The organism is Pseudomonas sp. NFACC32-1, assembly GCF_900101215.1.
In the GTDB taxonomy this organism is placed as follows: Bacteria; Pseudomonadota; Gammaproteobacteria; order Pseudomonadales; family Pseudomonadaceae; genus Aquipseudomonas.
Genome location: NZ_FMUL01000001.1, coordinates 748804 through 864146, shown reverse-complemented (window position 1 = coordinate 864146; position 115343 = coordinate 748804). Strand labels below are relative to the sequence as shown.

The 115343-nt window shown below is 62.5% G+C and carries 93 protein-coding genes (2 of these 93 only partly in view); 40 read left to right on the top strand and 53 right to left on the bottom strand.

Annotation, left to right across the window (positions count from 1 at the left end):
- The 5 genes from BLP99_RS03735 to BLP99_RS03715 form a co-directional block, all read left to right on the top strand.
- Positions 1–801: the final stretch of a tetratricopeptide repeat protein gene (locus BLP99_RS03735; RefSeq protein WP_072430540.1), read on the top strand. Its footprint begins 930 nt before the window's first position; the window shows 801 of its 1731 coding nt (coding positions 931–1731); the start codon falls outside the window, past its left edge; it ends in the stop codon at positions 799–801.
- Positions 798–2435, top strand: a complete 1638-nt coding sequence (locus BLP99_RS03730; RefSeq protein WP_092179758.1) for a BatD family protein — start codon at positions 798–800, stop codon at positions 2433–2435. Before BLP99_RS03735 ends, BLP99_RS03730 begins: the two co-directional genes overlap by 4 nt.
- A gap of 203 nt (positions 2436–2638) precedes the next feature.
- A complete protein-coding gene (locus BLP99_RS03725) occupies positions 2639–3880 on the top strand; it encodes an exonuclease SbcCD subunit D C-terminal domain-containing protein (protein WP_092179756.1) in 1242 nt (413 codons plus the stop codon).
- Complete coding sequence (locus BLP99_RS03720; protein ID WP_092179754.1) at positions 3877–7518, top strand: AAA family ATPase; 3642 nt, start codon at positions 3877–3879, stop codon at positions 7516–7518. Before BLP99_RS03725 ends, BLP99_RS03720 begins: the two co-directional genes overlap by 4 nt.
- The gene (locus BLP99_RS03715; protein ID WP_072398916.1) at positions 7515–8117 is read left to right on the top strand and encodes a glutathione S-transferase; all 603 of its coding nucleotides are present in this window, start codon (positions 7515–7517) and stop codon (positions 8115–8117) included. The genes BLP99_RS03720 and BLP99_RS03715 overlap by 4 nt, the downstream gene beginning before the upstream one ends.
- A 12-nt stretch (positions 8118–8129) precedes the next feature.
- On the opposite strand, the gene BLP99_RS26580 is transcribed toward BLP99_RS03715, so the two are convergent.
- The 7 genes from BLP99_RS26580 to BLP99_RS03685 all read right to left on the bottom strand — a co-directional run bounded on the left by BLP99_RS26580 (position 8130) and on the right by BLP99_RS03685 (position 14443).
- Positions 8130–8255 carry a hypothetical protein gene (locus BLP99_RS26580; RefSeq protein WP_256327602.1) on the bottom strand — a complete coding sequence of 42 codons (126 nt, stop codon included), beginning with the start codon at positions 8253–8255 and terminating at the stop codon, positions 8130–8132.
- Positions 8256–8416: 161 nt separating this feature from the next.
- Positions 8417–8596 (bottom strand): hypothetical protein, encoded by a 180-nt coding sequence (locus tag BLP99_RS03710; RefSeq protein ID WP_072459544.1) that lies wholly within the window; start codon positions 8594–8596, stop codon positions 8417–8419.
- 154 nt (positions 8597–8750) lie between these two features.
- Positions 8751–9926: a lactonase family protein gene (locus tag BLP99_RS03705; RefSeq protein ID WP_072398914.1), complete on the bottom strand. Its 1176-nt coding sequence runs from the start codon at positions 9924–9926 to the stop codon at positions 8751–8753.
- A complete protein-coding gene (locus BLP99_RS03700; protein ID WP_072398948.1) occupies positions 9913–10209 on the bottom strand; it encodes a DUF5629 family protein in 297 nt (98 codons plus the stop codon). The genes BLP99_RS03705 and BLP99_RS03700 overlap by 14 nt, the downstream gene beginning before the upstream one ends.
- Positions 10210–10446: 237 nt before the next feature.
- The gene (locus BLP99_RS03695; RefSeq protein WP_072398913.1) at positions 10447–12027 is read right to left on the bottom strand and encodes an aldehyde dehydrogenase (NADP(+)); all 1581 of its coding nucleotides are present in this window, start codon (positions 12025–12027) and stop codon (positions 10447–10449) included.
- Between the two features lie 13 nt (positions 12028–12040).
- Entirely contained in the window at positions 12041–13033 is a 993-nt protein-coding gene (gene araD1, locus BLP99_RS03690; RefSeq protein ID WP_072398912.1) for an AraD1 family protein, read from the bottom strand.
- An 87-nt stretch (positions 13034–13120) separates the two neighbouring features.
- Entirely contained in the window at positions 13121–14443 is a 1323-nt protein-coding gene (locus tag BLP99_RS03685) for an MFS transporter (RefSeq protein ID WP_072398911.1), read from the bottom strand.
- A 192-nt stretch (positions 14444–14635) separates the two neighbouring features.
- On the opposite strand from BLP99_RS03685, the gene BLP99_RS03680 reads away from it, so the two are divergent.
- The 3 genes from BLP99_RS03680 (at position 14636) to BLP99_RS03670 (ending at position 22079) form a co-directional block, all read left to right on the top strand.
- Positions 14636–16372 (top strand): IlvD/Edd family dehydratase, encoded by a 1737-nt coding sequence (locus BLP99_RS03680; RefSeq protein WP_072398910.1) that lies wholly within the window; start codon positions 14636–14638, stop codon positions 16370–16372.
- A gap of 139 nt (positions 16373–16511) precedes the next feature.
- Positions 16512–17231: a FadR/GntR family transcriptional regulator gene (locus tag BLP99_RS03675; RefSeq protein WP_072398909.1), complete on the top strand. Its 720-nt coding sequence runs from the start codon at positions 16512–16514 to the stop codon at positions 17229–17231.
- A gap of 135 nt (positions 17232–17366) precedes the next feature.
- Positions 17367–22079 (top strand): dermonecrotic toxin domain-containing protein, encoded by a 4713-nt coding sequence (locus tag BLP99_RS03670; protein WP_092179752.1) that lies wholly within the window; start codon positions 17367–17369, stop codon positions 22077–22079.
- Positions 22080–22188: 109 nt separating this feature from the next.
- On the opposite strand, the gene BLP99_RS03665 is transcribed toward BLP99_RS03670, so the two are convergent.
- From BLP99_RS03665 to BLP99_RS03630, 8 genes are all read right to left on the bottom strand, one after another.
- Entirely contained in the window at positions 22189–24564 is a 2376-nt protein-coding gene (locus BLP99_RS03665) for an efflux RND transporter permease subunit (RefSeq protein ID WP_072398907.1), read from the bottom strand.
- A 43-nt stretch (positions 24565–24607) separates the two neighbouring features.
- Positions 24608–25660 carry a WD40/YVTN/BNR-like repeat-containing protein gene (locus tag BLP99_RS03660; protein ID WP_072398906.1) on the bottom strand — a complete coding sequence of 351 codons (1053 nt, stop codon included), beginning with the start codon at positions 25658–25660 and terminating at the stop codon, positions 24608–24610.
- A 399-nt stretch (positions 25661–26059) separates the two neighbouring features.
- Positions 26060–28717 (bottom strand): aminopeptidase N, encoded by a 2658-nt coding sequence (gene pepN / locus BLP99_RS03655; protein WP_072398905.1) that lies wholly within the window; start codon positions 28715–28717, stop codon positions 26060–26062.
- A 13-nt stretch (positions 28718–28730) separates the two neighbouring features.
- The gene (locus tag BLP99_RS03650; RefSeq protein WP_072398904.1) at positions 28731–29561 is read right to left on the bottom strand and encodes a DUF2797 domain-containing protein; all 831 of its coding nucleotides are present in this window, start codon (positions 29559–29561) and stop codon (positions 28731–28733) included.
- On the bottom strand, positions 29558–29818 hold the full coding sequence (locus tag BLP99_RS03645; protein WP_053153794.1) for a YeaC family protein: 261 nt from the start codon (positions 29816–29818) through the stop codon (positions 29558–29560). Before BLP99_RS03645 ends, BLP99_RS03650 begins: the two co-directional genes overlap by 4 nt.
- Positions 29819–29863: 45 nt before the next feature.
- Entirely contained in the window at positions 29864–30736 is an 873-nt protein-coding gene (locus BLP99_RS03640) for a rhomboid family intramembrane serine protease (protein ID WP_092179750.1), read from the bottom strand.
- Complete coding sequence (locus BLP99_RS03635) at positions 30733–31707, bottom strand: metallophosphoesterase (RefSeq protein WP_176776491.1); 975 nt, start codon at positions 31705–31707, stop codon at positions 30733–30735. The genes BLP99_RS03640 and BLP99_RS03635 overlap by 4 nt, the downstream gene beginning before the upstream one ends.
- Positions 31704–32594, bottom strand: a complete 891-nt coding sequence (locus BLP99_RS03630) for an NAD(+) kinase (RefSeq protein ID WP_024776985.1) — start codon at positions 32592–32594, stop codon at positions 31704–31706. Before BLP99_RS03630 ends, BLP99_RS03635 begins: the two co-directional genes overlap by 4 nt.
- Positions 32595–32776: 182 nt before the next feature.
- On the opposite strand from BLP99_RS03630, the gene BLP99_RS03625 reads away from it, so the two are divergent.
- Complete coding sequence (locus BLP99_RS03625; protein WP_092179748.1) at positions 32777–33742, top strand: DUF1853 family protein; 966 nt, start codon at positions 32777–32779, stop codon at positions 33740–33742.
- Between the two features lie 130 nt (positions 33743–33872).
- Here BLP99_RS03625 and BLP99_RS03620 read toward each other — a convergent pair whose 3' ends face one another.
- The 7 genes from BLP99_RS03620 to BLP99_RS03590 all read right to left on the bottom strand — a co-directional run bounded on the left by BLP99_RS03620 (position 33873) and on the right by BLP99_RS03590 (position 43699).
- Positions 33873–35156, bottom strand: a complete 1284-nt coding sequence (locus BLP99_RS03620) for an arsenic transporter (protein ID WP_092179746.1) — start codon at positions 35154–35156, stop codon at positions 33873–33875.
- Positions 35157–35190: 34 nt separating this feature from the next.
- Positions 35191–35538, bottom strand: coding sequence for a metalloregulator ArsR/SmtB family transcription factor (locus BLP99_RS03615; protein WP_072430529.1), 348 nt, complete (start codon positions 35536–35538; stop codon positions 35191–35193).
- A gap of 209 nt (positions 35539–35747) precedes the next feature.
- Complete coding sequence (locus BLP99_RS03610) at positions 35748–36077, bottom strand: DUF6124 family protein (protein ID WP_092179744.1); 330 nt, start codon at positions 36075–36077, stop codon at positions 35748–35750.
- A 466-nt stretch (positions 36078–36543) separates the two neighbouring features.
- The gene (locus tag BLP99_RS03605; protein ID WP_143007927.1) at positions 36544–39732 is read right to left on the bottom strand and encodes a hypothetical protein; all 3189 of its coding nucleotides are present in this window, start codon (positions 39730–39732) and stop codon (positions 36544–36546) included.
- A 104-nt stretch (positions 39733–39836) separates the two neighbouring features.
- Entirely contained in the window at positions 39837–40166 is a 330-nt protein-coding gene (locus BLP99_RS03600) for a DUF6124 family protein (RefSeq protein ID WP_092179740.1), read from the bottom strand.
- A 446-nt stretch (positions 40167–40612) separates the two neighbouring features.
- A complete protein-coding gene (locus tag BLP99_RS03595) occupies positions 40613–42964 on the bottom strand; it encodes a hypothetical protein (RefSeq protein WP_092179738.1) in 2352 nt (783 codons plus the stop codon).
- Positions 42965–43141: 177 nt separating this feature from the next.
- Entirely contained in the window at positions 43142–43699 is a 558-nt protein-coding gene (locus BLP99_RS03590; protein WP_072394790.1) for an NADPH-dependent FMN reductase, read from the bottom strand.
- 185 nt (positions 43700–43884) lie between these two features.
- Here BLP99_RS03590 and BLP99_RS03585 point away from each other — a divergent pair, with 185 nt between their 5' ends.
- Together BLP99_RS03585 and BLP99_RS03580 are read left to right on the top strand one after the other, a co-directional pair.
- Entirely contained in the window at positions 43885–44118 is a 234-nt protein-coding gene (locus BLP99_RS03585) for a hypothetical protein (RefSeq protein ID WP_072394788.1), read from the top strand.
- A gap of 78 nt (positions 44119–44196) precedes the next feature.
- Complete coding sequence (locus BLP99_RS03580) at positions 44197–45090, top strand: LysR family transcriptional regulator (protein ID WP_072394786.1); 894 nt, start codon at positions 44197–44199, stop codon at positions 45088–45090.
- Here the strand turns inward: BLP99_RS03580 and BLP99_RS03575 are convergent.
- The 4 genes from BLP99_RS03575 to BLP99_RS03560 form a co-directional block, all read right to left on the bottom strand.
- Complete coding sequence (locus tag BLP99_RS03575; protein WP_072394784.1) at positions 45056–45670, bottom strand: GNAT family N-acetyltransferase; 615 nt, start codon at positions 45668–45670, stop codon at positions 45056–45058. The genes BLP99_RS03580 and BLP99_RS03575 overlap by 35 nt on opposite strands.
- 257 nt (positions 45671–45927) lie before the next feature.
- On the bottom strand, positions 45928–46689 hold the full coding sequence (gene dnaQ, locus BLP99_RS03570; protein ID WP_072430525.1) for a DNA polymerase III subunit epsilon: 762 nt from the start codon (positions 46687–46689) through the stop codon (positions 45928–45930).
- A gap of 95 nt (positions 46690–46784) precedes the next feature.
- Positions 46785–47237: a ribonuclease HI gene (gene rnhA, locus BLP99_RS03565; protein WP_047700958.1), complete on the bottom strand. Its 453-nt coding sequence runs from the start codon at positions 47235–47237 to the stop codon at positions 46785–46787.
- Positions 47238–47327: 90 nt separating this feature from the next.
- Positions 47328–48086 carry a class I SAM-dependent methyltransferase gene (locus tag BLP99_RS03560; RefSeq protein WP_072394780.1) on the bottom strand — a complete coding sequence of 253 codons (759 nt, stop codon included), beginning with the start codon at positions 48084–48086 and terminating at the stop codon, positions 47328–47330.
- A gap of 66 nt (positions 48087–48152) precedes the next feature.
- Between BLP99_RS03560 and gloB the strand changes: the two genes are divergently transcribed.
- From gloB to BLP99_RS03460, 20 genes are all read left to right on the top strand, one after another.
- On the top strand, positions 48153–48920 hold the full coding sequence (gene gloB / locus BLP99_RS03555) for a hydroxyacylglutathione hydrolase (RefSeq protein WP_072394778.1): 768 nt from the start codon (positions 48153–48155) through the stop codon (positions 48918–48920).
- A 99-nt stretch (positions 48921–49019) separates the two neighbouring features.
- Positions 49020–50483 carry a transglycosylase SLT domain-containing protein gene (locus BLP99_RS03550; RefSeq protein ID WP_092179736.1) on the top strand — a complete coding sequence of 488 codons (1464 nt, stop codon included), beginning with the start codon at positions 49020–49022 and terminating at the stop codon, positions 50481–50483.
- A 253-nt stretch (positions 50484–50736) separates the two neighbouring features.
- Positions 50737–52569: an extracellular solute-binding protein gene (locus tag BLP99_RS03545; protein ID WP_072430524.1), complete on the top strand. Its 1833-nt coding sequence runs from the start codon at positions 50737–50739 to the stop codon at positions 52567–52569.
- Positions 52566–54419, top strand: a complete 1854-nt coding sequence (locus BLP99_RS03540; RefSeq protein ID WP_072394773.1) for an extracellular solute-binding protein — start codon at positions 52566–52568, stop codon at positions 54417–54419. Before BLP99_RS03545 ends, BLP99_RS03540 begins: the two co-directional genes overlap by 4 nt.
- 4 nt (positions 54420–54423) lie before the next feature.
- The gene (locus tag BLP99_RS03535; protein ID WP_072394771.1) at positions 54424–55497 is read left to right on the top strand and encodes a microcin C ABC transporter permease YejB; all 1074 of its coding nucleotides are present in this window, start codon (positions 54424–54426) and stop codon (positions 55495–55497) included.
- A gap of 1 nt (position 55498) precedes the next feature.
- Positions 55499–56518, top strand: coding sequence for an ABC transporter permease (locus BLP99_RS03530; RefSeq protein ID WP_092179734.1), 1020 nt, complete (start codon positions 55499–55501; stop codon positions 56516–56518).
- A gap of 1 nt (position 56519) precedes the next feature.
- Positions 56520–58130, top strand: a complete 1611-nt coding sequence (locus BLP99_RS03525) for an ABC transporter ATP-binding protein (protein ID WP_072394767.1) — start codon at positions 56520–56522, stop codon at positions 58128–58130.
- A gap of 19 nt (positions 58131–58149) precedes the next feature.
- A complete protein-coding gene (gene fabI, locus BLP99_RS03520) occupies positions 58150–58944 on the top strand; it encodes an enoyl-ACP reductase FabI (protein WP_053153864.1) in 795 nt (264 codons plus the stop codon).
- A 319-nt stretch (positions 58945–59263) separates the two neighbouring features.
- Positions 59264–61138, top strand: a complete 1875-nt coding sequence (locus BLP99_RS03515; protein ID WP_072394764.1) for a 3-dehydroquinate synthase — start codon at positions 59264–59266, stop codon at positions 61136–61138.
- On the top strand, positions 61135–62025 hold the full coding sequence (locus tag BLP99_RS03510; protein WP_072394763.1) for a UbiA family prenyltransferase: 891 nt from the start codon (positions 61135–61137) through the stop codon (positions 62023–62025). The genes BLP99_RS03515 and BLP99_RS03510 overlap by 4 nt, the downstream gene beginning before the upstream one ends.
- On the top strand, positions 62022–62786 hold the full coding sequence (locus BLP99_RS03505) for an EboA domain-containing protein (protein ID WP_072394759.1): 765 nt from the start codon (positions 62022–62024) through the stop codon (positions 62784–62786). Before BLP99_RS03510 ends, BLP99_RS03505 begins: the two co-directional genes overlap by 4 nt.
- Positions 62787–62832: 46 nt before the next feature.
- Positions 62833–63717 (top strand): TatD family hydrolase, encoded by an 885-nt coding sequence (locus BLP99_RS03500; RefSeq protein ID WP_072394757.1) that lies wholly within the window; start codon positions 62833–62835, stop codon positions 63715–63717.
- Positions 63714–64946 (top strand): metabolite traffic protein EboE, encoded by a 1233-nt coding sequence (gene eboE / locus BLP99_RS03495; RefSeq protein WP_092179732.1) that lies wholly within the window; start codon positions 63714–63716, stop codon positions 64944–64946. Before BLP99_RS03500 ends, eboE begins: the two co-directional genes overlap by 4 nt.
- Positions 64936–66381, top strand: coding sequence for an alkaline phosphatase family protein (locus tag BLP99_RS03490; protein ID WP_092179730.1), 1446 nt, complete (start codon positions 64936–64938; stop codon positions 66379–66381). Before eboE ends, BLP99_RS03490 begins: the two co-directional genes overlap by 11 nt.
- Positions 66360–67499: a hypothetical protein gene (locus BLP99_RS03485; RefSeq protein WP_072458420.1), complete on the top strand. Its 1140-nt coding sequence runs from the start codon at positions 66360–66362 to the stop codon at positions 67497–67499. Before BLP99_RS03490 ends, BLP99_RS03485 begins: the two co-directional genes overlap by 22 nt.
- A 12-nt stretch (positions 67500–67511) precedes the next feature.
- A complete protein-coding gene (locus tag BLP99_RS03480) occupies positions 67512–69893 on the top strand; it encodes a hypothetical protein (protein ID WP_072394749.1) in 2382 nt (793 codons plus the stop codon).
- Positions 69894–69955: 62 nt separating this feature from the next.
- Complete coding sequence (locus BLP99_RS03475; protein ID WP_072430519.1) at positions 69956–70879, top strand: hypothetical protein; 924 nt, start codon at positions 69956–69958, stop codon at positions 70877–70879.
- Between the two features lie 19 nt (positions 70880–70898).
- Positions 70899–72197, top strand: coding sequence for a hypothetical protein (locus BLP99_RS03470; RefSeq protein WP_072394745.1), 1299 nt, complete (start codon positions 70899–70901; stop codon positions 72195–72197).
- A 3-nt stretch (positions 72198–72200) separates the two neighbouring features.
- Positions 72201–74012 (top strand): hypothetical protein, encoded by a 1812-nt coding sequence (locus tag BLP99_RS03465; RefSeq protein ID WP_072394743.1) that lies wholly within the window; start codon positions 72201–72203, stop codon positions 74010–74012.
- Positions 74013–74043: 31 nt separating this feature from the next.
- Positions 74044–75093, top strand: coding sequence for a hypothetical protein (locus BLP99_RS03460; RefSeq protein ID WP_092179728.1), 1050 nt, complete (start codon positions 74044–74046; stop codon positions 75091–75093).
- A gap of 148 nt (positions 75094–75241) precedes the next feature.
- Here the strand turns inward: BLP99_RS03460 and BLP99_RS03455 are convergent, their stop codons facing one another.
- The 3 genes from BLP99_RS03455 to ydiJ all read right to left on the bottom strand — a co-directional run bounded on the left by BLP99_RS03455 (position 75242) and on the right by ydiJ (position 80153).
- Positions 75242–75739, bottom strand: a complete 498-nt coding sequence (locus tag BLP99_RS03455) for a cytochrome P460 family protein (protein ID WP_072394740.1) — start codon at positions 75737–75739, stop codon at positions 75242–75244.
- Between the two features lie 22 nt (positions 75740–75761).
- Positions 75762–76835 (bottom strand): alpha/beta fold hydrolase, encoded by a 1074-nt coding sequence (locus BLP99_RS03450; protein WP_072394738.1) that lies wholly within the window; start codon positions 76833–76835, stop codon positions 75762–75764.
- 261 nt (positions 76836–77096) lie between these two features.
- A complete protein-coding gene (gene ydiJ / locus BLP99_RS03445; protein WP_092179726.1) occupies positions 77097–80153 on the bottom strand; it encodes a D-2-hydroxyglutarate dehydrogenase YdiJ in 3057 nt (1018 codons plus the stop codon).
- Positions 80154–80310: 157 nt separating this feature from the next.
- Between ydiJ and BLP99_RS03440 the strand changes: the two genes are divergently transcribed.
- The gene (locus BLP99_RS03440) at positions 80311–81213 is read left to right on the top strand and encodes a LysR substrate-binding domain-containing protein (protein ID WP_092179724.1); all 903 of its coding nucleotides are present in this window, start codon (positions 80311–80313) and stop codon (positions 81211–81213) included.
- Positions 81214–81319: 106 nt separating this feature from the next.
- Here the strand turns inward: BLP99_RS03440 and BLP99_RS03435 are convergent, their stop codons facing one another.
- The 12 genes from BLP99_RS03435 to BLP99_RS03380 form a co-directional block, all read right to left on the bottom strand.
- Positions 81320–82555, bottom strand: a complete 1236-nt coding sequence (locus tag BLP99_RS03435; protein ID WP_076407139.1) for a saccharopine dehydrogenase family protein — start codon at positions 82553–82555, stop codon at positions 81320–81322.
- Positions 82556–82580: 25 nt separating this feature from the next.
- Complete coding sequence (locus BLP99_RS03430; protein ID WP_092179722.1) at positions 82581–83678, bottom strand: carboxynorspermidine decarboxylase; 1098 nt, start codon at positions 83676–83678, stop codon at positions 82581–82583.
- 241 nt (positions 83679–83919) lie between these two features.
- Entirely contained in the window at positions 83920–85251 is a 1332-nt protein-coding gene (locus BLP99_RS03425; RefSeq protein ID WP_072430515.1) for an NTP/NDP exchange transporter, read from the bottom strand.
- 66 nt (positions 85252–85317) lie between these two features.
- A complete protein-coding gene (locus BLP99_RS03420) occupies positions 85318–86316 on the bottom strand; it encodes an SDR family oxidoreductase (RefSeq protein WP_371128576.1) in 999 nt (332 codons plus the stop codon).
- A gap of 89 nt (positions 86317–86405) precedes the next feature.
- On the bottom strand, positions 86406–86666 hold the full coding sequence (locus BLP99_RS03415; protein WP_072394724.1) for a DUF2790 domain-containing protein: 261 nt from the start codon (positions 86664–86666) through the stop codon (positions 86406–86408).
- Positions 86667–86918: 252 nt separating this feature from the next.
- A complete protein-coding gene (locus BLP99_RS03410) occupies positions 86919–88304 on the bottom strand; it encodes a heavy metal sensor histidine kinase (protein ID WP_072394721.1) in 1386 nt (461 codons plus the stop codon).
- Positions 88304–89008, bottom strand: coding sequence for a heavy metal response regulator transcription factor (locus BLP99_RS03405; protein WP_072430513.1), 705 nt, complete (start codon positions 89006–89008; stop codon positions 88304–88306). The genes BLP99_RS03410 and BLP99_RS03405 overlap by 1 nt, the downstream gene beginning before the upstream one ends.
- A gap of 148 nt (positions 89009–89156) precedes the next feature.
- Positions 89157–90428 carry an alpha/beta fold hydrolase gene (locus BLP99_RS03400; RefSeq protein WP_092179718.1) on the bottom strand — a complete coding sequence of 424 codons (1272 nt, stop codon included), beginning with the start codon at positions 90426–90428 and terminating at the stop codon, positions 89157–89159.
- Between the two features lie 18 nt (positions 90429–90446).
- Entirely contained in the window at positions 90447–91415 is a 969-nt protein-coding gene (locus BLP99_RS03395; protein ID WP_092179716.1) for an alpha/beta hydrolase fold domain-containing protein, read from the bottom strand.
- Positions 91412–92437 carry a phosphoglycerate dehydrogenase gene (locus BLP99_RS03390; protein ID WP_176776488.1) on the bottom strand — a complete coding sequence of 342 codons (1026 nt, stop codon included), beginning with the start codon at positions 92435–92437 and terminating at the stop codon, positions 91412–91414. Before BLP99_RS03390 ends, BLP99_RS03395 begins: the two co-directional genes overlap by 4 nt.
- A 29-nt stretch (positions 92438–92466) precedes the next feature.
- The gene (locus BLP99_RS03385) at positions 92467–93825 is read right to left on the bottom strand and encodes an OprD family outer membrane porin (RefSeq protein ID WP_256327601.1); all 1359 of its coding nucleotides are present in this window, start codon (positions 93823–93825) and stop codon (positions 92467–92469) included.
- Between the two features lie 133 nt (positions 93826–93958).
- Positions 93959–95254, bottom strand: coding sequence for a CitMHS family transporter (locus tag BLP99_RS03380; RefSeq protein WP_072394711.1), 1296 nt, complete (start codon positions 95252–95254; stop codon positions 93959–93961).
- 338 nt (positions 95255–95592) lie between these two features.
- On the opposite strand from BLP99_RS03380, the gene BLP99_RS03375 reads away from it, so the two are divergent.
- Positions 95593–96798, top strand: a complete 1206-nt coding sequence (locus BLP99_RS03375; protein ID WP_072394709.1) for a citrate synthase — start codon at positions 95593–95595, stop codon at positions 96796–96798.
- Between the two features lie 72 nt (positions 96799–96870).
- On the opposite strand, the gene BLP99_RS03370 is transcribed toward BLP99_RS03375, so the two are convergent.
- The 3 genes from BLP99_RS03370 to BLP99_RS03360 all read right to left on the bottom strand — a co-directional run bounded on the left by BLP99_RS03370 (position 96871) and on the right by BLP99_RS03360 (position 100140).
- Positions 96871–98241, bottom strand: a complete 1371-nt coding sequence (locus BLP99_RS03370) for an MmgE/PrpD family protein (RefSeq protein WP_092179711.1) — start codon at positions 98239–98241, stop codon at positions 96871–96873.
- Positions 98242–98342: 101 nt separating this feature from the next.
- Entirely contained in the window at positions 98343–98651 is a 309-nt protein-coding gene (locus BLP99_RS03365; protein WP_072394703.1) for a DUF4387 domain-containing protein, read from the bottom strand.
- Complete coding sequence (locus tag BLP99_RS03360) at positions 98644–100140, bottom strand: acyclic terpene utilization AtuA family protein (RefSeq protein WP_256327600.1); 1497 nt, start codon at positions 100138–100140, stop codon at positions 98644–98646. Before BLP99_RS03360 ends, BLP99_RS03365 begins: the two co-directional genes overlap by 8 nt.
- A gap of 68 nt (positions 100141–100208) precedes the next feature.
- On the opposite strand from BLP99_RS03360, the gene BLP99_RS03355 reads away from it, so the two are divergent.
- Positions 100209–101126 carry a LysR substrate-binding domain-containing protein gene (locus tag BLP99_RS03355; protein WP_072430507.1) on the top strand — a complete coding sequence of 306 codons (918 nt, stop codon included), beginning with the start codon at positions 100209–100211 and terminating at the stop codon, positions 101124–101126.
- 37 nt (positions 101127–101163) lie between these two features.
- Here the strand turns inward: BLP99_RS03355 and leuD are convergent, their stop codons facing one another.
- The 5 genes from leuD to BLP99_RS03330 form a co-directional block, all read right to left on the bottom strand.
- Positions 101164–101772 (bottom strand): 3-isopropylmalate dehydratase small subunit, encoded by a 609-nt coding sequence (leuD, locus tag BLP99_RS03350; protein ID WP_072394694.1) that lies wholly within the window; start codon positions 101770–101772, stop codon positions 101164–101166.
- Positions 101773–101775: 3 nt separating this feature from the next.
- Positions 101776–103197: a 3-isopropylmalate dehydratase large subunit gene (gene leuC, locus BLP99_RS03345; protein ID WP_072458434.1), complete on the bottom strand. Its 1422-nt coding sequence runs from the start codon at positions 103195–103197 to the stop codon at positions 101776–101778.
- Between the two features lie 345 nt (positions 103198–103542).
- Positions 103543–104382, bottom strand: coding sequence for an oxidoreductase (locus tag BLP99_RS03340; protein ID WP_072458435.1), 840 nt, complete (start codon positions 104380–104382; stop codon positions 103543–103545).
- A 29-nt stretch (positions 104383–104411) separates the two neighbouring features.
- On the bottom strand, positions 104412–104720 hold the full coding sequence (locus tag BLP99_RS03335; protein WP_053153991.1) for a putative quinol monooxygenase: 309 nt from the start codon (positions 104718–104720) through the stop codon (positions 104412–104414).
- Between the two features lie 28 nt (positions 104721–104748).
- The gene (locus BLP99_RS03330; protein WP_072394685.1) at positions 104749–105513 is read right to left on the bottom strand and encodes an SDR family NAD(P)-dependent oxidoreductase; all 765 of its coding nucleotides are present in this window, start codon (positions 105511–105513) and stop codon (positions 104749–104751) included.
- A gap of 234 nt (positions 105514–105747) precedes the next feature.
- Here BLP99_RS03330 and BLP99_RS03325 point away from each other — a divergent pair, with 234 nt between their 5' ends.
- The 3 genes from BLP99_RS03325 to BLP99_RS03315 all read left to right on the top strand — a co-directional run bounded on the left by BLP99_RS03325 (position 105748) and on the right by BLP99_RS03315 (position 108221).
- Positions 105748–106653, top strand: coding sequence for a LysR family transcriptional regulator (locus tag BLP99_RS03325; protein ID WP_053153997.1), 906 nt, complete (start codon positions 105748–105750; stop codon positions 106651–106653).
- A 120-nt stretch (positions 106654–106773) separates the two neighbouring features.
- Entirely contained in the window at positions 106774–107199 is a 426-nt protein-coding gene (locus BLP99_RS03320) for a nuclear transport factor 2 family protein (RefSeq protein WP_231991084.1), read from the top strand.
- 152 nt (positions 107200–107351) lie between these two features.
- Positions 107352–108221: a helix-turn-helix domain-containing protein gene (locus BLP99_RS03315; RefSeq protein ID WP_256327606.1), complete on the top strand. Its 870-nt coding sequence runs from the start codon at positions 107352–107354 to the stop codon at positions 108219–108221.
- A 6-nt stretch (positions 108222–108227) separates the two neighbouring features.
- On the opposite strand, the gene BLP99_RS03310 is transcribed toward BLP99_RS03315, so the two are convergent.
- The 3 genes from BLP99_RS03310 to BLP99_RS03300 form a co-directional block, all read right to left on the bottom strand.
- Complete coding sequence (locus BLP99_RS03310) at positions 108228–108785, bottom strand: flavin reductase family protein (protein WP_072394682.1); 558 nt, start codon at positions 108783–108785, stop codon at positions 108228–108230.
- A 141-nt stretch (positions 108786–108926) separates the two neighbouring features.
- Positions 108927–109850 (bottom strand): NADP-dependent oxidoreductase, encoded by a 924-nt coding sequence (locus BLP99_RS03305; protein WP_092179707.1) that lies wholly within the window; start codon positions 109848–109850, stop codon positions 108927–108929.
- Between the two features lie 52 nt (positions 109851–109902).
- The gene (locus tag BLP99_RS03300; RefSeq protein ID WP_092179705.1) at positions 109903–110346 is read right to left on the bottom strand and encodes a DoxX family protein; all 444 of its coding nucleotides are present in this window, start codon (positions 110344–110346) and stop codon (positions 109903–109905) included.
- Between the two features lie 348 nt (positions 110347–110694).
- Between BLP99_RS03300 and BLP99_RS03295 the strand changes: the two genes are divergently transcribed.
- The gene (locus BLP99_RS03295) at positions 110695–111171 is read left to right on the top strand and encodes a DoxX family protein (protein WP_092179703.1); all 477 of its coding nucleotides are present in this window, start codon (positions 110695–110697) and stop codon (positions 111169–111171) included.
- Positions 111172–111227: 56 nt separating this feature from the next.
- On the opposite strand, the gene BLP99_RS03290 is transcribed toward BLP99_RS03295, so the two are convergent.
- The gene (locus BLP99_RS03290) at positions 111228–112133 is read right to left on the bottom strand and encodes a cation diffusion facilitator family transporter (RefSeq protein WP_053155351.1); all 906 of its coding nucleotides are present in this window, start codon (positions 112131–112133) and stop codon (positions 111228–111230) included.
- Between the two features lie 275 nt (positions 112134–112408).
- On the opposite strand from BLP99_RS03290, the gene BLP99_RS03285 reads away from it, so the two are divergent.
- Positions 112409–115222 carry an ATP-binding protein gene (locus BLP99_RS03285; RefSeq protein WP_092179701.1) on the top strand — a complete coding sequence of 938 codons (2814 nt, stop codon included), beginning with the start codon at positions 112409–112411 and terminating at the stop codon, positions 115220–115222.
- Positions 115219–115343 carry the 5' portion of a response regulator cyclic di-GMP phosphodiesterase PvrR gene (locus tag BLP99_RS03280; RefSeq protein WP_092179699.1) on the top strand. The gene runs 1063 nt beyond the window's last position, so only the first 125 of its 1188 coding nucleotides appear in the window; it begins with the start codon at positions 115219–115221; its stop codon lies off the right edge, out of view. Before BLP99_RS03285 ends, BLP99_RS03280 begins: the two co-directional genes overlap by 4 nt.

Below are 115343 nucleotides of genomic sequence, written 5' to 3'. Positions count from 1 at the left end.
TGGCTGCTCCTGCCGCTGTTGCTGCTGGCCGCCTGTGCCGGACGCCGGGGCTGGCTGTTCTGCCTGCCGCTGCTGTTCGTGCTGCCGCAGACCGGGCATGCCTTCGAATTCGAGGACCTGTGGCTGCGTCCCGACCAGCAGGGCCAGCATCTGCTCAAGCAAAAGCGTCCGGCAGAGGCCGCCGCTCATTTCGAAGACAGCCAGTGGCAAGGCGTCGCCCTCTACGAGGCCGGGCAATACAGCGAAGCCGCCCGGCGCTTTGCCGAGGGCTCCGACGCCCGCGCCCATTACAATCGCGGCAATGCGCTGGCCAGGAGCGGCGAACTGGAAGCCGCGCTGGATGCTTATGAACAAGCCCTGGAACTGCAACCGGACCTGCGCCCCGCCCAGACCAACAAGGCTCTGGTGCAGAGCCTGTTGAAAGAACAGACAGTGCCCCCGGACGAACCCGAGCCTGCCGAGAGCGAGGCATCGAACCCCGCCGAACAATCGCCCGGCGCCGATACGCCGCCCCAGTCTTCACAGGCCCAATCGTCCTCCGCCGAGGCAACGACACCGCCGGAAGAAGCCCAGCCATCGCCGACGGCACCGGACGGCGCCCAGGACGTACCGGGAAGCGAGCTGCCCGACGAACAGACCACCACTCCGCCACTGCGCCCCGCCGCCGGACGCAACGAAGAAGAACAGCGCCAGGCACTGGAGCAATGGCTGCGCCAGATTCCGGACAATCCGGGCGAACTGCTGCGACGCAAATTCTGGTATGAACAACAAAGCCACCAGGCCCAGGGAAAAACCCCATGATCCGCTTCACCGCCCAGTTCCTTGTCTTGCTGCTCTGGATCGGCGCGGCCCAGGCCGCGCAGTTGACCGCCAGCGTCGACCGCAGCCGCCTGAACTCCGGGGAAACGGTGGAGCTGACCCTGGAGTCCAACGACGCCACGCTGTTCGGCAAGCCTGACCTGGGGCCGCTCCAGGCGCTGTTCGACGTGCGCGGCACCCGCCAGGTCAACCAACTGACGACCTTGGACGGCGAAAACCGCGCGACCACCCGCTGGATCGTGACGCTACTGCCGCGCCAGAGTGGCACGGTGGTCATTCCTTCCCTGCAACTGGGGGAAGTGAGCAGCCAGCCGATCACCCTGCAAGTGATCGAAAGCGAAACCCGCAACGCCTCCGGCACCCTGGCACCGGTGTTCATCGAAGCCAGCCTCGACCAGAACCGCGTGTACGTGCAGGCCCAGGCGATCCTGACCTTGCGTATCTACCATTCGGTGTCGCTGTACGACGACAGCAGCCTGACGCCCCTGCACATCCCCGATGCCCGCACCGAGCAACTGGGCGAATCGCGCACCTATGAGAAAGTCATCAACGACGTGCGCCATGGCGTGATCGAGCTGCGTTACGGCATCTACCCCCAGCGCAGCGGCGAGCTGACGATACCGGCCCAGACATTCAGCGCGACCCTGGTCGAACCGGTGGCCAAGGGGGCCGCGCCATCGGGCCCCAAGCCCGGCCAGTTGATGCGGGTCAGCTCGACCCAACTGTCGTTGACCGTCGACCCCAAGCCCGCCAGCTACCCCCCCGACGTACCGTGGCTACCGGCCCGCAGCCTTTCCCTGAGCGAGAGCTGGAGTCCGGAACCGACCCACAGCCAGGTAGGCGATTCCCTGACCCGCAGCCTGACCCTCGAAGCCGAGGGCCTGGCCAGTTCCCAGTTGCCACCGCTGCCTGCCACGGAAATCAATGGCCTGCGCCGCTATCCCGACCAGCCGGTGCTCAGCAGCCGCAGCAGCGAACGGGGGCTGGTGGGCAGCCGCGAAGACCGCGAGGCGCTGGTGCCCAACCGCAGCGGCACCATCGAGTTGCCGCCGGTGGAAGTGGTCTGGTGGAACACCCTGGAAAACCACCTGGATCGCACCAGCCTTCCGGCGCGGACCCTGCAGGTGGCGAACAACCCCAGCCTGATGGTGGATACGCCGGCGGGCACGCCACAGGTGGTGACCACCGTCGACAGCGAAACCCTGTGGTACTGGCAGTTGAGCACTTTGCTCCTGGCCTGCACCACCCTGCTCGGCTTCGGCCTGTGGTGGCGGGCCCGTTCGCAGCCGGCGGTGCTTCGCGCCACCCAGGCCGGGCCGAGCCCTCGCACCCTGCTGGACGACCTCAAGCGCACCTGCCTGGCCAACGACCCCCACGCCACCCGCCAGGCCCTGGACGCCTGGGCCCGGCAGCAGCCGGAAACCCTGGCCGACATGGCGGCGCGCTTCGTGCCGCTGTCCGATGCCCTCGACGGCCTCAATGGTGCGCTCTACAGCGAAACCGGCCAGCACTGGCAAGGCGAAGACCTGTGGCGCGCCATCCGCGCCATCCCGCCCACCGAAAACGCGCAAGATTCGGCTGGCGATACAGGGTTGCCGCCGTTGTACCCTAAATAGCTCACGCATCCATACAGAGCAATCAAGCCAGGCACAGCACCTGTGGCGAGGGGATAAATCCCCTCGCCACGCAATTGGCTCCCGATTCGATCGGTACATCCAACGAAGTTGAGCAGGTCCTGCTTCCCATTTCCCAGTAAACTCTGCTTCTTTTAGCCGCCCCTCTCTTCACCGCGGCCATCACCTGTTTTCTGGAGTTTGCCTTGCGTCTGTTCCACACCTCCGATTGGCACCTGGGGCAAAACCTGCACGGCCAGGAACGCGATTTCGAACACGCGTGTTTCCTTGAATGGCTGCTGCGCCAGCTGGCCTGCGACAAACCCGACGTGCTGCTGATCGCCGGCGACATCTTCGACACCGTGAATCCGCCGGTCAAAGCCCAGGAACGGCTGTACGACTTCATCGTCAGTGCCCATGAGCAAAATGCCAACCTGACCATCGTGATGATCGCCGGCAACCATGATTCCGGCTCGCGGATCGAGTTGCCCGCGCCCTTGATGCGGCGGCTGCGTACCCATGCCCTGGGCCGGGTGCTGTGGCTGGACGATGGACAGCTGGACGTCGAGCGCCTGCTGCTGCCCCTGCCCGACGCCAAGGGCAAGATCAAGGCGTGGTGCCTGGCCCTGCCCTTCCTGCGGCCTGCGGAAGTGACCGGCGCGCAGCTGGGGGACGACTACCTGCGGGGCATTGGCCAGGTCCATGAATGGCTGATCGCGGCCGCCAACGCCAAGCGCAAGAAAGGCCAGGCGCTGATTGCCGTCAGCCATGCGCACATGGCCGGCGGTTCGGTGTCCGAAGACTCGGAACGCAGCCTGATCATCGGCAACGCCGAAGCCCTGCCCGCCAGCCTGTTCGGTCCCAGCATCAGCTACGTCGCCCTCGGCCATCTGCACAAGCCCCAGAAGGTCAATGGCGAAGAGCGCATCCGCTACAGCGGCTCGCCGATCCCGCTGTCGTTTTCCGAGATCGGCTACTCGCATCAGATCCTCGACATCACCCTGGATGGCGAAACCCTGGTCAAGGTCGAGCCGAGGCTGATCCCCCGCGCCGTCAACCTGCAACGCCTGGGCCCGGCTCCCCTGGCCGAGATCCTGGTACAGCTCAAGGACCTGCCTGACATCGACCTGTTGGCCGACATCCAGCGCCAGCCCTGGCTGGAGGTGCGGGTACGTCTCGACGAACCGCAGCCGGACCTGCGCCAGCAGGTGGAAACCGCGCTGCAAGGCAAGGCCGTGCGACTGGTGCGGATCGCCGCCGAGTACGCCGGCAGCGCAGGAGCCGGGCGTATCGACGACACGGCGCTGATCGAGCTGGATCAACTCAGCCCCCAGGAACTGTTCAGCCGCGCCTGGCAGGACACCTACGGCAGCGAAGTGGATGAACAGACCCTCGAGGATTTTGCCCTGCTGTTGCAAGACGTGCAGACGCAGGAGGAGCAAGCATGAAGATCCTCGCGATCCGCCTGAAGAACCTCGCCTCCCTGGCCGGGCCCTTCGACATCGACTTCACCGCCGAACCCCTGGCCAGCGCCGGCCTGTTCGCCATCACCGGTCCCACGGGCGCCGGCAAGAGTACCCTGCTCGACGCCCTGTGCCTGGCGCTGTTCGGTACCGTGCCGCGCCTCAGCCACACCGGCCGCGATGCCAAGGTGCCGGACGCCGACGGTGAAGTCGCCACCGGCGATCCGCGCACGCTGTTGCGTCGCGGCACCGGCGACGGCTATGCCGAAGTGGATTTTCGCGGCATCGACGGGCGTCGCTACCGCGCCCGCTGGGAAGCCAACCGCGCCCGGGAAAAAGCCGGCGGCAAACTGCAAGCCAGTCGCCAGAGCCTGCGGGACCTGGACAACGATCAACTGCTGGCGAGCCAGAAAGGCGAATACAAGACCCAGCTCGAAGCGGCCCTGGGCCTGAACTTCGAACAGTTTACCCGCGCCGTGTTGCTGGCCCAGAGCGAGTTCAGCGCATTCCTCAAAGCCGATGACAACGAACGCAGCGAGCTGCTGGAAAAGCTCACCGACACCGCGCTCTATACCCGCCTCGGCCGTCGTGCCTTCGACAAGGCCAAGCAGGCCAAGGAATCCCACAGGCAGCTGCAGGACCAGGCCAGCGGCGTCACCCCCCTGGCGCCGCAGGCCCGGGCCGAGCTGGATGAGCGTTTCAACCTGGCCCAGCAGAAGCTCAGGCTCCAGCAGGCGCAACTCAAGCAACTGGAGCAGCAGCACACCTGGCTCAAGGACCTGCACCAGTTGCAGGACGAACACGCCAGCGCCGCCGAACAGCTGCAACAGGCCCAGGCCGAATGGACCGCCCTGGCCGACGAACGCCTGAAGCTGACCCGCCTGGAACACCTGGCGCCCCAGCGGCATCAGTTTGTCCGTCAGGCCGAACTGACTCGACAACTGGCGCCCCTGGCGACACAGATCCAGCGACTCAGCGAGCGACAGATCGAGCTGAACGAACAACGGGCGGAACTGGAAAAAGGCCTGGAGGCGGCGCAACTGGCGCTGGTCGCGGCTCGACAGCAGAGCACCGACAACACACTGTCGTTGCGCCAGGCGTTCGATGAACAGAGCACCCTTGCCCGTCTCGCCACCGAGGTCAATCAGGCTGCCGAACGCCAGCAACACGCCCAGCAGGCCTGCATCGAAGGCCAGCGCACCATCGAGACCCTGCAACAACAGCAACGGCAGGTAGCCGAACGCCTGCAGCGCATCGCCATCGAGCTGGAGCAGAGCGGCCACCTTGCGCCTCTCAGCGACGCCTGGAATGCCTATCGCGATCGCCTTCAGCAACTGATGCTGATCGGCAATCGCCTGAACCAGGGCCAGGCCGAACTCGCCACCCTGGAACACAGCGCCGCCCGTGCCGCCGAGGACCTGGCGGCACGTCGGCAGGATCTGGAAGTGCTCTACAAGGAAGCCGGCGCCGAGCCCGAAGCGGTGGCCGAACAGATCCAGTTGCTCGGCACCCTGCTGCAGGACAATCGCAAGCAACAGCGTGCCTTCGAGGAGCTGACGCGCCTGTGGGCGCTCCAGCAAGACCTGGACAAACGCGCAGCCGAACTGGAACAACGCCAGCAGCAGGCGTTGCAGGAGCGTGACCGGTTGGTGCGCGAAGGCAGCGAAGCCAAGGCCGAGCTGGGGGTGGCCGAGCAGACCCTGACTGTCACCCGCCAACTGCTGGAGCGCCAGCGCCTGGCCCGAAGCGAGAGCGTCGAGCAATTGCGCGCGCAACTCCAGGACGACCAGCCCTGCCCGGTATGTGGCAGCGTCGAGCATCCTTATCATCAGCCCGAAGCCCTGCTGCAAAGCCTCGGGCGCCACGACGAAAGCGAAGAAGCCAACGCCCGCCAGGCCGTCGAGCGGCTCAATGAGAAAGTCATCGACCTGCGGACCCGCTACAGCGGCGTCATCGCCCAGCTCAAGGAACTCAGGCAGCAGCAGGAACAGCTGGCCGACCAGCAACAGGCGCTGAACCCCACCCTGCAAGCCCATCCACTGGCCACGCTACTGTCGGCCCAGGACGCCCCCCGGCGCGACGCCTGGCTCGCCCAGCAGAACAGCCAGCTGAACCTGCGCATCACCCAGGACGAAGAACGCCAGGCCGCCCTGCTGACCCTGCAACAGGACGCCGCGCGCCTGGCTCAACACCTGCGAGCCGCCGAAACCGCCAGCCAGCAGGCCACGCAGCACCTGGAGCACCAGCGACAGGAGCTGACCCGTGATCGCCAGCGCCTGGATGAGGAACTGAGCCACTTCAGCGCGTTGTTGCCCGCCGACACCCTGCAAGCCCTGCGCACCGAGCCCGCCGCGACGTTCATGCAGCTCGACCAGCAGATCGCCCGGCGCCTGGAGCAGTTGGAACAGCAGCGCGACGAACTGGGCGAACAGCTCCAGCGCCAGCAGGCCCTGGAGAAGGAACAGGACCGTCAGCAGACCCGGGCCCAGCAGCTGGAAGCGGCACAGCAACAACTCCAGGCCCTGACCGGACAGCAGCAGGCCTGCCAGCAGGCACTCAAGCAATTGCTGGGGGAACACGCCAGCGCCGAGCAGTGGCAACAAAGGCTCGAGCAGGCCCTGGAGCAGGCTCGTAGCGCCGAGGCGGCGGCCAGTCAGCAGCTGCATGAACGGCGCAACGAACTGGTGCAACTGGCCGCCGAGCTCAAGGCCCGGCAGGAACAGACCCAGGCCCTGGACGCAGAACTTCAGTCGCTGGCCGCTGGCATCGGCCAATGGCGCGCCTCCCATCCGGAACTGGACGACGCAGCCCTGCAGGCCCTGCTCGAACTGGACGAACAACATGTCGGCCCGTTACGCCAGCGATTGCTCCATGGCGAGAAGGCCGTCGAACAGGCCCGGGTACGGCTGGCCGAACGCGAGCAGCGCCTGCACAACCATCAGGCCCAGCACAACGGCAATCCATCGCCCGAGGCCCTGAGCGACGCCCTCGCCGAGCTGCAGACGCAGTTGGCCGCCAGCGAGCAGCAATGCGCCGAGCTACGCGCCGAACAGGTGCAGGACCAGCGCCGGCAGGACGCCAACCAGGCCCTCGCCCTGCAGATCGACCAGGCCTATGCCGAATATCAGCGCTGGGCACGCCTGGATGCCCTGATCGGCTCGGCCACCGGCGACCGCTTCCGCAAACTGGCCCAGGCCTACAACCTGGACCTGCTGGTGCACCACGCCAATGTCCAACTGCGGCAACTGGCACGCCGCTACCGGCTCAAACGCGGCGGCAGCATGCTCGGGCTGCTGGTGCTGGATACGGAAATGGGCGATGAACTGCGCTCGGTGCATTCCTTGTCCGGTGGTGAAACTTTCCTGGTCTCACTGGCGTTGGCACTGGGGCTGGCCTCCATGGCCTCCAGCACGCTGAGAATCGAGTCACTGTTCATCGATGAAGGGTTTGGCAGCCTCGATCCTGAATCCCTGCAGTTGGCGATGGATGCGCTGGACGGCCTGCAAGCCCAGGGCCGCAAGGTCGCGGTGATCTCCCATGTGCAGGAAATGCATGAGCGGATCCCGGTGCAGATCCAGGTTCGCCGCCAGGGCAACGGCTTAAGCACCGTGGAGGTAAAATGAGCCGCCCCACGCTCTATTCGTTTCGACGCTGCCCTTATGCGATGCGAGCGCGCATGGCCTTGCGCTACAGCGCTGTCGAACTGGACATCGTCGAGGTCAGCCTGAAGGCCAAGCCCGCCGAGATGCTCGCCCTTTCCAGCAAAGGCACGGTGCCGGTGCTGCAGGTCGATGGCCGGGTGATCGATGAAAGCCTTGAGATCATGAACTGGGCCCTGGCCCGGCACGACCCGCAAGATTGGAGGCTACGGGACGATGCCGACGGCCAGGGGTTGACCGCGGCGTTGATCGAGGAAAACGACCAGGTGTTCAAGCTGCACTTGAATCGCTACAAATACCCCGAACGCTACCCCGAATACCCGAAGGAGTATTACCGCAGCGAAGGTGAAGACTTTCTGCGCCGCCTGGAGGCACTGCTTGCAACCCGGCCATTCCTGGCGGCGCAGCACCAGAGCCTGGCGGACGTGGCAGTGTTGCCCTTCGTGCGCCAGTTCGCCCATGTGGATCGCCAATGGTTCGCCCAGGCGCCCTACCCGAACCTGCAGCGCTGGTTGCAGCGGCTGCTCGATTCCGAGCTGTTCGTGGCCATCATGGCCAAATAGCCAACTGCCCTGTCAGTCGTGCAGGAAACTCAGTAGTCGCTCCCGAGCGGCTTCCAGCTCGCCGGGGACCGGTTGGGCCGCGGAAACAATCGGGGTGGAATAGAGGAAAAGCAGCATTACTGCCAGACGCATTGCCATGGTGTCGTTCCTTGTCCGCTAAGGAGTCAATTTGTCAGCGTCAAATTTAAACACATGGCCATATGATATTACAGCGGGAATTTCGCAAACGAATGAAGCCTGCGATCTTTTCTCTTCCTCAAAGATGAAAAGATCGCAGGCTTCAGGGGTGATGCGGTATTTCAGTGTTGGCTCTTGTGGTCCAGTGCGGCGTAGAAATTGGCGCTCTGTTGCAGGTATTTCTCGGTGTAGGTCTGGGTGCGATTCGTCTTGTTGCTGATCTCGACGCTGGCGCTGGCAGGCAGTGCCACGGTGGCAGAGATGGCGGAAGCGGCGATCACGGAGAAAAGATTCAGGTTCATGGCGGTATCCTCGGATTCAGTTGGCTGACTTGCCCGGTTGGGCCGTGAAGCAAACTTACGCGCCGAGGCGTCTGGTCTTGAAATGCTTTGCAACACTAACCGATATCAATCGTCTTGATACAACGGCGCAGCCCCCGGAACACGGGGCTGCGGTCTATTGACGCAGCATGAATTTCAAATCGCTCGGTGCATCCATCGCCACCTTCTGCACGGTTTTACCCAGCAGGCCGGTCTTTGGATCACGCTCCAGCACCACGATCTGGTTGCTCTTCTGATTGGCGACCAGCAGGAATCTACCGCTCGGGTCGAGGCTGAACTCCCGTGGATGGTCGCCTTCCACGGAGCGCCGCTGCAGCTCCTTGAGCGTGCCGGCCGCCGGGTCGATGGCGAACACCAGCAACTCGTTGGTGGTGCCGCGATTGCTGACGTACAGGAACTTGCCGTCCCTGGATGCATGCAGCGCCGCGGCGGCCTTCGCTGGCTGAGGCTTGCCGGCGGCCAGGTCCACCAGTTGACGCTGGGTCAGGCGCCCGTCCTGGTAGTCGAACACGGCCACTTGCGCGGACATTTCCATCGTCAGCCAGGCGTGCTTGCCATCACCGCTGAACAGCAGATGACGCGGCCCGCTGCCGGGCGGCAGCTGCACGAACGCCGGGTCGGCGGCAGTCAGGGGCAACTCGGGGTTGGCCTTGGGGTCGTAGCGGTAGACGAACACCTTGTCCGCCCCCAAGTCATTGGCGAACACATACTTGCCGTCAGGCGAAGACACCGCCGCGTGCACATGGGCCGACATCTGCCGCTCGGGGTTGACCCGGCTCGGCTGATGGCTGCTCAACTGCACGACGGGCGACAGCTTGCCGTCCGCCCCCACCGGCAATACCGCCAGGCTGCCGCCCGGATCTTCCACCACCGAATAATTGCTGACCAGCAGGTGCCGGCCATCGCCGCTGAGGCTGGAATGGGTCGGCTCGTTGCCCAGGGACTGCACCTGGTTGATCAGGCTCAGCGCATGGCTGTCCGGGTCGATGGCGTAGCTGCTGACCTTGCCCACCGGATCCTTCTGGCCCGGCCCGTTTTCGTTGACCACGAACAGGCGGGTCATGTCGGCCGAAAGGGTCAGCCAGGAAGGGTTGTCTGTCTTGACCACCTGCAGGGGCTTGGCATCGAGCTGGCCGGTGCGGCTGTCGAACTGCAACCGATAGATGCCCTGGCTCTGGCCCGCGGTGTAGGAACCCACCAGCAACGAGTGGCGCTCATCGGTACTCGCCTGGACGCCCATGGCGCCAACACTGCTAGCCATCAGCAATGGCCAGAGACTACGCATCTTCATATTCGTCATCCTCGTCGTCGTGGCCGCTGGTGGCTTGCACGCACTCCAGATGGTGATCGCCCGAGTCGCTGCTGATGATCCAGTGCTTCGAGGCGTGATCGAAGGTCGCGGCCCGCATTTGCGTCGCGGTGAAACGCCAATGCTCGAGCGTGCGACCGTTCATGCACTCGACGTGCAGCTGGTCCTGCTCATCGAGGAAAAAATCGAACGCGTGCAGCCCATCGATGATCAGCATGTCGCATTTATCGAGGGCTTGCAGCAGGGGGGCGGTTACGGCAGTCATGGTGATCAGTCGGTCGTTGGGAAAGCAGCCATGATAACCCAATGTGTCAGTGGACCTTGGGCCATCACTTCAAAAGCGATGTCGACCGGACGATTGCCCGCGCGAGCAAGCTCGCTCCCACACCGGATCTTTTGTGAACACAGGATGTGTATTCACTGGAATCCTGATGGTGGGAGCGAGCTAGCTCGCGATGGCAGCCGTCCATCAAACCTCAATGCAACTGCCCCACCACACTCCTCAGAGCGCCTCGCGCCCCGGCACGCCATCCACCAGCCGCAGGATCCCCAGCGGGTTGGCATTCTTCAGCGGCTCCGGCAACAGGCTGTCAGGGTAGTTCTGGAAGCACACCGGGCGCAGGAAACGATCGATCGCCAAGGTGCCCACCGAGGTACCCCGGGCATCGGACGTCGCCGGGTAAGGCCCGCCGTGGACCATCGAATCACACACCTCGACACCGGTCGGATAACCATTGAGCAAGATGCGACCGACCTTCTGTTCCAGCAACGGCGTCAATTCGCTGAACCGTTCGAAATCCGCCGGCTCGCCGATCATCGTGGCGGTCAGTTGACCGTGCAGGCCGTTCAGCGCAGCGCTGAGCTGCCCCTGGTCGGCCACTTCGACGAACACGGTGGTGGGCCCGAACACTTCTTCCTGCAACGCCTCGTCACCGTCGATCAACAGGCGGGCATCCGCCTTGAACAACTGCGGCTGGGCCTGGTTGCCCTGCTGTTCGCGTCCGGCCAGGTGTTCGATGCCCGGATGAGCCAGCAACTTCTGCAAGCCCTTGCCATAGCTCTGCAAGGTGCCGGCATTGAGCATGGTTTGCGGCGCCTGGTCGCCGATCAAGGCGGCCACCTGCTGGGTGAACGCCGTGAATTGCGGCGAGCGGATACCGATCACCAGGCCGGGATTGGTGCAGAACTGACCGCAGCCCATCACCACCGAGGCGGTCAGGTCGCGGGCGATGCTCTCGGCGCGGCTTTCCAGGGCCTGTGGCAGGACGATCACCGGGTTGATGCTCGACATCTCGGCGAACACCGGTATCGGCTGGGGCCGCGCGGCCGCCATGTCGCACAGGGCACGCCCGCCCCTGAGGGAACCGGTGAAGCCCACGGCCTGGATCGCCGGGTGCTTGACCAACCACTCACCGACACCACCACCGTAGATCATGTTGAACACACCGGCCGGCATCGCGGTTTTTTCCGCCGCGCGGATGATTGCATCGGCCACGTGCTCAGCCGTCGCCATGTGACCACTGTGGGCCTTGAACACCACCGGGCAACCGGCGGCCAGGGCCGACGCGGTATCACCACCGGCCGTGGAAAATGCCAGGGGAAAGTTGCTGGCGCCGAACACCGCCACCGGCCCCAGGCCGATGCGGTACTGACGCAGGTCCGGACGTGGCAACGGCGTGCGTTCAGGCAAGGCGCGGTCGATACGCGCACCGTAGAAATCGCCGCGGCGCAGGACCTTGGCGAACAGGCGCATCTGGCCGCTGGTGCGACCGCGCTCGCCCTGGATCCGCGCCGCCGGCAACGCGGTTTCACGGCAGACCACGGCCACGAACTCATCGCCCAGGGCATCCAGTTCATCGGCGATGGCTTCCAGGAACTCGGCCCGGCGCACCGCGCTCAGGCTGCGATAGGCCGGATAAGCCGCAGCCGCGGCCTTGGCGGCGGCGTCGACTTCTTCTGCCGTGGCCTGGATGAAGTCATGGGGCAACGCCTCGCCGGTGCTGGCGTCGACGCTTTGCAGGCGAGTCTGGCCGGCCGCGCTACGCGCACCGCCGATGTAGTTGTGGCCAAGGATCTGGTTCATCGCAAGTCTCCTTTCAAAGTGTGCCGATAGTACCCGGGTTGAACACCGCGTCCACCGGGGCGATCCCGTTGACCAGCGGCGCGCCGAACTCAGCCTGGCTGATTTCGAACACATCCCCCGGCTGGGTGCGGATGCCGTCGGCGAACGACAGGGTCGCGGTGCCGAAGAAATGTACGTGCACGTCCCCCGGGCGAAGGAACTGACTGTACTTGAAGTGATGGAACTCCAGGTTTTCGAGGCTGTGGCACATGTTGGCCTCGCCGCTGAGGAATTCGTTCTGCCACAGCACTTCGCCGTTGCGCAGGATACGACTGGTCCCGGACAGATGTTGAGGCAGTTCTCCCAGACGAAGTTCCGGGCCAAAACTGCAACTGCGCAATTTCGAGTGGGCCAGGTACAGGTAATTCTTGCGCTCCATGACGTGGTCGGAGAACTCGTTGCCCACGGCGAAGCCCAGGCGATAAGGCTTGCCGTCGTGGCCGATGACATACAGCCCGCTGATTTCCGGCTCTTCGCCGGCGTCTTCAGCGAACGGTGGCAGCGGGAACGGGTGGCCCGGACGGACCACGATGCTGCCGTCGCCCTTGTAGAACCATTCCGGTTGCACGCCGGCCTGGCCCGCGGCGGGCTTGCCCCCCTCCACGCCCCACTTGAAGATGCGCATGGTGTCGGTCATGGCTGATTCGTCGCCGGCCTGCTGATGCATCTTGTCCCGCGCCGAGGCGCTGCCCAGGTGGGTCAGGCCGGTCCCGCTGACCAGCAGGTGCGCCGGATCCGGATGATCCAGCGGCGGCAGGATGCGCAGCTCAGCGAGCAATTGCGCGTAGTCATGGCTGGCGCCCAGGCCCAGGCTGTCCACCTGCCGCTCGAGCTTCACACCCGCCTCGATGGCCGCCAAGGCCAGGTCGCGCACCGTGCTGGCGCCCTGCACTTCCCGCACCCGGTCGCCCTCGACCACACCGACACGGCGTTCGCCATTACTCAATTCGAACTGAACTAAACGCATATCTTTCTCCTTGTAAGCAAAACTTGAATTCGGTGCAGTCCCCCTGTGGGAGCGAGCGGGCTCGCTCCCACAGTCAAGTGCAGTGGTCTAGGTACGCGTCGCCCCCCGGGCGCTGGCCGCGAACTGATCGGCCGGCAGTACATGCTTGCGCTCCAGCAACCGATACACCACGCCGGTCAACACCAGGCCGAACACCATCACGCAGGACAGGAAGTACAGCCCCGATGCCAGGTTGCCGGTGTATTGCTTCAGCGCGCCGATCACGAACGGCCCGATATATCCCCCCAGGTTGCCCACCGAGTTGATCAGCGCGATGCCCGCTGCCGCACTGGCGCCGGCAAAGAAACGCCCCGGCAGGGTCCAGAACACCGCCGTGCAGGAGAACAGCGCGAACGCCACCAGGCACAGCGCCGCCAGTTGCAGCACCGGCACCGACAGCCAGGCACTGAGGAACAGGCCGAGGGCCCCCAGCACATAAAGCACGGCCAGATGACCGTAACGATCGTTCAGGCGATCAGAACTGCGGGGGATGATCAGCAAGCCGACGATGCCGAAGATGTATGGCACCGATGACACGAAACCGGTCACCAGGTCGCTGCCGCCAAACTGCTTGATCAGGGTCGGCAGCCACAGGCCCAGGCCGTAGATGCTCAGGGTCACCGGCAGGTAGAACAACGCCAGCAGCAGGACACGCTTATCCTTCAAGGCGTGCAGCGGGTTGCCGTGACGGGTCTGGCCATACTCCTGCAAGTCCTTCTTCAGCTCGCCGGTCAGCCAGTCCTTTTCGGCCTGGTCCATCCATTTCACTTGTTGCGGGCCATCAGGCAGGTAGCGCAGCACCGGCCAGGTCAGCAGCACCGCCGGCAGGCCGATGACGATGAACAACCACTGCCAGCCGTGCAGGCCGAGGATGCCATCCATGCCCAGCAAACCACCGGATACAGGACCGGTGATCATCATCGCGATGGGCTGGGAAAGAATGAACAGGCCCAGGATCTTGCCGCGATGGCGCACCGGGAACCACTGGGTGATGTAGTACAGCACGCCGGGGAAGAAACCGGCTTCGGCCGCTCCCAGCAGGAAGCGCATCACATAGAAGCTGTAGGGGCCCTGCACGAAGGCCATGCCGATGGTGATGGCGCCCCAGGTGATCATGATCCGGGCGAACCAGCGCCGGGCACCGAAGCGTTCCAGCATCAGGTTGCTGGGGATTTCCAGCAGGAAATAGCCGATGAAGAACAACCCCGCCCCCAGACCATAGGCCGCGTCGCCGATGCCGATGTCGGCGCCCATGTGCAGCTTGGCGAAGCCCACTGCAGAGCGGTCCACGTAGGCGATCAGGTACAGCAGGATCAGGAAGGGAATCAGTTTCAGCGTGATGCGGCGGATAAGCCGCAGTTCCTGGCTCATGGGTCCGGTCTCCGATTGTTGTTGTTATGGAACCTCGGGGGATTTCTCTCGCGCATGGCGCCAGGACGATCCCTCCGTTGAATTGGACTATATAGTAATACTATTTACCCAACAACACTTCCAAACCTGACAAATTGAGCTTATGTTACGCTCAAGCTGGAACAATATAGTCATACAATAAGAGAATCGATCATGTCTGATAAGAAACCCTCCCTGCGCTCGGCCCAATGGTTTGGCACCGCCGACAAGAACGGCTTCATGTACCGCAGCTGGATGAAAAATCAGGGCATCGCCGACCATCAGTTCCACGGCAAGCCGATCATCGGCATCTGCAATACCTGGTCGGAGCTGACGCCGTGCAACGCGCACTTCCGGCAGATCGCCGACCACGTCAAGCGCGGCGTGATCGAGGCCGGGGGCTTCCCGGTGGAATTCCCGGTGTTCTCCAACGGTGAATCGAACCTGCGCCCCACCGCCATGCTGACCCGCAACCTGGCGAGCATGGACGTGGAAGAGGCGATTCGCGGCAACCCGATCGACGGCGTGGTGCTGCTCACCGGTTGCGACAAGACCACCCCGGCCTTGCTGATGGGGGCCGCCAGCTGTGACGTACCGGCCATCGTCGTCACCGGCGGGCCGATGCTCAATGGCAAGCACAAGGGCCAGGACATCGGTTCGGGCACCGTGGTCTGGCAATTGAGCGAGCAGGTCAAGGCCGGCACCATCACCCTCGACGACTTCCTTGCGGCCGAGGGCGGCATGTCCCGCTCGGCCGGCACCTGCAACACCATGGGCACCGCCTCGACCATGGCCTGCATGGCCGAGGCCCTCGGCACCTCCCTGCCCCACAACGCCGCGATTCCGGCCGTGGATGCACGGCGCTATGTGCTGGCCCATATGTCCGGCATGCGTGCCGTGGAAATGGTCCGCGAAGACCTCAGGCTCTCGAAGATCCTGACCAAGGAAGCGTTCGAGAACGCCATCCGGGTCAACGCCGCCATTGGCGGTTCCACCAACGCGGTGATCCACCTCAAGGCCATCGCCGGGCGCATCGGCGTGCAACTGGACCTGGACGACTGGACCCGCATCGGTCGCGGCATGCCCACCATCGTCGACCTGCAACCCTCCGGACGCTTCCTGATGGAAGAGTTCTACTACGCCGGCGGCCTGCCGGCGGTGCTGCGCCGTCTCGGCGAGGCCAACCTGATTCCCAACCCGGACGCCCTGACAGTCAATGGCAAGAGCATCGGCGAGAACACCAAGGACGCGCCGATCTACGGCCAGGATGAAGTCATCCGCACCCTGGACAACCCGATCCGCGCCGACGGCGGCATCTGCGTGCTGCGCGGCAACCTGGCGCCACTGGGCGCGGTGCTCAAGCCTTCCGCGGCGACCCCCGAACTGATGCAGCATCGCGGCCGCGCGGTGGTGTTCGAGAACTTCGATGAATACAAGGCCCGGATCAATGACCCGGAACTGGACGTGGATGCCGATTCGATCCTGGTGATGAAGAACTGCGGGCCCAAGGGTTATCCGGGCATGGCCGAAGTGGGCAACATGGGCTTGCCGGCCAAACTGCTGGCCCAGGGCGTGACCGACATGGTGCGCATTTCCGACGCGCGCATGAGCGGCACCGCCTACGGCACCGTGGTGCTGCACGTGGCACCGGAAGCCGCGGCCGGCGGGCCATTGGCGGCGGTGAAGGAAGGTGACTGGATCGAACTCGATTGCGCCAGCGGCCGTCTGCACCTGGACATCCCGGACGCCGAACTCGCCGCCCGCCTGGCCGACATCGCCCCACCGCAGCAATTGCTGGTAGGCGGCTACCGCCAGCTGTACATCGACCACGTGTTGCAGGCCGACCAGGGTTGTGACTTCGACTTCCTGGTGGGTTGCCGCGGCGCCGAAGTACCACGCCACTCCCACTGACCCCTGCCATACCCCTGTGGGAGCGAGCAAGCTCGCTCCCACAGTAGGCCGGCGTCAGCATTGAAGGCACTAGCGACCCGCCATCGCCGCGCCTGCTATCATGCGCAGCATCTCTTCGTACAGGAACGCATCGCGTCCCATGGATTACCGTAAACCCTCCGACCGCAAAAGCATGCACGCCCGCATCGTCCAGGAACTGGGGATGCAGATCGTCTCCGGGCGCTTCAAGCCCGACGACAAATTGCCCGCCGAAGCGCTGCTCTGCGAAGAATATGCCGTCAGCCGTCCGGTCCTGCGCGAAGCCACCCGTGTGCTGGTCGCCAAGGGCCTGGTGTATTCGCGTCCCCGTGTCGGCACGGTGGTCAAGCCGCGCCGGGAATGGCACATGCTTGACCCCGATGTGCTGCATTGGCTGATGAAGAGCAGTCCGCAGAATGAATTCTTCAACGTGCTGACCAGCGTGCGCAGCATCATCGAACCGGCCGCTGCGGCCCTGGCCGCGCAGTTCGCCACGCAGGCCGATATTGCCGCGATCCGCGAGGCCTACCAGCGCATGGAAGCGGCGCCGACGCCCGAAGCCATGCTGCAACCGGACCTGGACTTTCACAGCCTGATCGCCGACGCCACCCACAACGACCTGCTGGCCAACCTGTGCAACATGTTGTCGGTGGCCATCGCCGAAGCGCTCAAGCACTCCAATCAACGGCCCAACCTGCATGAACTGGCGATGCCACGGCACAAGGCGATCCTCACCGCCATCGAGAACCGCGACGCCCTCGGCGCACGCCATGCCACGCTGGTGCAGCTTGACGATGCCCGCAGCGCACTGAATGTGGTGCTGGGCACCGATCCGGCTTGATATCTCCCGTCAGGCCCATCAGGGCCTGACATAAACGTCATCCTTCCCGGTGGTATCTATATACCGCCCGCACGGGCACCAGAGGTCGATACTTTTCCAGGCGTCATTCCAACGACCCCATGAAAAGGACTTCCCATGACCCTGCCCTCACCGGCCACCACCCCTTCTGCGCTTGCGCAAAGCGTCAGCCTGCAATTTGCCAGTCGCCCCACCTTCGAGCAGTTCGCACAACGCATGCTCAAGCAAGCCATCCAGGAAAAATACCCCACGCTGGCCTTCGATCTTTCCAAGACCCGGTTGGCAACACCCGATACGGCCTCCCGCGGCTACCTGCTTGAACCCTTCATGCCCCGCGTCCTCGATTACCTGGCGCTTGGCACCCCCATTGAGTTCAAGGATCTCAAGGGGCGTCGCAGTTTCCTGTCCGACGCACCACCGCGGCTCCTTGCGCCAGACGATGGCAAGCTGGACATGAAGGTCATCGAAAAGCTGCTGCTCGAACTGCCCTGGCGTGTGCCGATCGGGCTGCAGGATGCGTTGACGCGTTACTGGAACGCCAACATCGACAGCAGCCCGCAGATCGACAGGCAGGACGGCACCAGCCGCTGGCAGTGGCTCAGCGATGTGCTCAGGAACCTGCTGCACATCCGCAGCCTGCAGCAGCAAGACCTTGGCGGGCAAGCTCGGCAAGCCCTCGACCAGGTTGTCCGATGGCCGGACCGTGAACAACGCCTGCGGCACCATGCAAAGGCTGCCGTCCATGCCTACAGCCTGGAGACCCGGCTCACTCGGGACGGCTCCCACAGCGTATTGACCGGCAGCGAGGTCCTGCTGATCCACTGCGTGAAGAACGCGACGGTCTTGCTGCTTTGCAGTGCTGAAGGCGCTGTCCAGGCCTTCGACTCCCTGGAGGCTTTTACGCGTCATTGGGGCACCGTGATTGCCAGCCGCTACGTCGTGGACACCGTGACCTGCCAGCGCAACGAGATCGGTGGCAACGTTTTCGAAACCCAGTCGGCCATGATCCTGGAACAACAGCTGGCCGACCTGGACGCCGTGCAACTGCCCTCGCGCATTGGCCTGCCCGACCTCAAGACGCTCTATAACGAGCTGAGCGACCCCGCCCGCTACCTGCTCGACGCCCCGCGCCCGATGCCCGAAACGTCGGCATGGATCGCCCCCCTGATTCCGGACTGGCTGAAACAGGCGTCGGTCCTCGACAGGACGAAAATCCAGCAATACAGCCTGGCATTGGCCAGTGCCAAGAAACGCAACCAGGGGCGCACCTTTCTCAGCGACATCCAGGACATCAAGGCCTTCGCCGCCGATGCCCTGCTCGGCGCCTTGCAAAAGGCCAACGACCGCAGCCCGGCCAAGGCCCAGGCCAGCCAATACCAGCCCGACGATGTGCGACTGACGTTCAGCGCAGCGGCGGGTTATCCGGGAGCCATCGGCATCGTCGAAAAACGAACCATCAGCCTGACCGAACTGGCGATCGCCAATCTCGTCGCCCGGCCCGGCGTGGACCCGGTCCTCAGCCATCGTAAGGGCCTGGTATTGCCGGTATGGCTGACAGCCGATTTCATCACCCGCAAGGGCGGGCTGATCGAACAGGTGGACATCGGCACGACCTACCCGCGCTACTTGCAGCAAAAGCTGCTGGACGATGTGTCACAAGCCCACGAGCGTCAGCGGATATTCGCCGAACAGATCCCCGCCCAACTGCCCCTGGATGCCCTAAAGCAGATCCTCAACCACGAAAACGGCATGACCCGCCAAGGCCTGGCCCTGCTCGAAGCCCTGCTCAACCCCGAGGCCGATGAGCAACGAGTCAGCGGCGCTCCCGTGGTCATCCGCCACCTGGCCTTCCTGCGCAAGCCTGAAGCCCATCCCGATACCGTGGCGAACATGTTCATCATCGAGCCGGAAGACATCGCCACTGGCCCGCATGTGCTGTATCGCCCCCTTTATACGCCGTCGCTGCTGCAATACCCGACGCGACAGGCATTGCTGCAGGCCATCGTCGAGCCCGGTGACCTGCACCAGAGCGTACTGACCTGGATGTCCGACGCCGCTCGCGTGATCTATGCCAACGGCGGTTTCCAGGAACCCCATATCGTGCGTTTCTACCAGGGCGATGAGTTCAGCCTTCCCCAGAAGCCGGCGCCGGCGACCCTGGCGGTCGACAGCGTCAACGACGAGCTGCGGCAGTTCCTGCGCAACGGCGAACTGATGCAGTATCTCTACGGCAGCAATGCGCGGGCCCTGGTCACCCAGGCGGACCGGGACTCGGTTTCCAACAGCGAAAGCCGCTGGGCCGTTCTGCTGCACGGTGGCAGCCTGCTGTTCAACACCTTGCTGTTGCCCCTGTTGCGCGGCCCGGCCATGGCCACCGCCTGGCTATGGAACCTGATGGCCAGCGCCAACCAGGACATCCCGGCCCTGGCCAGCGAAGACTCGGTGACGCGGGAGCTCGCCGCCGTCGACCTGCTGCTCAACCTCGGCATGCTGCTCGTCCAGTTCCCCTCCATCAGTGCGTCCCCTCGCCCCTCCTTGCCCGAGGCGCTCAAGGAACAGGCGATGCGTCCTCCGGCGCCGCGCATCGTCCCGGAGCAATGGCCCGCCCCCGCGCCGCCGAGCATCCATGAGGGCCCCGTGGCCTTGCCAGGGGAACGCTTGGGAGACAGCGGCGCGAACCTTGACCTGAGTTTCGCCAGCGCAAGCCGTCGCCTGACGACCGGGCAGCTCGCCCGCCTGCAACGTTTCCAGGTAAGCCAACCGGCGTCCATGCCAGAGCCGACAAAATATGGCCCCTACACGGGCCTGTACGTCATCCACAACACCTGGCACGCCCTGGTGGATGGAAAAATGTATCAGGTGACCCCTGAATCGGACGGCAGCGCGATCATCGTCAACCCCCTGGCCCCACGGGATCCGGCCCAGAATGGCCCAGTGTTGCAATCCGATACCCGCGGCAACTGGTCCATCGACCTGCGCCTGCGCCTGCGTGGGGGCATGCCGCCCAAGCGCCTGGCCAAACTGCGGGACATCAAGGCCCAACGCGCGGCCGAGCTGAGTGAGCTGCTGAAGAGTTATTACAAGGACGAGGCCGATCGGCAACGCGCCCTGGACACCGCCCAGGAAGTCATGACGAGGGCCCAGGAAGGCAACTTTACCGAGGCGCAACGCGCGGACAAGCGGGCGCGGTTCTACAAGCTCCTTGAGGAGCAGACTGACACCTATCTGAAGCTGCTGGACAACGTCACCGAATATGCCAGCCACGATATGCAATTGCCCTCCGGCATCATTCGGGCGTTGATGGAGAACGTGGTCAACAACGCCCGCAAGGGCTTCCTGATCAACGAGTTCGAGCTGACGGCGCTGGATGCCGCCTATGGCCAATTCACGCACGATTATTCGACCCTGCAAGCGAATGTCGCTGGCAACCTTCTCGACTATTTCAACTACCTTGACGCCTTGAGTGACATTAATGATCGCTCGATCTATTGGCTGGAACTCAGGGATCGCTATCTGGAAGCGCTGTTGAACCAGGGTGCCGCCGGCGCGCAAGTGTTCGAACGCTTGACCCGGGACCGTCCATTGGGTGAACGAACGGCATTGGCCACCAAGGCCCTGCAACTGCCTACGTTGGCGGCACTGATATTCAAGGATCCCGACTCCAATCTTCCCGAGAACCTGCACAGCGTCACCCAGCTGTTGATGGAACAGGCGCGCTCCCAGTCCGACCTGAGCACCTACGAGCTGACCCCATCGGAACAGATCGAGGTCCTGGAAAGCCTGGTCGAACACTATGGCGCGGCACTCGATGCCATGCAGGGTATGAAAGCCCTCAATGTCGCTGACATGGACACGTCCTATTTCGGCAGGCTGTTCAGGCTGGTCGAGGGCCTTTATGAAGAGGCGTCCACGAAGCTGGCCGCCGAAATCAAGCCCGAGCCGCAGCCCCGCAGGCGCCCGCCGAAACGCAGCAGGACAGCTGCCGGACGTCCGCAGAAAAAGGTGATCAAGACGCGCAAGAGCGGCGTGTTGATCGGTGACTTGAAGCCGGCCGGCACATCACTGCCGATCGAGGTCGTCGAGCTGCGCTCTGAAGTCGACGACAGGTTGCTCGCCACCTACTCGCGACACGACGACATCTGGGACATCGTCGAAGTCCAACGACCGACCCCGGCACCCCGCACACGCTCGGTCAAAGCGATCAAGGCCGATGCACGAAAACTGCTCGGGCAACTGGACAACAGTCTGGCGAACGCCGAGCGCTATAAAACCCAGTGCCGCTTCCCTCAGGAAATCGAAGAAATCCTGAGCAATGAGGCAAGTCGCTACCGCAAGCTGGCCGAAGAACTCGAACGAGCCTTCACCGCCTCGAAAACCCCGCGCACCGCAGCCGATCAGACACTGACCGGGCAACTGTCAGACGCCGTTTCGCGCCTGACCACCCGGGGCAGCGATCTGCGCACCGAATTGAGCCTGAAACTGCCGCCCACCGACAGCAACCTTCGCTACCTGTTCGAGAAAGACCTGGTGCAAGTCGCAAGGCTCGGCGAACGCAAAGCCTTGAAAGGCGAGCGCAAGGATTTTCTCCAGGAATACGCCATCAATGACCGGGACGGCTGGCCCCTCTGGTATGCGCACTTTCATTACGAAACGGCGGAAACGCCAAAAGCTGACTTCAGCGTGGCGCATCTGAAAACCAAGGAGCAGCGCAAGGAGCATTACCATTCAATGCTGGCCAAGGCGAAAAGCCCTTACGCGGTGGTGAATGTGCATCGAGGACAGATCGGCAGGCCGCTGGCGCAGAGCAGGTTCTTGCCGTTGGCGCCTTGATTACCTGAGACGGCGGTGACCGCGGCGAGGGGATTTATCCCCTCGCCACGGATTCACTCCAGGGCCTTTGAGTGGATCAAGGTTGCACCTTTGCCGTTTCAACTTTCGGTCAGTGGGCAAACAGCGAGTTGCCCTTCTGCCCCGCCAGCTTCTCCGGCTTGATCAGGAAACGCGCCAGCGCCGGCAGCAGCCACAGCGCACCGAACATGTTCCACAGCAGCATGAACGTCAGCATCAACCCCATGTCGGCCTGGAACTTGATGGCCGAGAAGATCCAGGTGCAGACACCGATGGCCAGGCACAGGCCGGTGAACAGCACCGCCTTGCCTGTGGATTTCAGCGTCTGGTAGTAGGCCTCCTGCAGCGGCAGACCGGCCCGCAAGAAACTCTCCAGGCGGCTGTAGATGTAGATGCCGTAGTCGACGCCGATCCCCACGCCCAACGCCACCACCGGCAGGGTCGCGACTTTCACGCCGATGCCCATGAACGCCATCAGGGCGTTGCCCAGCACCGACGTCAGCACCAGCGGCAGCACGATGCACAGCGTCGCCGCCCAGGAGCGGAAGGTGATCATGCACATGGTCGCCACGCAGATGTACACCAGGATCAGGATGGTCAGTTCCGATTCCTTGATCACTTCGTTGGTGGCCGCCTCGATGCCGGCGTTACCGGCGGCCAGGATGAATTCCAGGCCCTCGCGGTTGTTTTCCTTGGCAAAGTCCTGCACCGCCTTCACCGCACGGTCCAGGGTCTCGGCCTTGTGGTCATTGAGGAATACCAGCACCGGCGCCAGGGAACAGCTGTTGTTGTACAAGCCATCGGCCCGGGCGATGGAGTTGTTCAGCACGTCAGGGTTGCGCGACAGGGTTTCCCATTTCAGGTTGCCCTCGTTCATGCCCTTGATCATCTGCTTGGACACGGTCACCAAAGAAATGGCCGACTGCACGCCCTCGGTGTTCTGCATCTTCCACATCAGTTCATCGATGGGGGCCATGGCCTCGTAGCGCGAGCAGCCTTCGGTCTTGGTCTTGACCATCACCACCAGCACATCGGAGCTGGTGGAATAGTTGCTGATGATGAAGTTGTTGTCCTGGTTGTAACGCGAGTCCGGGCGCAATTCCGGCGCCCCCTGGTCCAGGTCGCCGATCTTCAGGTTCTGGCTGTACCAGAGGCCACCGCCGAAGGCGAGCACGGCCAGGGCAATGGACACCGGCGCGACCTTGGCGCTGGCGAAGCTCGACAGCAACCGCCAGAACGGATGTTCGCGAGTCGCATCTTTCTTGCTGCGCTCGATGGCACGCTTGCTGATTCCCACGTAGGAAATCGCCACCGGCAACAGGATCAGGTTGGTGAACACGATCACCGCCACACCGATGGACGCACCGATGGCCAGTTCGCGGATCACACCGATGTCGATGATCAACAGGGTGATGAAGCCCACGGCGTCCGCCAGGATCGCGATCATTCCCGGCAGGAACAATTGCCGGAAGGTCCGCCGCGCCGCGGTCAGGGCGTTGTCCGCCTCACTGGACTGCAAGGCGATGCCGTTGATTTTCTGCACGCCATGGGAAATACCGATGGCGAAGATCAGGAACGGCACCAGCATCGAGTAGGGGTCCAGACCGAAACCGGCCGCATGCATCAGGCCCAGCTGCCAGACCACCGCCACCAGGGTCGTGCTCAGTACAGCGATGGTGCTGCGCATGCAATGGGTGAACCAGTACAGCAGGACCAGCGTGATGACGAACGCCACGCCGAAGAACATCACCACCATGATCAGGCCATCGATCAGGTCGCCGACTTTCTTGGCGAAGCCCACGATATGGATCTGTACGTTGGGATTCTGGGCTTCGAACTTGTTGCGGATCTTGTCTTCAAGCTCGTGGGAAAACTTCTGGTAGTCCAGGGACAGCAGCTTGCCCTGGTCCTGAGGGTCCGGGTAGGACTCCAGCAGCGGGATATCGATGATGCTCGACTTGAAGTCGTTGGCCACCAGGCGCCCTACCTGGCCGGACTTGAGCACGTTGTTGCGCAGCAGCTCCAGGCTGTCGGCCGAGCCGTCGTAGCTCTGGGGAATCACCTCGCCACCAGCAAAGCCCTCCTCCGTCACTTCGGTCCAGCGCACGCTCGGGCTCCACAACGACTTGAGCCCGGAACGGTCGACGCCGGAAATGTAGAAGACTTCGTCGTGGATCTGGCGCAGGGTCTCCATGTATTCCTTGGAGAAGATGTCGCCATTGGTGGCTTCCACGGAAATCCGTACCGTGTTGCCCAGGTTCGCCAGGTCGTTGCGATGTTCGAGCATCTTCTCGATGAAGGGATGCTCCAGGGGAATCATCTTCTCGAAGCTGGTGGACGGCCGGATCAGCGTGGCCTGCCAGAACAGGAAGAGGCTGACCAGCAGGCAAATGACGATCACTGCCGGGCGGTTGTTGAAAATCAGGCGCTCGAGGAAGGTCGCCTTGTCTTGGTGATGACTGCTCATGGGGTCCGCCTTGTTGTTATTGTGCCCGACTCATGCCTGCGGTTCATTTGCCCGGTTCGGCGCCGGTGGGGGTGGTGGCGCGTACGCCCCCTTGCCCTGCCAGGATCAGGTTGCCATTGCCCGCCGCCGCGACGGCCGCCACGGAAATCCGATCGGGCCGATTGAAGACGCTGAAGGTCACGCCGTCATCGGTGCTGCGTATCACGCTGCCGCCGTTGCCGACGATCACGATGGAGCCGTCCGGCAGCAAGGTCGCCCCTGACAGGCCGAACTCCAGCTCGCCGCGAGCGGCCTTGAGCTCCACCTGCTCCCAGCTGCCGCCGAAATCGGTGGAACGATAGAGGTTGCCGCGCAGGCCGTAGGCCAGCAATGTCGAAGGCTGGGCAGTGCCGATGACACCGAACAACGAACCTTCGTACGGGCCTTCGAGCTTCTCCCAGGTCTGGCCCCAGTCGGCGGAACGGAACATGGCGCCGGCCTCGCCGACGATGAACAGGCCGGCGTCTTTCACGGCGGCGATGGCATTGAGGTGAAACTGGTCTTCGTTGTCGAGGCGGTCGCTGGCATCTTCCCAGTGCTTGCCGCCGTCGGTGGTCTCCAACAGCGCGCCGTAGGCCCCTACGGCAAAGCCGTTGGTGGCGTCCTTGAACCAGACATCCAGCAGTGGCGCCTCGCGGTTGAGGTCCTCGAATTGCTTGGTCCAGGTGGTGCCGCCGTCTTCGCTGGCAAGGATCTGCGCGTCGTGCCCCACGGCCCAGCCGCGCTTGTCGTCGACGAAAAACACGGCAGTGAGCAATTGGCGGGTCGGAACCTTGGCCTGGGTCCAGGATTTGCCCTGGTCGTCGGAGTAGACGATGTGCCCACGGTCACCGACCGCCACCAGGCGCTGGCCGGCGTGGACCACATCGAGCATCAGGGTTTTGCTGGCCTTGGCCGATTCGACGGAATAGATGACATCGGTTGTCGAGGCCGCAACGGCCAACGCCGGTGCCGACAACACCGCAGAGCCCAGCAGCGAGAGCGCCGAGGCCAGCAACGCAACGCTGCGCAGCACCGTCGGACGTGCACGGCTCACTGCCATGACAGGCTCACTCATAGACCTTTCCCCCATTATTATTGTTAGGTCATTCAACCTTTCAGGGCGCCGTAAGCGGGCTCTGTACTGTTGCAGTCCTGGAGCATAGTCCTGAAACCTGCAATCTAGAGCCACTTCGGAAGCTGACCTATCCTATCGGGCTTTCGAAAGGTCTGACAATCGACGCCGCGTTATCTTTTGTTAACCAGAAGGCTGGGCGTGGGGACTGAATGGTGGGGTATTCGGTGGGGTGATAGCGAGGGGGCCTGGTGATGACGGCTGACGTTATCGCGAGCAAGCTCGCTCCCACAGAGGATCCATACTGACCACGGAATAAGTGTCCGCTGGAGCGCTACTGTGGGAGCGGGCCTGCTCGCGATGGGAGCACCGCGGTCCGCCAGGCAGACCGCGGCATCAACGTCACGCCAGGCTCTTGCTCACCACTTCGAAGACATCGGCCGACAGCCCGCCGGACGCCAGAATGCGCTCAAGTTCGCCCTTCATCAGTGTCTGGCGGGCACTGTCGTATTTGCGCCAGCGGGTCAACGGCGCCAGTTGCCGCGAGGCGATCTGCGGGTTGAAGCCGTTGAGCTGGATCACCAGGTCCGCCAGGAAGCGGTAGCCCGAGCCATCGGCGGCGTGGAAGTTGATCAGGTTCTGCCCGGCGAACGCACCGACCAGGGCCCGCACCTTGTTCGGGTTCTTGATATTGAACGCCGGATGCGCCATCAACGCCTTGACCCGCGCCAGGCCGCCCGGCAAGGGGCTGCCGGCCTGGACGCTGAACCACTGGTCCATCACCAGCGGGTTGCCCTTGAAGTTTTCCGCGAACACTTCAAGGGCCTTGGCCTTCTCGGTCTCGTACGGCGAGTTGACCAGCACCGCCAGCGCCGTGAGGCGTTCGGTCATGTTGTCCGCTGTGTCGAACTGGTCCAGGGTGGCGCTGAGCACTTCGGGCTTGTCGGTGAGCATCAGGTACGACAGCGCGATGTTCTGCAACGCGCGGCGGGCGAAATGCTCGGCCTCGGCCACGTATGGCGTGCGCTTCGACAGGTCGCGGTTGGCCTCATAGCGCAGCCACAGGGCTTCGAACAGGTTCTCGGCCAGTTGCTGGCGGGCGAATTCACGCGCGGCATGGATGGCTTCCACGTCGGCCACTTCGCTGATTTCCGTCAGATAGGCCTCGCTTGGCAGCGAGAGCATTTCCGCGACCATGGCCTGGTCCAGGGATTCATCCGACAGCACCGTGCGCAGGGCACTGACCAGACGTGGGTCCAGCGCCAGGCGCTCGCCCTTCTGGTGTTGGGCGATCAGCTCCTGCAATACCTGCACCGACAGTTGCTGGCCGGCATCCCAGCGATTGAAGCCGTCGCTGTCGTGCTGCATCAGGAACATCAACTGGTCGCGATCGTACGGGAAGCTCAGCTTCACCGGCGCCGAGAAGCCCCGCAGCAGCGATGGCAGGGGTTTTTCCGCGATGTCGACGAAGGTGAAAGTCTGTTCGGCCTCGGTCACCGAGATCACCCGGGACGTACCGCTCGCGGCGGCCTCCCCGGCCAGGCGCAGAGGCATTTCGGCGCCCTTGCTGTCCAGCAGGCCGAGCTCCACGGGAATCACGAATGGCCGTTTTTCCTGCTTGTCCGGGGTGGGTGGGCAGCTCTGGCTGAAGGTCAGGCTGTAGGTCCTGGCCGTGGCGTCGTAGGACTCACTCACCGCCAGGCGTGGGGTACCGGCCTGGCTGTACCAGCGCTTGAACTGGGTCAGGTCGACGCCGTTGGCATCTTCCATGGCCTTGATGAAGTCATCGCAGGTCACGGCCTGGCCGTCGTGGCGTTCGAAGTACAGGTCGCTGCCCTTGCGAAAGCCCTCCGGCCCCAGCAGGGTGTGGATCATGCCGACCACTTCCGAGCCCTTTTCATACACGGTCAGGGTGTAGAAGTTGGAAATCTCGATGAAGCTGTCCGGGCGCACCGGGTGGGCCATGGGGCCGGCGTCTTCGGCGAACTGGTGGGTACGCAGGTAAGCCACGTCCTGGATACGCTTGACGGTGGCCGAGTTCATGTCGGCGGAGAACCCGGCATCGCGGAACACCGTGAAACCTTCCTTGAGCGACAGCTGGAACCAGTCGCGGCAGGTCACGCGGTTGCCCGACCAGTTGTGGAAGTATTCGTGGGCCACGATGGCTTCCACCCGCTGGTGCGCAGCGTCGGTGGCGGTTTCGGCGCGGGCCAGCACGGCGCTGGAGTTGAAGATGTTGAGGCCCTTGTTCTCCATGGCGCCCATGTTGAAGTCGTTGACCGCGACGATCATGAAGATGTCCAGGTCGTATTCACGCCCGTACACCTCTTCGTCCCAGCGCATGGATTTCTTCAGACTGGTCATGGCGTGCTGGCATTTGTCGATGTTTTCCGGCTCGACATAGATGCGCAAGGCCACCGTGCGCTCGGTCATGGTGGTGAAGGTGTCTTCGACGCACCATAGGTCCCCGGCCACCAGGGCGAACAGGTAGGCGGGTTTCTTGAACGGATCTTCCCAGGTCGCCCAGTGCCGGCCGTCCTCCCCCGGACCGCTGGCAATCGGGTTGCCGTTGGACAACAGCACCGGATAGCTGTGCTGCTCGGCCACCACGGTGGTGGTGAACTTGCTCATCACGTCGGGGCGGTCGAGGTAATAGGTGATCTTGCGGAAACCCTCGGCCTCGCACTGGGTGCAGAACATGCTGCCGGACTTGTACAGGCCTTCCAGGGCGGTGTTGGTTTCCGGATGGATGCGCACGCTGGTGTCCACCGTGAACGCCTGGGCCTTGGGCTGCAGGGTCAGGTGGCTGTCGTCCAGGTGATAGTCGCCCGGGCCCAGGTCGCTGTCGTCGAGCTTGACCGACAGCAGTTCGAGCTGTTGGCCGTCCAGCACCAGCGGCGGCAAGCCGGCGCCCCGCTCGGGGTTGCGGCGCATGACCAGTTGCGCATGGACCAGGCTGTGGTCCTCGAACAACTCGAAGGTCAGGTGTGTCTCGTCGATCAGGTACTCGGGCGCCTGATAGTCCTTGAGGTAGATCATCTTCGGTTGTTCGGTGCGCATGGGTCGAATCCTTCTACTGATGCACGGCGAGCTGATAGGCCGTGTATTTACGAATATTGATCACGCCGGTATCGAAAATCAGATACTGGCCCTTGATTCCCAGCAACGTGCCTTCGGCAATCGGGTCCTTGTCCAGGTTGAAACTGACGATCTTGGCCGGGTATCGCTCCACCGGATAGCGAATCTCCACAGGTTCGACGTCCGCTATGGTCTGGATCGCTTGCAGGCCGAAACGTTCCTGCAGCCCCTGAAGCCCCTGGGCGCAGCTTTCGAACAGCGAATCGCGGATCCGGGGCAGGTCCACCGCCACCGCGTCGCCCTTGAGCAAGGCGCGCCAGTTGGTCTTGTCCGCCACTTGGCTGCGGAACAGGTCTTCGACGAACCCCGACTGCTGGCGGGTGGCGACCCGCAGGATCGGCAGCGCCTGGCTGGCGCCCTGGTCGAGCCAGCGGGTCGGCAGTTGCGTGGCCCGGGTGATCCCGACCTTCACGCCCGAGGAGTTCGCCAGGTACACCACATGATCGGTCATGCAGAACTGTTCGCCCCATGCCGGCTCGCGGCACGTCCCTGCCTCGAAATGGCAGCGCTCGGGGCTCATGATGCAGATATCGCATTGCGCCAGCCTGGTCATGCAGGGGTAGCAGTAGCCCTGGCTGAAGCTGGTCTTGGTCCTGCGCCCGCAGTGGGTGCAATGGATCGCACCGAGAAACTCCAGGCGCACCGTGCTGCCGATCAGCGGGTTGACCGGCACCTCGACATCGCCCAGGCGAAAGGCATATTGAACGGTCGGCCCGTCCAGGCGCGCCGACATCTTGCTGATTGCACCGCGGCCAATCTCGATCAATGGATGGCATCCGACTTGAACAGGATGTTCGGCACTTCGTGCGCCTTCGACTGGCACTCCTGCGGGCCCATGTAGCCGGTGCGCTCTTCCTCGGGCAGGTTCTGGATTTCCCAGGCGATCATGGCCTGCAACGACAGCTCGCGCTGTTCGGCGGTGAGCTTGTTGCCGTCGGCCCATTTACCGATCTCCACCGCCAGTTTCAGGCTGCGATAGATGTCGGGGGTGATGTTTTTGATCATTTCGTTGAACGAAGACATAGGTTCTCCGCGCTATCGCGCATATTCAAGAGGCACAGGCGCCGGTCAGGGGGCCATTTTACGGCGAGCGAACAGCCCACCCAACAGCCCTGTGAAGCAACCGACGAGCAGCCCGCCGACGTGGGCCGCGTTGGCGATGTCGCCGAAGCCGATCAGCGAAACCAGCCCGGACAGGCACAGCAGCAGCCACACCAGCATCATCACCAGCACCCCACGGGGCAAGTGATAGGCGGGGTTTGGCGCCAGCAGTTGATAGATCCAGCAATGCCCCAGCAAGCCGTACAGCACCCCGGACAACCCACCGAACAGGGTCGGCCCGCTGAACAAATACTGGGCGAAATTGGATACGAGGCTGAACAGCAGCGTCAGCCCCAGCAGGTTGATGCCGCCCTGGCGCGCTTCGATCCGGCGGCCCAGTTCCCAGTACCACATGCCATTCATGGCAATGTGCAGGAAACCGAAGTGGATCAGCATCGGCGTCACCAGGCGCCACCACTGCCCCGCCGCCAGGCTGTCGGCCAGGGGGGTGAAATGGATGTAGTCGCCGACGACGCGAAACTCCAGGAAGGTCAGCCAGCGCAGCGTCTCGAGATTTTCCCCCAGCAGGGTCACCGCCGCGACGATCAGGCTCAGCAGCAACACCAGGGCCGTGATCGGACTGCGGGTCAATTGCTCGACGAAACCCGTCCGCCGTGGGGTGGTGCCGCTGGCAGGCAGCTCCAGCTGGTGCTCGGGGTCGCCCGCCGGAAAGCGTTCGTACAGGGAGCGCACGTCTTCGCTGATTTCGTCCGGCACCCAGAGCACCTGCTCGCCCGCCTCTTCGCTGACGCGGTGAGGCACCTGCATGCGTTGCAGCAACTTGACGAAACCGCTCAGGTCCTGGGCCAGGGGTAAACGCAACACAGCGACAGCGGTCACTTCACCACCTCCGGTCGTTCCACATCGACCCAGACGAATTTGTGCGGGTCCAGTCGGGTTTCCTGGTCCAGGCGATAGGCGGCCAGCTTGCCGTAGAGCACGGCGCTGTAGTCCAGGCACGCCAGGTTCGGGCGGATCGGCGCGGGTTTGCCGCTGCGCCAGTAATGGCCGACGAACAGCAGCGGTTGATCGATGCCGTAACGCAGCAGGTTGTTCTTTTCATCGGGAGACAGGGGCCTGCGCGCCACCGGTTCGGGCAAGGCGTCGGGCTGGAAGACGATATCGCCGTAGGTCTGCGGGTCGTCCTCCCAGAACTTGGTACGAAAGAACGAACGGGTCAGGCCATCGCCACCGGTCAGGGTCATGCCATGGGGCAGGCGCATGTCGGTACCCCGCAACAGGCGGTCGAACACCGTGCAGGCGAAACTGCCGGACTGCGCCGAGGCCTGGAGGAAATGCTCGTCGATGCAACCGTCCGGGAACAGGCCCCGCAGCGGCTCGATCAGGCTGGCGTCCCAACAGGCATGCACCACCCGGAAACGACCGGCATCGACAAACAACGGCAGCTCGTAGAACCAGGCCAGGAAATCGTGCCAGTCGCCGGGGTGATGTTCGAACTGGGTCAGGGTCTCGTTGAGCAACCGGGCATGGCGCGGCGTGTGTTCGCGAACATAGCGCTGGCCACTGCCGGGCAGTGCCGGAGTGCTCCAGCCCAGGGCATTGAACTCGTGGTTGCCCATGATGCACAGCGCCTGGCCGGCCTCCACCATGTCGTGGACGATGTGCAGCGCCTCGCGGATCCGCGGGCCACGGTCGATGATGTCGCCCAGGAACACGGCCATGCGCGACGGATGCCGCCAGACCCCGCCCTGCTTGTGGTAACCGAGCCGGTCAAGCAGGTGTTCCAGGGTCAGGGCGCATCCGTGCACGTCACCGATCAGGTCGTAACTTCGCGCAGGATCGAGCATCAGTCGCCCCTTCCTCCCAGCCGGCTGCCCCAGCCGAGCTTGGTCCGGCAGACTTCGTAGTAATTGTGATCCAGCGGATGGATCAGGCGCAGCTTCTGCGCTTTCTTGCTGACGGTGATGGTGTCACCCGGCGCGCAGGTGAAGTGGTTCTGACCGTCACAGGACACTTGTGGGTAGATCTGCATATCCTTGGACACGACGATTTTCAGTTCACTGTTGCCATCGACCACGATGGGTCGCCCAGACAAGGTATGGGGGTACATGGGCACAATCACAATAGCGTCGAGCTTGGGATGCATGATCGGGCCACCGGCGGACAGCGCGTAGGCCGTGGAGCCCGTGGGCGTGGCGACGATCAGGCCGTCGGCCTTCTGGCTGCAGACGAACTGGCCGTCGATGTACAGTTCGAACTCGATCATGCGCGTGGATTTGCCCGGGTGCAGCACCACGTCGTTGAGGGCGTCGCCCTGGCCGATGGCCTCGGCGTGACGGCGCACCTCGGCCTGCAGCAGGAAGCGGTTTTCCACCAGGTAGTGGCCGTCCAGTACTTCGGCGACCTTGGTTTCCAGCTCGTCCGGGCGGATGTCGGTGAGAAACCCCAGGCTGCCCCGGTTGATCCCCAGCACCGGGATATTGTGCCGCGCCAGGGCCCGCGCGGCCCCCAGCAGGCTGCCGTCGCCGCCCACCACGATCACCATGTCGCAGACTTCGCCCAGCATCTTGCGCGACGACGTCTGCAGGCCATGGCCCGGCAGGACTTCGGCGATGGTATCTTCGAGAATCACATGCAGGTGCCGCTCCAGGAGGAAACGCTTGAGGCGGCGGACGGTGTCCAGCACCTGCGAACTGCCCAGGCGACCGATGATGCCGATATTGCGAAATTGCTCCATGGGGCTCCTGCGAGGGTCTGCGACGGGCGAAAAACCCGATTATGGGCGAAAGCGGCCCATAGACAAAATTCTTTAAGCCTTCACCATCGCGCAAGGCCCTTCATTCGAGGCTTGCCCTCGCCATGGGCCCTGGGTTTTCCCGAAACGAACAGTCTTGGCCATATAGCGGCTATGCTCGCAAAATGATCCTGTTTCCCGAACTGCTGGACCTGCCCCGCCGCTTGCGCCATCCCGAAGTGCGGGACCTGGCGTGGGCGATACTCGCCCCGCCGATGCTCATCGACACCCCCTGGCCCCAGCGCCATCCCCTGTCGGGCAGCGACTGGGTGCAGCAGCCCCACCGGCTGGAACACTGGTTGCAGCAACTGGACCGCGACAGCTATCCCCTGCTGCATTGCCTGTCCCAGGGCCGGACCCGGCGCCTGGGCCTGTACTACGAAAGGCTGTGGCAGTTTGCCGTGCAACACGCGCCGGGCATCGAGCTGGTTGCCGCGAACCTGCCGATCCGCCACCAGGGCCATACCCTGGGCGAGCTGGACCTGCTGCTGCGCGACGGCGAAGGCATCCATCATCTGGAACTGGCGATCAAGCTCTACCTCGGCCCCCAGGACGGCAACGGGCAAGACACCGCTCGGTGGCTGGGCCCGGGCAGCCATGACCGGCTCGACCGCAAACTGGCCCACCTGCGCGAACACCAGTTACCCATCTCGGCGCGCCCGGAAAGCTGCGAAGCCCTGGCGACACTGGGCATCGACGCCGCGGGCATCGAGTCGTTCCGCTCCGAACTCTGGCTGGGGGGCTACCTGCTTTATCCCTGGCCCGGCCACGCCGAACCGCCCGCCGGAGCGCACCCCAGGCATTTGCGCGGCAGTTGGTTGCATCAGCGCGACTGGCCGGCGTTCGTCGCCCAGCGCCCACCGGGCCGCTGGCAACCCCTGCCCCGGGCCGCCTGGCTGGCCCCGGCCCATTACCCGGCGGACCAGACCTGGACCACCGGGCAGCTTGAAGCCTGGCGACTGGCCCTGGACCCAATGGCGCCGGCGCAACTGATGGTGCGCCTGACGGAAAATGCCAAGGGTGAGTGGGAAGAAGCCGAACGGCTGTTCCTGGTGGCGGATCGCTGGCCGGATGTGCCGGGCAATGGCTGAGCCTTGTGCTGCCTGTCAGGACCTCATCGCGAGCAAGCTCGCTCCCACATGGTGTCTCTGTTCTCCCTTGAAATGGCAGGCGCGGCGGTCAGTGTGGGAGCGAGCTTGCTCGCGATAAAGCCACCTCGGTCTAAATGGACAACCGCACCGCCAGCGCCGCCAACGTCACCAGCAACACCGGCACGGTCAGCACGATCCCGACCTTGAAGTAATAGCCCCAGCCGATGCGGATGTCCTTGCGCGCCAGCACATGCAACCAGAGCAAAGTGGCCAGGCTGCCGATCGGCGTGATTTTCGGCCCCAGGTCGCTGCCGATGACGTTGGCATAGACCATCGCCTCCTTCACCACCCCGCTGGCCTGGCTGGCGTCGATGGACAAGGCGCCGACCAGTACCGTCGGCAGGTTGTTCATCACCGACGAGAGCAAGGCCGTCAGCAACCCGGTGCCCATGGCCGCACCCCACACCCCATAGCCGGCGAAAACGTCGAGCCAGCGAGCCAGGTAATCGGTCAGGCCGGCATTGCGCAGCCCATAGACCACCAGGTACATGCCCAGGGAAAAGATCACGATCTGCCAGGGCGCTTCTTTCATGGCCTTGCGGGTGGAAATCTTGTGACCCCGGGCCGCCACGGCCAGCAGCAACGCGGCGCAGACGGCCGAGATCGCGCTGATGGGAATGCCCAGCGGCTCCAGGGCGAAGCAGCCCAGCAACAGGATCGCCAGCACCACCCAGCCGGCGTAGAAGGTGGCCGTGTCGTGGATGGCGCTGGCCGGATCCGCCAGTTGCTGCCGATCGTAGTCGCGAGGGATATCGCGACGGAAGAACCACAGCAGGATCGCCAGACTGGCCGCCACGGCCACCAGGTTCACCGGCACCATCACCGACGCGTAGCGATTGAAGCCAATGCCGAAGAAGTCCGCCGACACGATGTTCACCAGGTTCGACACCACCAGCGGCAGGCTCGCCGTGTCGGCAATGAAACCCGCGCCCATCACGAAGGCCAGGGTCGCCGCCGGGGAAAAGCGCAAGGCCAGCAGCATGGAAATCACGATCGGCGTGAGGATCAGCGCCGCGCCGTCATTGGCGAACAACGCCGACACCAGTGCCCCCAGCAGCACCATGAAGGCAAACAGCTTGCGTCCGCTGCCCCGCCCCCACCGGGCCACGTGCAGCGCCGCCCAAGCGAAGAAACCCGCTTCGTCCAGCAACAGGCTGATGATGATCAGCGCGACGAACGTGCCGGTGGCATTCCAGATGATCTGCCACACCAGGGCAATGTCACCGACCTGCACCACCCCGCTCAACAGGGCCAGAACGGCGCCGAGGGTGGCACTCCAACCGACGCCCAGGCCCTTGGGTTGCCAGATCACCAGCGTAATGGTCAGCAGGAAAATCAACGACGCAACGAGCATGCACAATCGCCTTGAGAAAAAAATGGAGGAATGATCAGCAGCAGCGCACGGGACGGTCGACCATCGCGGTCAAGCGTTGCACATCCGCCGCCAGCCACTGGGCGTTGGCCGCCAATGCCTGTTCCAGCAGCGTACCCACCCAGGATGGCAATTGCGGGTGCAGCCGGTAATAGACCCACTGCCCTTGCCGCCGGTCGCTGAGCAGGCCGGCGTGACGCAGCTGCGCCAGGTGTCGAGAGATCTTCGGCTGGCTCTGGTCCAGGGCGGCGGTGAGTTCACAGACACATAACTCGCCTTCACGGGCCACCAACAGCGCGATGCGAGTGCGGGTGTCGTCGGCCAATGCCTTGAAGACATCGACGGGATTATGGGAATCGGGCATGGCAAGAAGAAATCTGGATGAGCGAAGGGGGAATATATGGAAAGACGAATATCTGGTAAAGCCCGGCACCACGATGCAGGCACCGTGGTGCCGGGTTCGGGGCTGCTTCACAGCCCAGCGGGGATGAATCCCCTCGCCACAGAAACACAACTCACCCCAGCAAGGGAATGCACACTAAAGAATCGAACCGCACTTGTGGCGAAGGCCGGTCAGCGCGGACCGCCGTTGTCCAGGGCCCGGTTCGCCAGCAACCCACCCAGCTCGATCAACTGCTGGATGCCCAACGCCACATGCCGGCGCGAACCTTCCAGTTCGAAGGCCAGGTCACTGATCATGGCATCGGCCGAGGCCAGGGTTTCGCTGAGGTTGGCGAGCAGGCATTCGGTGTCGATACCGTTTACCACGGTGAAGAGTTGGCCTGGGGGTGGGTCGGTTTCGGGGTCGGGCTTGAGGTAGAAATCGAGGGCGCGTTTGGCGGCTTTGTCGAAGGCGGTTGGGTCGGGATCGGTGTCTGGTGGATTTGGGGTTGGTTTGAACATGATGAGGCTCCTATGGAATGGAGCCACCGAAATCTGTCGCTAAACAGAGATGGGTGGCGGCTGCACGCGGGTTAGCGAACCGGTCATAGGCACCCGGCAGACCCGAAGGTCTCCCACATAACAGCCGCCATAACGAAATTGCAGTCAGATCTGCAACAAAACATGGAGGGCTTGTTGTGCCTAGAATGATCCGAGTCGCTAAACCCGATCGCTGATTCGTCAGCGACCCGCAAACGATAGAACCCGCCCCCCAGACGCACAAGCCGGCGGATTCTGGCGCAGTTGTAGGCAATGGCGCAAGGCGACGTAGCCGGAGGCTGAAGGATGAGGTGGGACGCAGTTTCGGCAAGCTCGGACCTATTAAAGCGAGTTTCCTCGCTTTAATAGGGTGTGTTTTTGTCCGAAATAAATGTCCCTCTTTTTCCGCACATACGGGTCCGGTTTTCTCTGAGGCAACGCTTACTCCTCAACTATTGATCGGTTCAAATGCCAACATGCGCGGAAACAACTGAGTATTATCGTCATGGAACGTTAGAGCGCCATACGTAGTTGATCTCCACACAAACGCCGCAATACTAGGCCTGCCTAAATTATCGTTCCATATATATGCGAGCCCCGTATATCGACCTCCCGGATCAGGCGTATGTAGTGTCTCGAGAAGCCCTTCAAAGGTTTCAAAATTCTGAGCAAGAGCCATTATGTACGTATCAGCAGCCTTGGGCAGATTCCATCCAATCTGGCGCGCCCAAGCGTGTACGTCCGCTGCGGTTGTGGGCCCTTCACGTCTCAGCAGCCGGACTATATTCTCGACCACCACCTCATAATGCACCTCAGCCCCTGCAGAATCCTTGATCACGACAGTAGTTACACCATTGCGCAGGCCGGCGACCTTGCCCACGTCAGACACAGATGCAGTTTGTGGGTTAAGCGAGGTATAGCTATAGGGAGGAACTCCGCCGGTGGGCGTACGGGTACCCGTATTATTGGGAACCTCCCGCTGTGCCAGTCCATACGATTGAAAGAATTTGATGCCATCCAAGCGCATGGGCGTGGGATCCACGATCAGCGGCTCGGCGGTGACTCTATAAGTACGCAAAGGAAAATCGACCGCATTGGCCTGAGTCGAAGTGCGATCGAAAGTGACTTGCAAGATAACCTTGAGCTCTGAGCCAATGCGCAGCTTTTCCAGCTCGGTCCGTGGAATCGCTTTGGACAACCCGGCAGATAATTCGCTCTCGATAACCGCTGAGCTGCTGTAAAGCGGAATCGTGTAATCCGCACCATTGCCCGCAGCAGTCCCTTCACACTTCAGCCAAACCCGCTGACCGATCGCAATGAGCGGCCAAGGTGCGACAGTGACACGTGCATCGCCGCTGAAACTACTCAGATCCAACACACTACCGATCCCCCCCTGCGCCGCCTCCGGAATCAACGGCATCGTCAGGCTCGCCACAGGCATCGCCTGCACATTCAGCATAAACGTATCCGACGGCGGCGACTCCACGCCGTTCTGGATCACCGTGTAGGTCACCGTCACCGCCTTGCCCAGGTTGAACGCCACCACGCTGTTGGTCATCGGAACGTCCCAGCCATCCCTGACCGGCCATTCCTCCGAGGTGTACGACCCCCCGGCCGGCGTGCCCGGTGCGCCGGTCCAGGTGACTTTGAGTTTGTCCTCGGGCAGCAGCGCGGCATTGGCTGGCACGACGACGGTCAGCTTGTCCTTGGCATTGACCGGGTTCAGGATGGCGCCGTTGGCTTCTTCCACCGAAGGTGCCTTCAGGTCCAGGACCGAACCCACCGTCAGGTGCCTGACAATGGAATTGCCCAGCAAGCTCGTGCCACGGGTGATGGAGTAGCTCACGTCTACCGTGCCATTGAGGTTTTCGGTCACGTACCGGAACGGCACGGTAAACGGCACCAGCTTGCCCGCTGTGTTGCCGGTCAAGGTTCTGGACTGGTCCGGGGCATTGCTCGACGAACCGCGCCAGCGCAGCACGACGACATCTTCGGGAATCGTCGCGGTATGGGTCGCGTGAACGTTCACGCCAATCAGCGGATTGACGTCGTCCGGGTTCAACACGTCGTTGGGCGCTTCCACCACCGTCGGGATAGGCAGCGACGGCGCGGCGACCCCCACGCTCAACACCAGATGCTCCGATTCGGGTTGGCCGTTCACGCTGTAGTACACGGTGAGCGAGCCGCCATCGAGCCGCTTGACCTGCTCTTTGGCGAGGTTCGCCAGCACCGGCGCGCCGACCGGCTCTCCACCGACGATGGCGGTCACTTCATGGTAGGTCGGCAGCGTGGTGGAGGTGCGGCCGTCACAGATGATAATGATCTCGTCGCCGGCGGTTCGGCCTGGGTAGTAAGGAACGGACAGGGTGTAGAAGCTGAGGTCCGGATCCAGCGTTCCGCCCACCGCCTCCACGATCTCCGGGGCCAGGTATTGACGGGCATCGCCGATCACGGTCACGGAGGTGCTTTTCGATGGGAGATCCTTCTCGCCACTGCGGATCCTTAGGTAACTTACCGAGGCCCGCCCCCTGGCGATCGCCGCGACATCATCATGGGGGATGGTGAAGTCGTAGTAGTAGGGAATGGTTTGAACCGTATGCTCCAGCGGGCCGACGATCACCGGAGAGCTATCAGCAGCCGTGCCACGCCAGGTCAGGCGCAAAAGATCACCCACGGCGTGTTCGTAGCGGTTGGCGGTGACACGTACGGTGACCGGATTGCCGGCCAGTTCGGCGAGGTCGATCTCCTCCACCGGAAAGCCATCGACCAGCACCAGCGGCGGATCGAGGCGGTTGTTGTTCACATCCACCAGCACATGGGTCACCGCTGACCAGCGCCAATACCCCCCCGGGTAATTGCCGCACTCATCCACCACCTGATAGGCCACGGCCAGGGCATCGCTGTCCTCGGCTCGCTCGATCACCTCCAGGGGGATGGTGATAGTGATCTCTTGGTTTTCCTCATCCTCGGCCACCGTGTGATAGACATTCTCGGTGCCCCAGGCCACGTTGATCTCGTCTCTGCGACGCATGTTCTTGTATGGCTTGATGGTGATCGGCACACCGGCTGCGGCCTCGTCGGGGCCAACCCCGTTGTCGAGAATGTCCTGGGGAATCGAATACTTCAGGCCCGAATGGCCAGGGGTGCCTTGGTCCGGATCGAAGCCACCGGGTGGGTCGAGCTTGACCAGCAACTTCCACTGCGGCTGCGACACGACCGGTTGCGTCGAGCTTGACCGCAGCACACTGTAGAACACCGGAAAAGCGTCGCCTTCGACGATATGCCCTTCATCGACCCGGAAAGCCAGTCGTTGGTTTTTCTGGTTCTGGTCGACGACGGTGCTCCAGACAGGGGCAGAGCCATCGCTCCAGTAGAGTTTGAAGTCGTCACCGACCTCCATGTTGGTCCAGGGTTCGACGATACAGAGCAGCCCCCCTTCCACCAGCCTGGCCGGAATACCGGCATCGTAGTCCTGCACCAAAAGCGTCCAGCCTGGAAACCAGGGCGGGTCGAGTGTGTCGGCCGAAGGCGTGCTGCTGGGCGAATAACGCCGGGGGAATCGCTTTTCCATGGGAAACACCTCGATCTTTGAGGGGCTGCCAATAAAACAGTAGAGGCGAAGGGAAGGAGCGATCATTAAGACGCACCGGGGTGGGAGCGTCTACTGTCAGGATTGACAGGTGGAGGGATGACCTTCGTGGCGAGGGAGCGGGTTTCCTCGCCACGGGTAAGATGGACCGATTAACGCAGGTTGCCGTTGTCCAGGGCCCGATTCGCCAGCAACCCACCCAGCTCGATCAACTGCTGGATGCCCAACGCCACATGCCGACGCGAACCTTCCAGTTCGAAGGCCAGGTCGCTGATCATGGCATCGGCCGAGGCCAGGGTTTCGCTGAGGTTGGCGAGCAGGCATTCGGTGTCGATGCCGTTTACCACGGTGAAGAGTTGGCCTGGGGGTGGGTCGGTTTCGGGGTCGGGCTTGAGGTAGAAATCGAGGGCGCGTTTGGCGGCTTTGTCGAAGGCGGTTGGGTCGGGATCGGCGTCTGGCGGATTGGGGGTTGGTTTGAACATGGCGAATCTCCGTGAAGGGTTGAGCCACCACGACCTATCGCTAAACAAGTAAGGTGGCGGCTGTACGCAGGTTAGCGATCCGGGTCACAGAAACCCCGGGTAGACCCGAAGGTCTCCCGCGCACAGCCACCATGACTAAATTACAGGCACCGGATGACTGCAATCGAGACTGGGCATTGTTGCGTCTGTGTGTTGAGCCGGATCGCTAAACCCGATCGCTGATTCGTCAGCGACCCGCAAACGATAGAACCCGCCCCCCAGGCGCACAAGCCGGCGGATTCTGGCGCAGTTGTAGGCAATGGCGCAAGGCGATGTAGCCGGAGGCTGAAGGATGGCGTGGGGCGCAGGTTCGATAAGCTCGGGCCTGTGAAAGCGAGTTTCCTCGCTTTCACAGGGCGTACTTCTAGTAAATAAATGCGCCCCCTTTATCCAAGGGCTTAACAGCGTCAGGAGCTCCACGAGACGGTATGAACGATGAGGGAAAGGTGACCGCCAGTTTCTAAGTTGGCAGCGTTCGATGTCAGCCTATACCCGGTTGCGACTCGTCCAGAGGGAACAGTAAAATCCCACACATCTCCAGCTGGGTATATAAATACTCTAGAGTCGAGTGCGATGTCCCCTTCCACAACTTCAATCAACACACGCTGCTGTGCAACGACACTACCGTAATTTATCGTGCGGTATTCAATGCTGCATGACTTGGTAGCGCCGTCACCAGGAAATTTGACATCGACATGTGCAGTGCCGCAACGATCAGATGTCTCGTTAAGTTCAAGTACCCCTCTCCACACTGGTGCCCTCGGGTTGACGATTACAAGTGGTGGCCGATCCACGATAAAACACTCCAGGGTTAACCCATGTGCAGTAACCCGTTTTTCCCCTGGCGTTATCCGGTAGACGGATGGTTCATCTTCGAACGTCTCAGTACCGGTTGTGTACATGCCAACTTTGACGGTATAGGTGCGCAGCGGGAAGGAAACGCTTTCATTCTGGTTGGTACTGCGATTGAACGCCACCAACAACATAACCTTCAGCTCAGAACCATCGCGCAGCTTCTCCAGCTCGCTCCGTAACAACGGCGTAGAAAGCCCAGTAGTCACTTGGCCCGAGCTGACTTCTGAGTCGGTATACAAGGGAATCGTGTAATTCGAACCATCACTGGCAACCCCCTCGCAACTCATCCAGACCCGCTGACCCGCCGCAATCAACGGCCATGGTGCGACAGTGACGCGTGCATTCCCGGTAAATTTACTCAAATCCAACTCAGTTCCCAGCCCTCCCTGCGCCGCCTCCGGAATCAACGGTATCGTCAGGCTCGCCGCAGGCATCGCCTGCACATTCAGCACAAACGGATCCGACGGCGGCGACTCCACGCCGTTCTGGATCACCGTGTAGGTCACCGTCACCGCCTTGCCCAGGTTGAACGCCACCACGCTGTTGGGAATCGGTACTTCCCACCCATCCCTGACCGGCCATTCGCCCGAGGTGTGTGAACCCCCTGCCGGTGTGCCCGGTGCGCCGGTCCAGGTGACTTTGAGTTTGTCGTCGGGCAGCAGCGCGGCGTTGGCCGGTACGACGATGTGGAGCGCGTCCTTGGCCTGGACCGGGTTCAGGATGGGGCCATTGGCCTCTTTCACCGAAGGAGGCAACAGGTTCTGCGCCGCTCCGATCACGGTCGCATGGGCCGTTTTTGAGGTACCTATCAGTGTCGTGCCCCTGAACAGTTTGTAAGACGCCTGCACTGTGCTGCCTGAAGTAACCTTGTCGTTGGGAATCTCCAGCACACAGGCCTGTTTCTGCCCAAAACCATCGGTTTCGACCGTTCCTGTCTCGCTGTGGGTGACCTCCGGCTGGCCCACCACTTTCGCAAGGTAGGTCGCTTCGATCGTATCTCCCGGCAGGAAACGAGGGTCGCTGGTCAGAACGATCAACAGCAGCGGGTTCGTACCCAGTTTTTCGAGATCGATGATGCCGGGGTCGTCAGCCGTGTCGCTGGCGATTTCCCGCGGGATCGGCACCGGCAGTCGAAGACCGGCCTGATCTACGTCAACCGTCTGCACAGCGGACCAGGGCGAGTTGAGATCCGGCGAATTGCCCAACTGGTCGGTGACCGTGAAGGAGAACATGAACTGGGCATGGTCATCGCCCAGGTCGGCGCTGGTGACATCGAAGCAGATCGTGGTGGGTGTCGGCGAGCCGGGGTCCGGCGGCAATGGGGCCTCGGTATCAGGCACCGTATGGTATTTGGGCTTGCCGTTGCAGTTGAGCCAGATACGGTCATGTGCCCGGCAATAGGGGTAACTCACGCACACCGTCGCCCGGGTGAAGCCCGGCCCTACTCCGTTCTTGATTTCATCCGGCAGGATCAACTCCAGCTCGGAATGCGCACCATCGCCAGGCGTGCGATCGTAAAGGCCTGGCCGGAACTCGTTGTAGAGGATCTCTGCAGGAGGGTCGGAGGTTTCGGGGATACCGCTGAGGCGCCTTATGGTGTAGGTCAGTCGATTGACTGCGTTGGCCAATAGTTTTCCATGGGGAATGTACAGCTCCACCGTGTCGTCGGTGCCCAGCGTGTTCCGGTTGTCGATGTTCGTCTCGCCATTGAGGTTGATCGAGACATTCTCCCCGCCTGTCTGGTTTGTATAAGGCAACACCGCGACCTTGCAGCCCGCGGGCTCCTGGTCATAGATATGCTTGGGCACCCCGAAATCGCCCCCCACCACAGGGCGAGTGGCGCGCGGCAGGTCGGGTTTCTCCAGAAGGACGGTCTGGTCGGCGGGTGTCGATGAAGGGGGCATGATCGGGGTCCTCATAAGTGACGCGTCAGGGCGTGGTGATATGAGAGCGCCGATGCATGAGGGCTGGCTACTGTCAAAGTTGACAGTTCGGGAAGCGATCAGGGGTGTCGAGCGGGGTAGCTCACTGAACAGGGAGTGCTACCCCGCTCCCAGAGCAAAGGGATGCGTAGGGCGGGATCAGCGCTTTTTATGCTGCTCCACCCACTTGCCATAGGCATCGATGAACTTCTGCAGGAACGGCCTTACAGACTCCGACAGGTTGCCCGCCTCGTCGAACGCCGTGCCGGCGCCGCTCAGGTAGGCTTCCGGCTGCTGCATGCACGGCACGTCGAGGAACACCAGTGACTGGCGCAGGTGGTGGTTGGCGCCAAAGCCTCCGATGGCCCCCGGCGATGCGCTGATGACCGCACCCGGCTTGCCGCTCAGGCAGCTCTGGCCGTAGGGGCGGGAGCCGACGTCGATGGCGTTTTTCAGCGGTGCCGGCACCGAGCGGTTGTATTCCGGGGTGACGAACAGCAAGGCGTCGGCCGCGCCCACCTGCTGGCGGAAAGTGCGGTAAGCCTCGGGCGGCGTGACGTCCAGGTCTTCGTTATAGAGCGCCAGCTCGCCGATCTCGACGATCTGCAATTTCAGGTTGGCCGGCGCCAGGTCCGCCAGTGCCAACGCCACCTTGCGGTTGATCGACGCCTTGCGCAGGCTTCCTACCAGAACGGCCACGCTATACACATTACTCATAAGGGAGCTTCTCGATTTCGGATCAAGGGAGCCTGTAGTTATAGATGATCGGGCTGACAATTGGACCAGTGGAGCGACGAAAACCGGCGGCCTGGACTATTTTTTCCTTGTAGGAAAACTTACCGCGCGTGGGCAAGGTCTACAGAACCGCAAATCGAGTCATCTATTTCCAGAGGTTCTAAGCAATGGCAGCAGTACAAGTCGGACATTTTCATGCGCGGGACGCCGAAGGTCGCGTCTATTCGGTGTATGAATTCCAGGAGTCGACCCCGTCGCCGGAAGGTAATGGCAAGGAGCCTGTCACTACTTACAAGTTGGCCATCGGGGACCGGGTCAACAAAGTGGACAATGACCGGTTTGTACTGGTGCAGTCAGGGATCGAACTGACACGCGAACCCGAAACCTCCATCGCCTCGTAAGTTGAGCAGAAGTCGTACCTGGACTTGGGTTAGGATTCAGCCACTCAATGGCTTTCCCGCCCAACATGGACTTGCTGCATGCGTTTACGCCACATCGAAGTGATCCAGGCGCTGTTGCAGACCGGCCACCTCGGCACGGCGGCCGAATGGCTGCAGCTGCCGGCGGCTGACGTCGAAGCGATCCTGCGCGACGCCGAGGCCCAGTTGGGTTTCATGCTGTTCGCCAGCGTGCGCGGTCGCCTGCAAGCCACCCGGGAAGCATTGGCGCTGCGCGAAGGCATCACGGGCGTGTATGACGCTCTCGACCCGGTGCAGCGCCTGGCCAGTAGCCTCAAGCATCACCAGGCCCCCGCGCTGCGGATCATCTGCACGCCGCCACTGGCCCAACAGCTATTGCCCCGAAGCCTGGCAGCCCTGCGTCGCCGTTACCCGGACGCCCCCTGCACCCTGCTCAGCCAGCCCACCCGCGAGATCGTCCGTAGCCTGCTGCTGCGCGACAGCGATCTGGGCCTGAGCCTGCACGATCCCGAGCACCCCGATATCCATTGCCAGATGATCGCCCAGGGCAAACTGCAATTACTGGCCCCCCACGGCTGGCTGCAACCCCGGCAAAAGTACGTTTCGCTCCAGGATCTGGCGGGCCAGCCGCTGGTGGGACTGGATGGGCACGACCCGCTGAGCCCGGCATTCGAGAATAAACTGGGAGGGCTGCGTCCGGCGCCGCTGGTCCAGATCCGCGTGCAGACCCACCAGATGATGCGCGCCATGGTCGAGGCCGGCGAAGGCCTTGCCATCGTCGACCCGTTTACGGCCTCAGGTGCCAAGGGCAGCGGGCTGGATGTGTGCCCGGTGTCGCCGGCGGTGCCCATCTGCCTCTACGCGCTGCACCTGAACGGCACGGCCCCCTCGCCCACCCTCCTGTCACTGCTGGAGCTGGTCAGGGAACAAGCCGAGGCGTTGCTGAGCCATTGACCGACATGCCCACCGGATCATCGAACAACCGGTACCAGAACAACGCCACTTCGGCGGTATGCCGGTCGATGCCGCGATAACGCAGTTGGTCGATGCCGCCCAGCACATAGCCGCAACGCTCATAGAGCCGGCAGGCGCCGAGGTTGTTGTTCTGGGTTTCCAGCATGATGCCCGGCAGTTTTTTCTTGCGGCTCCAGAACTGGGCGACATCGAGCAAGGCCTTGGCCACGCCATGGCGACGGGCCGGGGCATGCACCGCCAGTTCGTCGATATGGGCAAAGCCGTTCCAGTTGGTGCTGATCACCAGGTGACCCACCGGCTGGTCGTCCAGGTACGCCATGAAGATTTCGCTGTCGGGGGCATCGTGGAAGCCGCTGAACTCTTCGGGGTCGATGCCATAGCACTTGCGGTAGGGAACGATGGGGGTCACAGGCCACTGGCTCACGGGACAGCCGATCTGCGCCGCCCCGTAGGCACTGACTTCGAAGCTGAAATCGCTGCCCCAGATATAGGTCGCGAAGCCGTCATCGACGACCCGCACCGACAAGCCGGGGTGTTTCGGATTCATCACCGGTTGCATACTGGGGAAGCCCTCATTCCTTGAGACAATCAACGGCCCATTGCCATCCATTGCCCTTGCCTTTGGAATCTTCATACATCAAGCGGGTATCCATGGCCTGCTCGTCACCTCAGGTTAGAAGGTCGTTGCGATTGTGGCGAATGAATGATGCCCGATCCTGTGGCAGCGAACCGGCTCGCCGAGGGTGACACCCCGGGCATCGGTGCGATGCCCGGGCACTGCTGTCGCGAACGAGCTCGCGCCCATGGGTCGAACGATCAGTTTGCCGAGGCTTGTGATTCCACCAGTTGCGTCCACAGTGCCGGAGCGCCAGCGGATTTGGCGATGGCTTCCAGACGCGCGGCATGTTCGGCCAGGTCGCTTTCGCTGGCGCGGATGATCCGGCTCGGCGTGCGATCGGCCGGCAAGCGGCGGATTTCCGAAGCCTTGTTGCCCGAGCCTTCGCCGGTACCGTTGCCGTCCGAGGCGTTGCCGGCCAGGGACAGGCTGGTCTGGCCGCCGGTCATGGTCAGGTAGACGTCGGCCAGGATCTCGGAGTCGAGCAATGCGCCGTGCAGTTCACGCCCGGAGTTGTCGACGCCATAGCGCTTGCACAAGGCATCGAGGCTGTTGCGCTGCCCCGGGTGCCGTTCTCGGGCCATGACCAGGGTGTCGAGGATGGTGCAGTGCTGGCTGATGTCGGCCCGGTCGTGCTGGCCCATCAAGGCGAATTCGTTGTTGATGAAGCCAACGTCGAACGCCGCGTTGTGGATGATCAGCTGTGCGCCCTGGATGAACTCGAAGAACTCGTCGGCCACTTCGGCGAAACGCGGCTTACCCACGAGGAATTCGTTGGTGATGCCGTGGACGCCGATGGCCCCCTCGTCACTTTCCCGGTCCGGTTGCAGATAGACGTGAAAATGACGACCGGTCAGGCGCCGGCCGATCAACTCGACACAACCGATTTCGATAATCCGGTGACCATCGGTCACCGGCATGCCGGTGGTTTCGGTATCCAGTACAACAGATCTGTTGGCCATCAGTGTTCAGCTCTCAACGGGCAGTCTTGCAAAAGCGCGGATGTTAACACGCTCCGAGGGAGTTGCTGGCCGCAGCTTTTGTGGGCAGGGTTGCATCAGGCCTGCTTGTAGCCACGCACCTCGTCCACCCCGCGATTGGCCAACTGGTCGGCCCGTTCGTTACCGTGGTGGCCGATGTGGCCGCGCACCCACTTCCAGGTGACGTTGTGGCGGTTGACCTGTTCGTCCAGCAGTTTCCACAGGTCGGCGTTCTTGACCGGCTCCTTCGCAGCGGTCTTCCAGCCGCGCTTCTTCCAGTTCGCCATCCACTCGTTGATGCCTTTCATCACGTATTGCGAGTCGGTCACCAACAATACGTCGCAGGGCCGCTTGAGTTCCTCCAGGCCACGAATGGCGCCCATCAGTTCCATGCGATTGTTGGTGGTGTTGGCTTCGCCGCCCCAGAGCTCTTTTTCCACGCCCTTGAACACCAGCAACGCGCCCCAGCCGCCCGGCCCGGGATTGCCCTTGCAGGCGCCGTCAGTGAAGAGTTCTACGCTATCGCTCATGCCAATCTATCCAGAAAAAATGCAAAGGCCTGCCGGCCGGGACCGGCAGCGCCCCAGGCCGGAAGCCGGCCCGACGGTATCAGAAAAGGGTCAGGGCTCGATGTGGCGGCGATTGACCTTGGCCATCGGCAAGGGAATCAGCTTGCCCATCGGCTCGCGACGCACCTGGCGCACCGGGCGCAGCCCGACCGCGATCTTGCGCGCCACCAGTAGATAGAAGCCGCCACCGGACAGTTGCCAGTCACCGGCCCTGCGCTCCCAGCCAGCCAGGCGAGCCTGCCACTTGGGTGACGCAAGCGGCGGACGATAGCACCCGAAGCGGCGTTTCTCCAGCGCGAAACCCAGCAGGTTGAGCCAGTCGCCCACCCTCGACGCCGAGATACAACGGGCCTGGCGCAAGGCGTCGTGGGCGAACACATGCCGCAAGCCCCAAGTGCTCCAGGGGTTGATGCCGATGATCACCAGGTGTCCGCCGGGCCGCACGCTGCTGGCGGCTTCACGCAGCAGGCCGTGGGGCGACAGGCAGAAATCCAGGCCGTGCTGCATCACCACCACGTCGGCGGCGTGCTCGCTCAACGGCCACGCCTGTTCCTCGCAGACGATCTCGACCCCCGGCAAGGGCGCTCCCAGGCGCACGTTGCGCTGGACCTGCGGCGCCGACGGCGGCGTCTGCGCCGACGGACCGTAATGCACCAGGTAGCCGCCGAAGAAACGCCCCAGCTCGTCTTCGAGCATGCGCCGTTCTTCTTCCAACAGGAATTGCCCGACAGGGCCGGACAGCCATTCACGGGCCGCGCTGATCAGCGCCAGCCATTCAGGATCAGCCTGAGCGAACGCTTCATCGGTCATTTGCATTCTCCAACGCGCCAGGAAGTTCTAAGATGCGCCTTTGTTTTCCGCTTGGCGAATTCCGCGATGATACAGATCAGTGCCCTGCCCGCGTTCACCGATAACTACATCTGGTTGTTACAGGATCACGCCACCCGCCGCTGCGCGGTGGTCGACCCGGGTGACGCCACGCCGGTGCAGGCCTGGCTCGAAGCACATCCGGGCTGGGTCCTGAGCGAGATCATGGTCACCCACCATCACCATGACCATGTCGGCGGCGTCCAGGCGCTGAAAAGCGCCACCGGCGCCAGGGTCTATGGCCCGGCCAGCGAAAACATCCCGGCGCGGGACGTGCCCCTCGAAGACAACGACCGCATCAGCGTGCTCGACCTGGACTTCGATGTCTACGCCGTGCCTGGCCATACCCTGGGCCATATCGCCTACTACCACCGTGGCCTGCTGTTCTGTGGCGACACCTTGTTCGCCGCCGGTTGCGGGCGCCTGTTCGAGGGCACGCCGCAGCAGATGCATCGCTCCCTCGGCCGGCTCGCCGCCTTGCCTGAGGATACGCTGGTCTATTGCACCCATGAATACACCTTGAGCAACCTGAAGTTCGCCGCCGCGGTGGAGCCCGACAACCCGGACATTGCCGCCCGTCTGGAAAAAGTCACCCGCCAGCGCCACGATGGCGTGATCACCCTGCCCTCGACCCTGGCCCTGGAAAAACTCACCAATCCATTCCTTCGCACGACTGAAACATCCGTTAAACAAAAAGCAGACGAACGGAACGGCCAGCGAAACGGGACGCCGAGCGAGGTTTTTGCGGCCTTGAGGGCCTGGAAAGATAAGTTCTAAGCCCCCCGTATGTTGATACAAAAATTCTGAACGGTTGACCTGTTGGGGTGCGCTTCCTAGAATCGGCCGACATTTTTGCCCGGAACTTACTTCCAGCCAATGTCGTCATCCATACGTAAGTCCGTTCAGTCCGACACATTGACCCGCTTGGCTCAAGCCATCGCGGTGGCCGTGTCCGCCACCCTGGCGGGCTGCCAGAGTTCGGGCCAGCTACCCCAGGCCGATACGGCCCAGGCGCCGAAGAACATGGCCGCCCGGGCCAAGCAGAAACCCGTCTGGCTCAGCGAGAAGCCCAGCCCCCAGGTTCCCCAGGATATCTGGGAGCGCATGCGCCAGGGCTTCCAGCTGCAGGAAACCGCCGGCGTGAACCCGCGCATCGAGCAACAGCGCCTGTGGTTCGCCAGCAACCCGTCCTTCCTCGAAGGCGCCGGCGAACGCGGCAGCCTGTACATGCACTACATCGTCGAACGTCTCGAAGAGCGCAACATGCCGCTGGAGCTGGCCCTGCTGCCGGTGATCGAAAGCGCCTACAACCCCATGGCCTATTCCCGGGCCAACGCCGTAGGGCTGTGGCAGTTCATCCCGTCCACCGGGCGCTACTTCAACCTGCGCCAGACCCGCTTCTATGATGGGCGTCGCGACATCACCGCCTCGACCACGGCCGCCATGGACTACCTGACGCGCCTGCACGACATGTTCAACGGCGACTGGTTGCTGGCCCTCGCCGCCTACAACGCCGGCGAAGGTACCGTCAGCCGCGCCATCGAACGCAACGAAAAACTCGGCCTGCCCACCGACTACTGGAACCTGCCGCTGCCGGCGGAAACCCAGGCCTACGTGCCCAAGCTGCTGGCACTGTCGCAGGTGGTGCTGTCCCCCGATGCCTACGGCGTGAACCTCAACCCGATCGCCAACGAACCTTATTTCCAGGTCGTCGAGATCAACCAGCGCATGGACCTGTCCAAGGTCGCGGCGGTGGCGAACATCGACGAAGACGAGCTGTTCCAGCTCAACCCGGCCTTCAAGCAGCGCACCACCATCGACGGTCCGCAGCACCTGCTGGTTCCTACCTCCAAGGCACAGCTGCTGACCGCCAGCCTGTCGACCATGCGTCCGGAAGAACTGATCAGCCAGCGCTCGCTCAAGCCGGTCTTCGAAAACGTCGACGACAGCGAATTGGAAGGTGCCAGGCGCACCTACCGCGTCAAGCGCGGCGACAACCTGGCCCAGATCGCCAAGGCCAACAATGTCCAGACCAAGGACCTGCAACGCTGGAACAAGCTCAGCGGCAACAAGCTCAAGGTCGGCCAGACCCTGGTAATGCAGGACACCAGGGCCACGAAGGGCACCGGCAAGCGCATCAACACCGTGGTGGCCGCCAACAGTGGCAAGAACAGCAAGGAAAAGGCCAAGCAGACCCAGTACAAGGTCAAGCAGGGTGATTCGCTGTATGTGGTTGCCAAGCGGTTCAACGTCGAAATGCAGCATCTCAAGCGCTGGAATCCGCGAATGGGCAAGGCCCTCAAGCCTGGGCAGATGCTGACGGTCTACTCCCCTCACTGACCGAGGGGCTCCCTGTGGCGAGGGGATTTATCCCCGCTGGGCTGCGCAGCAGCCCCAATGGACGGCGTCTCAGACAAGACGCGGGGTCGGTTCGCGCCCCAGCGGGGATAAATCCCCTCGCCACAGGTTCGGCGTTCGCCGGCCAATGGCGTAGCAGACTGGGCCCACCCGCTGCCCCCGCCTTTTTCCTGCCGATACAAGCTGTTACTGTACAGGCCATAAAAGCCCAAGCCGCCTGGATCGGATCTCAGACTTGATACGTCCCCTCCTCCTGTTCCTGATCAGCCTGGCCTTGAGCTCCCCTGCCGGTGCGGCCATCAGCGAAAGCCATGGCTATGCGCAATTCGGCACGCTCAAGTACCCGGCCAGATTCACCCACTTCGACTGGGTCAATCCGCAAGCCCCCAAGGGCGGCACCTTGCGGGTCATGGCGTTTGGCACCTTCGATACGCTCAATCCCTACACCTTCAAGGGCAGCAGCCCGGTGTCCACGCCGAATTTCCTGCAATACGGCATCAACGAGCTGAACGAGCCCCTGATGGTCGGCACCGGCCAGTACGCGCCTTCCGGCGATGAGCCGACCTCCAGCTACGGCCTGATCGCTCAATCGGTGGAGTACAGCGATGACCGAAGCTGGGTGGTCTTCAACCTGCGACCCGAAGCACGTTTCCACGACGGGGTGCCCATCACCGCCTACGACGTAGCGTTTTCCTACCGAACGCTGCTCAAGGAAGGCCATCCGCTGTACCGCACCAATCTGCAGGAAGTGCTGCGGGTGGATATTCTCAACCCGTTGAAAATCCGCTTTGTCTTCAAGCGCGCGGGCAACCCGCTGTTGATCCTGCGCCTGGGAGAACTGCCGGTACTGCCCCAGCATTACTGGAAGGACCGCGACTTCAAGGCCACCACTTTCGAACCACCCCTGGGCAGTGGGCCTTATCGCATCACCCAGGTGCAGCCGGGCCGCCAACTGGTGTTCGAACGGGTGAAGGACTATTGGGGCAAGGACCTGCCGGTCAATCGCGGCAAGTACAACTACGACCGGATGGAAGTGGAGTTCTATCGTGACAGCGACGTGGCCTTCGAAGCCTTCAAGGCTGGCGAGTTCGATATCTACATCGAGCACCAGGCCAAGAACTGGGCCAACGGCTATGACTTCCCGGCGGTCAAGCGTGGCGACGTGATCAAGGCGCAGATTCCCCACCGGATCCCGACCCAGACCCAGGGCCTGTTCATGAATACCCGACGGGGCACCTTTGCCGACGCCAGGGTGCGTGAAGCACTGGGGTTGATGTTCGATTTCGAGTGGACCAACCGCACACTGTTCAGCGGCGCCTACAAGCGCACCCTCAGTTACTACCCCAACAGCGAGTTCTCCGCCAGCGGCCTTCCGGTGGGGCACGAATGGCTGTTGCTCAAGCCCTACCGCGAACAACTGCCCCCCCGGCTGTTCACCGAACCGTTCAGCCTGCCTCAGACCGACGGTCGCGGCATCCCCCGGGACACCCTGCGCAGGGCCCTGGCGCTGCTCAAGGAAGCCGGCTGGACACTCAACGGCCAACGCCTGCTCAATGCCGACAGCCAGCCCCTGCGCTTTGAAATCCTGTTGGTCAATCCGAACCTGGAGCGCATCCTGCAGCCTTACGTGGGGAACCTTGCCAGCATCGGCATCCAGGCTCGCCTGCGCACAGTGGACCGTGCCCAGTACAAGCAGCGCCTGGACCAGTTCGACTTCGACATGATCCTCCTGACCCTGGGCCAGACCCTCAGCCCCGGCCTGGAACAGTGGCAGTATTTCCATTCCAGCCAGGCTTCGGTCAAAGGCAGTAAGAACTATGCCGGGATCGCCAACCCGGTGGTGGACCATCTGCTGGAAAAACTGCTGGCGGCCCGGACCCGGGACGAGCAGGTCGCCGCCGGCAAGGCCCTCGACCGGGTGCTGCTGTGGCAGCACTATTGCATTCCCAACTGGTATCTCAACTACCATCGCCTGGCCTACCATGACCGGTTCGCCTTCGTCACCACGCCGCCCTACACCCTGGGCCTGAGCGCGTGGTGGCTGAAATCTTCGGAGAAAGATCAATGAAGCCTTTGCGCGCCCTGCTCCTGCAGGCCGGTGGCCTGATGTTCGCCGGGCTGGCCTGCGCCGCCCCGCAGCACGCCTTGACCCTGTACAACGAACCGCCGAAATACCCGGCCGATTTCAAGCATTTCGACTACGTCAACCCCGACGCCCCCAAGGGCGGGATCTTCCGCCAGGGCGGATTTGGCGGCTTCGACAGCCTCAACCCGTTCATCAGCAAAGGCGTGCCGGCCGATGACATCGGCCTGATCTACGACACCCTGGCCAAGCAAGGCCTGGATGAACCCTTCACTGAGTACGGCCTGATCGCCGGGAAGATCGAGAAAGCCCCGGACAACGCCTGGGTACGCTTCTACCTGCGCCCCGAGGCCCGCTTCAATGACGGCCACCCGGTGCGTGCCGAAGACGTGGTCTTCAGCTTCCAGACCCTGACCAAAGACGGCGCGCCGATGTTCCGGGGCTACTACAACGACGTGGCCGAAGTGATCGCCGAAGACCCGCTCAAGGTGCTGTTCAAGTTCAAGCACACCAATAATCGCGAACTGCCGCTGATCCTCGGGCAATTGCCGGTATTGCCCAAGCATTGGTGGGCCGAACGCGACTTCAACAAGGGCAACCTGGAAATTCCCCTGGGCAGTGGCCCTTATCGGGTCGCCGAAGTGAAGGCCGGCCGTTCGATCCGCTATGAGCGGGTGAAGGACTACTGGGGCAAGGACCTGCCGGTCAACCGGGGCTTCTACAATTTCGATGTGCTGAGCACCGACTACTACCGCGACAACACCGTCGCGGTGGAGGCCCTGAAAGCCGGGCAGTTCGACTTCTGGCTGGAAATGACCGCCAAGAACTGGGCCAATGCCTACAACATCCCGGCCGTGACCGAAGGCCGGCTGATCAAGGAACAGATCCCCAACGGCAATCCCACCGGTATGCAAGGCTTTGTCTACAACCTGCGCCGCCCGGTGTTCCAGGATGTGCGAGTGCGCAAGGCCCTGAGCCTGCTGCTGGACTTCGAGTGGACCAACAAGCAGCTGTTCAACGGTGCCTATGCCCGCACCCGCAGTTATTTCGAGAACTCGGAAATGGCCGCCACCGGCCTGCCCGGCGAAGACGAACTGAAGATCCTCGAACCTCTGCGCGGCAAGATCCCCGAGCAGGTCTTCACCGAGGCGTTCCAGCCTTCGATGTGCGACGGCAGCGGCATGATCCGCGACCAGCAGCGCAAGGCCTACCAACTGCTGCAGGAAGCTGGCTGGCGCATCGTCGACGACAGGATGGTCGACGCCCAGGGCAAGCCGGTGGTGCTGGAATTCCTGCTGGCCCAGACCGAGTTCGAGCGAGTGCTGCTGCCGTTCAAGCGCAACCTGAGCGACCTGGGCATCGAACTGGTGATTCGCCGGGTGGATGTGTCCCAGTACATCAACCGCGTCCGCTCCCGGGATTTCGACCTGGTGGTGGGCAGCTTCCCCCAGTCCAGCTCGCCGGGCAACGAGCAGCGCGAGTTCTGGATGTCGGCCGCCGCCGACAAGCCCGGCAGCCGCAACACCATGGGCCTGAAGGACCCGGCGGTGGACCAGCTGGTGGAACAGTTGATCAACGCCGATTCACGCAAGAGCCTGGTGGCCCATGCCAGGGCGCTGGACCGGGTGCTGCAATGGGGCTACTACGTGATTCCCAACTGGCACATCAAGACCTGGCGCGTGGCCTACTGGAATCACATCGGCCATCCGAAGGTCACGCCGACCTATGACATCGGCACCACCACCTGGTGGGTCAAGCCGGACACCAAGCCTGCCGAAGAAGTGGAACACGTGATAGAAAAACAGAACAACGCTGCCTCGGCGAGCGTGGAGTAACCCGATGCTGGCTTATATCTTGCGGCGGCTGCTGCTGATCATTCCGACCCTGTTCGGCATCCTGCTCATCAACTTCGTCATCATCCAGGCCGCGCCCGGGGGGCCGGTGGAGCAGATGATCGCCAAGCTCGAAGGTTTCGAGGGCGCCACCAGCCGCATCGCCGGCGGCGGTGCCGAAGTGTCGGTGGCCGGCTCCAGCTACCGTGGCGCCCAGGGGCTGGACCCGGCGCTGATCAAGGAAATCGAGCGCATGTACGGCTTCGACAAGTCGGCCCCCGAACGCCTGTGGATCATGATCAAGAACTACGCGCGCCTGGACTTCGGCGACAGCTTCTTTCGCGACGCCAAGGTCATCGACCTGATCAAGGAGAAACTGCCAGTCTCCATCTCCCTCGGGCTATGGAGCACGCTGATCATGTACCTGGTCTCGATCCCCCTGGGGATCGCCAAGGCCACGCGACACGGCAGCCACTTCGATGTATGGACCAGTTCGGCGATCATCATCGGCTATGCGATCCCCTCGTTCCTGTTCGCCATCCTGCTGATCGTGGTGTTCGCCGGCGGCAGTTACTTCGACTGGTTTCCGCTGCGGGGGCTGACATCCAACAACTTCGACCAGTTGAGCATGGGTGGCAAGATCCTCGACTACTTCTGGCACCTGGCCTTGCCGGTGACCGCCCTGGTGATCGGCAACTTCGCCACCATGACCCTGCTGACCAAGAACAGTTTCCTGGACGAAATCAACAAGCAGTACGTGGTCACTGCCAAGGCCAAGGGCCTGACGCGCAATCGCGTGCTCTACGGTCATGTGTTCCGCAATGCCATGCTGCTGGTGATCGCCGGCTTCCCGTCGGCGTTCATCGGGATCTTCTTCACCGGATCCTTGCTGGTGGAAGTGATCTTTTCCCTCGACGGCCTCGGCTTGATGAGCTTCGAAGCCGCCATCAACCGCGACTATCCGGTGGTCTTTGGCACGTTGTTCATCTTCACCCTGCTGGGGCTGGTGGTGAAGTTGATCGGCGACCTGACCTACACCTTTGTCGATCCGCGCATCGACTTCGAAAGCCGGGAGCATTGAGATGAACCTGTCCCCTCTCAATCGCCGTCGCTTCGAACTGTTCAAGGCCAACAAGCGTGGCTGGTGGTCGCTCTGGCTGTTCATGGCCCTGTTCGTCCTGAGCCTGGGCGCCGAGCTGATCGCCAACGACAAGCCGCTGGTGGTGCATTACGACGGTGGCTGGTACTTCCCGGCCCTCAAGCGCTACCCGGAAACCACCTTCGGCGGCGAGTTCCCGCTGGAGGCCAACTACAAGAGTCCCTACATCCGCGAGCTGCTGGCGGCCAAGGACGCCTGGGTGCTGTGGGCACCGATTCCGTTCAGCTACCAGAGCATCAACTACGACCTGAAGGTCCCGGCTCCTGCCCCTCCTTCGTCGGTCAACTGGCTGGGCACCGACGACCAGGGCCGCGACGTGCTGGCCCGAGTGATCTACGGTTTCCGGATCTCGGTGCTGTTCGCCCTGACCCTGACCCTGCTCAGTTCGATCATCGGCGTGATCGCCGGCGCCCTGCAGGGGTTCTACGGCGGCTGGGTCGACCTGGCCGGCCAGCGCTTCCTGGAAATCTGGTCCGGGCTGCCGGTGCTTTACCTGCTGATCATCCTGGCCAGCTTCGTCCAGCCCAATTTCTGGTGGTTGCTGGGGATCATGCTGCTGTTTTCCTGGATGAGCCTGGTGGATGTCGTGCGCGCCGAGTTCCTGCGTGGCCGCAACCTGGAATACGTGCGTGCCGCCCGGGCCCTGGGCATGCAGAACGGTGCGATCATGTTCTGCCATATCCTGCCCAATGCCATGGTCTCGACCATGACGTTCATGCCGTTCATCCTCACCGGCGCCATCGGCACCCTCACTGCCCTGGACTTCCTCGGTTTCGGCCTGCCGGCGGGCGCACCCTCCCTGGGCGAACTGGTGGCCCAGGGCAAATCCAACCTCCAGGCCCCCTGGCTGGGCATCAGTGCGTTCGCCGTGCTGGCGATCATGCTGAGCCTGCTGGTGTTCATCGGCGAGTCCGCTCGCGATGCCTTCGATCCGAGGAAGTGATATGAACCAGGACAACCTGATCGAAGTGCGCGACCTGGCGGTGGAATTCATCGCCGGCCACCACCATCAACGGGTGGTCGAAGGCGTCAGCTTCGACATCAAGCGCGGTGAGACCCTGGCCCTGGTAGGTGAAAGCGGCTCGGGCAAGTCGGTCACCGCCCATTCGATCCTGCGGTTGCTGCCCTACCCGCTGGCCCATCACCCCACCGGGACCATCCAGTACGCCGGGCAGGATCTGTTGAGCCTGAAAGAGAAGACCATCCGTCATATCCGTGGCAACCGGATCGCGATGATCTTCCAGGAACCGATGACGTCCCTCAACCCGTTGCACTCCATCGGCAAGCAGATCAACGAAGTGCTCGGCATCCACAAGGGCCTGACCGGCAAGGTGGCGACCCGCCGGACCCTCGAACTGCTGGAGCTGGTGGGAATTCCCGAACCCCACAAGCGCCTCAAGGCCCTGCCTCACGAGCTGTCCGGCGGCCAGCGCCAGCGGGTGATGATCGCCATGGCCCTGGCCAACGAGCCGGAACTGCTGATCGCCGACGAACCGACTACCGCCCTGGACGTCACTGTCCAGCTCAAGATCCTCGACCTGCTCAAGCAATTGCAGGCACGATTGGGCATGTCGCTGCTGCTGATCAGCCACGATTTGAACCTGGTGCGAAGAATTGCGCATCGCGTATGTGTCATGCAGCGCGGTTGCATCGTCGAACAGGCATCGTGCGAAGAATTGTTCCGCGCACCGCAGCATCCGTACACTCGGGAACTGCTGGCCGCAGAGCCCAGCGGCAACCCGGCGGCCAACGTCGCCGGTCCGCCGTTGCTGCAGGTCGAGGACCTCAAGGTCTGGTTCCCGGTCAAGAAAGGCTTGTTCAAGCGGACCGTGGACTACATCAAGGCCGTGGACGGGATCCGCTTCAGCCTGCCCCAGGGCCAGACCCTGGGCATCGTGGGCGAAAGCGGTTCGGGCAAATCCACCCTGGGGCTGGCGATCCTGCGGTTGATCGCCAGCCAGGGCGGGATCCGGTTCGAGGGCAAGCAGCTCGACAGCCTGTCCCAACAACAGGTCCGGCCGCTGCGACGGGAGATGCAAGTGGTCTTCCAGGACCCGTTCGGCAGCCTGAGCCCGCGCATGTGTGTGGGCCAGATCGTCGGCGAAGGCCTGCGGATCCACAAGATCGGTACCGAAGCCGAGCAGGAACAGGCGATAATCGCCGCACTGGAGGAGGTAGGCCTGGACCCGGAAACCCGGAACCGCTACCCCCATGAATTTTCCGGAGGGCAGCGGCAGCGTATCGCCATTGCCCGGGCCCTGGTGCTCAAGCCGGCGTTGATTCTGCTGGACGAGCCGACGTCGGCCCTGGACCGCACCGTGCAACGCCAGGTGGTGGAGCTGTTGCGGTCGCTGCAAAGCAAGTACAACCTGACGTATCTGTTTATCAGCCATGATCTGGCTGTCGTCAAAGCGCTGAGCCACCAACTGATGGTGGTCAAGCATGGCCAAGTGGTCGAACAAGGTGATGCCCGCAGCCTATTCGCTGCGCCGCAACACCCCTATACACAGCAGTTGATGGAGGCCGCCTTCCTGGCCCCGACAACTGCCGAATAACCTGAAAGAGGAGCAACACATGGGTTTTCTCGCCGGTAAGCGCGTACTGATCGTCGGTGTCGCCAGCAAGCTGTCCATCGCATCCGGCATCGCCGCCGCCATGCATCGCGAGGGCGCTGAGCTTGCCTTCACTTATCAGAACGACAAACTCAAGGGTCGTGTCGAAGAGTTCGCGCAAGGCTGGGGTTCGAGCCCTGAGCTGTGCTTCCCATGCGACGTGGCCAGCGATGAAGAAATCGCCAAGGTCTTCGAGGAGCTGAGCAAGAAGTGGGACGGCCTGGACTGCATCGTGCACTCCGTGGGCTTCGCCCCAGGCGACCAGCTGGACGGCGACTTCACCGAAGCCACCACCCGCGAAGGTTTCCGCATTGCCCACGACATCAGTGCCTACAGCTTCGTCGCCCTGGCCAAGGCCGGCCGCGAAATGATGAAAGGCCGCAACGGCAGCCTGCTGACCCTGTCCTACCTGGGCGCCGAGCGCACCATGCCGAACTACAACGTCATGGGCATGGCCAAGGCTTCCCTGGAAGCCGGCGTGCGTTACCTGGCCGGTTCCCTGGGCCCGGAAGGCACCCGCGTCAACGCCGTTTCGGCCGGCCCGATCCGCACCCTCGCCGCTTCCGGCATCAAGAACTTCCGCAAGATGCTGGCCGCCAACGAAGCGCAGACCCCGCTGCGTCGCAACGTCACCATCGAAGAAGTCGGCAACGCCGGCGCCTTCCTGTGCTCGGACCTGGCGTCGGGCATCAGCGGTGAAATCATGTACGTGGACGGCGGCTTCAACACCACCGCCATGGGCAACATCGAAGAGTAATCTTCACCGCGCATGAAAAACGCCGCTCGTCCTGCAAAGGGCGAGCGGCGTTTTTCGTTCTGGCGACCCGCTGCGCCAGCGCGTGCGGCGTGCGGCGTGCGGCGTGCGATGGCCATCATCGCGTCAATCAAAGATCACATTGCCATCAAATGGCCTTGCAAAACGACAATGGCCGACTAGATTCAGAATTGTCTTCCCAAGCGCAACCCGCCGCAGCGGGTCCCACCGAAAACGAGACTGCCTATCGACCCGAGAACCAGCCGACGACGCTTTTAAACATTGACACGGAATGAGTCAAAACACACAAGAGGGATGCTTGATGAAGCACAGCCGGTGGTATCGTGCGCTCTCGAAAAAAGGACCCGCCAAGCCGTTCTGGCTATCCTTGTTCTGCTTCTGTGGCCTGGTGATTGCCAGCTTCCTGTTGTTCGAGCAACAGATCCAGGCATTCCTGACCCACCTGCAGCTGTACCTGCCCTCGACCTCCTCGCAAAAGCTCAACCTGGCCCTGTTGCTGATCGCCCTGCTGGCCCTGGACGTGGTGCTGCCGGTGCCTTCGAGCCTGGTGGCGCTGCTGGCCGTGGCAAGCCTGGGCAGCCTTGGCGGCTACCTGGTGATTTTCGTCGGCCTGTGCCTGGGGGCCGGCTTGGGGTATGCCTTGGGAGCCGGCTATTTCCGGCTGTTGTCCGGGCGACTGGGCCTGCACCAGCGCCAGCCGGGACAACTGGGGTACCGGTTGGGCACGCTGTCGCTGGTCTGCCTGCGGGGTGTGCCGGTGCTGGCGGAAACCTCGGTGGTGGCAGCGGGCATGCAGCGCTACCCGCTGCGTGCCTTCGTACCGGTGGTCGTGCTGGCCAATGCCGGCCTGGCCCTGGCCTACGCCGCCATCGGTAGGTTCCTTGTCGAACAGAACGCCCTCCTGGTGACAATCCTGGCCAGCATGGTCCTGCCCGGCTTGTTCATCGCCGGCTACAGCCTGCTCAAGACCTTTCGCAAGCGCGACGCGCAGCAGCCCCTGCACGGGCGCTTCGAGGTCAGCTACGACTATCCGGTGGTGTTCACCGATCACCTGTTCGATCCGTCCAATCCCTGTTTGCATCAGCAGCTCAGCGCCCGTCAAGACAAGCCGGTGAAGGTGCTGGTGTTCGCCGATGAACAGTTGCTGCGCAGCAATCCGGCACTGCAGGAACAGATCGATGCCTATTTTGTCCGCCATCCCGCGGACCTGCGCCTGCTGGCAGCGCCCATTGCGGTTCCGGCCGGTGAGTCGAGCAAGGATGCACAGGTGTTGCAGCAGCTCTACACCAACATGCTGCACCACGGGCTGGATCGGCATTGCCATGTGCTGGCACTGGGAGGCGGGGCAGTACTGGATGCGGTTGGGTATGCCTGCGCCACCTTCCACCGCGGCATTCGCCTGGTCCGCGTCCCCAGCACCGTCCTCGCCCAGAACGACGCCGGGATCGGCGTGAAGAACGGCATCAATGCCTTCGGCCAGAAAAACCTGCTGGGGGCGTTCTACCCCGCCACCGCCGTGATCAACGATTTCCAGTTGCTGGGCAGCCTGGGCCGGCGCGACCAGATCGCCGGGTTGGCCGAGGCGGTCAAGGTGGCGCTGATCAAGGACGCGGCGTTTTTCCAATGGATGGAGCAACAGGCCGACGCCCTCGCCCACTTCGATCACGAGGCCAGCCGGCACGCCATCCGCCGCTGTGCCGAGTTGCACCTGGCCCACATCACCAGCGCCGGCGATCCCTTCGAACGCGGTAACGGTCGCCCCTTGGACTATGGCCACTGGGCCGCCCACAAGCTGGAAAATCTCAGCCAGCATCGGTTGCGCCATGGCGAAGCGGTGGCGGTGGGCATCGCCCTGGATGGCCTCTACGCCAACTTGCTGGGCCTGCTGAGCGATGCCGACGCCGAACGTATCGTGGGCCTGCTGCTCAGGCTCGGCTTCAGCCTGAACCCACCGGAACTGAGCCTGAAGGATCCCCAAGGCCGCCCGCTGCTGTTGCTGGGCCTGGAAGAGTTCCGTCAGCACCTGGGCGGCGAGCTGTCCATTCCCATGCTCTGCCGCATCGGCGAATCGCTGGATGTGCATGAGATCGACGCCACGCGGATGGAGCAGGCGCTACGGCGGCTGTCCGGTCTCGCCGATCCGGTCCCGGCATTGAGCGAGGGTTGGGTACGATGAGCCAGGCATCGCCGGACCTGAAAACCTGGATGACCCTGGGCCGGGTTTCCAACCTGCCCACGGTGTGGACCAATACCCTGGCCGCCGCCCTGCTGGCCAGCAGCGCCGGGGCCCTGGCGCCACCGTCTGGGGCGGTGTGGGTCTTGCTGCTGGCGGCCTTGTCGATGCTGTACCTGGCCGGCATGTTGTTGAATGACTTGCTGGACGCCGACTGGGACCTGCGACACCACAACCCGCGCCCCATCACCCTCGGGCTGGTCAGCCGCCAGCAGGTCGGGCTCGCCTGCGCCCTGTTGCTGGGGCTGGCCGCCGTTGCCGTGCTGGGCCTGAGCCGGCTGATCGACCAGCCATACTGGTTGCTGGGCGGCGCCCTCCTGCTGCTGGCCTGTATCCTGGGCTACAACCTGCTGCACAAGAAATACGCCCACAGTGTCTGGCTGATGGGGGCCTGTCGCTCGGCACTCTACCTCACGGCGGCCGCCAGCCTGGCGGTGCCGCCGGAGCCCATCTGGCTCTGCGCCGTGTTGCTGGGGGTGTATATCAGCGGCCTGACTTACCTGGCCCGCCAGGAACACCGCAACCAGTTGCTCAGCCGCCTGCCGCTGATCCTGATGCTGAGCCCGCTGACCCTGGCGATCCACAACGATAATCCCTGGTTCTGGCCCGTGCTGCTGCTCTGGCTTGGCTGGCTGGGCTGGCATTACCGACGTCATCTGGCCGACCCTCGGCAACGGCGGGTCCGCACGTTCATCGGCGCCGGGCTGGCGGCCTTGCCACTGTTCGATGCCCTGGTACTGGCGGTGGCCGACCAGCCACTGGGCAGCCTGTCATGTGTCCTGGTGTTTTTGCTGCTTCCCCACTTCCAGCGCTGGATCAAACCGACATGAACAAGGACATTGCCGGGCCTTCATCGACGGCTCTTGAAATGCGCCGGGACAGTCTGGAGCAACAGCGCCAGACCTTGCTCCAGCACCTCGACGAGGCCGGCCTGCAGTGGTGGCACCAGGCACTGGAACAGCTTGCGCAACGCCCGGATGCCACGAGCGCGGCTCTGTTGAGCAGCCAGTGCAAGCGAGGCCTCAAGGAAGACATATGGACCCACGGTACCGGCTGGAGCCATGTGCAACTGGCGCGGGCGCTGTTGCTGGCCGAGGTCCTGGAGCGGCAACCCGCCACCGGCCAGTTGCCCTTGCTGCGCCAGTTGTTCCTGTGGGGCGACGATCAGGAAAAGATCGCCCTGCTCAAGGCCCTCGACTGGCTCGACAGCCAGGGGGTGTGCGTAGAGCTTGCGCTGCAAGCCGGGCGTACCAGCAACAGCCAGGTGTTCGCCGCCCTTGCCCTGGACACCCTCTATCCTTCGCGCCACTACGACGACCGGGCCTTCCATCAACTGGTACTCAAGGCACTGGGCATGGGGCTCGATGTACGTCGCCTGCTTGGCCTGAAGCAACGCCAGAGTGTCGCCCTCAATCAACTGGCCCTCGATTTGCTGGCCGAACAGCTCGCGGCCGGGCGTACGGTATCGGCCGGCCTGCCCCTGGCGATTGCCTTCGACTTGCTCAGCCCGGCGCAGCGCCAGCGCCTGGAAGGCCTGGCCCGACAGCAACGCTTGCCGCCGCAATGGCGTGAACACCTGACCGGCCCCTAGCGAACCTCCGTTCAACGATCCCCTGCTCTATTGATGAGGATGCATCATGCCTAAATATTTCGACCCGCATATCCATATGGTCAGCCGCACCACGGACGACTATCAGAACATGGCGGCTGCCGGCATAACCGGCGTCATCGAGCCCGCGTTCTGGCAAGGCCAGGCCAGGACCAGCGTCGGCAGCTTCATCGACTATTTCGACACGCTGTTGGGGTGGGAACGCTTTCGCGCCAGCATGTTCGGCATCCACCACTTCTGCACCATCGGCCTGAACCCCAAGGAGGCCAACGACCTCTCGGTGGCCAATGAGGTGCTGGAGATCCTGCCACGCTACCTGGTAAAGGACGGCGTGGTGGCGGTGGGCGAGATCGGCTATGACGACATTACCCCCGAAGAAGACCGTTTCCTGGCCGCCCAGTTGGAACTGGCCAAGCAGTTCAACCTGCCGGTGCTGGTCCATACCCCCCACCGGGACAAGATCGGCGGCACCAAGCGCACCCTGGCGGTGATTCGCGAGATCGGCATCGCCGAACACCTGGTGATCATCGACCACCTCAACGAGCTGACCTTGCCCCTGGTGCTGGACACGGACTGCTGGCGTGGCCATTCCATCTACCCCAACACCAAGATGTCGGAGCAGCGCATGGTCGCGTTGCTCCAGCAGTACGGCACGGAAAAGATGGTGGTCAACAGCGCCGCCGACTGGGGCATCAGCGACCCGCTCAAGGTGCCCAAGACCGGCGAGGCGATGCTCGCGGCCGGCTTCAGCGAGGCCCAGGTGGAACAGGTGCTGTTCCATAACCCGGTGGATTTCTTTGCCCAGAGCGGGCAACTGGACAAGACCCTGGTCGGTACCCCGCTGCCCATCGACCAGCGCAAGCAATGGCAGGACAACTCGACCCTGCGGGGCCAGGAACCGGTGGTCAAATGAAGATCGAGACCGGTTGGCATGCCGCGCAGATCGGTTATTGCAGCAACGTGCACCCCACACCGGACCTGGCCAGCCTGCGTGCGTCCATCGCGGAGCATTTCCAGGGCGTTCGCAGGCTGCGCGGGCTCGACGAACAGGACAGCGGCCTGTGGATCAGCGCCCTCGCCGCGCGAGAACTGCAGCAGGCTTCGGCGCGCCGGGACTTCCTCCACCTGCTGCGACACAACGGGTTGCGCCTGACCTCCCTCAACGGCTTTCCCTACGGCCAGTTTCATCAGGGCGCAGTGAAAGCCGAGGTCTACCAGCCCCACTGGGCCGATCCGCGGCGACTGGAATACAGCGTGAATCTGGCACGGATCCTCGCCCAGGCGCTGCCACCTGACTGTTCCCAAGGTGTCATCTCCACCGTGCCCCTGGGCTACGCCGCCCACTGGAACGGGAATTTGCAGCAGCGTGCCGAGCATCAGCTGCGCCAGCTCACGGCTTCCCTCGCCAGGCTCCACCTGGAGACGGGCAAGAAGATCGTGTTCTGCCTGGAGATGGAGCCGGACTGTGTGCTGGAAAACACCGGGCAGGCCATCGCCTTCTTCCATCGGCTGCAGGCCAGGGACCCCCACCACGACCATCTGGCGCTGTGTTTCGACGTGTGCCACCAGGCCGTGGTCTTCGAGGACTGCTACCAGTCTCTGGACCGGTTGCGTCAGGCCCGGGTGCCCGTCGGCAAGATCCAGCTGTCCAATGCCTTGATCTGTCGCCTGCCCCAGGCCCTCGATCGGCGCAAACAGGTGCTCGACGCCTTGGGGGGCTTCGCCGAAACCACCTATCTGCACCAGGTGAAGGCCCAGGATGAGCAAGCGCGTCTAAGGGCCTGGGCCGACCTGCCCATTGCCCTCGGCGATTGCGCAGACCCTCGGCAGCAGCAACATGCCGAACTGAGGATCCATTTCCACATCCCGCTGTTCAGCGAACACTTGCTGTTGCCGGAGCTCAGCGGCAGCCAGGACGCCCTGTCGCGAACCTTCGACTACCTTGCCGACCATGGGGATTTTCGTCCGGTCCTCGAGGTGGAGACCTACAGTTGGGGCGTGCTGCCTGCCCAACTGCGACCCACCACCGCCCAGGCCCAGCTCCAGGGCATCGCCAGGGAACTGCATTGGGTCGAAGAGCAATTGCGCCACCGGCAGTTGCTGCATTCCCAGGCCCGGGAGGTGTACGCCAATGCACGCTGAGCGCCCTCGTCAACCGCTGCTGCTGATCAATGTGGTAGGGCTGACGCCGGCGCTGCTCGGCGCGGCGACGCCGCACATCAATGCCCTGTTGCAGAAGGCCAGGATGGCCTACCTGCAACCGGTCTTCCCGGCCGTCACCTCTACGGTGCAGGCCTCGATCCTGACCGGGCAGGCACCGTCGGAGCACGGCATCGTCGGTAACGGCTGGTATTTTCGCGACCAGGCCGAAGTGCGGTTCTGGCTGCAACCCAACACCCTGGTCCAGGGCGAGAAAATCTGGCAGACGCTGCAGCGCCAGTTGCCCGGGTTTCGCTGCAGCCAGTTGTTCTGGTGGTACAACATGTACGCGCAGGTGGACGCCGCCATCACCCCCCGTCCGCACTACCCCGCCGACGGCCGCAAACTGTTCGGCCTGTACTCCTCGCCGGCGAGCCTGCATGAGCGGATCGAACAGCAGATCGGCCAGTTTCCGTTCCAAAGTTTCTGGGGGCCGGCGGCCGGCATCGCCTCGAGCCGCTGGATCGTCGATTGCGCCATCGCCGAATTCGGGATCAACCGGCCCGACCTGCAATTGATCTACCTGCCGCACCTGGACTACAGCCTGCAACGCCTCGGCCCCGACGATCCGTCCATCGTCGATGAAGTCCGCGCCATCGACCACGAAGTGGGTCGCCTGCTGGCGTTTGCCCAGGCACAAGGCGCGGCGGTGATGCTGCTCTCCGAATACGGGATCGAAGCCGTCCACCAGTCGGTGTCCATCAACCGCCTGTTGCGCTCGCAGGGCCTGTTGCAGGTGCGCCAGTCCCTGAGCTGGGAACTGCTCGACCCGGGCGCCAGCGCGGCCTTTGCCGTGGCCGATCACCAGGTCGCACACATCTACGTCAAGCAGCCTCGGGACATACCACGGGTCAAGGCATTGCTGCAGCGGCAAGCGGGCATCGAGCAGGTGCTCGATAAGGACGACCAACGGACCTGGCATCTGCATCACCCGCGCAGCGGCGAGCTGGTCGCTGTCGCCTCGGCGGACTACTGGTTCGATTACTACTACTGGCTCGACGACCGCAAGGCACCGGATTTCGCCCGCACCGTGGACATCCATCGCAAGCCCGGCTACGACCCGCTGGAGCTGTTCATCGACCCCACCATTCGTTTTCCCAGGCTGAAGGTGGCGCGCCGCCTGTTGCAGAAAAAACTCGGATTTCGCTACTACATGGACCTGATTCCGCTGGACACCGGGCTGATTCGCGGCAGCCATGGCCGGCTGCCCACCAGCGAGGAAACCGGCCCGCTGCTCATCACCAATTGTGATCTGCCGTTACCCCAGCACCTTGCGGCCACGGCGGTGAAGCAACTGCTCCTGGAACACTTCCTGGGGCGCTCTCCTACCGACACGGCCAATGCCAAGGAGCTTCCATGCGGCGAGCCATTTCCATAACCGTTCTCAGTGCCCTGGCCGGTTTGGCCCAGGCACAGGACAACGACAGCTTTAATTGCAGCGACTTCCTCACCTACGGGACAGACGTTGACGCGACGCGTAAAGCGTTCAAACAAAGCCCCGAGGCCATGGCCTGGAACTGGTTCGTCTGCCTGAACCAATCCGACGCCCGGGGTTACAACCGTCAATGGGAGTCGTTCAAGCCCTCCGACCAGGTCTATCTGGCCAACGGCGCCAACCCCGGTTCGTACGACAGTCGCATGCGGCTGCCGGACGAGGTGATCAGGCAAGCCAACGCCCTGGGTCTGAACTCGAACCGAGTGCTGCACAACCTCAATGCCACCCAGCAGGTCGACGGCCTGAGTCTGGAAATGGGTGGTGCCGCCGTGCCTGACACACAAAAAGGTCACGTCGTGCGTTTTCAACTGCTGATGGGCCAGGACACCTACAACTACATCGTCAAGAACAATGTCTACAACATGAACGGTCAGGATGCCCTGTCGAGCAGCCTGAACTTTCCGGCTACAGCCTGGGAGTTGAAAGCCGCCTGGCTGTGGATCGGTGCGGACATGGCCTACAAGAAGAGGCTGGAAAGCGACGGCTACTATGTCGCCCAGGCCTATTACCCGGTGGGCACCGGCTACAGGGTCGGCTATGCGGCGTTGAGCGGCTTGCACGTGGTCAACAAGCTGACCTCCAGCTGGGTCTGGACCACCTTCGAAAACGTCAACAACTCCAAGTACACCGTGACCAAGGGCCAGCCATCGGCGCCGATGAAAAACCAAACCGGGCCGACATCGGCTGCGATACCGGTCAATACACAATTCCAGGCCAGTCAACCAGGACTCTCGAAGTACGAGCTGATCGGGGTGGAATACCAACGCATTACCCAGGTCCTGGCGAACTCGCAATTGGAATCGGCGTTCCAGGACACATCGTCCTGCCTGGCCTGCCACGACACCGCCGCCTACTCGAAGAACAGCGGTTATTTCAATTTCGCCATCCCGACCCAGGGCGGGCTCACCTACCCCACCACGCCGCTGTCGGAGAAGGACTTCACCGGCTACAACAAACTGGATTTTGTCTGGTCGCTCAAACGCGCCCAGTGGCAACGCTAAGGAGAGCACGACATGAGCGTACTGAATTTCCCCCGCATCTACCTCAACGGCGAGATGTTCTGGAACCCGCCAACGGCCAATAACAACGACAAGTTCCCGCTGTATGACGCGGTGAAGATGGACATCAATTGGCCGTTCGTGAAGCACTTCGGCATTGACCAGCACAACGCCCCCGACAGACTGATGCCATGGACCGTCTCCACGCAGTACATGGCTCACATGCCGACCTATGTGCAGCAGGTACCAGGCAATGTCGATCTGAACCATGACCCGTACATGCCGGCCGAATGGGATCTGTTCGGCGATAACGGTTGCGGCCTGGTGAACTACGGGAAAACAACGTCGACCGTCATCGGCGGCGAACTGCAGCCCAATACTTACATCGACCATGATCCGCTGGTGGGCGCGCCCTACCAGTTGCTCGGCAGCCCCCTGGGCAGCTCCACCCCCACTGCGGCGCGCTTCGTGGATATCAGTCCATGGCAGAACACGTTCACCGCATTGTATTTCGACAAACTGGTGCTGGGGGGTACGTCCTGCGGCCTGACCCTCAACCGCAAGTACCGGATGATGGACCGTTTCCTGAACTTCGGTTGGGGAGCCCTGGGTGGCCTGGTGAACGTCAGCACCACCTGGCAGACCTGCTTCCCCAAGGAGAACCTGGAATGGGTAATCGGCAAATCGTCCCTGCTGGCCAACCTCCAGCAGCAGATGGAGCAGCAAGGGGCACAGGGCCTGATGTTCCGCTTTTGCGTCTACCTGACCTGCTACGACAGGAATGGCATATTCAATGATTACCCGCAGAGCGTGAACACCCGCTCCAACGACCCGAACGTCATGGCGAAAGTGCGTGACCTGTACAACAAAGGCTTGAAAAACGTCAACGAGATTTTCTTCAACCCCGCCTACAGCCGCACCTCGGCAGTCCTGGGGCTGTGGTTCGCCAACGAATACCCCACCGCCCCTGCCGGGCTGCGCCTGGTGCCCGATCAGGAGGTGTCGATGAGCAAAGCACATTCCCAGGAGACCAAAAAAGTCAAGTTGGGGGTGATTTCGGCACAGATTAACGACTACACCCTGTCACTTGACCTGGGCAATACCTTTCCGAGCTATCCCGTGGATGACACGGCTGATATCCCCGTCCCGGAAAAATTCAATGCCGGTACCTACCACCTGGGCGCCGAAAAGGATGGAAAATTCAAGCCGGCGGTCATCTTGAGCTTCGCGCAATACCAGCAGGCTGCCTTCAACCAGCGCTCGGGTATCCTCGATATTCCCCTCGATGACTATACCAAGGGCATATTGGAATCCGGTCCGCTGATTCTGCGTCAGTTGGGCCTGTACAGCGCTCCCCAGACCGTCGCCGCCACCCAGCAGACATGGACCGCCGAAGTGATCGAGAGCGGCGGCTTCATCGACGTCGGTGACCGCAAGACGCTGAGCATCATGGTGCAGAAAAACGGCCAGCCGGCTGCCAACACCACGTTGTATGTGGCGGAGTACGGCAATCCCTACATGGTGACCACCAGCAACTATTACCTGGCGTTCAGTAACGCGGTCGACTTCACGCTGTTCTACGACAACCCGCCGGACCGCACCCAGAACACCGCCTGTCTGCCGCAGTTCACCGACGTGCCCCCGGTCGCACTCTATCGCAGCACCGGTAGCGGTCGCGGGCTGACCGACCTGCAGGACGTGTCTCAACCCGTAGGCAATCCGGTTGCTTATCAGAACTTTCTCAAGGTTTCCGGTACACCGATAGCCGTCGACCTGCGCCCCTGCCTGGTCTTTGAAAACCCCCAAACTGGCACCGGTACACTGCAGGACAATAAGGCCAGCGTCAGTTATTCCTACGCCATTATCACCACCAACGCCCAAGGCATCGCCCAGGTAGGCTGCCGGGCTGTGGCGCCGGGTTTCCCTACCTTGCGCTTCTTCGTGCAGGAGAATGGCAAAAAACCGGTCATTCCCTTCAGCTTTCCACTCACCCAGGCCTTCGTCGATTTCCTCGCGCCAATACGGGTGCTGCCCGTGGACATGCCGTTGCAACAGGAATTCGTCGACACCTGGAACGCCATCTACGAGGACACGGATGCCCCGGAACAACTGTGGAACACGTTCATCTATCCCAAGATCCTGCAAACCTTCTATTACCTGTACCCCATCATGAACAAGTTCATGCCGCTCAATTCCCGGACGCGCGTGGAGGGCGCCGTTGACCAATTGATCCTGCTGATCAGCAAGGATTACCAGGACCACAGCACCCTTGCGATGCCCATCACCCGGGACATGTCCCAGAGCCGTCGCGCCATATTGGAGCTGTGGGCCAAGCGTCTGGTGAAACTCAATTACCCCCCCAGGAAACTCAGCATGAGTGACTACAACGGCCTCTGACGAGTTCACCGAGGATCACCGGGTGGCGAACCCGCCACCCGGCACTTCACAGGAGTGTCGATATGAAAGCCAGCCTCTTGAGCCGACTGTTGTTACTGATCCTGTTGTTCAGTCCGGGGCTTTTTGCCCAACAGGACAGCAGCGCCGTGTACTTCACCATGGGGGTCCACAACAACGAGGGCTGCAACGAACAGAACGGCAACTGCATCGCCAGGCGCGCGCCGGGCGATCCTTCCGATCCATTCTTCCCCGCGTTCTGGATCAGCGACTGGACCATGTACCGGGTGATGCACAACTACGAGAAGAACCCGCCGCCCTATAGCGATCCGCCCAGCACCCTTGCCCCGGCGGACTACACCGTATCGCGAGGCACCAGCTATTACGACACGACGTACATTCCGGCCGATGGCGACGGCTTCGGTGCGATGATGGAGCACTACGAGAAATACTGCCTGCCGATCTTCCCGATCAAGAACAACAACTACACCTGCTCATTCGTGTCCCTGGGCAACAAGGCGTACTTCCTGACCTACCCGCAGGACCGCCCCAGCGACATGCCGGCCTGCTGCATGTTTTCACCGATGAACCATCCGCCCCGGCAAGACTTCATCAAGCACTTGCCCTACAGCGCCGAGCGCAGCAAGCACCTCGATGGCAGCGTCCAGGCCTACGCCGTGGACGTTGACTCTCCCCAGGGCCCCATCCTGTTCGGTTACGCCTTCTACAGGAAAATGACCGGGCAGCCGCCCTATCGGCATCCGCAATCATTCTATTTCTCCGGTGACGCCAAGGTCGCCGATGCGCCCATCGTCAGCCAGAACTACACCAACTTCCGCATCGCCAGGCCAGACCCGGCCCAGACCTGGGCCCAGGTGGCAGCGATGTGCCCGTCAAACCCGCCGCCCTGCCAGTTATTCGAGCCGCCAGCGTCCCGGAGCAACGGCCAGAAAGCCCAATGGAACAAGCTCATGCAGCGCAAACCCTGATCAAGGACGAAGCATTATCATGAACACTTCTCTTGGTTTTACCGCGATGCTACTGAGTGTCGTCAGCCTGCCTGCGCTCGCCCTGGCACCGTCCCAGCAGGACACGCCGAAGCCGACCACGACCCTCAATTGCCAGCCCCCCAACACCGCGCCTGCCGCCAATGCCAGCCAGGATCTGTTCGATCAATACAGCTGGCAGATGTTCATCGCCTTGAACTGGCCGGCACAGGACGGCCAGCGTGGCGACCCCAATTGCAACAAGCAACCCGGGGACCCCGGCTACACAGTCTGGCAGACCTACAAGAGCGTGGAAGAAATCTTCCTGCCCCAGGGTACCGACCCCGGCCCGTGGAACAGCCCGCAGCGGGCAAAGAGCCTGGCCATCATCAACATTGCCGCGCTGAAGAACAGCTCGCTGGTGAACGCCGTGGACCAGGCCGTCGGTGGCTGGCTGATCGACCAGGCAGGCAACCCCACCTACTACGATATCTCGGCCAACGAAACGTCCTATGACTACATCGTCGACAACCAGTACTACAACGCCGATGTGGTCTCCAAGGCCAGCAACATCGCCTTTCCCAACGGGGTCATCGAGGTCAAGTCGAGCTGGCGCATCCTCACGTCCAGCGACAACGCCAGCCGCTACCTGACCCAGTTTGCCCGCGTCGCGACGTTCGACGACCAGGGCCGCCGCACCGGTGTCACCGAGGCGTACCTGGGCCTGGTGGGGCTGCACATCATTACCAAGGCCAACGGGTACCCGCAGTGGATCTGGTCGACCTTCGAGCAGGTCGACAACGTACCGCCCAAGGCACTGGTGAACGGCAAGTGGATCGATCAACCGGCCGCAGGCACGGCCTATTCCTACTTCAACGCCGCGGCGCCCGTTACCAGCCTCAACCAGTCGCCCTGCGACTGGCAGACCCAGGGTACGCACCTGGTCTGCGTGCCCAAGGCCGGCACGACGTTCCAGACCCCGAACCCATTGAACCGGGTCACCCCGATTGCCGACGTGACCAACGGCGTCAACGCCAATTACCAGTCCGATCCTGGCCTGCAAAAAAGCGTGCTCAAGTACTACCAGCTCATCACTACCCAGCGCCCGCTGATGCCCGACAACCCCAGTAATCCCCTGGGCCAGCCGACACCGTCGCTTTCGGCCAACGTGACCATGGAAAGCTATATCCAGCCCAACAGCAGCTGCATGAATTGCCACTCCATGGCGACACCGGTCAGGAGCCCCTACAAATCCGATTTTTCCTATCTGTTCAAATTCGCCAGTTCGCCTGTCATCAAATCCATCAAGGACGAGAAATAGATCATGAGCATCCTGAACGGACCCCGACTGAATTTCTGGGGCGGCATCCGCACCGATGTCAGCCTGCCGAACAACTCTCCCACCATTCCCTACAACGGCAACGAGGAGTGGCCGCTGTTCGACCTGACCACTTCGACCCTGGCGCCAGGGGCCCAGTCCTATACCGACGAGCAGTTGAACGACATGATCAACGCCCCCAACGGCACCTACTACACCGCCGGCGGCTGGAATCACTACGGGCAGCACGTCGTCGACATGCAGAACGCCCTGATCAGTTCCCAAGGCGCGCCAGGCGGCATCAGCACCACCGGCGATCTGGTGGGCCAGCCGGTCTACCTGCTCGGTTCGGTGGACCCGGTGACCGGCCAAGGGCCGGTGTCTGGCCCGATGATGGTGGACCTGGATCCCTCCGGAACGACGACCACGCAGATCTTCGTTGGTGGCCTGCAGATCGGCGGCAACAGTGACATCCAACTGCTGATCCACAGCAATACCGTGTGCAGCAGTCTCGACGTGGCGGTTCGTGTACTGCTCCCCAAATCAATGGACGCACCGGGCTCCTTCCACGCCAGCGGCACCTTCCAGCTGACCTTTCCCTTGAGCAGCATCGTCAGTTGGAACCAGAACAGCGCCGGGTTGCGCTCGATCATCCAGGCGCCGGGGGCGACGGGCATCGTCCTGCGTTTCGTCATGTTCGAGATGTGCCCGACGATGACCACCGAACAACTGGACGCCGATTATGCCGCCGGCAAATACACACCCAACCCGAGCATCGGCCGGGTCATCGGCACATTGGCCCCGGCCTTCGCCGATGAGCCGCTGAACTGTCAGCCGGGCCGGCAACTGGTCAACCAGGCGACCGGGGGCACCGGCTACGCCGAACTGGGGGAGAAAAACGGTTACCTGAGCATCGACATGGTGAACGTCATCCCCAAGGAAACCTTCCGGGCTGTCCGGGACGACATCACCAGCCCCATAGGGCCCAACGCCGACTACGGCCCCGTCACCTTCACCGCCGGCACCACCACCCTGGCGACCCTTGAACCGACCAGCCGCTTCCTGTCCGACTACTACGTCTATGGCGGTATCGTCGACCTGCCCATGACCTTCGATCAGCAGCAGGCCGTGCAAACCAGCGCCCTGGCGATCAATGCGCCCGGCAAGGTCGCCACCACAACGCTGCAAGCCACCGAATCGACCTATCGGGTCTACGCCGACCAGCGCAACGTCTATCTGGATGACTACCCCAACGGACTGTCGATCACCCTGCAAGTCCGCTACCTGGGCGGCCCGGTGACCAGCACCACCGAAATCGGCCTGCAAGCGGGACCTTCTGCGGTGTATACCGATCCGCAATATTGGGACTTCCTCGACTTCCCCGCCTCGCTCACCTTGGACAGCGGCCAGTTGTCGGTCAGTTTTCCCGTCACCCTCAAACCGGACAGCGCCGCCCAGGCGGGCTTCGTCGCACTGACCTACACGGCCAACGGCAGTGCGGCCAGTGCCTACTTCACCAACATGCGCAAATACGCCCAGACCGATTTCGGCATCCCCACGGGCACCACCATCACCTGGCCGCTGATGTATCCCAACGTCCTGCGTTTCCATTACCTGGCCTTCCCCGCGATGTCGCGCTACGTCCCGTTGAACCAGCCCGACGCAATCATGGGCGCGAAGAATGCCATTCTCGCCCGGACCTCGGACGCCTACAAAGGCACCACATTGTTCATGCCCGTGGTGCGTTCCATGTCGCCCTGCCAGCGGGCGCTGCTGCGGGCCTACCTCACCGGGGAACCGTGGCAAGCGCCGCAGTGATCACGCCCCTTGCCCCATGGAGAGAGCCCCCATGCCCATCCAGATCCCGGCGCAGCCCAACGAAACCCTGCGCCCCAGCACCCTCATCGCCGAGGGCCTGCTGAACCCTCGCGGCGTCTGCGTGCAGGTCGATGGCAGCCTGCTGCTGGCCGAGGCCGGTTCCGGCCTGCCGCAGCAGACCTTCAGCGGTCGCATCACGCGCTGGCGTCCCGATCCCCATGTACCCGGTGCCTATCTGCCGCCGGAGGTCGTGGCAGACGGCTTGCGCGCCATGAACATGCAGGCGCGCATGTTGCGCGATGAAATCATGGGCCTGTCGGATATCGCCTGCGGCGAGGGACGCTGCCTGGCCAGCCAGACCGACTACGTCGACGGATCAAGGCTGCTGGACCTGCAATACACGCCGCCCGAACCGGTGTTTCACAGCCGCGGCAATCTGAACGCGCTGTGTTACCACCCCTTTCGCCACAGTTGGCTGGCCGTCAAACCCGATACCAACCAGTTGGTGGAGTTCGTCATCGGACAGGACGAACGCGTGTTGGTCCAGTTGCCCGAACTGGCGCAAGGCCAGGAAGCCGTACCGGTGACCCTGGTGTACGAACCGGCGACGGAGGCCGTGCTGATCAGCCTGTTTTCCGGCGAACTGCGAGGCGACCCAAGCCGCAGAGGCATCGACTTCGCCGACAAGGCCGGCCAGGTCATTCGGGTCCACCCCGACAGCGGGCAGATCGAACGGCTGATCAGCGGCTTGCAACTGCCCACGGGCGTGGCGCTCTGCCCGAGAGGGAACGTGTTGGTGCTGGAGCTCTGCGACAGCCTGCAGCAACCCCTGCTGCCCGACTGGAACGGCGAGGTCCGGCATGGTGGCTTCACCCGGTTCTCGGGCCGGCTGTTGAGCTGCAATCTGCAGACAGCCCAGGTCGATGTGCTGGCCCGGAATCTCGATACCCCGTCCAACCTGTGTGTGGTGCAGCACGCCGTGCTGGTAAGCGAAGGCATGGGCCTGATCGGAAGACCGTTGCCCACGCCAGACCATCAGATCGTCCCACTCAGTGGCAGGCTTCGCCGGGTATCGCTCTGATCGACCGCGCGGCGGGGCATTCCTGTCCCCGCCGCCGTCGATGCCCTGGAATGGAAAACGCTTCCAAGGCAGGCTCGTCTACCATCCCCGGCCGCTACCGTGAACAGGCAGCCAGGCTGCGGTCAGCCGGAACAGGATACGAATCGAGTCATGGCGCCCATCGCGTGAAGACGAAGTCATGGTTCTGCACGCGCGCCTGGTGACAGGCGAAGCAGGTCTGGTGCTGTGCTTCATCGGCGGGCTTGCCGTTGATGAAGCGACCGAACCCCCAGCCACCGGTCGATGCGTACTTGCTGGAGTCCTTGACCATGACCTGGACGGTGGTGGCCGCGCCGGGAATGGACGCCGGTTCGAACTCCGGCGACTGGACGTGTTTCCAGGCCAGCTTGACCAGCACCGTGCCGTCGGGGAATGGCAGCGTAGACGCCTGGTAGGCCTTGATCGCCAGGTCATTGCCCAATACGGCCCGGAGTTCGTCCAAGGGCGCGGCCTCCTGTGCCGGCGCCACGAGCGCCCATTGGCGGTAGCCGTCGGGCAGCTTGACGCCGTAGATGGGTGAGACATCGCCGCCGCCCGTGTCGCCCAAGGCGACGCCGGCGAAGGTGGCCATGGCGGCAGTCAGCAAGGTCAGGTATCGGATTTTCATCATCGATCTCCTTGTACCCCATTCACAGATGATCGGCATCGATCACCGCCTGGGCGAAAGCCTGCGGGGCCTCCTGCGGCAGGTTGTGGCCGATGCCACCGCTGATCAGGCGATACTCGTACTTGCCGGTGAAGCGCTTGGCATAGGCCTCGGCAGGCGGATGCGGTGCCCCGTTGGCATCGCCTTCGAGGGTGATGGTCGGCACGCCGATGGACGGGAACGTCGCCAGTTTCTTCTCCAGCGCATCGTAGCGGGCTTCGCCCTTGACCAGGCCCAGGCGCCAGCGATAGTTGAAAATGGTGATGGCGGCATGGTCGGGGTTCTGCAAAGCGGCGGCGCTTCGGTCGTAGGTGGCGTCATCGAAGTTCCACTTGGGCGAGGCCAGTTTCCAGATCAGCTTGGCGAAGTCATGGGTATTCTTCTCATAGCCCAGACGACCACGCTCCGTCGCGAAGTAGAACTGATACCACCACTGCAACTCGGCGGCCGGCGGCAGCGGCGCCTTGCCCGCCGCCTGGCTGCCGATCAGGTAACCACTGACGGCGACCAGCGCCTTCACCCGCTCCGGCCATAGCGCCGCGACGATGTCGGCCGTGCGTGCGCCCCAGTCATAGCCGCCGAGCACCGCCTGCTTGATGTTCAGCGCGTCCATGAAGTCGATCAGATCCTTGGCGAGGGCAGCGGGTTGACCGTTACGCACGGTCCTGGCCGAAAGAAAACGCGTATCGCCATAACCCCGGGCATACGGAATCAGCACCCGATAGCCCTTCTCCGCCAGCGCCGGCGCCACGTCGGCGTAACTGTGGATGTCGTAGGGCCAGCCGTGCAGCAGGATCACCACCGGCCCGTCCGCAGGCCCGACTTCGGCATAGGAGACATCCAGCAGGCCCGCCTTGACATGCTTCAGGGGACCGAACGAAGTGTGGCTGCCCGGGGTAATGGCGCCGATGGTGCTGGCCGGTACTTCGGCGGCGCTCGCCTGCGCCGAGGCAGCGCCCAGGGCGCCCAGTTGCAGCAAGGCAATCGCCAGGACAGACGGCGCGAGCAGACGCCGAAGGCGCGGTGAAAAGGTTGGGGTCGACAGAGTCGTGGCCATGGTGAATCTCCCGTGGGGACGGCAAGTAGCGGTTCGAAATGTGAGATCGGTTGGAAGCGGTTCGCCAACGGATTTACCCGAGGCAAGACGGCCCTGCGCTGTCTCGATGAGATCATTTGATGCCGGGGAGGTGTCTCGGATGTGTCACGGCGGCCCGTTTAAGCAACAGTCCGTATCGATGCGGGGTTTTGTTACATAGAGATACAAAAGCGATCGAGGCGCTTCCAGGGCTGTTGCAGCCCTGGGTATCGCACGGCAGGTCTATCGGTCAGCGCCGGCCTGCTCTCTCACACGGGCCAACACGACCTGCAGGGGGTGCAGCACCGTTGTGCCCTCCTGGCGCTTGATCTGGCTACGGCAGGAATACCCATCGGCAACGACTCGCCCCGTGCGGTTGAGCCGCTTGATGAGCGGTTTCCAGGACTGTCCGTAGATCGTGTCCGATGTCGTGGCATTGCGTGCTTCGTGACCGTAGGTCCCCGACATGCCGCAGCAGCCACTGGCTGGGACCTGAAGGGTCAGCCCCATGCGTTCGAATATCTTCTGCCACAACGCGACACTGCCCGGCTCGTTGGTCTTTTCCGTGCAATGGGGAAGGAACTGGTAAGGCTCATCCGTCTGCGTGACCTGCGTGTGCGGCATTACACTGGCCAGCCACTCTTGCGCGAGCAGCACCCGAGGCGCCACGTCGCCCGCGGCCTTGGTGTATTCCTGTCGATAGACCAGGGTCATCGCCGGATCGAGTCCCACCAATGGAATCCGGTAGTGCTGCAGGCTCGACAGCGTCTGCCCGTTGAAGTTGGCGGCCTTTTCGAACGCCTTGAGGAAACCCTGGACCTGGAGCGGCTTGCCATTGGGCGCGTACGGGGCCAGGTAGACCTTGTAGCCAAGCCGAGCAATCAATTCCAGCCAGTCAACCAGCAACGGGGTTTCAAAGAAACGCGTGAAGGCATCCTGGACGAGGATGACGCTTTTCTCTCGCTGCTCGTCTGACAGCGCGGCTAGACGTTCAGGCGTCGCGGCCTCCACGCCCCATGTCCGACAAGCGGCCGTGAAGTCCACCAGGCTGAGCAGCGGACTGTCCACCATCCCGGCGGCCCGTTCGAGTACCCAGCGAACCGGCCGTGCGCCCATGACGAAATTGTAGAGGCGCGGCATCCTGGCGATATGGGGCACCGTATATTCCAGGGACCCGATCAGGTAGTCCTTGAGGGGGCGCAGATAGCGGCTGTGGTAGAGCTCGAGGAAACGCGAACGAAACTCCGGCACGTTCACCTTGACCGGGCATTGGCCCGCGCATGACTTGCAGGCCAGGCACCCGGCCATTGCCTCATAGACTTCGTGGGAAAAATCCCGCTGCCCCATTTTCTGCGCCAGGCTGTTGATAGCGCGACGGGCCATGCTCCAGGGGGCGGCGGCCCGCAGCCGGTCGCTCGCCGCCAGGACATCGACACCCTCCAGCCCCTGCCGCCTCAGCCATTCGCGTATCAACGATGCCCGGCCTTTCGGAGAATGGACTCGATTGCGCGTGGCTTTCCACGACGGGCACATGGCGTCATCGGGGTCGAAGTTGTAGCAGGCGCCGTTGCCGTTGCAATGCACCGCCGCGTCATAGCTTTTCCAGACGCGCTCATCGATGGTCCGATCCAGCTCGCCGCGCAACGTCACTTCGTCAACCCGAGTCAGGCGCGCGCCGGGAACCGTCGCCGGCGTGGCGATCTTGCCTGGGTTGAGTTGGTTGTTGGGGTCGAAAGCCGCCTTGAGCGCCTGCAAGGCCGGGTACAGGTCACCGAAATAGTCCGGCACATACTGCGACCTCAAGCCCTTGCCATGTTCGCCCCACAGCAACCCGCCATATTTCTGGGTCAGGGCCGCGACGGCATCGGAGACAGGCCGGACCAGGGCCGCCTGGGCAGGGTCCTTCATGTCCAGGATCGGGCGCACATGCAGCACGCCGGCATCGACGTGGCCGAACATTCCGTACTGCAAGCCATGGCTGTCCAGCAGGGCCCGAAACTCGAGGATGAAATCCGCGAGATTTTCGGGAGGCACAGCGGTGTCTTCGACAAACGGCTGCGGCCTGGCCTCGCCCTTGACGTTGCCCAACAGGCCCACCGCGCGCTTGCGCATCGCATAGACCCGCTTGAGCGCATCGGCACCGATGGCCAGCGTATGGCCCAGGCGCACCACCGAGGTATCGCGCTGCAAATGCTGCACGAATTCGTGGACCCGCTGCTGGAGCGCCTCTTCGTCGTCTGCGCTGAATTCAATGAGGTTGATCCCCAGCGTCGGCCTGGCGGGGTCTTCAGGGAAATACTCGGCGACGCCGTGCCAGACGATGTCGTTCATCGCCAGCATCAGCACCTTGGAATCCACGGTCTCGATGGACAGCGGCTTCATCGCCATCAGTGCCTTGGCGTCTCGCAAGGCGTCCATGAATCCGGCATAGCGCACGTTCACCAGGATGGAATGCCTGGGGATGGGCAGGACGTTGAGTTTTGCCTCGACGATAAAGCCCAGGGAGCCTTCGGAACCGCAAAGCACGCTGTTGAGATTGAAGCGCCCGTCGGCTTCACGCAGGTGAGCCAGGTCATAGCCCGTCAGGCAGCGATTGAGTTTCGGAAAGGTGGTCTCGATCAGTTCGGCCTGGGTAGCGACGATGTCCAGGGCGCACTGGTAGACCTGCGCGACCCGATCGCCGCGACCGGCCAGCGCAGACAGTTGCGCCCCATCCATGGGCGAACTGGTGAAGTAGGCGCCCCCCACCAGCACCGTCGACAGTTCAAGGACATGATCGCGGGTCTTGCCGTAAGTGCAACTGCCCTGGCCGCTGGCATCGGTATTGATCATGCCTCCGACGGTCGCGCGATTCGATGTCGAGAGCTCCGGCGCGAAGAACAACCCATGGGGCTTGAGCGCCGCATTCAACTGATCCTTGACCACGCCACTCTGCACCCTTACCCAACGCTCCTCGACGTTGATCTCCAGGATGCCGTTCAGATGACGGGACAGGTCCACCACCACCCCATCGGTCAGCGACTGGCCGTTGGTGCCCGTCCCTCCCCCGCGAGGCGTGAGCACCACCTGGCTGTGCTCGGCCTGGCCGGCCAACCGCGACAATAGCTGCACATCCTGCACGTCGAGGGGAAACACTGCCGCCTGGGGCAGGCGCTGGTAGATGGAATTGTCGGTGGCCAGGACCGTCCGGTCGCCAAGGTCGCGGGCGATCTCGCCGCGAAACCCCGCAGCCTGGAGCGCGTTCAAAAAAGCGTCATAAGTCGCTTCCTGGGCAGAGGAAGGCGCTAACCGGGCAATCATGATGGGATTCCTGCAGGCTAAAAGCTAATCTATGCATTCTTATTACGCATGCTCAGGACAAGCCAAGCTGAACAGGCGCATGTGATTTCGCTGATTCTTGCGGCTATTGGTCCTTGAGACAAACGTAATTCCTGCTGGTTTTGCATGAGCGTTATGAATGAACCCGAGAAGATTGACGCCTTCGATGTCGCTGTTGATCGCCTTCGAAGCAGCCGCCCGTCATGGCAGCTTCACCAAGGCCGCCGACGAGCTGGCATTGACCCAGAGCGCTGTCAGTCGCCAGGTGCAGACCCTGGAGGCGCAACTTGAAATCGAATTGTTCAGGCGCGAGGGTCGGAAGATCGAATTGACGGCGGCCGGGGCCCTGTACCAGCACGAACTGACGGCGGCACTGGGTCGCATTCGAAGCGCTACATTGCAGGCCATTTCGTACAGCAGCAACGACGGCCCCCTGAACCTGGCGGTGCTGCCGACCCTGGGTTCGAAATGGCTGCTGCCACGCATGCATGAGTTCTATGCCCGGCATCCCGGGATACTGGTCCACATCCACTCCCGGATCATCCGCGAGGATGTCCAGGCATCCACCCAGGACATGAACGCGATCATCTGCGCCGGTCACGGCGAGTGGCCCGGCTACATCGCCCATGAACTGTTCCCGGAAAGACTGGTGGTGGTCGCCAGCCCCACGGCACTGCCCGAATATCGCACCCTGTCCCCCAAGGACATCACCGGACAGGTACTGTTGAACGTCGTATCGAGGCCCAGCGTCTGGCCGGACTGGTTCGACGCCCATGGCCTGGACCACCGGCACATGAGGTCCGGCCCCGGCTTCGAGCTCACGGCGCACCTGATCCAGGCGGTGTCCGCAGGCATCGGCATCGGCTTGATCCCCCACATCCTGGTGCAGGACGAATTGAAGCGCGGCGGACTGGTCGCCCTGTCCGAACCGATGGAAAGCGGGCGCAGCTACTTCCTCGCCTACCCGTCCCGCTACCAGCACCTGCCCTCGCTGAAGGCCTTCAGCCAGTGGCTGTTGTCACTACCGCTCCCCGATCAATGAGCCCTGGCGGTCGTGCAAAAAAAAATGGACCTCTTTTCAGAGGTCCATTTTTTTCACGGCCAGGTACGAGAAACGAGATTCACCTGGTCAGGGAATCTCAAGCGTCTCAGTTCCAGGGACGGTCTCCATGTTCGTCCTTGATGCGGGTCGGCAGGCCCATCACGTCCAGCGCCTTGAGGAAAGCCTCGGCGGGCAACTCCTCGACGTTGACCATGCGCTGCACGTCCCATTCGCCACGGGCAACCAGCAAGGCGGCAGCCACTGGCGGTACGCCGGCGGTATAGGAAATGCCCTGGCTATCGGTTTCCGCATAGGCTTCTTCGTGATCGGCCACGTTGTAGATGAACACTTCGCGCGGCTTGCCATCCTTGGTGCCCTTGACCAGGTCGCCGATGCAGGTCTTGCCGGTGTAGCCGGGCGCGAGGGAGCTCGGATCAGGCAGCACGGCCTTGACTACCTTGAGCGGCACGACCTCCAGCCCTTCGGCGGTCTTGACCGGTTGTTCCGAGAGCAGGCCGAGGTTCCTGAGCACGGTGAACACGTTGATGTAGTGCTCGCCGAAGCTCATCCAGAACCGCACGTTGGGCACGCCGAGGTTTTTGGACAGGGAATGCACTTCATCGTGACCGGTCAGGTAGAGATTCTGCGTCCCCACGACCGGCAGGTCGTCGGTACGCTTGACCTCGAACATGGTGTTGCTGGTCCACTCACTGTTCTGCCAGCTCCACACTTGTCCGGTGAATTCGCGGAAATTGATTTCCGGATCGAAATTGGTGGCGAAATACTTGCCATGGGAACCGGCATTGACGTCGAGAATATCGATCGAGTCGATCCGGTCGAAATACTGTTGTTGCGCCAGTGCCGCGTAGGCGTTGACCACACCCGGGTCGAAACCCACGCCGAGAATGGCCGTGATGTTCTTCTGCTGGCATTCTTCGAGGTGCTTCCACTCGTAGTTGCCGTACCAGGGCGGCGTCTCGCAGATCTTGCCCGGTTCTTCGTGAATGGCGGTGTCCAGGTAGGCCACGCCGGTATCGATGCAGGCGCGCAGCACCGACATGTTGAGAAAAGCGGAGCCGACGTTGATGACGATCTGCGATTCGGTCTCGCGGATCAGCGCCTTGGTCGCCTCGATGTCCAGGGCGTCCAGGGCGAAAGCCTTGATTTCAGCGGGTTGTTTGAGGCTACCCTTGGCCTTGACGCTGTCGATGATGGCCTGGCATTTGGAGATGTTGCGCGACGCGATAGCAATACGACCGAGTTCATCGTTGTGCTGCGCGCACTTGTGGGCCACCACCTTGGCGACACCTCCTGCACCAATGATAAGAACGTTCTTCTTCAATTTTCTCAATTCTCCTTTGCGCCAGTTACGAGAGGCTGGACAGATAGTCTTCGAACCCAAATTCACGAACCACCTCGACACTACCGTCGAGTTGTTTCACTACGATGGATGGCATTTTCAAACCGTTGAACCAGTTTTTCTTGACCATGGTGTAACCCGCCGCGTCGATGAACGACAGTCGATCGCCGATGGCCAGCGGACGATCGAATTGGTATTCGCCGAAGATGTCTCCGGCCAGGCACGACTTGCCGCATACCATGTAGGTGTGCTCGCCCTCGCTGGGCGCCAGCTTGGCGTTCAGGCGATAGATCAGCAGATCGAGCATGTGGGCTTCGATGGAGCTGTCCACCACGGCCAGGTGCTTGCCGTTGTAGAGGGTGTCGAGCACGGTGACTTCCAGCGAAGCGCTCTGGGTGATCGCCGCCTCGCCCGGTTCCAGGTAGACCTGCACGCCATACTTCTCGGAGAACGCCTTGAGGCGTGCGCAGAATGCGTCCAGGGCATAACCCTCGCCGGTGAAATGGATGCCGCCGCCCAGGCTGACCCACTCGACCTTATGCAACAGATGACCGAAGCGTTCCTCGATAGTGCCCAGCATCTGGTCGAACAGGCCGAAATCGCCGTTCTCGCAGTTGTTGTGGAACATGAAGCCGCTGATCTGCTCGATCACCGCCTCGACCTTGACCGGGTCCCACTCGCCCAGGCGACTGAACGGACGGGCCGGGTCGGCCAGCAGGTAGTCGGAGCTGCTCACTTGCGGGTTGACCCGCAGGCCGCGCACCTTGCCTGCGCAAGCCTGGGCGTGACGCTGCAGCTGGCTGATGGAGTTGAAGATGATCTTGTCGCAATTCTCGATCATCTCCTCGATCTCATTGTCGGCCCAGGCCACGCTGTAGGCATGGGTCTCGCCAGCGAATTTCTGGCGACCGAGCTTGAGCTCGTACAGCGACGAGGAGGTGGTGCCGTCCATGTACTGCTGCATCAGGTCGAACACCGACCAGGTGGCGAAGCACTTGAGCGCCAGCAGGGCCTTGGCCCCGGACTGCTCGCGCACGTAGGCGATCTTCTGCATGTTCGCCAGCAGTTTTTGCTTGTCGATGAGGTAGTACGGTGTCTTGATCATTTCGAGGCCCCCGGCAAGGCCAGCCAAAAAAGGATGCGCATTGTGCCTTCACTGGCCACAGATCGAAAGTGCAGCTTGCCGGATCGATTCGAAACACCCGCCAGGCGCCTGTCGCGCAAGCCCTCGCCAGAGCGCTCCCAGGCCCTCCGGGCGGTTTTTGGCAAAAAAATGCCACTCATCGAGTGGCCTTTACCGTGACACAAGCCAGAACGGTGATTCGTCACTGGGTATTCACGCCGCCCTAGGTCTCGACGGCACTCATCCCCACGGGCGCCGTTTCCTGCCAGTCATCGGCCTGGCGCCCCAACTGCCAGCCCAGGTAGCCCCATAGCAGCGCGCACGCGGCGCCAATCACCGCCACCAGTGCGGCGCCCTGCCCCAGCATGTCCAGAAGGCTCTTGGCCCAGCCGCTCACGGCGTCGCCGCCACGATAGACCACGGTGTCGATGAAGTTCTTGGCCTTGTACTTGCTCTCGGCATCCAGGGGCGCGAAGAGCATTTCCCTCCCCGGCCGGACGAATGCGTACTCGCCGATCCGTCGCACGATCATCAACGTCGCCAGCAGCGCGAACCCGGGCGCCAGCGCCAGCCCCAGGAAGCCGACGCACATGATCAACGGCACGACCGCCAGCAACGTACGCACCCCCAGCCTGGGCGCGATACGCCCGCTGATGAACAACTGGGACACAAGCGCACCGGCCTGCACAATGATGTCGATGGTGCCGAAGACACGAACCTGCGCCTCACGATCCGGAAAATGCTCGTTCACCAGGCGCGCCTGTTCGAAATAGAGAAAGGTGCTGACCGTCGCCAGCAGCACCACGAACCCGGCGATCCCCAGCAGGTAAGGCGAGCGGAGCACGGCGCTCAGGCCGCTGAACGGATTGCCCCCCAAGGGCTGCCGGGGGCTCTGGGTCGGCGCGGCGCCTGGTCGCCCGGCCCCACCGGTCTCACGCCATCTCATCAGCGTCCGCTTCAGCACCAGCGTGGCGCCGAGCAACAGGGCCGCGATCAGCATCAACCCCGAAGCGCCCACCAGGCCGATGAGCGCCGCGCTCAGTGCCGGCCCCAGCAGGCCGCCGATGCTGGCCCCCGCCGCGATGAAAGCGAACAGGCGCTTGGCCTGGCCGCTGTCGAACACATCGGCCATCAGGCTCCAGGCCACGGATACGACGAACAGGTTGTAGACCGATATCCAGACGTAAAAGACCCGGGCCAGCCAGACGCTGTCCGGGGCGAACTGGAAGAACTCGACGAACAGCAAAAGGTTGATACCGAAGAAGCCATACACCCAGTCGATCAGGCGCAAGCGCGCAACCCGCGCGCTCAACCAGGCGAACAACGGAACGGCCGCCAGCATCACCAGGAAGGTCGCGGTGAACAGCCATTGCAGATTCTCCACACCGGCGGTGATCCCCATCGACTCACGGATCGGCCGCAGCATGAAATAACCGGCGAACAGGCAAAGGAACAGCAGGAAACCGCACAGCGCCGGACGCAGCTCATCGTCGCGGGCATTGATGGCGAGGCTCAGCCGGTGCAGATGCCGGTGCAGATAGTTTGGCGCACTCATGAAAGCTCCAAAGGTAACAGGCCAGAGAAACAGGCACGGGGCGTACTCCCCGTGCCCGGGGTCGCTTCACGGATAGCTGACCCCCGTGAGCCGCTCGGACAGGGTCCAGAGCCGGTCGGCGTCCGCCGTCCGCGTAGCCGCTGCCGGCACCTTGGCGAACCCCAGCGGACCGCGTTTTTCTTCATCGCCCACCGGACCGTAGTAGGCCCCGCCGACAGCCTCGCGGGCCGTGGCCGCATACAGCGTGGGCAAGGCTCCCTGCGCAGCGGAGTGGTATTTGTCCCGATCCTCGGCCCAGCGCTGGCCGAACTCGCTGTTCAAGCCAGGGCCGCGCGCGATCAGTTCGGTGACCGCCACGCCGGGATGCGCCGCAATGCTGCGAATGCCCCAACCCTCGGCCTCGCTGCGCCGCTGCAAGGCAAAGGCCCAATGCAGGATGGCGAGTTTGGATTGCGCATAGGCCGCATAGGGCTGGTACGCCTGCTCGGACTGCAGGTCGTCGAAGTTCATCGCCCCGCGACCGGCGGCAATACTTGAAAGGCTCACCACCCGGGCGTCCTGGCTTTGCCGCAACAAGGGCACCAGCAGGCCGGTCAGGGCGAAGTGTCCCAGGTAGTTGGTTGCCAGCTGCATTTCAAAACCGTCGACCGACGTACCTCGCTCGGGAGGCGCCATGATGGCGGCGTTATTGATCAACACATCGAGGCGCGGCAAGCGCTGATTGAGCTTTTGCGCCAGCTCGCGCACCGAGGACAGATTGGCCAGGTCCACGGACTCGAACTGCACCCTGGCGTCGGGCACCGCTTGCCGGATTCGCGCGATGGCCTCCGCGCCCCGCTCCGGGTTGCGCGCGGCGATGATGACTTCGGCACCGGCACGCGCGAGCGCCAGCGCATCCTCGTAGCCCATGCCGCTGGTGCCGCCGGTGACCAGGATGATCCGGCCATCCTGGGAGGGCATGTCCCGCGTCGACCACTGCGGTTTCGGCGCGGCAGTATCAGCCGCTTCGATGCTCACCGCACCGAGCAACGTGACGCCGACGGTAAGCCCTCGGGCCAGTTTCATGAGTCGGCCCACAGGGCCCGTTGCAGATGTTGTCGTATTCCACATGATTGGAGATCTCTGTTCGAAGGATGAACTGCACCCGCACACGCTCACTGAAGCGTGCAGGCCTCGGTCAGTTGCAGGAAGCTGACCTGCTCTGTGCTGCCCTGGGTGTTCACGTAGGTCATATGGGCGCGCACGACCTCGCACGTTCGCGAGGGGGGTACCTCGATGCGAACGACCTTGGCGATATCCAGGGGCATGCCGTATTCATAGGCCGGGGCCCGCGTCTGTTCCTTGGCGAACAGTGACGGGCTGCCCAGGGGGACGACGGCCAGCAGACCGATGATGGAAACGGTTCGAATGTTCATGGTGCTCTCCACGACTGTCCTTTACCGGGATGGTGGTAGCACTCTAGGGAGTAGAGACTGACGTCAGGGTGACTGCTGACTGACAGGAAGATGTCAAACGCCGGGGTTCGCCGCAGCAGGCTCTTTACGAAGAGCCTCGAGCCTAAGGTCAGGCAAGGGGATAACGGCCGAGCAAGCGCAGTGGGCTGGCGTGCATGAGCATTACGGCGCGGTTTTCAACGCGGCATCAACGGGTATCAAGGCTTACAGCGCCTAGACCGAATCGTGGGGCAAGGCCTGGCTCATCAGGGAAAACCCGAAGGTATTGAAGCCGTCCTTGCTATGGGCGAACACGCGTCCACCGTGCATGGACGCCACCGCCCGCACGATGGAGAGGCCCAGGCCATGATGCGCATCGCTTCGCGCCCTGGCGGCGTCGGCGCGATAGAAACGCTCGAACAGATGTTCCAGGTGCACGGTGTCGATGGGATCGCCCGCGTTGGAAACGCTCACCTCTACCTGTATCCCCTGGCTCACCAGGTTCACCGTGATAGTGCTGGCCGGCACTGCGTAGCGCGCGGCGTTCTGCAACAGGTTGGCCAGGGAGCGGTGGAACAGCCGTCGGTCGATGCGCGCACGCATATCGCCCGTGACCACCACGTTCAACTGCCGGTCGAGCAGGACCGGCTCCAGGTACTCAACGGTCTTGCTCGCCTCCTCGTACAACGAAACATCGCTGAGCTCGGTCGCCCGCTGCCCGCTTTCGGCGCCGGCCAGGAACAACATGTCGTTGACCAGGGTGGCCATGCGCTCCAGCTCTTCGAGGTTGGACTGCAACAGATCCTGGAGCTCACCGACGTCACGCCCGTGGGCCAGGGCGACCTGGGTCTGCCCGATCAGGTTGGTCAAAGGCGTGCGCAGTTCGTGGGCCACATTGGCGTTGAACCCTTCGAGCTGGCACCAGGCGGCTTCCTGGCGAGCCAGGGCGCCGTTGAACGACACCGCCAGCTCCTGCAATTCGCCCGGCAATGCCTCGGTGTCCAGCCGCTGCTTCGAATCCCCCGGCGGCAGGCTGTTGGCCTGCCTGCTCAGGCGCCTCACCGGCCCCAGGCCGAAACGGGCAATCCAGTAGCCAAGCAGCGCCACCAGCACAACGCCCACGGCTGAAATCAGGATCAGGATCTTGGTGAAGTGTCCCAGGGTCTTCATGAACGGCGTCGAATCCAGCCCCACGATAAAGCGCAGTTCCGGACGGCTGCCCAGGGCGGGAATGGTCTTGACCAGCAACATCATCGGGCGAGCCCGATCCGGTATTTCCAGGGTGGAGAAGCCTTCCGGACGCTTCGACCAGTCCTGGCCATCCGGCATCTGCCCGCCGTAGCTGTAGGCCGGGTTGTCCACCACCACCCAGTAGCGCACCCGTTCATCGGCAGGCGTCAGGCCATCCAGCTTTTGTCGCAGGCCGACCCAGAACGCCGGCGAGTCGTATTTGGCGAGCACCGGATCGAGCACGGAATGGCGCAGGATCAGCTCGTTCTGCATCTGCTCGTTGAGCGACTGCTTCAACGAACAACGCAGCAGCGTCGCGCTGACCGAGGTGATCAGCATGGCGGCCAGGGCAAACATCAGGGCCAGCCGCCGGGCAATCGATCGCTTCATCATCGCTGTCCGACCTGCCGGCCATCGCTGTCGCGACTCTCCAGCACGTAGCCCATGCCACGGACAGTGTGCAGCAGCTTGCGCGGATACGGCGCGTCGACCTTGGCCCGGACGCGCTTGATCGCGACCTCGACCACATTGGCGTCACTGTCGAAGTTCATGTCCCAGACCTGCTCGGCAATCATCAGCTTCGACAGGATCTCGCCCTGATGCCGCGCCAACAGGCTCAGCAGGCAGAACTCCTTGGCCGTCAGGTCCAGGCGCAGCCCGCCCCTGGTCACCTTGCGCGCCTGCAGGTCGACCTCCAGGTCATCGATGCGCAGATGCGTCAGGTCGGCGGTGTCGCCGGCGCGACGCCGTATCAGGGCCTGGACCCGTGCCACCAGCTCGGCGAACGAAAAGGGTTTGCCCAGGTAATCGTCCGCCCCCTCTCGCAGGCCGCGCACCCGGTCATCCACCGTGCCCCGGGCCGACAGCATGATGACCGGGGTGTTCTTGTGCAGGCGCAAGCCTTGTAGCACGTCGTAGCCGTCCTTGCCGGGCAGCATCACATCGAGGATCACCACGTCGTAATCCAGCTCCAGCGCATAGTGCAGGCCATCGATGCCGTTGTTCGCCACATCGACGATATAGCCCAGTTCGCTCAAGCCACGATGCACATAGGAAGAAGTCTTTTCTTCGTCCTCGACGATGAGCAGGCGCATCAGGTACTCCTCTGGAAGCGGGACAGGCAGGCGACCACAGCCTGCATCAAGCCATTCCCCAGTCTAGATAACGAAAGTGTCCGGAGGCTGACCGCTTCCTGACATTCCTGTCAGAAAGGCTCGATGGCCGTATGGCTTGTCCCCCGCCTCAATCGTCGTTGAAAGGCGCATGCGGGTTTCGCTCTCCGGGCGGACCGGGCCGCTCAAGGGCGCGACAGGTCGAGGCGAAACCTTGCCCAGCCAGTTGCCCCTGCACGAAGGCAAAAGCCTCCTTCAGCGAGCCATGCAGCACCCCATCGTGCCCCAACCCGTCATAGAGCCGCCAGGAAACCTGGTTGCCGGCGGCACATAACGCCGCCGCGACCGCGTACTGGCGCAGCGGCGCAATCGTCCGGTCAGCCTGGCCGGTGGCGATCAGCACGGGGAATGGAATCGCTGCCTGTGGCATATCCGTCGTTGGCATGCGCAGCGCATCCAAGGCTTCGGGGGTGACGGTCAGAAGCTGTGACACGGAGTCGACCCGCAGTTCGCGTGATTTGAGGGCGATTTCACGGGTGCAGCCCCGCCGGGCAACCTCGAGCAGTTCAAGGCCTTTGGGCGTCAGCAGGTCTTCGATCCGCGGTGCGTTTTCCCGCAGGCCACCGGAGGCCAGCGACAAAAAGATCGTGTTGGATTGGCGCGCCGGCAACGCCACGGGACCGTCGGGAAAGGTGCTGTTCGGGGCCGTGAGCACCGCGCCGAGGATATTGAGCTGCGGCGCGTAGGTCTCGGCGAGTATCGCCGCGCCCAGCGCCGCGCCGCCGCCCTGGGACTGCCCGGCCAGGAACACGCGATCGGAAATCACCTGGGGGCCGATTGCCCGCGCCGCCCGGATGGCATCCAGGATCGAACGGCCTTCCGCCTGCCAGAACGTATAGGGATGGGGCCCCGGTCCGCCCAAGCCCTGATAGTCCGTCGCGACAACCGCGAAGCCACGCTCCAGCCAGCGATTGACATAGGCTGCGTCGCGCTCGCGCAATCCGGTCCAGGAAGGGGCGCAGCGGTCGGCGATTCCCAGCGTGCCGTGTGCCCAAGCCAACAGCGGCCAACCTTCGGACGGCGGTGCAACGTCCGGGAGGAACAGCACCCCGCTCACGGGGACCTGTCCCGAGTGCCAGCGTTGGTCGGTGGAGGTGTAGAGGATGCGCATCGCTTGCGAGGCGGCCGGCATCGTTTCCTGCAATGCCAGCGGCTCTTTTTTCAGAACGACACCGGGCAGCGCGGGCATTGCATCGGACCACCGATAGAACGGGGAAAGCGTCATGTCGCCTGCCGAAGGACCGGTCACAAGCCTGCCGTCGGTGGCGGCCGTCACCGCCAGGCTGGCCAGAAACACCGGCGCAAGCCGCGCGGCCATGGCGAAGGTTCGAAAAACCAGCATTGGACATTCACCTGACAATCAAGGAAAAGCCAGCGCCTCGCGCAACGCGGCGCCCTGGGTACGGATCACCTGTCGCACCACCGGTGCCACTTCATTGAAACGGATGAACCCGTGGGGCATGTTCGCAAGCACATCCAAGTGTGTCGCCACACCGCAGCGCCGCAGCTTGTCCGCGAGTTCCTGGTTCTCGTCGAGTAACGGGTCCAGCGCTCCGACCACCAGGCGCACGGGTGCAAGGCCCGCCAGGTCAGCCAGGATCGGCTGCACTCGCCAGTCGCGTTCGTCATGGGCCAGGTAGCTCGCCCAATAGGCACTCATGGTTTCGGCCGAAAGGTTCTGCCCGCCGTATCCGCCGAATCGTCGCCACGAATCGGAGGTGACGTTCCTGGAGTAGCTGCCGTAGAACAGGACCAGCTGTCGCAACGCGTCCACTCCCGCGTCGCGCAGGGCAATGGCGGCGCCCAGGGCCAGGTTGGCGCCGGCGGAATCCCCCGCCAGTACATACCCGCGTACCGGACAATCGGTGACAGCGTTCAGGCGGATGACCCGGCTCACGATGGAGACCACCTCGTTGAACGCCACAGGAAACCGGTATTCCGGCGACAGCGCATAATCGATGGACAGCACCGCCAGGCCGCTGTCGCGCACGAACTGGCGTAAAGGTGCGTCCCAGCCGTTGAGCGATCCATGCCCAAACCCTCCGCCGTGACAGTAGAACATCAGCGTCGGCGTCTCTTCGGCCTGCGGCCAATACAGCTTGCACGCCACCCGGCGACGGTTGACGCAGAACCCCAGCGTGCGCTCATAGGACAGCGGCACGCTGCCCTGGGTCGCCCAGGCGTTGATCCGCTCCAGTTGGGCCCGGACGCTTTGCACATCCCCGTGAACGACAGGAAGCAGGTCCAGTTCATGCAGGGTCGTCGCGACGGCAGTCAGATCGGGATGTACCTGGGGGTCAGCGGCCGCCGACGGGCTTGCACGGCTCATGGCGTGCCCCTTGGCACGGTGGCCTGCCGACCATCCGCGATGACGCAATGCCCGGGAGGATTGCCCCCCTGCAGGACCGCCATCGCGCACCGGGCAGCGATCAGATTGGTGCGATTGAGCCCTTCCACCGTGGAGGCCGCTACGTGCGGCGTCGCCACTACGTTGGCAAGCTGGATCAATTGTTCGCTGACGGCGGCAAGCGCCGGGTCCGACTCGCTTTCAAAAACATCGAGCCCCGCCCCCGCTATCAGGTCCTGTTGCAAGGCCAGCAACAAGTCCGCATCCCGCACCAACCCACCGCGTGCGGCATTGATCAGCACCGCGGAACGTTTCATCGACGCCAACGCCTGGCTGTCGATCATGCCCTGGGTCTGTGGGGTGAGCGGGGCGTGGAGCGTAATGAAATCGCTTTGCTTGAACAGGGTCTGCAGATCGACGAAACGACAACCCTGGCCGCTGCTTTCCAGTGCCTCATCCGGGTGAGGGGTATGGATCAGGGTCGTGACGTCGAACCCGGACAGGCGCTGCACCACCGCCCTGCCGATCCGCCCCAGTCCCACCACTCCGACGGTCTTGCCGTACAGATCGCTTCCCAGGGGAATCGTCCAGTCGCCGCCGGCCAGGCCCGCCTGGCATTGCTTGAGCCTGCGACAGACGGCAAGCATCAGCCCCACGGTATGATCGGCGACACTGGCGTCGTTTCCGCCAGGTGCGATGGTCGCCACCTTTCCCGTGGCGACCACCGCCGCCGTATCGACCCGCTCATACCCCACGCCTCGGCGAGCGATGACTTTCAGGCGCGGGAGTGAAGCCAACAGGTCGGCCGTCACGTTCGCATGCCCGACAATCCAGCCATCCGCTTCATTGAGCAGCTCGATCAATTGGCGTTCGTTCCAATGCCCCTCTGTTTGCCCGTGGGCAGGCTCGGCGATGACGACCTCGCAGTCGTTCGCCTGCAGGAAGGCGATGGCTGCGGGATCAAAAAAGCGTTGGGTGATCACTACTCTATGGCGAGGTTTCATCAGGGATTTCTCGATCGCTCAGTCGATGGTCAAAATGCGTAGTCCAGATACACGCGCGCTTCCGATCCGCTGACCACGTTATCCGGCTGGGCGGATACGAGGGCGACAAAATCCTCGTTGATCCGATAGTCGATATAGATCACGCCCACTGAAAGTCCGGAGTATTCCTTTTCATCGAATCGGTAATAGACGCGATACTCCTTTTGCCGCTCGCGCACATCGGTGCGTTGGCCGCTGAGGGGATTGCCGGCGTCGAACTCGCCTTGCTTGTAGATGGCCATGGCCTTGAAGCCGTCCAGCGAAGCGCCGAACAACGAAAGGCCGGAGAGGTCGTATTCGGCACCGACCTGCCAGGTCCTTTCACCATCGTTATTGAAGTCATTGCCGGAGCGCGTCCAGGCATCCATCCTGCCGTCGACGTTGTCCGCATGATCGAAGTAGGCATAGCCCAATTGCCCGTTGCTCAACCGGGCTTTGGTTTCAGAAAAGGACACTCCCAGGCGTACCTTATCGAGCAGCAGCCCCAGGTTGATGTTCAGCCAACTGGCCTTGTCATCGTAGGCCGCCTGGCCTGCCGACCAGTCTCGCTCCCATATTGGCCCGGCCTTTTCGAATCGATAGTACTGGGTGTCCAGCACGACCCCGGCGCGCTTGCCAAGCGGTGCCTGCAAGGTCAGGCCATAACGGGTATTTTCATTGAAGTCCCGTGACACACCGTGATCGTAGCTCAGCTCGATGGCCTTCAAATCGTATTTGACGCCGTAGGTGTACAGGTCCTTTATTTCCTCCCCCTTCTGGCTCAGCAAGTGCTCGAATTCTTCCCGGTCCCGGGGCGAGCTCCTGTTGATGTACGCAGCTTCGAACCCCAGCGTTCCCGGCAGTGGGCCAATCCCCATGTTGGTGAAATTCAGATGGGTACGGGCGCCCTGGTAGGAGCCTGGAACGATCCGCGTATCGAGGCTCACCAGGGTGCCGGCATCGAAGCGGCCTCGCCCGATCTGGGCGTCGGCATTCCATCCGTCCCCCACATGGCGCGCCTTCAGATAACCTTGCCCGAGCTTCGCGAAGCCGCCATTGGTTCCATCGGTGTCGTCGAACAGATCCCGGCCGTTGTCTTTCGAGTCGAGCATCGCGACAGCGTAGAGAGAGGCATCGAAGCCCACGATTCCGGCCCAATAGTTGGAGTTGTAATCAACGATCGCCCCGACTCCGGTCCCGCCCAGTTCATTGCCATCCGGAAATCCACCGAAACGGTCTTCGATCAAGTCGTTGGATATGCGCGTATTGATATAGACAGAACGAAGATATGCATTCAACTTGCCTTCATGCTGAAACCGGTCCGGATAACTGATGGCGGCTGCCAGGCAACTATCCGATATAACAACCATTGAACAAAAAGCCACAGCGACGGCGTTAATCGAGTTCATCGACCACCTCATCTATTATTTTTATTGTTGACGTGCGGGCGCGAGCAGCGCCCTTTTAACTTCGGTGCAGCGAACTGTGCAAACTGAAAGTTACTTAGATGATCGCCCGTGTAATGATGGCCGTTACTATCAATACAAGACTGCTGCCGATTGCCCAGAGCAAGCAATATCGTTGCATATCGCCCATATCACGCTTGATGATCCCGCTGATGAGATAAACCGCCGCGACCAGGGGGCTCAGTGCATGAACCGGTTGCCCCAGGACAGAGGCGCGGGCAATGTGCATCGGGGCGATCCCGTATTCGGCGCCGGCCGCCCCCAGTACCGGCAGGATGCCGAAGAAGAACGCGTCATTGGACAGCAGGAAGTTAAGCGGCAAGGCCAATAGCGCAGTCAGGATGCTGAAGTACTGGCCGCCCCCCTCGGGAATCATTTGCACGATTTTCTCGGACATCCCGTCGACCATTCCCGTGCCGGACAAGATGCCGGTAAAGACCCCGGAAGCGAATATCAACGCAATGACCGTCAGCACGCTTTCGGCGTGAGCTGCGATCCGGGCCTTCTGTTCGGCCAGTCGCGGGTAATTGATCAGCAATGCCAGGCAGAAGCCCACCATCATTACCAGCGGCAAGGGGGCCAACCCGGTACCCATGGCGTACATGAGCCCGGCGGTCAATGCCAGATTGATCCAGAACAGCCTGGGCCTTTGTGTCTCGGCCCGGACTTCAGGCAACGGCACCTGATCCAGCGCCGGCCCGGCCTCCTTCTGCGCGGGTGTCCAGCCCAGGCGACGCCGCTCCCTATGGCCGATCCAGAACGCGACCAGGAAGGCATAGGCAAGCCCCACCAGCATGGCGGGCACCAGCCCGAGGAACATTTCCCCTACGTCGACGTGAAGCGCACTGGCGGCACGGGCGACCGGCCCACCCCAGGGAATCAGGTTCACCACGGTATTGGTCAACAGAAGCATCAACGCCAGGATGAGCGGATTCATCCCCAGGCGCAGATACAGTGGCAGGAACGCTGTCGTGACAATCAGAACAGTCGTCGCGCCATCGCCGTCGAACGAAATGACGGCGGCCAGCAAGGCTGTACCCAACACCACTCGAAGCGGATCGTTTCCGACATGACGCAGGATGCGTCGTACAGCGGGCTCGAAGAGCCCGGCGTCGAACATGATCGCGAAATACAGGATGGCGAACATCAACATCAGTGCGGTGGGCGCGACCTGTTTCACCCCATCCATCACCATTGCACCCAGCTGCGGCCCTGCCCCACTCGCCAATCCGAAAGCCACCGGAATCAGTACCAGCGCCGTAACCGCGGAGAGCCGCTTGCTTATGATCAACGCCATAAACGTAACGACCATTGCGAAACCTAGCCAAGCCATGCGTGCACCTTCTTATTTTTATAATGGAGTAGAAATCAATGTGAACAAGCAACTTCTTAACAAAATCTACATAGGCGGGAATAAGCTGTAAATCTTGATTTTTTTTGTCAATGTCTGTCGTTTCCGAACTCATCCAAAAGTGCTGGAGGCCTTTTCTGATCAGGGATTGGACGATCGTCGATCGAATCATCGGACTGTTCATCCGCGACTGCGAATGACCTCGTGAAATGAAAAAACGGATACGGGCACAGGAAAAATGCCGCCGGGATGAACATTGACGAAATCGTCAAATAAACAGTAAATATGAACGCATATTTATCAACCTGAACGAATCCGTCATGCCAGACCAAGAAGACCTATACCTATCGGCGCAAGAGTCGGCAGCCATGCTCAGGGTCAGCCTCCCTACGCTGTACGCCTATGTCAGCCGCAAGAACATCCGCTCCATCAAGATCCCGGGTTCCCCGAAGCGTCGCTATTGGGCCGAAGACATCCAGCGCCTGGTCAAGCACCCGACGGGGGCGAAGCCTTCGGTGAAACGTTCGCCGCCTGCGGACAGCGCCATCACCCTCATCACCGATGATGGGCTTTTCTATCGAGGGCACGACGTCACCGAGCTGGCCGACCACGCAACGGTCGAAGAGGTTGCCGGCCTGATGTGGCAGGTGCCTTCGGCCTTCGGTGCTTCGCTGCCGCGTGTTCCGAAAGACAGCGGCAAGTTGCTGAAAATCTACGAACACCTGTCCGCGCCGGAAAAGGCCATCGCACTGTTTCCGCTGGTACAGCGAGAGAACCCCAAGGCCTTCGATCTTTCCACCGAAAGCTATGCCCGCACCGGCGCGGATGTGGTGAGGTGGTTCGCCGCCCTGGTGGTGGGCGCGACCGAGCCGAGCACGCAGCCGCTGCATGAATTCATCACCCAGGCTTGCGGTGTCCGGCCGGCACTCGCCGACCTGATTCGGCGTCTGCTGATTCTCAGCATCGATCACGAGCTGGACCACACCACCCATAGCGTTCGCGTCGCCGCCACGACAGGCGCCACGCCCTACTACGCCGTGATCGCGGGACTCGCGGCAGCCAGGGGCCACAAGATCGCGTATGGCAGGAATGAAGCGGCCAGCAGGATGATCGAGGAGATCTGCACGGCGACGGATCCCACCCAGCCCATTTTGCAACGCTACAGCCAGGACGGACGTATTCCGGGGTTCGGTCCGAATGTGCATTCCATCAACGATCCGCGGGCCAGCAACCTGATGCAGGCGTTGACCGAGGCATTCGCTGGCGACGGCGAATTCGCCAAATTGCAGAAGGCTTTTTCGGTGGCTGCCGAGCTGGTGGCGTACCCACCGGAGTTCATTCTCCTGGTGAGCTTCATCGGCAGGAAGTTTGGGTTGCATGGGCAGGAAATCGCACTGGCAGGGGTCGGTCGGTTGATTGGCTGGATTGCCCATGCCAGCGAGCAATACAACCAACACCTCGATGCCCGCCCCCGCGCGCGGTACACCGGGACCCTGCCAGGAACCTCCCGACAGGGCCACGCCTGATCCCTGCATCCCGGCGAGGGCTCCCTGCCTGCCGGGCCTGTAGTTGCGTAAGGTTTGACGTACCGCCCGGAACTATCGGGCCATCGCCGCAAACAGGTCCTCGAACCGCGCCTGATGCTCAAGCCCGGCCACGAAATCCAATACCGTCGCCTGTGCCGATGCCTCGATATGGGGGGCTGCCATGCGCCTGAATTTGCGTTCGAAGTCGTGATCGGTCATGGGCGTCTCCACGGAGCCGGGCCCGGTGATCATCTCGCTGACGACGGTCTCGCCCGACCTCAGCGTGACGACGAGACGGTTGGCCAGATGCCGGGGAAACAGCGCCGTAAGCCCGGGATCTTCCACCACGATGATCTTGTCCATCAGGCCGATCACCGCTGGGTCATGGATCTTCTGCTCGGCATAGGAGCCGATGGTGATGTCGCCATCCATCAATGCCCGGGCGACGTTGTAGGGCAAGCTATGGTCGGCGGTCTCCCGGGTCCTGGGCAGCCACTTTTCCGGGGTATCGGCCAGCACCCGGCGGTTGAATTCCGAGGTTTCGATGGTGATGGCGGCGATCTCTTCAAGACCGGCGATACGCTTGCGTATATCGAGCGCCGCCCAGACGGCGGTATGCAGTTCACCGTTGGTTGGAAATGTCTTGGTCAGCGAGCGCCGTATGGCGTAGTCGCCGTTTTCAGGCGAACCGAAACGATCCAGGTCCAGCTCGAACGGCCCGCAAACCAGCTTGAAAAAGCCCATGTCGCCTTCAAAGACCGGCGACGGCCCGGTCATGCCATGGCGCGCCAGTTGAGCGGCAAAAATGGCGTTGCGTGACGCGTTGGCCGCCGAGCAGCCTTTCCAGTCCGATAATGTGCCGCTGCGGACCTGGCGCATAGCCAAATGGCCGCTCAGCGCGATATTGATCGCCTGTTCAGTCTGGTCCACGTCCAGCCTCATCAGGCTGGAGGCCGCAGCGGCCATGGCGACGTTGATGTAATTGACGTGGTCCCAGCCACGCTTGTTCAGGCTGGCCGCATCCTGCAGCCGCATCTGGATTTCATACGCCAGCACGATGGCCGATATCAACCGGGCCCCACCCGCCCCCTCGGCTTGCGCCACGGCCAGGCAGGCCGGGATGTTGTCGCTGGGATGCCCGGGCTCCAGGCCCATGTATCCGTCGTTGTAATCCAGAAAGCGCACCATGGCGCCGTTCACGAACCCGGCGATTTCGGCCGTTGTCCGCAGGCTTGTGCCAAACACGCTGGAGGTCCCGCCTTGATGACACTCGGCATAACGGACGGCGGCATTGATGGGCGGCGCTCCATAGGCGCCCAGTATGCATGCCAGGCTGTCGATGAAACGCTGGCGCACAATCGCGACGATGGTGTCGGGCAGACGCTGTTGCGCAAACCCATGGGCGTAGCGCGCCAGTCGCCGGGCAATGGTCGAATCTTGCATACTCACCTCTTGTTCCAGTTCGAGCGCTCGGTTTCCAGGCTCTGTACGAGACGTCGCGCCGACTTTTCTCGTACATGCCTGGCGATCGATGACGGACGATTTCAGTCCATCACGACGTCGAGCAACCGCACGTACTGCTGACCCGCATGCATGTCACGCTCGACCATTCCGCCTTGCGGCGTAGCGCGGGGGAAGGAGATCTTGACCATTTCCAGATTGGGCACCGGGATGTATTTCACCCGTTCGGGATCGGTGCCATATAACCGGGCAAACTGCTCCGGCGAGAGCGCGTCACTACGGGAATAACGTTCAAAGTTCTCCCGGCCATTGAAGAAGATATCGAAGGTAATCCAGAACGGTCCGGCTTGTTTCGATCGAACATGACGGCAGACATCGCGCAACTTAACCACGATTCAACTCCTTCGCAGCTGGCGCCGCCTCGGAAAGGTCAATCCACTTGATACGTACCAGCTCCATTGGGTCCTCAAGCTGCACGACGTGATTGAGCTTGAATTCAAAAATCCGGCCGCGAGGGATATCCGCGGGCGTGAACGCGAATCCATAGGAAGGCAGTTCCTTGCCCATGACACTTGGATAATGAAAAAAGTACGGATTGCAGGCCTGCGCGATGGTATCTGCAAGTTGCTGGGTTGCAGCCGTGGCCACGAATAACATGCCGATCTCGGGAGGTGGCAAGGTTCCCGCGGGCGGCTTCATCCCGGTGACCGCATTCCAACCGTACATGCGCAGGGATATATGAAACTCACCCAACTCGTCGGCGGGAATGGACTGGCGGGTACGGGCATAGAGCGCTTCGAGCAGGCGATCGTGGAAACCATCGATGTCCTTGAGTACGTCCGGGTCCTGGATACCCACCAGCATGATGGTCTGATAGGCACCCGCGGCGGCGCCTTCCAGCTTCATGGTGTAGGGCATCGGCTCCCAGCGCGATCCTTCGACCCTGACGGCGCGTCCGTTCAGATCGGCATAACGTGCGTCTGCGACATTCAGGATGCCCCCCGGCTCCAGCAAGCGAAACGGATCGCTGTTTTCGTAGAGCATATGCGCGGAGACACTGTGGGGTGTGCACAGATTGTCCTGGCTGAGAGGTTCCACATTGAACCCGTCGGCATCCACGCTCAGCAGTATCCCGGAGCCCAGCGTCGGATTGACGGCGCACTGCACGCCACATTCGCCTGTCTTGCCGGCATGCCAGGACGGCCCCCAGGGCGCACCCTTCCAGATCGGATAGCAGGCAATGACGGCGGTGTCGGTGGATCGGCCGGCCAGTATGATGTCCGCGCCGCCATCAAGCGCCGCGATGAACGGCTCGACCCCCAACGCGGCGACAATGTGCTCGCAGGCATCGACCGTTGCATCCTCCAGTTCACCGTGTGGCGCAAGAGGCTTGATCCGCCCTTGGGCATTCAGTCGCTTGATGGTGTCTTTCTCTTGCTCACAATAGATAAGAGCAACTTTCGGTGTCACCCCGAGTTCACCGGCAACTTCAATGACGATATCCCGCGTCCAGTTCAGATTGAGATCGCCACCGGCTTGCCCGGAAGTACCGATAATAATCGGCACGCCAGAGGATGCCTGGGCTTTCATCAATATACTCAGGTCGCGTTTTACCGAACCGCGATTATTCTTTGATTTGCCAAGTGCAAGATAAGCTGCGCCACTGTCGGTCGACCCCGCATCCGAAGCAATGACTTGCGCACCGGCCGCCAGCCCATAGGCAATTTCCTCTTCGCGCACACCTGCCCCCAAAGAACCACAGGGAACAATGACTTTTACGCAACCTTCGAATAGCCGCCCCATAGAAGCCTCTTTTTTATTTATTTGTGGGCCGATCATAAAGCCTGGAATCAGGCTGACAAGTGGACAGTTTTTATCCATATATCTTTACTGGTAAGTTGGGCATTCTTATTGTTCACAGCAAAGATCAATGACCGGTCATGAGGCATATGAGCATCAATCGCGAGCGTTCCTTACTGCCCGAAGACCTGCGTGTCTTCCTCACCGTTATCCGCAAGAACGGCTTCGGCCACGCGGCGCAGGAACTGGGTTATTCGCCTGCGTATGTGAGCAAGCGGATGGCGGTCCTGGAGACGACACTGGGGACCAGGCTGTTGCATCGCACGACCCGCCGGGTCGCGTTGACCGACGAAGGCGAACGTGTCCGCATCTGGGCCACGCGATTTCTGGGGGACATGGAGGATTTCATCAGCGAGCTGACCGACGCCCGGCAGCAATTGCAGGGAAGCTTGCACATCTGCAGCTCCTTCGGCTTTGGCCGCAACCATGTCGCCCCTGCGATCCCCGCCCTTTCGCGAATGTACCCGCGCATGGAGATCCGCCTCGACGTGTTCGATCGCCTGGTGGACATCGTCAATGAAGGCTTCGACATGGAAATCAGCGTAGGCGACAACCTGCCCGACCAGCTCCTGCATAAAAAACTGGCCAGTCATCGCAGGGTGCTCTGTGCCGCCCCCGACTACCTCCAGCGCCGCGGTGTCCCGACGTCTCTGGATGACCTGGCCGGGCACGACTGCCTGGTGCTCAAGGAACGTAACAACCCCTTCGGCATCTGGAACCTGACGAAGGATGGCGTCGAAACATCGATCCGGGTCAGCGGGCCACTTTCATCGAACAATGGCGAGATCGTGTCGCGCTGGGCCTTGAGTGGCGCAGGCATCATCCTGCGGTCGCTGTGGGACGTGAAACCCATGCTGGAGAGCGGGCAACTGGTGCAGGTGCTGCCCGACCATTTCCAGAGCGCCAATGTCTGGGCCACCTACCCGACACGGCTAAGCCAGTCGGCGAAGCTGAGGGTCTGCATCGAGTTCTTCGAGGCGCATTTCGACGATCTATCCCTGGTTTGAGCATCCGGCAGTCGCCGCCCGATGCCCGTGAAAAGACTCAGCCCAGCCAGGGATGGGCGGCGTGATACCGCGCTTCGAAATCCCGGATCTGCACCGCTCGCCGCAAGGTACTGCCGATGGCATCCAGGCCCAGCAGCAAGGCCTGTTTGCGCAGTTCGTCGATGGCGAAGCCGATACTCGACCCGTCGCTCAATCGAATCTGCTGGTTGGGCAAGTCGACGGTAAGCGTGGCGCTCGCCCCGTCGCTCACGACCCGCCCCAGCGCCTGCAACTGCGTTTGGCAGAGCTGTATCACGAGCACGCCATTGCGCAGGCAGTTGTCGTGGAAGATACCCGCGAAGCTCGTACCGATCAGGGCACGGATCCCCAGTTGCCTGAGCCCCCATACCGCATGCTCACGACTTGAACCACACCCGAAGTTGGGCCCGGTCACCAGGAAACGGGCACCGCTCCAGGCAGGCCGGTTGAGGACGAAGTCTGGATTGGGCTCGCCGGATTCCAGGAAACGCAGGTCGAAGAACACGCCTTTATCCAGTCCATTGCGGTCGATGCCCTTGAGGAACTGCTTGGGCATGATCACGTCGGTATCGACGTTAGAGGCAAGGATGGGTGCGGCCTTTCCGGTCACGCTGTCAAAGGGTTGCATGGTTCAGGCCTCCTCGGTCAACAGGCGTACGTCCGTCAGGCGGCCCCGGATAGCCGCGGCGGCGACCATCGCAGGACTCATGAGGTGAGTGCGAGCACCCGCTCCCTGGCGCCCCTCGAAATTGCGATTGGTACTGGATGCGCAGCGATCCCCCGGAGCGAGGACGTCATCGTTCATCGCAAGGCACATGGAGCACCCGGACTGACGCCACTCGAAACCGGCATCGAGGAAGACCCTGGCCAACCCTTCCCGCTCCGCCTGGGCACGCACCTGCGTCGAGCCGGGAACGATCATCGCTCGTACCGTCGCAGCGACTTTCCGGCCTTTCACCACGCGAGCGACGTCGCGCAAGTCTTCAATGCGCGCATTGGTGCACGAGCCGATGAACGCATGGCTGATCGTCACGTCACTCAACGCCATGCCCGGCTCCAGGCCCATGTAGGCCAGGGCGCGCTGCATGCCCTGGCGCAGGATCGGATCGGCGACGGCCTTGGGGTCTGGCACGGTCCCACCCACGGGCAACACCTGGTCCGGACTGGTTCCCCAGGTCACCATCGGCTCCAGGGCGCTGACGTCCAACCGGACTTCATTGTCGAACACCGCGCCTTCATCGGTGAACAGTTCGCGCCACTTCTCTAGAGCGGCCTCCCACAGCTCGCCCTGAGGGACACGTGGCCTGCCCTTGAGATAGGCATGGACCTTCTCGTCGGGCGCCATGAATGCGCCCCTTGCCCCGGCCTCTACGGCCATGTTGCAGATGGTCATCCGCGCTTCCACGCTCAAGGCATCGATGACAGGGCCGGCGAACTCGATGGCGTAACCGGTGGCTCCCGCCGCACCGACTTTCTCGATCAGGGCCATGATGACGTCCTTCGCGGTAACGCCCGCCCCCAACCGCCCGGTGACCATGACACGCAGGGTCTTGAGCCGCTTGTAGACCAGCGTCTGCGTCGCCAGAAGATGTTCGATCTCGGAAGTGCCGATACCGAAGCCGAAGGCCCCCAGGGCCCCGTAGGTGGTGGTATGGCTGTCGCCAGCGGCCACCACCATCCCCGGCAGGATGAAGCCCTGTTCCGGCGCCACCACATGCTCGATGCCCTGGCGTTTATCCAGCACGTCGAACAGCTCGATGCCGAAGTCGCGGCAGTTCTTTTCGAAATAGGAGACCTGCAAGGCACCGCCCGAATCGGGCATGGTGGCGATACGATCGGGGGCGGTCGGGTTGACATGGTCGACCACCGCCAGCGTCGCACCCGGACGCCACACACTGCGCCCGGCGTCACGAAGCCCGCTGAAGGCTTGCGGGCTTGTGTACTCGTTGGCCACTTGCCGGTCGACGTAGAGCAAGACATGCCCCTCATCGTCCAGGGTACAGACGGTATGGCTGTCGATATGTTTCTGATAAAGCGTGCGAGGGCCGGTCATGGTGGTGGGCTCTTCTGTCATGCGGGATCGGAGTTGATCCCCAGCATAGGCCCAATGAAATCCCCATCAATGGCCTCGCAGTAATGGTGCGGAACACGATTCGTGAATAATGGGCCGCGTCGATCTCGGAGCCGGCATGCCCACTCAGCCTGTTCTACTGGAGCGGTAACGGATTGGCCCATCGATGACAGCCCCCAGGAGCAAGGGTCCTTGGAGCGGCCACTGTCGTGGCCTGAGGCTTTTCTGTTGAATAGCCCCATGCTTAGCCCCGTCCATCCCTGGCGGGGCTTGAGCAACACATACTCGCTTTGGGTAGATTGCACCCGTGCACATTGCGGGCCGTATTCAAGCTTCAGGCAAAGGAAAGTCAGCCCCACGGGAAACGCGCTCCCAAGTGCGAAACTCGGTCTGCATGGCCGAGAGTTTACCCATTGCGACATCAACGGCCCGGTTCCCCAGCAACAGACGCTGGGGGGGCTGCGCCGCGGTGACCGCCGAGTAGATCGCCGCAGCCGCGCGAGCCGGGTCGCCTTCCTGCCGGCCTATGGAAGCGTCATAGGCGCGACGCGCCTGCCCGGCGGTGGCATCGTAATCGGCGATGGACTCGCTGACCTGGGTGGCCGAACCGGCCCATTCGGTGCGAAACGCACTGGGCTCGACCGTCATGACACCGATACCCAACGGCTCGACCTCGGCACGCAAGGTTTCCGACAACCCCTCCAGTGCGAACTTGCTCGCGCAGTAATAACCCACTGCTGGAAAGCCGGCCAGGCCCCCGATGGAGGTCAGGTTTACAATCATGCCTCGGCCTCGCTGGCGCATGCCGGGAAGTACGGCGTGGATCATGTTGGCGGAGCCAAAGAAATTGACCTCGAACAGCCGCCGCGCCGACTGCGGGTCAGTCTCCTCGACGGCGGCGAAATAGCCGATGCCGGCGTTGTTGACCAGCACATCCACCGATCCGAACAGGCGCTCGGCTTGCGTCACGACGGCCTTGGCCTGCTCGGCATCGGTGACATCCAGCGGCAGTATCAGGGCCTCGCCAAGGTCGGCAAGATCCCGTACCTGCTCGGCGTTGCGAGCGGTGACGATCACACGCTCGCCGCGTTCCAGCAGATGAGTTGCGATGAATCGGCCGAAACCGGTGGAACAACCGGTCACCAGCCACGAGTGCTGCTTGCTCATGGTCCGTATCTCCTGTGAATGGTCGGGTTTCAGGATCCAGCCGGATCGGGCTGCTGCCCGAAGGCGCGGATCTCGGGGGCCTCGCTGCAGAGCGAGTCGAGCTCTTTCATGAAGGCCTTCACATAGGGCGTCTGCATATGGCCGTCGAAGTCGGCGGGCGAGCGCCAGTCTTCGTAGACGAACCAGCGCTCGGCGGAATCGGCGGCCCGGTAGATCTCGTAACGAACGCAGCCAGGTTCCTGCCGGGTGGGGCCGACCAACGCCAGGAGGCGTTGGCCCAGCACCTCGCCCTGCCCAGGCCGAGCGTTGAAGAAAGCCACATTGGTCAACATGCTCATGATGTTCTCCTGTATGACAGTGGATCGATCAACCCGCGGTGACGGTCATGCCGCCGTCGGCCATGACCACCGAACCGACGATGAAACTTGCGCGGTCCGAGGCGAGAAAAGCGACGACTTCAGCGATTTCCTCTGGCTGCGCGGCACGACCGATGGGCGCGGCCTCGCCATGCTGGGCCAGGAAACCCGGGCCGTCTTCGACCACGTCGTTGAGGATGTTGGTCACCACGTCGCCGACGCCCACCGCGTTGACACGAATGCCATGCTCGATCGCTTCCAGGGCCAGGGTGCGGGTCAGCTGGGCCAAGGCACCTTTCGAGGCGGTATAGGCGGCAATGGTCGGGAAGGCGAAATAGGAGGCATAGGACGCGATGTTGACGATGGCGCCGGCCTTGTTGGGCATCATTGCCTTGACCGCTTCGCGGCAATGCAGGAAGGCCGCAGTGGCGTTGACCGCCTGGATGCGCTCCCAGTCTTCACGGGTCATGTCGATGACCAGTTTGTTGATGATGATCCCGGCGTTATTGACCAGGATGTCCAGCCGGCCGAACTGCTCGACGGCCAGCCCGACCGCGCGCTCGGCCGCGCCATCTTCGGTAATGTCGGCCACCAGCGGCACCAGTCCGGGACGGGCCAGCGCCTCGACGGCGGGGTTTCGGTCCTCGGCGACGACCTTGGCGCCACGGGCATGCAGCAGTAACGCGATAGCCTTGCCGATGCCGCTGGCGGCACCGGTGACCAGCGCGACCTTGCCTTCGACTTCGTTGGGAAAATGCTGCTTGATATCGCTCATGATTGCTCTCCTGCGTTGCGAGCCGAGGAGACATTCATCGGCTCGGCGCCTGTGAGGCGCTGTCGTTATCGACGGCTTCACTGTCTCGCAACGGGCCGATCCAGGCTTTTGCAGGCTTGCCGAGGCTGTCGGGATCTTGCGCCGAGGTGAACGACGCAGCCTCGCGGCCATCGATCGCAGTGGCTTGTCGGAAAAATCCGGATAACATTCAAGAAAACGTTCGAGCGATTAGAAATGATTTCAGACCCAGGCACGCCAACCCTCGACCAGCTTCGGGTATTCCTGACCGTGGTGGACGTCGGCAGCTTCGCCGGTGCCGCCCGCAAGCTGCATCGGGCCACGTCGGTGGTGAGCTACTCCATCGCCAACCTGGAAATGCAGCTCGGCGTAAGCCTGTTCGACCGCAAGACCACCCGCAAACCCCAGTTGACCGATGCCGGGCGCACGGTACTGGCCGAGGCGCGCACCATCTACAACGGTATCGACGGCCTGCGGGCCAAGGTGCGTGGATTGCTCCATGGGCTGGAAGCCGAGGTGCATCTGGTCCTCGATGTGATGCTGCCCAGCGAGCGCGTGGTGGACGCGCTCAAGGCGTTTCGCGAGCGCTTCCCGACCGTGTCGCTGCACTTGCACGTCGAGGCCTTAGGCGCGGTGACGCAACGGGTGCTGGACCGCACGGCCACGTTGGGCGTGAGCGGCCCCTTGACCCATAACCTCGACGGCATCGAACGCATCGGCGTGGGCAAGGTGGCTTTGATTCCGGTCGCCGCTCCCGACCATCCCTTGGCCCAATCGGCCCCCCATGCGCCGGGTGCCGGGCGCGCCCATGTGCAATTGGTCCTCACCGACCGCTCCAGCCTGACCAAGGACCAGGAGTTCGCGGTCATCGGCACCCGCACCTGGCGACTGGCCGACCTGGGGGCCAAGCACACGCTGCTGCGCGAAGGCATCGGCTGGGGCAACATGCCCATCGACAGGGTGAGCGACGACCTGGCCAGCGGCCGGCTGGTGCACCTCGACCTGCCCGACTGCCAAGGCGGCGATTATGGCTTTGACGTCGTCTACCGCACCGACATGCCCCCGGGCCCCGCGGCCAGCTGGCTGATCGAGCGCTTCAAGGCACAGGCGACCGATCTCTGATCGTTCGAGAAAATCGAACCTGAACGTCGAAAGCAACTGGCTTTTCATGACGGTGGTGCCGTGAGACAAATGCTCCAGGCCTGCCGTCCGGCACGCCCCGCCTTCGCCTTGAGACGAGTGATGACCATGATGACTGCCGAGCGGCTGCTGCACCTGCATTTCGAGTTGTTTGTGGATGACCATGAGCGCTGGAAGAACCTGATCGCCGATGACCTGGTATGGGAGCTGCCGTTTGCCCCTGCCCTCGGCCATCCGGCGCGGCTCGAGGGGCGCGATCAGGTATTGGGCCATGTCGGCTGGTTCGTCGGCGCGGTGCAGGACTTTCTCTTTTACGACCTTCGTATCCAACCGAGTACGAACCCTCTGGAGGCCGTCGCGCAAGTCAAGGCCAAGGGAACGATCAAGCCCACCGGACGCCTTTATGAACAGGATTACGTGCTGTTCGTACGGGTGGAAAACGGCAAGCTGGCGTTCATCCGCGAATACTTCGACCCTGTACGGGCCGCCCTCGCCCTCGACGCCCCCATACCGGCCCTGGCGAACTGAGTCGACGGACACTCTTGCTCCGGCAGGCCATTGCTGCGTTACCCTATCGGTGCCGCCCTTGTCCGAGAGTGTTGCCCATGGAGCCTTTTGTGCACCCGCCTGAAGATACCGACCTGGCCGCCAGCGATGCCCAGCGCATCATGGCCGAGTCCATGCCGCAACATTTGCCGGGAACGGCGCAGGCACTGCCATCGCATCCGGCCATGCAGGATGTGGTGGTGCAGCTGTTCAGCCATCACAGCATCGTCGAGCCGATACTGGTGCCCGCCGTTGTGGAGCCGCTGCTGGTGTGGGTACTGGCGGGGCGGGCCAGGGTCGAGGAGCGCGCGCTCGGCGGCGCGTGGGAAGCCGCCCTCGTGGAGGCCGGCGACTTCTTCCTCACCAATACCCGCGATCCCTACGAAATGCGCTGGCAGACAGTGGAATGCGACACCTTCGAAGTGATGCACCTGTACCTGGGCCTGTCGCTGATCGATCAGGGTGCCCGCGATGTCCTGGGGGACCATCCCGATTCGGTGAGTTTCCTGGACATCTCCGGGGCCCGGGATGAGCGGGTGGACTTCATCCTCGATCAGTTGCGCATCGAACTCACCGAGCAACGCCAGCCCAGCCCGTTGTTCGTCCACAGCCTGGCCCAGGCCCTGGCCGTGCACCTGATCCGTCGATACCGCGATCCGCACGGCGACAACCGACGCAGCGGCGCCTTGCAAGCTTACAAGTTGCGTCGCGTCCTGGCGGTCATGAACGAGGGCCTGGCCGAAGACTTCAACCTCGCGCAACTGGCCCGGATCGCCGAATTGAGCGAGTACCACTTCAGCCGGGTCTTCAAGCGCGCGACGGGACTGTCGCCCTCGCAGTACTTCATCCGCCTGCGGATGAGTCGGGCCCGGCAACTGCTGCTCGAAACCGATCGCAGCATCATCGATATCGGGCTGGAGGTGGGCTATTGCAGCCCGAGCCATTTCTCCCAGGTCTTCCGGCGCGAGGTGGGGGTCACGCCCAGCACTTACCGCCAGGCATGAGCGGCCCTACAGGTTCTGCGGCTTGAAGCGCTCGCTCAGGTCGAGCATCGGGCCCGCTACGCGAAAACGACCCTGCCCATGGTAATGCAAGGTGGCCGGCTCGCTCACCGTGGCAGCGACGTGCCCCTTCACCACTTCCCAGATGAACAGACCGTACTCGTCGATCTGGCGATCATCGGCCAGGCGACATTCGAAACTGGCATAACATTCCTGGATCAACGGCGCCTGTACATGGTGGGCCGGCGCCGCGGTCAGCCCGTACGCCTCGAACTTGTCCAGCGAATGCCCCGAGCTGTTGCCCACCGCGACGACCGCATCGACCATGTCCGCGGTGGGCACGTTGATCACGCATTCGCGGCTGCGGCGGATCAGTTCGTAACTGTGGTTGCCTGCCCAGATGTAACAGCCGAAAAGCGCGGGACTGAATTGCATCATCATGTGCCAACCCATGGTCATGATGTTGGTTTCGCCCCGCCAGCCGGATGTGACCAGCACGATGGGGCCGGTCTCGAGATGACGACGGGTCTCGACCACGGGAAAGTCGGTCTTTTCATAACGCTGCATGGCAATGTCCTCCGATGGAAACCGGAGGCCAGCTTCTCGCACTTGCGAGCGGCGGTCTGTCGGAAGACTGTCGAGGGTGTCGGGAAATTGCGCATGAGAAAACCGGGCGTCTGCCCGGTTCGATTCATTGCCGCCACGGACCTATCGACTGGCGTCGAGTACCAGCTTGCCACGTATGTGCCGCTCCTTGCTCTGGCGCAGCGCGTCCTCGGCCTGAGACAAGGGCAGCACCTGGACCTCGATCACCAGCTCACCGGATTCGAACAACGAGGCAATGTGCTGGAGCTGCGCACCGTCGGAGCGTGTGGCGAAATGCTTGCCGCAGGCCCCGGCGGCTTCGGCCAGGCTGGCGTCGGGCGGGCTCACCGGGGAGACCAATACACCGCCGGGCTTGAGCACCGACCAGGAACGCACCTGGGTATCGCCACCGACCAGATCCAGCACCACATCGACCCGGTCGACGACAGGCTCGAACGGAGCCTGGTTGTAATCGATCACCTGCGCGGCACCCAGTGCTTGCAAGTAGTCATGGTTGTACGCCGAGGCGGTGGCGATAACGGTGGCGCCGGCCATACGCGCCATCTGCACCGCCATGCTGCCGACACCGCCCGCCGCGCCGTGGATCAGCACGCGCTGGCCGGCCTTGATCCGTGCATGCTCATGGAGGGCCTGCCAGGCAGTCAACGCGACCGCCGGAACACCACTGGCTTGCAACGCCGTCAGGCGATTGGGCCGATGCGCAAGACGCTCCGCGCTGGCGACCACCTCGGTGGCATACCCGCCAACGATATTGATGAAACCGAACACCTCGTCGCCGACAGCCAGGCCACTGACGTTTTCCCCTACCGCCGCGACGCGACCGGCCACCTCGACGCCTGGCGTATAGGGCAACTGCAGTGGAATGAACGCCTTCATGGCACCGGAAAGGACCTTCCAATCGACCGGGTTCACGCCGCTGCCGGCCACTTCGATCAACACCTCACCCTGGCCTGGAACCGGCGAGGCCAACTCCTCGAACGACAAACCTTCAACCGGGCCGTACTGTGCTACGCGAATCGCTTTCATCTCTCACCTCGTAAAAAAGGAAATGGCGAGCCGGCGGCAGGCCGGCCCAGGGTCAGGCGCGGCGCGCATCCAGGCTGAAGCGGCCGGCGCCAAAGGCAACTACCTGCAACAGGCCACCGGCCATGGCGATGTTCTTGAAGAAGTGGATGAACTGATTCTGGTCGCCAAGCTGGTTATGGAACGCCAGCGCGGTGGCGACGCTGAACAGGGCCAGACCGGCCGCGACCAGGCGTGTGCGGTAGCCCAGAATCAGGGCAACACCGCCGACCACTTCCACCAGGATGGCGATTGCCAGGGCCAGGCTCGGGAACGGTAGGCCGACCGATTCGATATAAGCGACCATGCCCGCCGATGCGCCGATCTTGGAGATGCCGGAGAGCAGGAAGATGGCGCTCAGCAAGATGCGCCCGGCGAATGCAGCGGATGAAGACAACGAGGCGGCAGGGCCGAAAGCGGTGTTGGTGACGGTGCTGGACGATACGTTGGGGTGAGTCATGGTGGTTTCCTCTTGAAGGGCTCACCACCTTGGTGAGCCGCAATGAGGTGAATTCTGCACGCAACTCACTTACCTAAAAAGCCAGCTAATTTCGATCAAATCGTTCTATTAAATAGAAAAGCCGAGCGTCGGTTGAAGTATTGGAAAATACCCATGAACCGGTTGCCCTTGCGGTTCGTTTCCAGTCGGAGCCGATTGTTCGTCGCCATTGAATTCACCTGGCAACTTCACACGGTTTATCTCCTGCTCCCAAACCAGAACAATGCCCTCCATCCCCGCCAGGCACGCCGCCCCGTCCAGAGCGGAGCCTGTGACTCATCAGCCCCGCAACTGCGCAAGGGACTCCCCATGACCATAGAGAATTCGTCGACGTTGCGCTCCGCCCTGGCCGCCGTGAACCTGCGGGCCGACCGCTTCGAACCTTATCTGTACGCCCTGCTGCGCACGGTATTCGCCATCGTCCTGTTCACCCACGGACTGCCGAAGGCGCTGCGCACGTCCCACGGGTCGATGGCCGATCCCATGGCCGGGTCGATCAACCTCATCCAGAACGTCATGGGCCTGCCCTTCGCTGCGCAGCTCGCGTTTCTGGTCATGTTGTTGGAAACCGTTGGCGCCCTGATGCTGGCGGTGGGGCTCGCCACGAGGCTGGTGGCCCTGCTGATCGCAATCCAGATGCTTGCCATCAGCTATGCGCTCGGACCGACCTGGCCCTGGATAGACCGGGGCATCGAGTTTCCGGTATTGATGGGTTTCCTGGCGCTCTACATCGTTGCGCGTGGTGGCGGCGCGCACTCAGTGGACGCACGCCTGGGGGCCGGCTGAGGTGGCGCGAGCGGGCGTCGCGCTCCCCAGTCAGGCATTTCAAGGGCGGTGTGCAATCATGCGATCCACTTGCGATCACCGGTAAAGCAAATGGTCAGCCACCGCGTCGCGTCGGCCTGACCCAACCTGGCAGAGATCTGCTCACGGATCGCGTCCAATTGCCCTACGGTTTGCAACCGGTAATCCGCCGGGAGCACGATGTGGATCTCGATAAAGCGCGCCCGCCCGTGCTTCTGGACATAGGACACATAGTCCTCGAAGCCGTGTTCCACCGTGGCCGCGTCCATCACCTGGCGCACCGTATCGTCAAGGTGATCCGGTGCGATACCCAATACATCGCGCAAAGCCGGGCGCAGGATCTTGAAGGCCGGTGCCAGCATGCTCAGCGCCAGCAGGATCAGGATCAACGGGTCGACATACATCGCCCACTGCCCGTAACCCTGGGACTTGAGCAACAGAGCGACCAGGAAACTGACCAGCAGGCCCACCGAAAGCATCGCGTCGACCAGCCAACTGATGTTGTCGAACTGGATGAGCGATGACTTGAGCGTTCGATTGCGGTAGCGAACGTAGAAGAAATAGCCGAACTCGACGACGGTGAACACCGCGGCATAGATGATCACCATGCCCAGCTCGATTTCACGGCCACCGTTGATGATGCCGGACACGCCATTGAGGAAGGCATAGATGGCGATCAGCAGCAGGAAACTGCCTTCGATCAGCAGGACCATGGGCTCCAGATGCCAGAATCCGAACTGGAAGCGGTGGTTGCTTTCCTTGGCGATCAACCTGGCCGTGATCAGCATCAGTACCTTGATGAAGGTAGCGACCAACGAGAAAAAACCATCGAACAGGATGGATTGGGCACCCGTTATGAAACCGGTGCAGATCCCGGCAATCGCCACGGCGAACATCAGGAAAGTGGATTGTTTGAGCAGCGACTGCTCACCTCGGTTACTCACGTAGCTTACCTCTGACAACATTCGAATCGATGCACAGCACGATCGATTTCCGGGCGACAGTCTACTTCATCGCCCTGGCAAGGAGCCTTTGAAGACGCCCACCTTCGGCATTTTAAGAATCGTCCTATGCCGGGCCGACACTCGAATCGAGGGCCGGAGGGCATGGCCGTCGCACGTGTCAGGCCCGCCAGCGCGTGCCCCATGCCAGGCTCCCGAGGCCACGCTTTCGGAATCGTCTGATACCCGTGCGGCTCGCGCCTCGCTAGGTTGGCTGGATGAAATTGAAGAACTACCTTCACCAGATCAACCCCCTCCTCTCCACTCCCAATGCCGCCCGACGCCTGCTGCGCATCTTTGGCGTGGTGCTGCTCGTGGGCATACTCAGTGGTGTCTACAGTTTTCTGCTGCTGACGTTCAATGCCGAGGTATCGCGCAGGCGCAGCCACATGAGCAGCGCCATCGCCGAGGCCCATACGTTCTTCACGACCCGTGGGGCATTGCTGGAGAGCCTGAGCCTGTCGGCCATCCGCAAGCCCGAGGGGGTGAAGCCACAGGTGTCGCCCGAGGAGATCCACCTGCTGCTGGGCAACGCACAAGGCAAGCAATGGAGCATCTGGTTGACCGAGCGGGTCAGGGACTACCTGACCAGCAGACAAGTGAACCTGCTCTATGTCAGCAGCGGCAACGATGTGCGAGTGAAGCGGCTTTACACGGCGACCCCTGCCGTGGGCGATTTTCCCTCGGCGATGCTGGACCGCTTGCAAGCGTTGAAAGGTGACAACAGGGCCTCGGTCAATGAGCTCTGGCTGACCAATCAGTCGAGCAGTCATTCGCAGCTGTACATGTTCATTCGTCTCGATCGGCGCGACCTCGACTCCGGCTGGCTGGGGCTGGAAATGGACGGTCGCGAGGTGTCCCACGCCCTGGACGACAGGAGCGCCGGGCAATTCATGATGTTCAATCCCGACGGCATGCTGGTATTCAGCAACAGCCAGCCGGCGCAACTCAGCCAGAACCTGTTGCAGGTGCAACGGCAGAATTTCTTCGGCTTCGTCGGCGATGCCTGGCTACCCGACCACCTGGTCATGCGCAAGCAGCTCAAGTCCTCCGACTGGCAGCTGGTGTACTCCATCGACTTGCGAGACGTCCTCCTGGCGCTATGGCCCCGCCTCGTGGGTGCCCTGCTGTTCTGCCTGTTCAGCATCAGCCTGGTGTGGATACTGATTCGCCGCCTCGAACATCGCTTCATCGCGCCGACCATCAGCCGCATCCAGGCCCTGGTGGAAAGCGAGCTGTTCAGCAGCGATGTGATCCAGACGGCCCCTGTGGCCCTGTGCGTGCTGCGCCGCGCCAATGGCCAGGTGGTCCTGGAGAACACCCTGTCGCAGCAGTGGCTGGGGCAAAGCGGCGAACGCGAGCGCCTGAGCCCTCGATGGATCTACCGGGCCTTCGACGCCATGGACCCGCAGGTCACCGACTACTTCGAGGCGGCCGACGGACGCCACCTGTACCTGAGTTGCGCCCCCACCCGCTACAAGGGCGAAGACGTGCTGCTTTGCGCGTTCAGCGATATCAGCACCCGCACGCAGATCGAAGAAGCCCTGGAGCAGGCACGACAGCTGGCCGACGCCGCCAATGAAGCCAAGACCCTGTTCCTGGCGACGATGAGCCATGAGATCCGCACCCCGTTGTACGGCGTGCTCGGGACACTGGAATTGCTGGCGCGAACCGAACTGGATGCCCAGCAGACCGACTACCTTCGCACCATCGAGAGCTCTTCGGCGACATTGCTGCAATTGATCTGCGATGTCCTGGACGTCTCCAAGATCGAGGCAGGGCAACTGGCCCTGGAGCTCACCGAGTTCAGCGTGCTGGACCTGATTCACGAGGCGACCCAGGGCTATGCGGCCGCGGCCCATGGCAAAGGGCTGGACTTGTATGCCGTCATCGATCCGAAGGTACCTGAGCGGGTCATCGGCGACGTCTCGAGAATCCGTCAGATCCTCTACAACCTGTTGAACAATGCAGTCAAATTCACCGATGCAGGCCGAATCGTACTGCGAGTCAAGCTGGCTGGGCGGGACGGTGAGCGGGTCAGCCTGTTCTGGCAGGTTTCCGACACGGGCAAGGGAATAACCCAGGAAGACCAGTCGCGCATTTTCGAACCCTTCTACCAGACCCGCGGCCACACCAACGTGATCGCCGGTACCGGGTTGGGCCTGCCCATCTGCCAGCGTCTCACGCATCTGATGAATGGCAGTATCCGCGTGGTCAGCGAGCCCGGGCTGGGCAGCAGTTTTTCCCTGACCCTCTCGCTCGAACAGCCCATGGCGCCCGCGCCGGCGAGCAGCGTCCCGCCTCTGCTGCCGAAAGTGGTCTTCGTGGTTTCCCCCATCCGTGAACTGGCCGAGACCATGAGTGGCTGGTTGCGTCGCTGGGGCGCACGTGCGCAACTCGATCGCCCTGCCCCGGGCGCTCCGACCCAGGGAGCCGTGCTGCTCGAGCTGCACCCGGGTTCCTTCGAACAACGCCTGGCCCTGCAATGGACCGGGTCGCTGGTGATGGCGACCGGCGACGGCTATAACGACCCCCAGCAGGCTGCCGACGGCTGGGTGGTGAACATCAATCACCTGAACGCGATCCACCAGGCCGTCAGCCGCGCCCAGGGCCTGTGCGCCATCGAACCTGCGCATGACATCTGGCCGCGGCACCTGAAAAAACTGCATCTGCATATCCTGGTGGTGGAAGACAACGTCATCAACCAGTTGATCCTGCATGACCAATTGCAGGAACTGGGTTGCACGGCGGAACTGGCCGGAAACGGTGAAGAAGCGTTGGCGATGTGGCGCCGGGGTCGGTTCGATGTCGTGCTGAGCGACGTCAACATGCCCCGCATAAACGGCTATGAACTGGCTCGCGAGCTACGCCGCCTTGGCTGCGAAGTACCGATCATCGGCGCGACCGCCAATGCCATGCGCGGCGAAGAAGCACTGTGCCTGGCCGCAGGCATGAACCACTGCCTGGTCAAGCCTTTCACCCTGCAGGCCCTGCATAACCAACTGGCGCCCTACGAAAGAACCCCCTCATGAAACCCATCAGCGTACTGGTCGTCGAAGACCACCCATTCCAGCAGGTGTATCTGCAGAACCTCTTCAGCGAGCTGGGGGATTTCGACCTGCAATTCGCCCAGGAAGGCAGCGCGGCGCTGGA

Excerpts from the sequence above, each read along its gene's own strand:
- BLP99_RS03425 (WP_072430515.1), bottom strand. The coding sequence starts at position 85,251 with ATGAGTGCGCCAAACTATCTGCACCGGCATCTGCACCGGCTGAGCCTC.
- BLP99_RS03470 (WP_072394745.1), top strand. The coding sequence starts at position 70,899 with ATGAACACTTCTCTTGGTTTTACCGCGATGCTACTGAGTGTCGTCAGC.
- BLP99_RS03475 (WP_072430519.1), top strand. The coding sequence starts at position 69,956 with ATGAAAGCCAGCCTCTTGAGCCGACTGTTGTTACTGATCCTGTTGTTC.
- BLP99_RS03620 (WP_092179746.1), bottom strand. The coding sequence starts at position 35,156 with ATGCTCGTTGCGTCGTTGATTTTCCTGCTGACCATTACGCTGGTGATC.
- BLP99_RS03390 (WP_176776488.1), bottom strand. The coding sequence starts at position 92,437 with ATGAAACCTCGCCATAGAGTAGTGATCACCCAACGCTTTTTTGATCCC.
- BLP99_RS03600 (WP_092179740.1), bottom strand. The coding sequence starts at position 40,166 with ATGTTCAAACCAACCCCCAATCCGCCAGACGCCGATCCCGACCCAACC.
- BLP99_RS03335 (WP_053153991.1), bottom strand. The coding sequence starts at position 104,720 with ATGAGCATGTTGACCAATGTGGCTTTCTTCAACGCTCGGCCTGGGCAG.
- dnaQ (WP_072430525.1), bottom strand. The coding sequence starts at position 46,689 with ATGGCCAACAGATCTGTTGTACTGGATACCGAAACCACCGGCATGCCG.
- BLP99_RS03460 (WP_092179728.1), top strand. The coding sequence starts at position 74,044 with ATGCCCATCCAGATCCCGGCGCAGCCCAACGAAACCCTGCGCCCCAGC.
- BLP99_RS03305 (WP_092179707.1), bottom strand. The coding sequence starts at position 109,850 with ATGAAAGCGATTCGCGTAGCACAGTACGGCCCGGTTGAAGGTTTGTCG.
- araD1 (WP_072398912.1), bottom strand. The coding sequence starts at position 13,033 with ATGCGTTTAGTTCAGTTCGAATTGAGTAATGGCGAACGCCGTGTCGGT.
- BLP99_RS03295 (WP_092179703.1), top strand. The coding sequence starts at position 110,695 with ATGACCATAGAGAATTCGTCGACGTTGCGCTCCGCCCTGGCCGCCGTG.
- BLP99_RS03720 (WP_092179754.1), top strand. The coding sequence starts at position 3,877 with ATGAAGATCCTCGCGATCCGCCTGAAGAACCTCGCCTCCCTGGCCGGG.
- BLP99_RS03625 (WP_092179748.1), top strand. The coding sequence starts at position 32,777 with ATGATCCTGTTTCCCGAACTGCTGGACCTGCCCCGCCGCTTGCGCCAT.
- BLP99_RS03355 (WP_072430507.1), top strand. The coding sequence starts at position 100,209 with ATGAGCATCAATCGCGAGCGTTCCTTACTGCCCGAAGACCTGCGTGTC.
- BLP99_RS03700 (WP_072398948.1), bottom strand. The coding sequence starts at position 10,209 with ATGACTGCCGTAACCGCCCCCCTGCTGCAAGCCCTCGATAAATGCGAC.
- BLP99_RS03480 (WP_072394749.1), top strand. The coding sequence starts at position 67,512 with ATGAGCGTACTGAATTTCCCCCGCATCTACCTCAACGGCGAGATGTTC.
- BLP99_RS03630 (WP_024776985.1), bottom strand. The coding sequence starts at position 32,594 with ATGGAGCAATTTCGCAATATCGGCATCATCGGTCGCCTGGGCAGTTCG.
- BLP99_RS03405 (WP_072430513.1), bottom strand. The coding sequence starts at position 89,008 with ATGCGCCTGCTCATCGTCGAGGACGAAGAAAAGACTTCTTCCTATGTG.
- BLP99_RS03580 (WP_072394786.1), top strand. The coding sequence starts at position 44,197 with ATGCGTTTACGCCACATCGAAGTGATCCAGGCGCTGTTGCAGACCGGC.
- BLP99_RS26580 (WP_256327602.1), bottom strand. The coding sequence starts at position 8,255 with ATGGCAATGCGTCTGGCAGTAATGCTGCTTTTCCTCTATTCCACCCCG.
- BLP99_RS03665 (WP_072398907.1), bottom strand. The coding sequence starts at position 24,564 with ATGAGCAGTCATCACCAAGACAAGGCGACCTTCCTCGAGCGCCTGATT.
- BLP99_RS03385 (WP_256327601.1), bottom strand. The coding sequence starts at position 93,825 with ATGGTTGTTATATCGGATAGTTGCCTGGCAGCCGCCATCAGTTATCCG.
- BLP99_RS03675 (WP_072398909.1), top strand. The coding sequence starts at position 16,512 with ATGGATTACCGTAAACCCTCCGACCGCAAAAGCATGCACGCCCGCATC.
- BLP99_RS03340 (WP_072458435.1), bottom strand. The coding sequence starts at position 104,382 with ATGAGCAAGCAGCACTCGTGGCTGGTGACCGGTTGTTCCACCGGTTTC.
- BLP99_RS03465 (WP_072394743.1), top strand. The coding sequence starts at position 72,201 with ATGAGCATCCTGAACGGACCCCGACTGAATTTCTGGGGCGGCATCCGC.
- BLP99_RS03645 (WP_053153794.1), bottom strand. The coding sequence starts at position 29,818 with ATGTCTTCGTTCAACGAAATGATCAAAAACATCACCCCCGACATCTAT.
- BLP99_RS03325 (WP_053153997.1), top strand. The coding sequence starts at position 105,748 with ATGATTTCAGACCCAGGCACGCCAACCCTCGACCAGCTTCGGGTATTC.
- BLP99_RS03375 (WP_072394709.1), top strand. The coding sequence starts at position 95,593 with ATGCCAGACCAAGAAGACCTATACCTATCGGCGCAAGAGTCGGCAGCC.
- leuC (WP_072458434.1), bottom strand. The coding sequence starts at position 103,197 with ATGACCGGCCCTCGCACGCTTTATCAGAAACATATCGACAGCCATACC.
- BLP99_RS03525 (WP_072394767.1), top strand. The coding sequence starts at position 56,520 with ATGAACCAGGACAACCTGATCGAAGTGCGCGACCTGGCGGTGGAATTC.
- BLP99_RS03510 (WP_072394763.1), top strand. The coding sequence starts at position 61,135 with ATGAGCCAGGCATCGCCGGACCTGAAAACCTGGATGACCCTGGGCCGG.
- BLP99_RS03660 (WP_072398906.1), bottom strand. The coding sequence starts at position 25,660 with ATGAGTGAGCCTGTCATGGCAGTGAGCCGTGCACGTCCGACGGTGCTG.
- BLP99_RS03450 (WP_072394738.1), bottom strand. The coding sequence starts at position 76,835 with ATGGCCACGACTCTGTCGACCCCAACCTTTTCACCGCGCCTTCGGCGT.
- BLP99_RS03315 (WP_256327606.1), top strand. The coding sequence starts at position 107,352 with ATGCCGCAACATTTGCCGGGAACGGCGCAGGCACTGCCATCGCATCCG.
- BLP99_RS03575 (WP_072394784.1), bottom strand. The coding sequence starts at position 45,670 with ATGCAACCGGTGATGAATCCGAAACACCCCGGCTTGTCGGTGCGGGTC.
- BLP99_RS03615 (WP_072430529.1), bottom strand. The coding sequence starts at position 35,538 with ATGCCCGATTCCCATAATCCCGTCGATGTCTTCAAGGCATTGGCCGAC.
- BLP99_RS03705 (WP_072398914.1), bottom strand. The coding sequence starts at position 9,926 with ATGAAGATGCGTAGTCTCTGGCCATTGCTGATGGCTAGCAGTGTTGGC.
- BLP99_RS03380 (WP_072394711.1), bottom strand. The coding sequence starts at position 95,254 with ATGGCTTGGCTAGGTTTCGCAATGGTCGTTACGTTTATGGCGTTGATC.
- pepN (WP_072398905.1), bottom strand. The coding sequence starts at position 28,717 with ATGCGCACCGAACAACCGAAGATGATCTACCTCAAGGACTATCAGGCG.
- BLP99_RS03560 (WP_072394780.1), bottom strand. The coding sequence starts at position 48,086 with ATGACCGATGAAGCGTTCGCTCAGGCTGATCCTGAATGGCTGGCGCTG.
- BLP99_RS03595 (WP_092179738.1), bottom strand. The coding sequence starts at position 42,964 with ATGCCCCCTTCATCGACACCCGCCGACCAGACCGTCCTTCTGGAGAAA.
- BLP99_RS03310 (WP_072394682.1), bottom strand. The coding sequence starts at position 108,785 with ATGCAGCGTTATGAAAAGACCGACTTTCCCGTGGTCGAGACCCGTCGT.
- BLP99_RS03490 (WP_092179730.1), top strand. The coding sequence starts at position 64,936 with ATGCACGCTGAGCGCCCTCGTCAACCGCTGCTGCTGATCAATGTGGTA.
- BLP99_RS03400 (WP_092179718.1), bottom strand. The coding sequence starts at position 90,428 with ATGCTGGTTTTTCGAACCTTCGCCATGGCCGCGCGGCTTGCGCCGGTG.
- BLP99_RS03550 (WP_092179736.1), top strand. The coding sequence starts at position 49,020 with ATGTCGTCATCCATACGTAAGTCCGTTCAGTCCGACACATTGACCCGC.
- BLP99_RS03515 (WP_072394764.1), top strand. The coding sequence starts at position 59,264 with ATGAAGCACAGCCGGTGGTATCGTGCGCTCTCGAAAAAAGGACCCGCC.
- BLP99_RS03670 (WP_092179752.1), top strand. The coding sequence starts at position 17,367 with ATGACCCTGCCCTCACCGGCCACCACCCCTTCTGCGCTTGCGCAAAGC.
- BLP99_RS03695 (WP_072398913.1), bottom strand. The coding sequence starts at position 12,027 with ATGAACCAGATCCTTGGCCACAACTACATCGGCGGTGCGCGTAGCGCG.
- BLP99_RS03505 (WP_072394759.1), top strand. The coding sequence starts at position 62,022 with ATGAACAAGGACATTGCCGGGCCTTCATCGACGGCTCTTGAAATGCGC.
- BLP99_RS03610 (WP_092179744.1), bottom strand. The coding sequence starts at position 36,077 with ATGTTCAAACCAACCCCAAATCCACCAGACACCGATCCCGACCCAACC.
- BLP99_RS03370 (WP_092179711.1), bottom strand. The coding sequence starts at position 98,241 with ATGCAAGATTCGACCATTGCCCGGCGACTGGCGCGCTACGCCCATGGG.
- eboE (WP_092179732.1), top strand. The coding sequence starts at position 63,714 with ATGAAGATCGAGACCGGTTGGCATGCCGCGCAGATCGGTTATTGCAGC.
- BLP99_RS03605 (WP_143007927.1), bottom strand. The coding sequence starts at position 39,732 with ATGATCGCTCCTTCCCTTCGCCTCTACTGTTTTATTGGCAGCCCCTCA.
- BLP99_RS03530 (WP_092179734.1), top strand. The coding sequence starts at position 55,499 with ATGAACCTGTCCCCTCTCAATCGCCGTCGCTTCGAACTGTTCAAGGCC.
- BLP99_RS03500 (WP_072394757.1), top strand. The coding sequence starts at position 62,833 with ATGCCTAAATATTTCGACCCGCATATCCATATGGTCAGCCGCACCACG.
- gloB (WP_072394778.1), top strand. The coding sequence starts at position 48,153 with ATGATACAGATCAGTGCCCTGCCCGCGTTCACCGATAACTACATCTGG.
- ydiJ (WP_092179726.1), bottom strand. The coding sequence starts at position 80,153 with ATGATTGCCCGGTTAGCGCCTTCCTCTGCCCAGGAAGCGACTTATGAC.
- BLP99_RS03410 (WP_072394721.1), bottom strand. The coding sequence starts at position 88,304 with ATGAAGCGATCGATTGCCCGGCGGCTGGCCCTGATGTTTGCCCTGGCC.
- BLP99_RS03685 (WP_072398911.1), bottom strand. The coding sequence starts at position 14,443 with ATGAGCCAGGAACTGCGGCTTATCCGCCGCATCACGCTGAAACTGATT.
- leuD (WP_072394694.1), bottom strand. The coding sequence starts at position 101,772 with ATGCAACCCTTTGACAGCGTGACCGGAAAGGCCGCACCCATCCTTGCC.
- BLP99_RS03415 (WP_072394724.1), bottom strand. The coding sequence starts at position 86,666 with ATGAACATTCGAACCGTTTCCATCATCGGTCTGCTGGCCGTCGTCCCC.
- BLP99_RS03585 (WP_072394788.1), top strand. The coding sequence starts at position 43,885 with ATGGCAGCAGTACAAGTCGGACATTTTCATGCGCGGGACGCCGAAGGT.
- fabI (WP_053153864.1), top strand. The coding sequence starts at position 58,150 with ATGGGTTTTCTCGCCGGTAAGCGCGTACTGATCGTCGGTGTCGCCAGC.
- BLP99_RS03715 (WP_072398916.1), top strand. The coding sequence starts at position 7,515 with ATGAGCCGCCCCACGCTCTATTCGTTTCGACGCTGCCCTTATGCGATG.
- BLP99_RS03300 (WP_092179705.1), bottom strand. The coding sequence starts at position 110,346 with ATGACTCACCCCAACGTATCGTCCAGCACCGTCACCAACACCGCTTTC.
- BLP99_RS03360 (WP_256327600.1), bottom strand. The coding sequence starts at position 100,140 with ATGGATAAAAACTGTCCACTTGTCAGCCTGATTCCAGGCTTTATGATC.
- BLP99_RS03710 (WP_072459544.1), bottom strand. The coding sequence starts at position 8,596 with ATGAACCTGAATCTTTTCTCCGTGATCGCCGCTTCCGCCATCTCTGCC.
- BLP99_RS03540 (WP_072394773.1), top strand. The coding sequence starts at position 52,566 with ATGAAGCCTTTGCGCGCCCTGCTCCTGCAGGCCGGTGGCCTGATGTTC.
- BLP99_RS03535 (WP_072394771.1), top strand. The coding sequence starts at position 54,424 with ATGCTGGCTTATATCTTGCGGCGGCTGCTGCTGATCATTCCGACCCTG.
- BLP99_RS03285 (WP_092179701.1), top strand. The coding sequence starts at position 112,409 with ATGAAATTGAAGAACTACCTTCACCAGATCAACCCCCTCCTCTCCACT.
- rnhA (WP_047700958.1), bottom strand. The coding sequence starts at position 47,237 with ATGAGCGATAGCGTAGAACTCTTCACTGACGGCGCCTGCAAGGGCAAT.
- BLP99_RS03730 (WP_092179758.1), top strand. The coding sequence starts at position 798 with ATGATCCGCTTCACCGCCCAGTTCCTTGTCTTGCTGCTCTGGATCGGC.
- BLP99_RS03455 (WP_072394740.1), bottom strand. The coding sequence starts at position 75,739 with ATGAAAATCCGATACCTGACCTTGCTGACTGCCGCCATGGCCACCTTC.
- BLP99_RS03320 (WP_231991084.1), top strand. The coding sequence starts at position 106,774 with ATGACCATGATGACTGCCGAGCGGCTGCTGCACCTGCATTTCGAGTTG.
- BLP99_RS03330 (WP_072394685.1), bottom strand. The coding sequence starts at position 105,513 with ATGAGCGATATCAAGCAGCATTTTCCCAACGAAGTCGAAGGCAAGGTC.
- BLP99_RS03590 (WP_072394790.1), bottom strand. The coding sequence starts at position 43,699 with ATGAGTAATGTGTATAGCGTGGCCGTTCTGGTAGGAAGCCTGCGCAAG.
- BLP99_RS03420 (WP_371128576.1), bottom strand. The coding sequence starts at position 86,316 with ATGAAACTGGCCCGAGGGCTTACCGTCGGCGTCACGTTGCTCGGTGCG.
- BLP99_RS03440 (WP_092179724.1), top strand. The coding sequence starts at position 80,311 with ATGAACCCGAGAAGATTGACGCCTTCGATGTCGCTGTTGATCGCCTTC.
- BLP99_RS03485 (WP_072458420.1), top strand. The coding sequence starts at position 66,360 with ATGCGGCGAGCCATTTCCATAACCGTTCTCAGTGCCCTGGCCGGTTTG.
- BLP99_RS03680 (WP_072398910.1), top strand. The coding sequence starts at position 14,636 with ATGTCTGATAAGAAACCCTCCCTGCGCTCGGCCCAATGGTTTGGCACC.
- BLP99_RS03395 (WP_092179716.1), bottom strand. The coding sequence starts at position 91,415 with ATGAGCCGTGCAAGCCCGTCGGCGGCCGCTGACCCCCAGGTACATCCC.
- BLP99_RS03430 (WP_092179722.1), bottom strand. The coding sequence starts at position 83,678 with ATGATCAAGACACCGTACTACCTCATCGACAAGCAAAAACTGCTGGCG.